The sequence below is a fragment of the Duganella sp. GW821-FHT07F09 genome, from assembly GCF_059418705.1.
This window is the reverse complement of record NZ_JBWKQJ010000008.1, coordinates 1-115,343: the sequence shown is the minus strand read 5'-3', so window position 1 is coordinate 115,343 and position 115,343 is coordinate 1. Positions and strand designations below refer to the sequence as shown.

Annotated in this window: 93 protein-coding genes and 1 pseudogene (1 of these 94 running past the window's edge); 60 read left to right on the top strand and 34 right to left on the bottom strand. The window is 63.6% G+C overall.

Features of this window, described 5'->3' with window-relative positions; translation table 11 throughout:
* Positions 1-518, bottom strand: partial view of a rhamnogalacturonan lyase gene (locus AC07P1_RS21390; protein WP_494697722.1) — the beginning only. 1,330 nt of this gene lie to the left of the window's left edge; 518 of the gene's 1,848 nt are visible here — the first part of the coding sequence; it begins with the start codon at positions 516-518; the stop codon falls past the left edge of the window.
* Positions 519-780: 262 nt separating this feature from the next.
* On the opposite strand from AC07P1_RS21390, the gene AC07P1_RS21385 reads away from it, so the two are divergent.
* From AC07P1_RS21385 to AC07P1_RS21330, 12 genes are all read left to right on the top strand, one after another.
* Positions 781-1,305: a sigma-70 family RNA polymerase sigma factor gene (locus AC07P1_RS21385; protein WP_494697721.1), complete on the top strand. Its 525-nt coding sequence runs from the start codon at positions 781-783 to the stop codon at positions 1,303-1,305.
* A gap of 73 nt (positions 1,306-1,378) precedes the next feature.
* On the top strand, positions 1,379-1,540 hold the full coding sequence (locus tag AC07P1_RS21380) for a hypothetical protein (protein WP_494697720.1): 162 nt from the start codon (positions 1,379-1,381) through the stop codon (positions 1,538-1,540).
* A complete protein-coding gene (locus tag AC07P1_RS21375) occupies positions 1,537-3,750 on the top strand; it encodes a carbohydrate binding family 9 domain-containing protein (protein ID WP_494697719.1) in 2,214 nt (737 codons plus the stop codon). The genes AC07P1_RS21380 and AC07P1_RS21375 overlap by 4 nt, the downstream gene beginning before the upstream one ends.
* Before the next feature lie 116 nt (positions 3,751-3,866).
* On the top strand, positions 3,867-4,598 hold the full coding sequence (locus tag AC07P1_RS21370; protein ID WP_494697718.1) for a hypothetical protein: 732 nt from the start codon (positions 3,867-3,869) through the stop codon (positions 4,596-4,598).
* 60 nt (positions 4,599-4,658) lie between these two features.
* Positions 4,659-7,169 carry a beta-galactosidase GalB gene (gene galB / locus AC07P1_RS21365; RefSeq protein WP_494697717.1) on the top strand — a complete coding sequence of 837 codons (2,511 nt, stop codon included), beginning with the start codon at positions 4,659-4,661 and terminating at the stop codon, positions 7,167-7,169.
* Positions 7,170-7,287: 118 nt separating this feature from the next.
* Positions 7,288-8,478: a GGDEF domain-containing protein gene (locus AC07P1_RS21360; protein ID WP_494697716.1), complete on the top strand. Its 1,191-nt coding sequence runs from the start codon at positions 7,288-7,290 to the stop codon at positions 8,476-8,478.
* A gap of 384 nt (positions 8,479-8,862) precedes the next feature.
* Complete coding sequence (locus AC07P1_RS21355) at positions 8,863-9,159, top strand: hypothetical protein (protein ID WP_494697715.1); 297 nt, start codon at positions 8,863-8,865, stop codon at positions 9,157-9,159.
* Between the two features lie 73 nt (positions 9,160-9,232).
* Positions 9,233-9,778: an STM3941 family protein gene (locus AC07P1_RS21350; protein WP_494697714.1), complete on the top strand. Its 546-nt coding sequence runs from the start codon at positions 9,233-9,235 to the stop codon at positions 9,776-9,778.
* Positions 9,779-10,527: 749 nt separating this feature from the next.
* Positions 10,528-11,022, top strand: a complete 495-nt coding sequence (locus tag AC07P1_RS21345; RefSeq protein ID WP_494697713.1) for a hypothetical protein — start codon at positions 10,528-10,530, stop codon at positions 11,020-11,022.
* Between the two features lie 99 nt (positions 11,023-11,121).
* On the top strand, positions 11,122-11,712 hold the full coding sequence (locus AC07P1_RS21340) for a hypothetical protein (RefSeq protein ID WP_494697712.1): 591 nt from the start codon (positions 11,122-11,124) through the stop codon (positions 11,710-11,712).
* Positions 11,713-11,764: 52 nt separating this feature from the next.
* Positions 11,765-12,202: a hypothetical protein gene (locus AC07P1_RS21335; RefSeq protein WP_494697711.1), complete on the top strand. Its 438-nt coding sequence runs from the start codon at positions 11,765-11,767 to the stop codon at positions 12,200-12,202.
* A gap of 148 nt (positions 12,203-12,350) precedes the next feature.
* The gene (locus tag AC07P1_RS21330; RefSeq protein WP_494697710.1) at positions 12,351-12,695 is read left to right on the top strand and encodes a hypothetical protein; all 345 of its coding nucleotides are present in this window, start codon (positions 12,351-12,353) and stop codon (positions 12,693-12,695) included.
* Positions 12,696-13,042: 347 nt separating this feature from the next.
* Here the strand turns inward: AC07P1_RS21330 and AC07P1_RS21325 are convergent, their stop codons facing one another.
* Entirely contained in the window at positions 13,043-13,312 is a 270-nt protein-coding gene (locus tag AC07P1_RS21325) for a hypothetical protein (RefSeq protein WP_494697709.1), read from the bottom strand.
* A 130-nt stretch (positions 13,313-13,442) separates the two neighbouring features.
* On the opposite strand from AC07P1_RS21325, the gene AC07P1_RS21320 reads away from it, so the two are divergent.
* From AC07P1_RS21320 to AC07P1_RS21235, 18 genes are all read left to right on the top strand, one after another.
* On the top strand, positions 13,443-13,757 hold the full coding sequence (locus AC07P1_RS21320; RefSeq protein WP_494697708.1) for a hypothetical protein: 315 nt from the start codon (positions 13,443-13,445) through the stop codon (positions 13,755-13,757).
* A 26-nt stretch (positions 13,758-13,783) separates the two neighbouring features.
* On the top strand, positions 13,784-14,206 hold the full coding sequence (locus tag AC07P1_RS21315; RefSeq protein WP_494697707.1) for a GNAT family N-acetyltransferase: 423 nt from the start codon (positions 13,784-13,786) through the stop codon (positions 14,204-14,206).
* A 223-nt stretch (positions 14,207-14,429) separates the two neighbouring features.
* Positions 14,430-15,089: a dihydrofolate reductase family protein gene (locus tag AC07P1_RS21310; RefSeq protein WP_494697706.1), complete on the top strand. Its 660-nt coding sequence runs from the start codon at positions 14,430-14,432 to the stop codon at positions 15,087-15,089.
* A gap of 251 nt (positions 15,090-15,340) precedes the next feature.
* Positions 15,341-16,999, top strand: coding sequence for a tyrosinase family protein (locus AC07P1_RS21305; protein WP_494697705.1), 1,659 nt, complete (start codon positions 15,341-15,343; stop codon positions 16,997-16,999).
* Positions 17,000-17,358: 359 nt separating this feature from the next.
* The gene (locus AC07P1_RS21300; protein WP_494697704.1) at positions 17,359-17,748 is read left to right on the top strand and encodes a hypothetical protein; all 390 of its coding nucleotides are present in this window, start codon (positions 17,359-17,361) and stop codon (positions 17,746-17,748) included.
* A 155-nt stretch (positions 17,749-17,903) separates the two neighbouring features.
* Complete coding sequence (locus tag AC07P1_RS21295; protein ID WP_494697703.1) at positions 17,904-19,133, top strand: phosphatidylserine decarboxylase; 1,230 nt, start codon at positions 17,904-17,906, stop codon at positions 19,131-19,133.
* Between the two features lie 206 nt (positions 19,134-19,339).
* Positions 19,340-19,987 carry a PEP-CTERM sorting domain-containing protein gene (locus AC07P1_RS21290; RefSeq protein WP_494697702.1) on the top strand — a complete coding sequence of 216 codons (648 nt, stop codon included), beginning with the start codon at positions 19,340-19,342 and terminating at the stop codon, positions 19,985-19,987.
* A gap of 178 nt (positions 19,988-20,165) precedes the next feature.
* Complete coding sequence (locus tag AC07P1_RS21285) at positions 20,166-21,218, top strand: LacI family DNA-binding transcriptional regulator (RefSeq protein ID WP_494697701.1); 1,053 nt, start codon at positions 20,166-20,168, stop codon at positions 21,216-21,218.
* Positions 21,219-21,229: 11 nt separating this feature from the next.
* Positions 21,230-22,486, top strand: a complete 1,257-nt coding sequence (locus AC07P1_RS21280; protein ID WP_494697700.1) for an extracellular solute-binding protein — start codon at positions 21,230-21,232, stop codon at positions 22,484-22,486.
* Positions 22,483-23,550 (top strand): carbohydrate ABC transporter permease, encoded by a 1,068-nt coding sequence (locus tag AC07P1_RS21275; RefSeq protein WP_494697699.1) that lies wholly within the window; start codon positions 22,483-22,485, stop codon positions 23,548-23,550. The genes AC07P1_RS21280 and AC07P1_RS21275 overlap by 4 nt, the downstream gene beginning before the upstream one ends.
* Positions 23,547-24,431, top strand: coding sequence for a carbohydrate ABC transporter permease (locus AC07P1_RS21270; RefSeq protein ID WP_494697698.1), 885 nt, complete (start codon positions 23,547-23,549; stop codon positions 24,429-24,431). Before AC07P1_RS21275 ends, AC07P1_RS21270 begins: the two co-directional genes overlap by 4 nt.
* 33 nt (positions 24,432-24,464) lie before the next feature.
* Positions 24,465-25,442 carry a family 43 glycosylhydrolase gene (locus AC07P1_RS21265; RefSeq protein WP_494697697.1) on the top strand — a complete coding sequence of 326 codons (978 nt, stop codon included), beginning with the start codon at positions 24,465-24,467 and terminating at the stop codon, positions 25,440-25,442.
* A gap of 48 nt (positions 25,443-25,490) precedes the next feature.
* A complete protein-coding gene (locus tag AC07P1_RS21260; protein WP_494697696.1) occupies positions 25,491-27,785 on the top strand; it encodes a GH32 C-terminal domain-containing protein in 2,295 nt (764 codons plus the stop codon).
* Between the two features lies 1 nt (position 27,786).
* Complete coding sequence (locus tag AC07P1_RS21255) at positions 27,787-28,905, top strand: ABC transporter ATP-binding protein (protein ID WP_494697695.1); 1,119 nt, start codon at positions 27,787-27,789, stop codon at positions 28,903-28,905.
* Complete coding sequence (locus AC07P1_RS21250; protein ID WP_494697694.1) at positions 28,902-29,837, top strand: carbohydrate kinase family protein; 936 nt, start codon at positions 28,902-28,904, stop codon at positions 29,835-29,837. Before AC07P1_RS21255 ends, AC07P1_RS21250 begins: the two co-directional genes overlap by 4 nt.
* Positions 29,838-29,926: 89 nt before the next feature.
* Complete coding sequence (locus tag AC07P1_RS21245; protein WP_494697693.1) at positions 29,927-32,797, top strand: TonB-dependent receptor; 2,871 nt, start codon at positions 29,927-29,929, stop codon at positions 32,795-32,797.
* Positions 32,798-32,904: 107 nt separating this feature from the next.
* The gene (locus tag AC07P1_RS21240) at positions 32,905-35,199 is read left to right on the top strand and encodes an FdhF/YdeP family oxidoreductase (RefSeq protein ID WP_494697692.1); all 2,295 of its coding nucleotides are present in this window, start codon (positions 32,905-32,907) and stop codon (positions 35,197-35,199) included.
* Between the two features lie 72 nt (positions 35,200-35,271).
* Positions 35,272-35,511 carry a hypothetical protein gene (locus AC07P1_RS21235; protein WP_494697691.1) on the top strand — a complete coding sequence of 80 codons (240 nt, stop codon included), beginning with the start codon at positions 35,272-35,274 and terminating at the stop codon, positions 35,509-35,511.
* Positions 35,512-35,545: 34 nt separating this feature from the next.
* On the opposite strand, the gene AC07P1_RS21230 is transcribed toward AC07P1_RS21235, so the two are convergent.
* A complete protein-coding gene (locus AC07P1_RS21230; RefSeq protein WP_494697690.1) occupies positions 35,546-35,782 on the bottom strand; it encodes a hypothetical protein in 237 nt (78 codons plus the stop codon).
* Between the two features lie 209 nt (positions 35,783-35,991).
* Here AC07P1_RS21230 and AC07P1_RS21225 point away from each other — a divergent pair, with 209 nt between their 5' ends.
* Together AC07P1_RS21225 and AC07P1_RS21220 are read left to right on the top strand one after the other, a co-directional pair.
* The gene (locus AC07P1_RS21225; protein WP_494697689.1) at positions 35,992-36,306 is read left to right on the top strand and encodes a hypothetical protein; all 315 of its coding nucleotides are present in this window, start codon (positions 35,992-35,994) and stop codon (positions 36,304-36,306) included.
* 93 nt (positions 36,307-36,399) lie between these two features.
* A complete protein-coding gene (locus AC07P1_RS21220; protein WP_494697688.1) occupies positions 36,400-38,400 on the top strand; it encodes a TonB-dependent receptor in 2,001 nt (666 codons plus the stop codon).
* Positions 38,401-38,418: 18 nt separating this feature from the next.
* On the opposite strand, the gene AC07P1_RS21215 is transcribed toward AC07P1_RS21220, so the two are convergent.
* The 8 genes and pseudogenes from AC07P1_RS21215 to AC07P1_RS21180 form a co-directional block, all read right to left on the bottom strand.
* Complete coding sequence (locus AC07P1_RS21215; RefSeq protein ID WP_494697687.1) at positions 38,419-38,874, bottom strand: hypothetical protein; 456 nt, start codon at positions 38,872-38,874, stop codon at positions 38,419-38,421.
* Positions 38,875-39,179: 305 nt separating this feature from the next.
* The gene (locus AC07P1_RS21210; protein ID WP_494697931.1) at positions 39,180-39,794 is read right to left on the bottom strand and encodes a carboxylesterase family protein; all 615 of its coding nucleotides are present in this window, start codon (positions 39,792-39,794) and stop codon (positions 39,180-39,182) included.
* 84 nt (positions 39,795-39,878) lie between these two features.
* Positions 39,879-43,376 (bottom strand): annotated as a pseudogene (locus tag AC07P1_RS21205) (carboxylesterase family protein); the annotation flags it as partial.
* A gap of 121 nt (positions 43,377-43,497) precedes the next feature.
* A complete protein-coding gene (locus AC07P1_RS21200; protein ID WP_494697686.1) occupies positions 43,498-44,604 on the bottom strand; it encodes a WD40/YVTN/BNR-like repeat-containing protein in 1,107 nt (368 codons plus the stop codon).
* A gap of 22 nt (positions 44,605-44,626) precedes the next feature.
* Positions 44,627-45,994 carry a DUF1329 domain-containing protein gene (locus tag AC07P1_RS21195; RefSeq protein WP_494697685.1) on the bottom strand — a complete coding sequence of 456 codons (1,368 nt, stop codon included), beginning with the start codon at positions 45,992-45,994 and terminating at the stop codon, positions 44,627-44,629.
* 13 nt (positions 45,995-46,007) lie between these two features.
* Positions 46,008-47,711 carry a DUF1302 domain-containing protein gene (locus tag AC07P1_RS21190; protein WP_494697684.1) on the bottom strand — a complete coding sequence of 568 codons (1,704 nt, stop codon included), beginning with the start codon at positions 47,709-47,711 and terminating at the stop codon, positions 46,008-46,010.
* A gap of 55 nt (positions 47,712-47,766) precedes the next feature.
* Positions 47,767-48,534: a coniferyl-alcohol dehydrogenase gene (locus tag AC07P1_RS21185; RefSeq protein ID WP_494697683.1), complete on the bottom strand. Its 768-nt coding sequence runs from the start codon at positions 48,532-48,534 to the stop codon at positions 47,767-47,769.
* 44 nt (positions 48,535-48,578) lie between these two features.
* Positions 48,579-50,060, bottom strand: a complete 1,482-nt coding sequence (locus AC07P1_RS21180; RefSeq protein WP_494697682.1) for a benzaldehyde dehydrogenase — start codon at positions 50,058-50,060, stop codon at positions 48,579-48,581.
* A gap of 284 nt (positions 50,061-50,344) precedes the next feature.
* Here AC07P1_RS21180 and AC07P1_RS21175 point away from each other — a divergent pair, with 284 nt between their 5' ends.
* Positions 50,345-52,159 (top strand): sigma 54-interacting transcriptional regulator, encoded by a 1,815-nt coding sequence (locus AC07P1_RS21175; RefSeq protein WP_494697681.1) that lies wholly within the window; start codon positions 50,345-50,347, stop codon positions 52,157-52,159.
* Positions 52,160-52,326: 167 nt separating this feature from the next.
* Here AC07P1_RS21175 and AC07P1_RS21170 read toward each other — a convergent pair whose 3' ends face one another.
* Positions 52,327-53,247: a LysR family transcriptional regulator gene (locus tag AC07P1_RS21170; protein ID WP_494697680.1), complete on the bottom strand. Its 921-nt coding sequence runs from the start codon at positions 53,245-53,247 to the stop codon at positions 52,327-52,329.
* Positions 53,248-53,382: 135 nt separating this feature from the next.
* Here AC07P1_RS21170 and AC07P1_RS21165 point away from each other — a divergent pair, with 135 nt between their 5' ends.
* The 9 genes from AC07P1_RS21165 (at position 53,383) to AC07P1_RS21125 (ending at position 65,109) form a co-directional block, all read left to right on the top strand.
* Positions 53,383-54,366: an aldo/keto reductase gene (locus AC07P1_RS21165; protein WP_494697679.1), complete on the top strand. Its 984-nt coding sequence runs from the start codon at positions 53,383-53,385 to the stop codon at positions 54,364-54,366.
* 70 nt (positions 54,367-54,436) lie between these two features.
* The gene (locus AC07P1_RS21160) at positions 54,437-55,603 is read left to right on the top strand and encodes an argininosuccinate synthase domain-containing protein (protein ID WP_494697678.1); all 1,167 of its coding nucleotides are present in this window, start codon (positions 54,437-54,439) and stop codon (positions 55,601-55,603) included.
* A gap of 17 nt (positions 55,604-55,620) precedes the next feature.
* A complete protein-coding gene (locus AC07P1_RS21155) occupies positions 55,621-56,367 on the top strand; it encodes a sulfotransferase-like domain-containing protein (protein WP_494697677.1) in 747 nt (248 codons plus the stop codon).
* A complete protein-coding gene (gene cysC, locus AC07P1_RS21150) occupies positions 56,364-57,029 on the top strand; it encodes an adenylyl-sulfate kinase (RefSeq protein ID WP_494697676.1) in 666 nt (221 codons plus the stop codon). The genes AC07P1_RS21155 and cysC overlap by 4 nt, the downstream gene beginning before the upstream one ends.
* 8 nt (positions 57,030-57,037) lie before the next feature.
* Complete coding sequence (gene lysA, locus AC07P1_RS21145) at positions 57,038-58,360, top strand: diaminopimelate decarboxylase (RefSeq protein WP_494697675.1); 1,323 nt, start codon at positions 57,038-57,040, stop codon at positions 58,358-58,360.
* A 23-nt stretch (positions 58,361-58,383) separates the two neighbouring features.
* Positions 58,384-59,661: an ATP-grasp domain-containing protein gene (locus AC07P1_RS21140; RefSeq protein WP_494697674.1), complete on the top strand. Its 1,278-nt coding sequence runs from the start codon at positions 58,384-58,386 to the stop codon at positions 59,659-59,661.
* Positions 59,661-60,698, top strand: a complete 1,038-nt coding sequence (locus tag AC07P1_RS21135) for a DMT family transporter (RefSeq protein ID WP_494697673.1) — start codon at positions 59,661-59,663, stop codon at positions 60,696-60,698. The genes AC07P1_RS21140 and AC07P1_RS21135 overlap by 1 nt, the downstream gene beginning before the upstream one ends.
* 29 nt (positions 60,699-60,727) lie before the next feature.
* Positions 60,728-63,682 carry an amino acid adenylation domain-containing protein gene (locus AC07P1_RS21130; RefSeq protein ID WP_494697672.1) on the top strand — a complete coding sequence of 985 codons (2,955 nt, stop codon included), beginning with the start codon at positions 60,728-60,730 and terminating at the stop codon, positions 63,680-63,682.
* A complete protein-coding gene (locus tag AC07P1_RS21125) occupies positions 63,679-65,109 on the top strand; it encodes an OprD family outer membrane porin (RefSeq protein ID WP_494697671.1) in 1,431 nt (476 codons plus the stop codon). Before AC07P1_RS21130 ends, AC07P1_RS21125 begins: the two co-directional genes overlap by 4 nt.
* Here AC07P1_RS21125 and AC07P1_RS21120 read toward each other — a convergent pair whose 3' ends face one another.
* The 3 genes from AC07P1_RS21120 to AC07P1_RS21110 are packed head-to-tail and all read right to left on the bottom strand — an operon-like array spanning position 65,110 to position 68,248.
* Positions 65,110-65,577 carry a response regulator gene (locus AC07P1_RS21120; RefSeq protein ID WP_315219822.1) on the bottom strand — a complete coding sequence of 156 codons (468 nt, stop codon included), beginning with the start codon at positions 65,575-65,577 and terminating at the stop codon, positions 65,110-65,112.
* Positions 65,577-67,475, bottom strand: a complete 1,899-nt coding sequence (locus tag AC07P1_RS21115) for a sensor histidine kinase (RefSeq protein ID WP_494697670.1) — start codon at positions 67,473-67,475, stop codon at positions 65,577-65,579. Before AC07P1_RS21115 ends, AC07P1_RS21120 begins: the two co-directional genes overlap by 1 nt.
* Positions 67,472-68,248, bottom strand: a complete 777-nt coding sequence (locus AC07P1_RS21110; protein ID WP_494697669.1) for a helix-turn-helix transcriptional regulator — start codon at positions 68,246-68,248, stop codon at positions 67,472-67,474. Before AC07P1_RS21110 ends, AC07P1_RS21115 begins: the two co-directional genes overlap by 4 nt.
* 158 nt (positions 68,249-68,406) lie before the next feature.
* Between AC07P1_RS21110 and AC07P1_RS21105 the strand changes: the two genes are divergently transcribed.
* Entirely contained in the window at positions 68,407-68,901 is a 495-nt protein-coding gene (locus tag AC07P1_RS21105) for an SgcJ/EcaC family oxidoreductase (RefSeq protein WP_494697668.1), read from the top strand.
* Between the two features lie 37 nt (positions 68,902-68,938).
* Here AC07P1_RS21105 and AC07P1_RS21100 read toward each other — a convergent pair whose 3' ends face one another.
* Positions 68,939-69,253, bottom strand: a complete 315-nt coding sequence (locus AC07P1_RS21100; RefSeq protein WP_494697667.1) for a hypothetical protein — start codon at positions 69,251-69,253, stop codon at positions 68,939-68,941.
* A 295-nt stretch (positions 69,254-69,548) separates the two neighbouring features.
* Between AC07P1_RS21100 and AC07P1_RS21095 the strand changes: the two genes are divergently transcribed.
* The 3 genes from AC07P1_RS21095 to AC07P1_RS21085 all read left to right on the top strand — a co-directional run bounded on the left by AC07P1_RS21095 (position 69,549) and on the right by AC07P1_RS21085 (position 73,174).
* Positions 69,549-70,382, top strand: coding sequence for a hypothetical protein (locus AC07P1_RS21095; RefSeq protein ID WP_494697666.1), 834 nt, complete (start codon positions 69,549-69,551; stop codon positions 70,380-70,382).
* 35 nt (positions 70,383-70,417) lie between these two features.
* On the top strand, positions 70,418-72,655 hold the full coding sequence (locus AC07P1_RS21090; protein ID WP_494697665.1) for an acylase: 2,238 nt from the start codon (positions 70,418-70,420) through the stop codon (positions 72,653-72,655).
* 90 nt (positions 72,656-72,745) lie between these two features.
* Positions 72,746-73,174, top strand: a complete 429-nt coding sequence (locus AC07P1_RS21085; protein WP_494697664.1) for a VOC family protein — start codon at positions 72,746-72,748, stop codon at positions 73,172-73,174.
* Between the two features lie 61 nt (positions 73,175-73,235).
* On the opposite strand, the gene AC07P1_RS21080 is transcribed toward AC07P1_RS21085, so the two are convergent.
* The 5 genes from AC07P1_RS21080 to AC07P1_RS21060 all read right to left on the bottom strand — a co-directional run bounded on the left by AC07P1_RS21080 (position 73,236) and on the right by AC07P1_RS21060 (position 79,137).
* Positions 73,236-75,482, bottom strand: coding sequence for a PhoX family protein (locus tag AC07P1_RS21080; protein WP_494697663.1), 2,247 nt, complete (start codon positions 75,480-75,482; stop codon positions 73,236-73,238).
* 135 nt (positions 75,483-75,617) lie between these two features.
* A complete protein-coding gene (locus tag AC07P1_RS21075) occupies positions 75,618-76,004 on the bottom strand; it encodes an HNH endonuclease family protein (RefSeq protein WP_494697662.1) in 387 nt (128 codons plus the stop codon).
* Between the two features lie 50 nt (positions 76,005-76,054).
* On the bottom strand, positions 76,055-77,230 hold the full coding sequence (locus tag AC07P1_RS21070; protein ID WP_494697661.1) for a trans-sulfuration enzyme family protein: 1,176 nt from the start codon (positions 77,228-77,230) through the stop codon (positions 76,055-76,057).
* Positions 77,227-78,594, bottom strand: a complete 1,368-nt coding sequence (locus AC07P1_RS21065) for a pyridoxal-phosphate dependent enzyme (protein ID WP_494697660.1) — start codon at positions 78,592-78,594, stop codon at positions 77,227-77,229. Before AC07P1_RS21065 ends, AC07P1_RS21070 begins: the two co-directional genes overlap by 4 nt.
* A 168-nt stretch (positions 78,595-78,762) precedes the next feature.
* Positions 78,763-79,137: a DUF4148 domain-containing protein gene (locus AC07P1_RS21060; protein WP_494697659.1), complete on the bottom strand. Its 375-nt coding sequence runs from the start codon at positions 79,135-79,137 to the stop codon at positions 78,763-78,765.
* Positions 79,138-79,394: 257 nt separating this feature from the next.
* Between AC07P1_RS21060 and AC07P1_RS21055 the strand changes: the two genes are divergently transcribed.
* Positions 79,395-79,952, top strand: a complete 558-nt coding sequence (locus AC07P1_RS21055) for a thymidine kinase (protein WP_494697658.1) — start codon at positions 79,395-79,397, stop codon at positions 79,950-79,952.
* Here AC07P1_RS21055 and AC07P1_RS21050 read toward each other — a convergent pair whose 3' ends face one another.
* The gene (locus tag AC07P1_RS21050; RefSeq protein WP_494697657.1) at positions 79,953-82,298 is read right to left on the bottom strand and encodes a TonB-dependent receptor; all 2,346 of its coding nucleotides are present in this window, start codon (positions 82,296-82,298) and stop codon (positions 79,953-79,955) included.
* A gap of 244 nt (positions 82,299-82,542) precedes the next feature.
* On the opposite strand from AC07P1_RS21050, the gene AC07P1_RS21045 reads away from it, so the two are divergent.
* Positions 82,543-83,073: an RNA polymerase sigma factor gene (locus AC07P1_RS21045; protein ID WP_494697656.1), complete on the top strand. Its 531-nt coding sequence runs from the start codon at positions 82,543-82,545 to the stop codon at positions 83,071-83,073.
* Entirely contained in the window at positions 83,066-84,070 is a 1,005-nt protein-coding gene (locus AC07P1_RS21040) for a FecR family protein (protein ID WP_494697655.1), read from the top strand. The genes AC07P1_RS21045 and AC07P1_RS21040 overlap by 8 nt, the downstream gene beginning before the upstream one ends.
* 100 nt (positions 84,071-84,170) lie before the next feature.
* Here AC07P1_RS21040 and AC07P1_RS21035 read toward each other — a convergent pair whose 3' ends face one another.
* Positions 84,171-86,321 carry a prolyl oligopeptidase family serine peptidase gene (locus AC07P1_RS21035; protein ID WP_494697654.1) on the bottom strand — a complete coding sequence of 717 codons (2,151 nt, stop codon included), beginning with the start codon at positions 86,319-86,321 and terminating at the stop codon, positions 84,171-84,173.
* A 1-nt stretch (position 86,322) separates the two neighbouring features.
* Complete coding sequence (locus AC07P1_RS21030) at positions 86,323-88,392, bottom strand: TonB-dependent receptor (protein ID WP_494697653.1); 2,070 nt, start codon at positions 88,390-88,392, stop codon at positions 86,323-86,325.
* A 320-nt stretch (positions 88,393-88,712) separates the two neighbouring features.
* Here AC07P1_RS21030 and AC07P1_RS21025 point away from each other — a divergent pair, with 320 nt between their 5' ends.
* Positions 88,713-90,803, top strand: a complete 2,091-nt coding sequence (locus tag AC07P1_RS21025) for a TonB-dependent siderophore receptor (RefSeq protein ID WP_494697930.1) — start codon at positions 88,713-88,715, stop codon at positions 90,801-90,803.
* Positions 90,804-90,829: 26 nt separating this feature from the next.
* Complete coding sequence (locus tag AC07P1_RS21020; protein WP_494697652.1) at positions 90,830-92,008, top strand: acetyltransferase domain-containing protein; 1,179 nt, start codon at positions 90,830-90,832, stop codon at positions 92,006-92,008.
* Between the two features lie 108 nt (positions 92,009-92,116).
* Here the strand turns inward: AC07P1_RS21020 and AC07P1_RS21015 are convergent, their stop codons facing one another.
* Positions 92,117-93,469: an MFS transporter gene (locus tag AC07P1_RS21015; protein WP_494697651.1), complete on the bottom strand. Its 1,353-nt coding sequence runs from the start codon at positions 93,467-93,469 to the stop codon at positions 92,117-92,119.
* 316 nt (positions 93,470-93,785) lie between these two features.
* Here AC07P1_RS21015 and AC07P1_RS21010 point away from each other — a divergent pair, with 316 nt between their 5' ends.
* Positions 93,786-94,346, top strand: coding sequence for a hypothetical protein (locus tag AC07P1_RS21010; RefSeq protein ID WP_494697650.1), 561 nt, complete (start codon positions 93,786-93,788; stop codon positions 94,344-94,346).
* Here the strand turns inward: AC07P1_RS21010 and AC07P1_RS21005 are convergent.
* The 4 genes from AC07P1_RS21005 to AC07P1_RS20990 form a co-directional block, all read right to left on the bottom strand.
* Positions 94,321-94,758 (bottom strand): copper chaperone PCu(A)C, encoded by a 438-nt coding sequence (locus AC07P1_RS21005; protein WP_494697649.1) that lies wholly within the window; start codon positions 94,756-94,758, stop codon positions 94,321-94,323. The genes AC07P1_RS21010 and AC07P1_RS21005 overlap by 26 nt on opposite strands.
* Positions 94,755-95,369: an SCO family protein gene (locus AC07P1_RS21000; RefSeq protein WP_494697648.1), complete on the bottom strand. Its 615-nt coding sequence runs from the start codon at positions 95,367-95,369 to the stop codon at positions 94,755-94,757. The genes AC07P1_RS21005 and AC07P1_RS21000 overlap by 4 nt, the downstream gene beginning before the upstream one ends.
* Before the next feature lie 84 nt (positions 95,370-95,453).
* Entirely contained in the window at positions 95,454-95,813 is a 360-nt protein-coding gene (locus AC07P1_RS20995) for a DUF2946 family protein (RefSeq protein ID WP_494697647.1), read from the bottom strand.
* A gap of 35 nt (positions 95,814-95,848) precedes the next feature.
* Positions 95,849-97,939, bottom strand: coding sequence for a TonB-dependent receptor (locus AC07P1_RS20990; RefSeq protein ID WP_494697646.1), 2,091 nt, complete (start codon positions 97,937-97,939; stop codon positions 95,849-95,851).
* 239 nt (positions 97,940-98,178) lie between these two features.
* Here AC07P1_RS20990 and AC07P1_RS20985 point away from each other — a divergent pair, with 239 nt between their 5' ends.
* Positions 98,179-98,622 carry a hypothetical protein gene (locus AC07P1_RS20985; protein WP_494697645.1) on the top strand — a complete coding sequence of 148 codons (444 nt, stop codon included), beginning with the start codon at positions 98,179-98,181 and terminating at the stop codon, positions 98,620-98,622.
* A gap of 80 nt (positions 98,623-98,702) precedes the next feature.
* Here the strand turns inward: AC07P1_RS20985 and AC07P1_RS20980 are convergent, their stop codons facing one another.
* Positions 98,703-100,730: a methyl-accepting chemotaxis protein gene (locus AC07P1_RS20980; protein WP_494697644.1), complete on the bottom strand. Its 2,028-nt coding sequence runs from the start codon at positions 100,728-100,730 to the stop codon at positions 98,703-98,705.
* A 477-nt stretch (positions 100,731-101,207) separates the two neighbouring features.
* Between AC07P1_RS20980 and AC07P1_RS20975 the strand changes: the two genes are divergently transcribed.
* The 3 genes from AC07P1_RS20975 (at position 101,208) to AC07P1_RS20965 (ending at position 106,354) form a co-directional block, all read left to right on the top strand.
* Complete coding sequence (locus AC07P1_RS20975; RefSeq protein WP_494697643.1) at positions 101,208-103,463, top strand: carboxy terminal-processing peptidase; 2,256 nt, start codon at positions 101,208-101,210, stop codon at positions 103,461-103,463.
* Between the two features lie 201 nt (positions 103,464-103,664).
* Positions 103,665-104,564 (top strand): phosphatidate cytidylyltransferase, encoded by a 900-nt coding sequence (locus tag AC07P1_RS20970; RefSeq protein WP_494697642.1) that lies wholly within the window; start codon positions 103,665-103,667, stop codon positions 104,562-104,564.
* Positions 104,561-106,354 carry a bifunctional alpha/beta hydrolase/class I SAM-dependent methyltransferase gene (locus AC07P1_RS20965; protein WP_494697641.1) on the top strand — a complete coding sequence of 598 codons (1,794 nt, stop codon included), beginning with the start codon at positions 104,561-104,563 and terminating at the stop codon, positions 106,352-106,354. The genes AC07P1_RS20970 and AC07P1_RS20965 overlap by 4 nt, the downstream gene beginning before the upstream one ends.
* Here AC07P1_RS20965 and AC07P1_RS20960 read toward each other — a convergent pair.
* Together AC07P1_RS20960 and AC07P1_RS20955 are read right to left on the bottom strand one after the other, a co-directional pair.
* Positions 106,305-106,922, bottom strand: a complete 618-nt coding sequence (locus AC07P1_RS20960) for a CDP-alcohol phosphatidyltransferase family protein (protein ID WP_494697640.1) — start codon at positions 106,920-106,922, stop codon at positions 106,305-106,307. The two genes, AC07P1_RS20965 and AC07P1_RS20960, sit on opposite strands and share 50 nt — an antisense overlap.
* The gene (locus AC07P1_RS20955) at positions 106,919-108,178 is read right to left on the bottom strand and encodes a phosphatase PAP2 family protein (RefSeq protein ID WP_494697639.1); all 1,260 of its coding nucleotides are present in this window, start codon (positions 108,176-108,178) and stop codon (positions 106,919-106,921) included. The genes AC07P1_RS20960 and AC07P1_RS20955 overlap by 4 nt, the downstream gene beginning before the upstream one ends.
* 49 nt (positions 108,179-108,227) lie before the next feature.
* Between AC07P1_RS20955 and AC07P1_RS20950 the strand changes: the two genes are divergently transcribed.
* The 3 genes from AC07P1_RS20950 to AC07P1_RS20940 all read left to right on the top strand — a co-directional run bounded on the left by AC07P1_RS20950 (position 108,228) and on the right by AC07P1_RS20940 (position 112,272).
* Positions 108,228-109,322 carry a patatin-like phospholipase domain-containing protein gene (locus tag AC07P1_RS20950; protein WP_494697638.1) on the top strand — a complete coding sequence of 365 codons (1,095 nt, stop codon included), beginning with the start codon at positions 108,228-108,230 and terminating at the stop codon, positions 109,320-109,322.
* A complete protein-coding gene (locus AC07P1_RS20945) occupies positions 109,319-110,062 on the top strand; it encodes an SDR family NAD(P)-dependent oxidoreductase (protein ID WP_494697637.1) in 744 nt (247 codons plus the stop codon). Before AC07P1_RS20950 ends, AC07P1_RS20945 begins: the two co-directional genes overlap by 4 nt.
* A gap of 83 nt (positions 110,063-110,145) precedes the next feature.
* The gene (locus tag AC07P1_RS20940; protein ID WP_494697636.1) at positions 110,146-112,272 is read left to right on the top strand and encodes a gluconolaconase; all 2,127 of its coding nucleotides are present in this window, start codon (positions 110,146-110,148) and stop codon (positions 112,270-112,272) included.
* Positions 112,273-112,419: 147 nt separating this feature from the next.
* Here the strand turns inward: AC07P1_RS20940 and AC07P1_RS20935 are convergent, their stop codons facing one another.
* Positions 112,420-112,602 carry a hypothetical protein gene (locus tag AC07P1_RS20935; RefSeq protein WP_315219879.1) on the bottom strand — a complete coding sequence of 61 codons (183 nt, stop codon included), beginning with the start codon at positions 112,600-112,602 and terminating at the stop codon, positions 112,420-112,422.
* Positions 112,603-112,610: 8 nt separating this feature from the next.
* Positions 112,611-113,078 carry a hypothetical protein gene (locus AC07P1_RS20930; RefSeq protein ID WP_494697635.1) on the bottom strand — a complete coding sequence of 156 codons (468 nt, stop codon included), beginning with the start codon at positions 113,076-113,078 and terminating at the stop codon, positions 112,611-112,613.
* Between the two features lie 346 nt (positions 113,079-113,424).
* Between AC07P1_RS20930 and AC07P1_RS20925 the strand changes: the two genes are divergently transcribed.
* A complete protein-coding gene (locus AC07P1_RS20925) occupies positions 113,425-115,248 on the top strand; it encodes a glycoside hydrolase family 16 protein (RefSeq protein WP_494697634.1) in 1,824 nt (607 codons plus the stop codon).
* Positions 115,249-115,343 lie beyond the last annotated feature (95 nt).

Below are 115,343 nucleotides of genomic sequence, written 5' to 3'. Positions count from 1 at the left end.
CCGGACTGCGAATTGTCCTTGGCGTTGGTCGGCTGCCATTTGACGATGAGCTCGTATGCGCCGTCGCCGTCGAGGTCGGCCGGCGTGCCGTCGTTGATCTCGTAGGTGTAGGCCACGCCGTCGGTCGAGGTGCCGCCGGCCGGACGCTGCACCGGCACCGTCTTGTACGGCGCCGACCAGGTGGCGCCGGCGCCGGCACCGGTTTGCTCCGTGCCGTTGACGACCGCGCGCACCGAGTACGCGCTGGAGGCGGTGCCGCCCGCGTCCGTGTAGTTGAGCTGGGCGAGCGGAGCGCTGTTGAGCTTGGTGCTGCCGCGATAGACGTTGAACGCCACGCCGCCGGCGTCGGTGGCCAGCAGGCGCCAGCTGACGAACACGCCGCCGGCAGTCTGGATGGCCACGGCGCCACGGTTGAGCAACTCGATCTGTTTGCCGGGCGAGGTGACGACGGCGCCGACCTGCGCGCAACTGGCCAGGGCCAGCGTGAAGAAGACGGCGGGGACCTTGGAGGAAGTCATGGATTTCACCTTTCAGTGTGGGGGAAGACAAGCTTGGCAGGCTAGGTTAGCGCAAAGACATGCTTAAAAAGCATGTCAGGTATTTCGTTCGATGATTACTCATCGAGATGAGTAATGCGTCGCATTCACACCACCAATCGCATCGGACTTGGCAACTCATCAAGGGAACATGTAGACACTTTATTAAAAATAAATGATAATGATTCGCATTCAGAAGTTAGCTTAAGAATAAACATGCTGATTAACCAATGCGGAGGCTTTGATGTCGTTGGAGTTGCAACAAACAGTCCTTGGGGACATCTTTATCCAGCACCGGGCGCAACTGCGCCGCATCGCGCACAAAATCGTCGGCACGTCCCACGTCGCCGACGAGGTCATCCAGGACGCCTACCTGAAGGTGGTCGAGATGACGGGCGTGCGCGACATCCTCAAACCGTTTTGCTATTGCTGCCAGGTGGTGCGCAACATGGCGCTGGACCATTGCCGCCGCCAAGCGGTCGAGTCGTCCTACCGCATCTACCCGGACGACGGCGAACTGCCGCAGGTGTCCGGCGGCAGCATCCCCGACCAGCAACTGCACGGCATGCAGGTGATCGACGCCATCGACCGCATCCTGTGCGGCCTGCCGTCGCGCACCCGCCATGTGTTCGAGCTCTCGCGCCTGGGCGGCCTGACCCAGCGCGACATCGCCCAGGAGATCGGCTGCTCGGCCACCCTGGTCAACTTCATGCTGCGCGACGCCACCCAGGCCATCGCCTGCTGCCGCGAGCTGGTCGACATCGGCTAGGCGCGGCGCGTTCTTCCACTATCTTCCACTAAACAAATCACCCGCTGTCGCGTCTTGAATAAGAGCGACCAGCATGCCGGAACACAAGCCGGCACCGCGAGAGGTCGCGTTCATTCACGGCACCAGGATGCGCATGACGACCAGTTGTTTTGACCGCGAAAACGAAACTTCCATTGTTCTGATCGGCGGCGCGCCCGTCGGCGCGCCGTCGCTCGACCTCTCCGCAGTCGCATGACGCGCCGTGGTCTGGCCAGCGCCGCCCGGTTCGTGGCGGCGCTGGCCGCCGTGCCGTCGGCCGCTGTTTCGTCGATCGCTTCGGCCGCGGTCGAGGCGTTGCCGGCCGCGCTGTCGCTGCCGGCGGCGGGCGGGGGAGGCGGCGCTTCCGCGCTGGACGGCGCGACGCTCATCGACGGCTTCGTGCAGGTGGCGCCGGTCGCCGGGGCCGCGCCGAGCCGGCGCACCGAACTGCGCCTGGCGCACGACGCCAAGTCCCTGTACATCCGCGTGCGCGCCTACGACTCCATCCCATCAAGTATTGTGGCCCAGCAGATGCGCCGCGACGTCGAGGGTATGCTGCAGGAGGACCGGGTCACCTTGGTGTTCGATCCGGAGGGCGACGGCCGCAACGGCTACCTGTTCGCCGTCAACCCCAACGGCGCGCAGTTCGACGCCCTGATCTTCGACGGCGGCCGCATGCGTTTCGACTGGGACGCCTTGTGGCGCAGCGAGGCGCGCATCGAGGTCGACGGCTGGAGCGCCGACATCACGATTCCGCTATCGGTATTCGGCCGTGGCCGCCCGGTGGGCGCGGGCGCGCTGCGCCACTGGCGCGTCAACGCCGAGCGGTGGATGCCGCGCGGCAGCGAGCGCGTGCGCCTGGCCGGCATCCAGCCCGATAAAGAGGTCTACTCGCTGGGCGACGCGCTGCCGATGCCGGCCATCGTCGCCGCCGGGGACGGCTGGGGCCTGCGCATGAAGGGCTCGCTGCGCGCCACTGCCGAATCGTCGGCCGCCTCGGGCACGGGCCGCACGCGGCGGCGCCTGGAGCCGGGACTGGAACTGTTCCACGAAAGCGAAGGCGGCCTGCGCACCACGGCCGCGCTCAACATCGATTTCGGCGAGGCCGAGGCCGACGAGCGCGCCGTCAACCTGACGCGCTTCGAGCTGTTCCGGCCCGAGAAGCGGGAATTCTTCCTGCACGACGCCGGCCGCTACACCTTCGGCGGCCTGGTCGACGGCGCCGTGGTGCCGTACTACTCGCGCCGGGTGGGACTGGACGCCACCGGACGCGGACGCAGCCTGGACGCCGGCCTGAAGTTCTCCGGCCAGGTGGCCGGCGCCGACTTCGGCCTGCTGGGCGCGCGCGTGGCTGGCGGCGCGACAGCGCCGGACCAGCCGGATCAACGGGCCGCGGACGTGGCGGTGGTGCGCCTGGCGCGTCCGCTCGACAGCCGCCACCGGGTCGGCATGATGCTTACGCGCGGCAACGCCGAGGGCACGGGCGGCAGCGGCACGCACGGCGTCGACTACCAGTTCCGCGACAGCGACTGGACGCCGCCGGGCGGCGTGGGGGGCGGCAAGACGCTGGAGGCGCACGCGTGGGCGCTGGAGTCGCGCAACGCGGGCCCGGGCACCGGCCGCGCCTGGGGCGCCAGCGTTAACTATCCGAATGTCGGCCTGAACGGGGCGGCGGAGCTGCAACGCATCGGCGCCAACTTCGACCCGGCGCTTGGCTATCTGGCCGAGTCCGGCGTGACGCGCGGCGAAGGCACGCTTGGCTGGTGGCACCGCACCGGCGCCGGCGAAAGCATCATCCCGGGCATGGACTGGAATTTCCGCCGCAAACAGGACGGCGGCGAGCGTTCGGTCATGCTTAACCCGGAGATCGCCTACACGGCGGCGGCCGGCGACACCGCGCTGGCCGAGGTGTTTTACGAGACCGACCGGCTGGCCGCCGCGTACAGCCCGGTGCCGGGCGTGGTCATCCAGCCGGGCAGTTATAGTTGGCGCTATCTGTATGGTTATGTCGAGACGTCCCCTTCGCGACCGTTGTCGGCGTCGGCGGACGTGCGCGGCGGCGGCTACTACGACGGACACCGCCAGGACCAGAGCGTGTCGCTGGCGTGGAAGCCGGACGCGCGCTGGGGCTGGCGCGCGGGATTGACGCGCAACGCCATCCGCCTGCCGTCCGGCCGCTTCACCGTGCGCATGGCCACCTTGCGCCTGGATCACACGCCCAGCACGCGCATGGCCGAAAGCCTGCTGTTGCAGTGGGATAACGTCTCGCAGGAGCTGGGCGTGAGCGCGCGCGTGCGCTGGCTGTGGGCGGCGGACCGGGAACTGATCTTCTCGCTCGACCGTCTGGGCTATACGGGCGAGCGGCGCGACACGCTGCCCGGCCAGACCCGCGCGATGCTCAAACTGGTGTGGAATCTGGAGCGCTAAAGCCGATCACGGCCTGGCGGCGCGGCCGGCGGCGGAAGGAAAACGATTAATGTTTCTCTGGCTGCTCTATAATTAAAACGTTTCCATTAAGCCAAAAATAGCGCCAGGCCAACTCAATGACGTCTTCCCCCCAGACATTACCGTTCCGCGCCACCACCGAACAAGCCTGCGAGTGGCTCGCGCGGCAGGGCGTGGGCGGCGCGCCCTGGACCTTGGCGCGCCTGATCGAGAGCGGCGCCACGCCGTATGTCTGGCTCGATTACGACGCCGCCTATCCCGAGTTGTTCGGCGACGCCAACGGCGGCTACGCGGCGCCGATCTTCTTCGAGGGCGATACCGCGCGCCTGGCCGCCGGCAGCGAGGACGTGCTCATCACCATCACCAAGGATGCCTACAAGATCGTCGCCAAGCTGCCGCCACCCGGTTTCCGGCGTGCGCTGCACGAGCTGCGCTTTCAGAAGAAGGATCTGGAGCAGTTGGCCGCGCGGCTCAAACGCGAAGCCCAACCGCAACCCGTCAAGGCCGAAGGCGTGAAGGAATCGCAGGACGGCATCGGCCGCGACGAGATCCTGGCCGCCTTCGACGGCCTGGCCAGGCTCGATCTGGCGCAATCGCTCGAAGACGGCATCGGTATCTTCGGCGACGATGGCGCCCGCGTCAAAGGCAGCGGCGGCAAGGGCAAGAAGAACAAGCACAACACCCTGTGGAATCCCGTGACCCTGGCGCTGGGCTTGAACGAGGTGTACCGCGTTCCCGTTCCCCGCCTGAAGAAGGCGTTCGCCACGCATGATTTTCTGTATGCCTGGCGGGCGGACTGGGAGTTATCGCTGACGCTGTTGAACAAATAAGTGAGTTTTACCCCGCCCCGGCACCACGCTGTTATCCATCGACTCTTTCAAACGGACCCTATGAGATATTTACGCCACCTGTTGATGCTCGCCGCCGTCGCCCTCAGCCTGAACGCTCCCGCCCACGCGGACGAGCGCGCCGTGCGCGAGCGGATTTCCTTCAATGCCGACTGGCGCTTTATCAAGGGCGAGCCGCCGGGGGCCGTCGGCGACGCGGCGTTCGACGACAGCCGCTGGCGCAAACTCGATCTGCCGCACGACTTCGGCATCGAAGGCCCGTTCAAGCAAGAGTACGAGGGCGAGACCGGCAAGCTGCCGTGGTGGGGCGTGGCGTGGTACCGCAAGCACTTCGCGGCGCCGGCCAGCGACGCCGGGCGCCGGGTGTTCATCGATATCGACGGCGCGATGTCGCACGCCACGGTCTTTCTCAACGGGCAGAAGGTCGGCGGCTGGCCCTATGGCTACTCGTCGTTCCGCCTGGAGCTAACCCCCTATCTGAAGCCGGGCGCGCAAAACGTGCTGGCGGTCCGCATCGACAATCCGCCGGAGTCGTCGCGCTGGTATCCGGGCGGCGGTATTTACCGCAACGTCTGGCTGGTCAAGACGACGCCGCTGCATGTGGCCAACAACGGCATCTTCGTGCTGACGCCGACGGTGACCGCCGATGCCGCCACCGTCGAGATCCGCGCCACCCTGGACAACCAGGGCGCCGATGCCGAGGCCAAGGTCAGCACCGCCGTCTACGCGCTGGACGCGGTCGGCCGCCGCACCGGCGCGGCGCTGGCGCAGACCGCTGTGTCCGCCGCCGCCAAGATCGTGGCCGGCAAGCAGGCGATCTTGACGCAGTCGCTGCAACTGGCGCGTCCGCAATTGTGGAGCTTGCGCACGCCCAAGCGCTATGTGGCCGTCACCACGGTGACCGCCAAGGACCAGGTGGTCGACGTGGTCGAAACCCCGTTCGGCGTGCGCACCATCGCCTTCGACGCGGCGCGCGGCTTCCTGCTCAATGGCGAGCGCGTGATGCTGCAAGGCGTCAGCCAGCACCACGACCTGGGCGCGCTGGGCGCGGCGCTGAACGTGCGCGCGCTGGAGCGCCAGTTCGAAATTCTGCAGGAAATGGGCGTCAACGCCATCCGCACCACGCACAACCCGCCGGCGCCCGAGCTGCTGGAACTGGCCGACCGCATGGGCATGCTGATCATCGTCGAGGCCTTCGACGCCTGGCGCATTCCCAAGACTAAGAACGACTACGCCACGCTGTACGACGCCTGGCACGAAAAAGACTTGCGCGCGATGGTGCAGCGCGACCGCAACCATCCGAGCGTGATCGCCTGGAGCATCGGCAACGAGATCATGGAGCAGGGCCAGCCGGAAGGCTGGAAGGTAGCCGTCCACCTGGCCGACATCGTGCGCAGCGAGGACCGTTCGCGTCCGACCACGGCCGGTTTCAACAAGATCAACTCCGGCTATGACGGCTTCCAGACCGCCATCGACGTGTTCGGCTACAACTACAAGCCGGCCGAGTATGGCCGGCTGCATCAGAGCGCGCCTTACCTGCCGCTGTACGGCAGCGAAACGTCGTCCACCGTCAGCTCGCGCGGCGAGTACTTCTTCCCCGTCAGCGACGACAAAACCAAGGGCGCGTTCAACTTCCAGGTCAGCAGCTACGACTTGACGGCGCCGCCTTGGGCCTGGTCGCCGGACGTCGAATTCGCCGGGATCGACAACAACCCCTTCGTCGCCGGCGAGTTCGTCTGGACCGGTTTCGACTACCTGGGCGAGCCGACGCCGTACAACGACGACGCCACCAATGTCTTCAACTTCACCGATCCGGCGCAGCAGCAGCAGGCCGCCAAGGAGTTGGCCGAGCTTCGCAAGATCAGGATGCCGTCGCGCAGCTCGTACTTCGGCATCGTCGACCTGGCCGGTTTCAAAAAGGACCGGTTCTATCTGTACCAGGCGCGCTGGCGGCCCGAGCTGCCGATGGCGCATCTGCTGCCGCATTGGAACTGGCCGGAGCGGGTGGGGCAGGTGACGCCGGTGCATCTGTACACGTCGGGCGACGAGGCGGAGTTGTTCCTCAACGGCCAGTCGCTGGGACGCAAGAAGCGCGGCCCGCGCGACTATCGTCTGCGTTGGGATGATGTGGTGTACAAGCCGGGCACGTTGCGCGCGGTGGTGTACAAGCAGGGCAAGCAGTGGGCTGAGGACACGGTTCGCACCACCGGCGCGGCGGCCAAGCTTAAGTTGTCCGCCGACCGCAGCGCCCTGAGCGCCGACGGCAAGGACTTGTCGTTCGTAACGTTGACAATCGCCGACAAGGACGGACTGGCGGTGCCGCGCTCGCACAACAAGGTCAAGTTCACCGTCAGCGGGCCGGCCGAGCTGGTGGCCACCGACAACGGCGACGCGACCAGCCATGTATCGTTCCAATCGCCGGAGCGGCCCGCGTTCAACGGCCTGGCGCTGGCGATCGTGCGCACGCGGGCGGGGCAGGGTGGCAAGATCGTCGTCACCGCCACCAGCGAGGGGCTCGGCAGCGCGAAGGTGGAGTTGAACAGCAAGCCGTAGTCCAATCCGGGGTCAGGTCCACCATTTCTACACGAGCCCGGCCATATGGCCGCCGCCTCAAATCATACGGGATTACTGGGATAAGGCGGCCCTTTGGGTTATTTTGAAAGTGTGAGTAGTGGCTATAACCGACGTATCGACCCTGTTCTTTGGCATGACGCTCAACCTGTCGATCATGGCCGTGGCGCTGCCCTATTTCATGGGTCGGGTGAACCGTGCTGCGCGATATGCCCAAGCCGGGATCATCCTGCAAACGGTGGGTTGGGTTTTCCTGCTGTGGTCAAGCACCTTTGAACGGGGCGGATGGGCCGACCACTTATTGTCAACGATGGCAATGGGCAGCGTCTCGGGCGGCATGGTATTCAACGCCATGGCCTTTCAATTGTGGTACGGTCGTGAGGCAAGCGCCCGCGCCCCCGCCGCCATCGCCGTGCTGATGACAGTCGGCTACAGCATCGGTTTTTCCGACTATCGGTTCAGGGTAGGCTGGGCGAACGGCCTGCTGGCATTGCAGTTTGCGGCCATAATAGTTTCGCTGTGCCGTGCGCCACAGGTGGCAGTCGGACGCTGGCGTTGGCTGTTAATCATATGCCTTACGGTTCAGATGGTAGTACTTGCCTGCCGCGGCGTGCTGGGTGCGTTCTACACTGCCGAGTTTCCGAATTTTTTTGGGCCGTACCTGATCAACCGAGTGTTTGCCTTGTCATCGAACTCAATGATGATGATGTCGGTGGTGGCCATTCTCCTTGCGCACCGCGACGAGGCAGCCCGGGAACTGGAACGGTTGGCTACGCTGGACGGTTTGACAGGCGCTTTGAATCGCCGCGCTTGGGTGGTGAAGTCCGAGATCGACCTGGCCAGCAGTGTGCGATACAAGCAGCCGCTCGGCGTGTTGATGCTTGACCTCGACTATTTCAAGCAAATCAACGACAAGCACGGCCATGCGGGTGGCGACAGGGCGTTGCAAGTTTTCGTCGCTGGCTTACGGGCTGTGAGCCGTGTTGGAGATCTGTTCTGCCGTTACGGCGGCGAGGAATTTTGCGTGCTACTCAACGGTGCCGACTTCGCTTCGATCATCGCTTACGACGAACGCCTGCGGCAGTGGCTTGCGCTGCACTCGATCAACGAACTTGGTTTTGAACTCTCTTACAGCGGCGGCATCGCGATGCGCATGGACAGCACAGACACCATAGAGCGGATGCTTCAGCGTGCCGACGTCGCCCTGTACAAGGCCAAGTCGCAGGGGCGTGGCTGTACGCTTTCCAGTTCGGAAATGCTCGATACGCGTTCTACATCCATGGCATCATAAATTTCACGCGTAGCGCGCCAAGCAGACATAGGATGAGGAGTTTTAGATGCTGAGTTTTAGTACTCCTTATCGCAGGTCCTGGCCTTTCGTTGATTTGCGTCGTCGCGATGGCGCAGAATGTGGACCGCCTGTCTCATCTCAGGTCGCCGATACCTTGGCCCGCGACAGCCAATTTTCCGGCACCGTACTGGTGGCCAAGGGGAGGGGCGCGTCCTCCTGTCACGAGGTTACTGTGACGCCTTTGTCGTTTTAGTCCGGTTTGGGGCGGCTTCAGCCTGATGTGAGAATTCGTGAGTTTTGCAGATGGGCAAGCTGCTATCCTAGCAGCGCAACGGGCCGTGTTCGGCTAAGAGCAGCCTCTCACAAACATAAGAAGGATTTGCTGTGGAGCATCTCGTTATCTACTTTAGGCACGGAATTCGCGACATCATTCCATACTCAGAGTTTATCTCTAAATGCCGTATTTCAATGGCTGAATCTGGGATAGGAGAGTATCTCGGTGATGATATGGCGATTGATGGCGGTGACGCTGAAGGCGTCTTTGCTGGCGCGTCTTCAAAGGAGCTTTTTGCGTTTATAAGGCAGGACCTGTGCACTTTGCCGTTCATGAAGGGAGCAAAGGTCACTTTTGTTTTCGGTGAGCTCGAACAAGGCAATCCAAGTGAAGAATCTTTTATCTGACGATGCAAAATAAGGCGGCGTTCGGCCAAAAGCAGTCGGTCAACATAAAACATATGTGCAGTCACATTCAAAAATGGAACCTCTCAATATTCGTTTGCGCAAGGCGCGGCTCGCCGGAGCGCTGATAGGCTTGTTGGCAATCCTTATCCCGCTGGGAATCTGGGCACTTACCGTCGAAGGCTCCCTTTTGGCAGCGGAAGGCCGTTCGCAAGCACTGGTTCGTGTGCTGGGAGTTACATTGCTGTTCGTTGGGGCATTGATTACAGCCTTCGTTTTGCCAAGACTCTTTAGTTCTTCGCCGGCCTTAGTCATAGATGAAACGGGTATCTTCGACAATGCAACTCTCCTTGGAAGTGGCTACGCTCGTTGGTGCGACATCCGCGAGTTGCATTTTGGGGAAGCAGAGCGACAACGGCTGTTGTTCGTCATTTTGAATCAGCCACACCAGTACCTTCAACGGCAACCAAGAATTAAACGCATACTCGGTAGAGCAAGGGAGCGTCGTGGAGACCCAAGCTTCTTCTCGATTCCGATTAAGCACCTTTCAATCTCGGAGAATGACCTGTCGGATTATCTCGCTCGATATATGTCCGCTTATCATGCGAGCACTACGGCATAGATGCAATCGGCCAGCGGCTGCTGCTCGCCAAGTAGAGAATTAGCTAGTTAGTCCGAAAGGATCTGATGATGGGCACTGTGTGTGGTATATGCGGTCGAAAGCTGGACGAGCAAGACGACCCGCTTTCGCTTGGCTGTGGTGGAGACTGTTGGGGCTGCATTGGTGAAATTGAAGCAGATATGGGCGATGATTATTCGCTAACCATAGTCAGAGAGGGATTCACCAAAGGGCTCCGTCCAGATTGGGTTGATTCAAGTAAGAAATCCTCTACGGAGGACAATAAATAACCAGGCGGCCATCGGCCAGAAGCCGCCGTTCGAGACCCACCTCACTACCTTGAACGGGAAGCCCGCATAAAGGCCGCAGCTTGTCCGCGTCGATTGATGAGCAAGAAGTATCAGATGTTGACCGGATTCAGGGAATGTTGAAATACTACCTAAGCCTAAAGTCTACATTCGTGCAATCGACTCAGAGCCCAGTGATATTCTTTACCTTGACCCGGAGTGTAATTCCTGGCTGTTGTTAATTCCATCCAATGAGACAAGTTTTCGGGCACCTAGTTTAGTTAAATGCAATGGTAAATTGATTGGCGAAGATATCTTGAGGTTGTTCGGCCAATCCCGTTGCGAACTTGAGGTTCCTATTGCTCCGCGCAGCGCCCAGCGTGGCTCGATTCACATTTAGCCAGCTGCGGATAAGTCATTCTTCTACCAGACCAATACCCAAAAGAGAGATATTGTAGAGCCATGATGAAACATCTCAAACCAAGGTGCGCGGCCTTGTTAGTAGCTCTTTTTGCGTCAAATTTTTCATACGGCGCAGCTCCCAAAATTCATACAATTGTGAATAAAGGGGTAGTGTTTCAACATTTTGAGTTTTTGCTCTCAGAGAGTAATATTTTGCTTCCGAAAGATATTAAGAATCGTGACCGACTAGACGACACTTCTGATAACTTCAAATATGGACAATTCGAAGTATTTGTTCCGTCGAAATTTTTGACATTGCCACTCAAATGCAAGGGGAACTATATCGTACGAATGCCCCAAACACTTAATGAGAATGAAGTTGAGATAGAACGCAAAAAATCCCTTTACTATTCCATTCGGGATGCAACAAAAGCGAGGAAAAAGGCGGTACGTGTTGTTTTGGAAATGTCTAATGCTTCCGGCTATGCTTGTAATCTCTTCTTCCGCGTTGATGGAAAAGATAAGTACGTAGATTATGTGGGTAAGATTAGGTCCTGAGAATTAATTTTAACGACCGGCGGCTATGGGGCGTTAGCACAGTCGGCTCCTGGTACTGACTACCGGCCGCAAAGGTGCGACTTCAGCCTGACGTGACAAATGGTGAACTTTTCATGCAGGCAAGATGCTATCCTAACCATCCAGGCGGCATCCGGCCAACAGCAGACGTCTTTATTAATTGAACTGAGTTACTTACCCATGAATTCAGATGCGTACAGATTCACGATTGACCGCCAGCTCGATGCAGGAGAGTTCGACCGTCTGCGGACCGAAAATCTGCCGAGTTTACTCGCGCTGAATGCTCGATATACCCCTCACGTTGACGTCGCCAGCGCTTTTCCAATTACTCCAATCTATGTGGATTTTCTGAGGGCTCGGTGGCGCCAGGACAAAGAATTTGGCCGCGCGACAGATGACGTGGCGATATCGGGCTTAGGTTTTGCGTTCGGACTGCTTCTCGGTGCGTGCACTCAATTGAAATGGTGCATCGCAAGCGACGCAGACGGAACATTTTTGACTATGGCACGGGCAGAGACTGCTGACTACCACTTGGTTTCCGTGCCGCCTTTCAGCTACGTGGCAAAGCGCCAGCAGGTCGAAAATGCAGAGGTGTTCCGCCACTTTTTCGAACAGATGTCGGCGAACGTTATTGGCTTCGTGCGTCCAAAAAACTGGCTGCTTGAGGCCTAGCCGATAACGGCCAGATGCAGACGCTCACAAGAGAATTCTCTATTGATGCAGTATGAAACTTATATCGACTATTTCGAAGGTCTTTCTGAGCCTGACTGAAGGAATTGGCTACGCCGAAGGCTTACGAGAGGCCTTAACCCACAAAGATGCAGCCAGAGTTGAAGCATTATTTGATGCCGCCATTCAAAGCGATGCGGTTGATGACATTATTCCTTTGATGCGAGAACTATGCATGGCGAACTGGCACTTCAAGCATGAAGATGTGGTTTCGTTGTTGCAAAAATATGGCGAGATAGACGATATTCCTTCGCTTGAGAATTTAGCTGGAAAGAGCTTTCCTTACCAGGCGTATGATGAGAGCTTTGGCCTAGGTAGAAAAGTCACATGGGCGCTCGCCGATATCGGTGGCAAGGAAGCACGTGAGGCGCTAGGGCGAATTGAAGCAGGCGATAATCCCACTATGGCTGGATACGCGCGACAGCGTCTGTAGAACTGGGATGCGGAAAGCTCCAGAAAGCGGAACTGCCATTGACTGCCGTTTCTGCTGTCGCAGCCAAAAGCTGACCCTCATCGCCTCGAACGCAAAGAATCTGTGACGGTAATGCCCCCACATTGCGCCATACCAATAAGGAACCGATATGGCCATAGACGCCATTGTAGAAAAGCTTGAGGGCGTTGACATTGGTGTGTCAGCGGCTGACGCCGAGAACGTAGAGCTGCTGTATCGATTTGGGGATTTACTACTCCGCTACAGAGATTGGGAGGAGCAGGAGTGCGAAAAGAAGTTCTTCGACGTGCTTGCGTTTCGCTGGGAAGATTTTACGAACCAAGCACCCCGCGACGATTCCTCGTTTGAGATTATCAATTCGACATGGCTCGCCGTTCAGGCTAAAGCGCGAGAAGTCGAACCGAGCAACTACATCCATTATCGAATTTGCTTCAATGGCAATGGCGTTCTAGACGTCATTACGCAGAGACTTTAGCGCCAAGGCCACGTTCGGCTTAATGAGGAAAGCCTAGTCATCCGGTGTGAGGCGTCATGCCGGGGATGAAGCCTACGGCCGCTACAGTCAGACCAACGACGAAGGGCAGCTGAGGGGCGGAAGCGGGCGTACGGGCCGCCTTGATCACTAGCCAATGCGCCCTAACTGATTGCCTGATTTCGTGCTGGACGACGTAGCGGTCAGGCTAGGTTTCTGTTGCGCTACGAAGCCGACGGACTAGAGCGTTCCCAGATAGCCCTTGCCGCAATCCCACCGGGCGCTGTAGAGCTAAATGTAACTTAGCAGACGGTTCCCCTGCAGCCGGCATTACTCGCGAGTCGGCTGGTTTATTTGTCGTCCTTTTTGGTGGCGTTGCCGGCTCCGCCGCCGGTCCCGTTCATGCCGCTTTGCGGCATGTCGCCGTCGTGCGGGGCGTCACCATGTTGGTCGCCCATGCCGTTGGAGTGCTGGCCGCCTTGGCCGTGCAGGCCTCTTTCGGCGCCTTTATTAATGCCTTGGCCGCTATCGGCACCCTCGGTGCCGGAATGTTCGCTGCCGCTCAGTCCGTCCGTGGCGCCTTGGCCGCCAACGGATTGCTGATGATTGTCTTTGCTCATGCCGTCTCCTTGAAATTGGATTGAGGGTGAATGCTAACCTCCGGCGTTGTGTTGAGCTATCAGCGTATCACTGTCTCGCAAGTAGGCGAAAAGCTACAAGTGCCGCAGAAACCTATTGAACGGACATGACATGAGCGGCGTCGGCATTGGTCGACTTGCTTTTGATGCAATATCCATCGTACACTTTATTGTTTCAACGCCAATAGCAGGCCAACGAATAGTACGGAGATCAAACATGGCAATTGGGAAGCCCTGCACGGAATGCGGCGGCAACGAGCATTTTTCAAAAGAGGTTGCCTCAGGCGCAACCGGCGAACTGCTTCCCGTCGGCAGCCTGCATGGCGGGAAGTACCGGGTTGTCGTTTGCGGAGCTTGCGGGTTCACCCGCTGGTTTGTTCCCGAGCGGTTCTTGCCGCTTGTAAAAGAGAAATTTGAAACGGAATAATTGCAGTGGGGCCGGGAGAAAATACTGTGCAGCGGAGTGTCGTAGTTGTAAGCGATAGCGTCGATCCTCGGTTCGAGGACGCTATCGGTGAAGGGTTGGATGAATTCAATCTGCAGGCGTCGGGATTGAGCGATCGGCGCCCCTTGAGTGTCATCGTGAAAGATCCCGACAGCGGCGAGGCGCTGGGCGGTATCGTCGGACGGACTTCTCTTGGTCTGGCGTTTCTGGATCTGTTTCACCTCCCGGCGTCGCTGCGTGGCTCTGGCCTCGGCACGAAAATCCTGAAGGCATTCGAAGATGAGGCGCGCGAACGGCGTTGTCGTTCGGCCGTGCTTTATACAATCAGCTTCCAGGCGCCCGGCTTTTATGAAAAAAATGGGTGGGTACGTTTCGGCGAGATTGAATCCGATCAGGGTATAAGCCGCATTTTCATGAGTAAAAAGCTGTAGTTGGTTTCTTAAGCGCGCCATGCGGTGGACGTCCATGCCAGTTCGAATACCGCTACCTGGGCGGCCTTGGCGGCCTGCGCCGTCCCCGTGGCGATTCGCCCAATGCGGGTTGGCGTAACCTGTCGTTTCGCGGTTACGCCGACTATATGCAGACCGATGAGTTCGCGGCCAACATCGATGCTCTGATCGGACGTTGCGCATCAATTCACACGGAGGAATCAGAATGACACGAGTGCGAGTGGAAAGCTTTACGATCTCTATCGACGGCTATGCGGCGGGTCCGGATCAAGATCTCAACAACCCGCTCGGCGTGGGTGGCACGAACCTGCACCAGTGGTTCATCCCCACGCGCACGTTCCAGTCGGTCCACGGCGCGGGAGACGGCACGACCGGCGTCGACGACGAATTTGCCGCGCGTGGATTTAACAACGTCGGCGCCTGGATCCTCGGGCGGAACATGTTCGGACCGGTTCGCGGACCCTGGCCAGACATGAGCTGGAAGGGCTGGTGGGGCGACAATCCACCTTATCACGTTCCGGTCTTCGTCTTGACCCATCACGCGCGGCCATCGATCCAGATGGAAGGCGGCACGACATTTCACTTCGTCACTGGCGGCATACACGAGGCCCTCGACCGCGCCCGTGACGCGGCGAACGGCATGGACGTGCGCATCGGCGGCGGAGCAGATGTGATTCGACAGTATCTGCAAGCGGAGCTCATCGATGAGCTGCATATCGCGATATCGCCGATCCTGCTGGGCCAGGGGGAGCGGCTGTTCGAAGGCGCGGACCTGCGGGCCCTGGGATATGAATGCGTCGAGTTCACGGGAACGGAGAAGGCAACCCATGTCGTGCTCCGCCGCAGCAATAGCACCGCCGCTTAACTAATATTTAGCTAGCCAGCCAGCCGGCGCTCTTCGGGCGCCGGCTTTTTTTATGTTGGCGGGAAGATAAGTATATATTCAACGACTGTGAGTATTGGAGAGTCTTTCGACGAAAACATGAAGATACAATCATTGAAAATTCCGCAAGATGATCGTTTTTTAAACTGCAAGTAACTCTGGTTTGTCCGCTTCTGTAACATTAATGCGTGAAGTTTCCACCGTTTTTTCTACGTCCCAACACAAGGAAAAATATGGCACAGGCACCTATCGGCATTCGTCGCTCTATATTTGAAATTCAGACTAACTTCGAGAACAAGAGCGACACTAAAACACTGGAAGATTTGATGACGGCCTGGGCTGGTATCAAGGCGCTGGAACCGTCCGATCTGAACTCATTCTTCGTGATTGGTGGTTATCACGGCGAACCTTTCCGGGGAGCTGGCTACGGTAGCAGCGCATGGTGGGGTGGCTGGTGTAATCACGGGAATGTCCTGTTTCCAACTTGGCACAGAATGTATCTGAAGCGGTTGGAAACAGCATTGCAAAGCATCCCCGGATGCGAAAATGTGATGTTGCCATATTGGGATGAAACGGACGATTATTCGCTTGCGCATGGCATACCATCCTGCCTGACAAAGGATACGTTTACCTATAGTAACGGCAATACCATTCCGAATCCTCTCCTTTCATTCACTTTTCCGGTGAATATTACGGACAACGTTTCTACCGATCAGGAAGGCGGAGCAGGGGGGCTATACACAAAAAATGCGGGCTATACGACGGTTCGCTACCCGTATTCCGGCCTGGTCGGTACCCCGGATGACCTGGCCACGACAAAGCGGCACAACGACCAGTGGAACTCGGAGCAAGCGGTCACCGTACTTAACCAAAATGTGGTGAACTGGCTCAATCTTAAAGTCGTCGAACTTCAACCAGATAACGTCAATAAAAACCCGTCAATACAGGCTGGTATTCATAGCGCTTATCAAAGCTGCCTGGATGCGCCAAACTATACGGTTTTCTCGAATACGACCTCCGCCCAGAATTACAATGATTTGCTGGACCCAGGCGCGACGCCAGCCGTGCCTCTCGAACAACCCCATAACGATATCCATTTGGCGGTGGGGGGCGCGGATATTACCAGCGTCGCCGCTCAGGATTTCGATGCGTCGCCCATCGTCGGCGCCAACGGCGACATGGGGGAGAATGACACGGCCGGCCTGGACCCCATCTTTTACTTCCATCACGCCAATGTCGACCGCATGTTCTGGGTCTGGCAAAAGAAAACCGGCAACGTCGATGCGCTGGACATCATCCCACAGTATCCCGGTACTAATTCCGTCGACAGCCAGGGACCCACGCCGGGAGTTGCCGGCAATGTGTGGCTGACGATGGAGTCGCCACTGATGCCATTTGTCGACGCGGATGGCAAAGTCCATGTGTCCAATGACGTGGTGAATATTGAACAGCAGTTGGGCTATACCTATTCGATAGGCTCGCTTGATCAGGCGGCTTGGCCGCCTGCCGGCGCCGGCAACCAGCAGATGCTGGGTGTACGGGAGGGGTATAGCAGTCAGGTGTTGACCGTCACTGGCGCAAACAAGGCGGCTGTCAACGGCTCATTCCTGATCGCGGGATATGCCACGGTGGGCGGGCAGAAACATCTGGTCGGAGTGCAGTCGGTATTGAGCAGAAATGCGATCCAGGGCTGCGCCAACTGCCAGACGCATCTGAATGTCAAGGCGCATTTCAGCTTGCATCATCTGCCCACTAGCGTGGTATCCCATCCGGACACGACCTTTAGCGCTGAGATCGTAGGTCATCAAGTCGATCCCGGGGCCGCGGCAGTCTCCGCGCTCGCCGCAGCCACGACGCCTAAACGAAAGGCCTTGAAGGTGAGCTTGAAATAGACGTCATCCCTGCGGTAACCAGAACCGAAAGGCATGGCAAGCATGTCTTTCGGTTTGCGTGATTAGCACAGTTGTTTTCAATTGATCCTATCGCAAGAATTCTTGTTTGGTATTGGGAGCATTGTGAAAATTATGCGGGAAGATACCACCGTCTTGCGTCAGGGGCCGCATCCTGCGGTAACTTCGCGTGCTCGATTTTATTTCGAATCGACTTTCCGCCTGTCCCCGGTCACGCGAAGGGACCTACCCCTGCTATTTTTCTTTTCCTGGCTAGCGACCTTGCTGCCACTCATGCCGCATCAAGCGCCAACGTCGTGGTTGTGGGGCACGATTAGCGGGACCGTCCTGGTAACGACCGCATGGCTATTATTCCATCTTGGCCGGCGAACAACCGCTATCTGGTCGTTGATTGGCTGTGTCGCTTTAATCAGCATCGGTTGCTTGTTCGATTTTTGGCGCCTTTCCCCTATTTATCTGCTATCTCAGTGCCGCACATCCGTGGACGCCGATTTTTTCACCCAAATATTACGGCATATCGAGTTTCATTACAGATTTTTCCCGATCACGACCGTGACGATGTTGTTGTGGATTTGTTTGGGATCCCATGCTCCTGCGGAGCTGAAAACAGTCCCCGGTCCGTTCACGGGCGACTCTGGTTTGCGGATGGTAATTCACAGGAATATATTGTCCCGTTTCGGCTCCTGCTTATTGATGTTGCTCTGTATGGGCATGACCATGAGCGGGTTTGAATCGCTCGGCCTCAATGTTCAAAAAGGTCTTGGCGCGGATGGAATTGTCAGTGCCATGTTGTGCGGTATGTCGTTGTACCATCTTGTTTTGAATTTGTATTTGCGTCTCTCTGCGTCTCGAACTATGAATTCCTCACTTGAAAGATGACCGAATTATGGAACAGAAAATTGACAAGGCGGCGTCCAAAAATCCACTGGTTCCAATGTTTCCAGATGGAGTATATCCGGCGCATACGCCGGAAATGACGGAGATTATGAATGAGCTACGGGTGCTCGTCAGCAATCCGGTGGTGGAAGCGGCTTACAACACCGCGATTGCCAACCTGGACCCCTTCATTATGGAACTGGGAATCCAGCAGGAGAACCCGTGGACGGGTACGACTGTCGATGATTTCGTTGAATATTTTGATAAGTGGTTCACGTTCTTGCCCCAGCCGTCCAGTGGCTTGGGGTTCATCGTCCCGTTGACTTTTTTCTATGTCAACAATCCGCAAGCTTTTTATTTCATGAATAAATTGCAGAGCAAGAGCGGGCATAGAAAGGAGTATTCCAAGGAGATATTTAATTGGACGGTTAGATTTATCAAGGAACGTGGGCGCTTTATGGATACACCGGCGTCCATCAATCAGGATTACCTGAAAGAATGGATGGCCACGTTTCCGAATAAGGATTTCATCATTCCCGAAGGAGGATTCAAAACTTTCAATGAATTCTTCACTCGAAGGCTCAACGTCAGCGACAGCTACAACCCCCGGCCGGTGTCCGCGCCGGACGACGATTCCATTTTGGTGGCGTCGGGCGATACGGAGATCAACTTCATCGAGTCCAACCTGACACTCAAGACTACCTTGCCGGTCAAGACGCGGGAGTTGAATGTGACGCAGTTGCTCAACGCTTCGAAATTTGCGAAGAATTTTGTGGGCGGCACCGCCATTTCCTGCGTCTTGATGCCGACCAGTTACCACCATTATCACGCACCGGTCGGCGGAAATATAGTCGAAGCCATGGAAGTGCCGGGCATCTATAACGGCATCATGGATGGAGAACACTGGTTCGGGGAAGGCAATATTGGTGAAAGCGATACCGACTTCAGTATTTTTGAAGACTTCCACCGCGCCTATTTCATCATCGAGACCGTCGATTATGGCTACGTGGCGGTGGTTCCGGTGGGGCTGAACACGATCAGCGCGATACATCCTTCGGTCGTGAGCAATACTTATGTGCCTCCGGGAGGCGACCCGGTCAAAGTCGAAAAGGGACAGGAACTGGGTTACTTCTCCTACGGCGGCTCGCTCAACATCCTGCTGTTACAGCCAGGTGTACTCGACTGTATTTCTGTGATGCAGGGACAGCGCATAGGTAGCATGACGAAGCTGAAGAAATAAGCCGCGCCGCGCCGGGTTGTGCCGATGCTGGCGCTTCCGGCGCCCCTCGGTGTCGCGGGCGTCGGGAAATCCCTACGACAAATTCAGCCCGGGACGATATTATTGGAAGTAAATATTGCTTACCATAATGACACTTCGCGCGTGTTCCTGTTCAATTGTGGCTGGGAGCTTTTTGGCGATGTGGCTAACATTTCAAGGGTAAGAATATGAAGAAAATAATTTCGGCCATCGCATTGGCTACCGCCGCGTTGACCTCGGCTCACGCGGCATCGATTAGCGGTTTGGTCAACACCGGCGTCGGCGCGGCCGGCACGCAAGATACGCACTACGCTTTGAGCGTTCTGTCCGGCACGACGGTGTTGACGAATAGTAATGCCTACATCAGCGCTGACAATGTGTGGCCTGTCGGCAAGGCTTGGACGGCCAATACCAGCGCTTCCAAGTGGATTACCCCGACCAGCAACGTGGGCGACTGGCTCGATCCCGACGTCAATGGTGTCTACGATTACCGCTTGAAGTTCGACCTGACCGGCTACGATGCCTCGACGGCCGCGTTCACCGGCCGCTTCGCCGCCGACAATTCCGTGGTCGTGTTGTTGAATGGTCAGCAAATCGCCAGCGGTCATAAATTCGACACCTGGCTGAGCTTTGGCGCCAGCAGCGGCTTTACCAGCGGTATCAATACCCTGGATTTCATCGTCACCAACGGCCGTCAGCTGGACGACAACCCGACCGGTCTGCGCGCGGAGTTCCTCAGCTCGGTCGCCGCGCCCGTGCCGGAGCCAGAAACCTACGCCATGCTGCTGGCAGGGCTGGGTTTGATCACCTATACGGCGCGTCGCCGCAAGGCCTGATATCGACCGTGATTTTGCTTGTAGAAAAAGCCGCTAGCGATAGCGGCTTTTTTTTCGTAAATTTTTTGTTGACGGCGATCGAGGGAATCCATATCATTTGCAAAACAAATGACAACGTTGGACATTTTGCGGAAGACGGCAAGATTCCGGCGCTGCGGCGAATATTCAAGGAGACTGTGTGGCAACGATTCACGATGTGGCGGAGAGGGCCGGTGTGTCCATCAAGACCGTCTCGCGCGTACTCAACGGCGGGACCGAGGTGTCGGAGAAGACCCGCACCCGTATCGAGCAGGCCATGCGCAGCCTCGAATTCACACCCTCGGCTGCCGCGCGCATGCTGCGTGGGCGTCCGACAGGGCTGGTCGCGGTCATCGCCGAAAAGTTGACGACGACGCCGGATTCGTCCGAGATCATCAAGGGCATACAGCTGGTGTGCGAGCAAATGGGCAAGGTGATGCTGATCGGCGAGACCGGCGGCCATGCCGATGTCGCCAACCGCCTGGTGGCAGACATGCGCGAGAGGCGGGTCGAGGCGATCCTGTTCGCCACTCCGTTTCACCGCGAAGTCATCGTCGAGCCGCTGCTGGGCAGCACGCCGACCGCGCTGGCCAATTGCTTCGAGGCGCCTGGCCGCTATACGCAGGTGGTGCCGGATGACGAAGGCGGTGGCTACGCGGCGGCGCAAATCGTGCTGCAGGCAGGACATCGCGAGATCGCCTTCCTTCAACTGATACCGGGCATGGTGGCGACCGGATTGCGTCTGCGCGGTTTCGAGCGCGCGATGCGCGAGCATGGCGTCACGCCCAATCCCGATTGGCTGATCCACGGCGCGGAGGCGGGTGACGCGGACGAGTTCTCGCACCTTGCCGACGCCGTCGACCGCCTCTTCGCCAGCGACAATCGGCCCACCGCCATCCTGTGCGGTAACGACAAGATGGCCATGCGCGTCATCTTCATTTTGCAGCGGCGCGGTTTGCGCGTGCCCGCCGACGTGTCGATAGTCGGCTTCGACGATTTTCGATTGATTTCGGAGGCGCTGGACCCGGGGCTGACCACCGTCGCGCTGCCGTACCGCGAAATCGGCGAGCTGTCCGGCCGCCATGTGCTGGAGCAGTCGTCGGCGCCGGCCGCCACCATCCGCGTGCCGTGCGTGCCGGTCATGCGCGGCACCGTCGCCGCGCCGTCGGCCAGCGCGGTCAAGGCCATGCGGGCGATGAAGGCCAAGCGATGAGGCGCGCGCTGTTGGCGGCACTGTTGGTGACGATGGCGCTGCCGGTGCTGGCCGCGCCGGTGCAGATCAAACTATGGCGCCACGATACCGGCGACGCCGAAATGGCCTCGGGCAGGGCGGCCGTGGAGCGGTTCAATCGTTCGCAGCAGAAATGGAAGGTCGTGGTCGAGGCGATTCCGCAAGGCTCGTACACCGAGTCGATCACCGCCGCTTCGCTGGTCGGTCAACTGCCGTGCATCATCGCCATGGACCAGCCGACCGTGCCGAACTTCGCCTGGGCCGGACATGTGCGCTCGCTCGATGCCTTACTGCCGGCCGACGCGGTGGCCAAGCTGCTGGAGGGCGGACGCGGAACCTACAAGGGCCAGCTGTATAGCGTCGGCCAGTTCGATGTGGCGCTGGCGCTGTTTTCGCGCCGCTCCCGGCTGGACGCCTTGGGTGTGCGCGTGGCGACGATGGAGCAGCCCTATACCGCCGCCGAGTTCCACGACGTGCTGGTGAAGGTGAAGAAGAGCGGGCGCTATCGCTTCCCGCTGGATTTGAACGGCCGTTTCAAGGGCGAGTGGTACAGCTATGCGTTCTCGCCCTGGCTGCAAAGCGCCGGCACCGACCTGATAGACCGTGATGGCTACGTGCGCGTCGACGGTATGCTGAACAGCGATGCGGCCGTCGCCGTCGGCCGCTATTACGGCCGCCTGTTCAAGGACAAGCTGGTCGAGCGGATTCCGGCGGACGACAAGGCCTTCGAACAAGGCCGCTCGCTGTTCCATTACACCGGCTCGTGGAAGGCGCGCGAGTACAGCGAACAATTCGGCGGCGATCTGGTGGTGATGCCGCCGCCGGACTTCGGCCATGGTCCCAAGATCGGGGCGGCTTCCTGGCAGTGGGGCGTCACGCGCAGCTGCCGCCAGCCAGAAGGCGCGGCGGCCTTCCTGGCGCATCTGATCTCGCCGGCGGAAATCGCTGCCGCGTCGCGCGATACCGGGCTGGTGCCGGTGAGCGCGGAAGGGGCGGCGCTCACCGAGCACTATCGTCCGGGCGGCGACTGGCGTATCTATTTCGAGTTCGCCAAGCGCTATGCGGTGTCGCGGCCGGCCAGTCCGGCGTATCCGGCGATGTCGTCGGCGTTCGAAAAAGCGATGGCCGACATCCGCAGCGGCAAGGACGCCACGGAGGCGTTCGACGAGGCGGTCGAGGCGATGGAACACAATATCTCGCGCAACAACGGTTACGGTTTCGCCGTGCGCAAAACGGGGGGCGGCTTATGAAAACCAAACTTGGCCGGGAACATCCGTTCGCGGTGGCGGCCTTCGCCTCGCCGGCGTTGCTGTTGTTCGCGCTGTTCGTGGTGCTGCCGATGCTGCTCGCAGCCGGCGCCACCATGACCAATCACCGCCTGATGTCGCCCGAGCCGACCAAGTACATCGGCCTTGACAATTACCGGCGCCTGCTGGCGCTGAATGTCGCCGTCGTCGACCCGGTGCGCGATGCGCGGGGCGCCGCCATGCGTGACGAGGAGGGCGTGCGTTACCCGACGTGGCGGCAGGTGCGCAAGGACAAGCCGGAGCTGGAAGGCTATCGTCCCGCGTTCCAGATCGATATCGGCGAATCGCGCATCGTGCTGGCGGCCACCGATCCCTTGTTCTACCGGTCGCTGATCAACACCTTCCTGTTCGCGGCGCTGGTGCTGCCGCTGCAGTGCGGCGCGGCGCTTGGCCTGGCGATCCTGGTCAACCAGAAGATACGGGGGAGGGTGTTTTTCCGCACCGTGTACTTCGCGCCGGTGGTGACGTCGATGGTGGTGGCGTCCATCGTTTGGGCGTTCATGCTCAATACCGACCGGGGCATGCTCAACGAGTTGCTGCGCGGCCTGCTGCACGACCCCAACGCGGGACCGGACTGGCTGGGCGACAGCCGCTACGCCTTGCCGGCCATCGCGCTGATGTCCGCCTGGCAGGGCGCCGGTTTCCAGATGCTGGTGTTCCTGGCCGGCCTGCAGTCGATCTCCCACGAGTTGTACGAGGCGGCCACGCTGATGGGCGCCAACGCGTGGCAGCGCTTCGTGCACGTGACCTTGCCCGGCCTGCGCAACACCATCATCTTCGTGCTGGTGTCGACCACCTTGCTGGCGTTCGGCCTGTTCACTCAAGTGGATGTGATGACCTCCGGCGGTCCGCTCGATTCGACGACAACGGTGGTGTACCACGCGGTGCGCAGCGGTTTCAAGGAGCAGGACGTGGGCTACGGCTCGACGATCACGCTGGTGTTCTTTGTCATCGTGCTGGCGCTGTCTGCGTTGCAGCGGATGCTGGTGAAGGGAGATGCGAAATGAACCTTAAAATGAGCCGGACCTTGCGCGACATCGCGCTGTTCATCGGCATGAGCGCCATCGGCATCGTGTTCATCGCGCCGCTGCTGTTCATGTTCGTTTCTTCCTTCAAGAGCGACAACGCGATCTTCGCCGATTTGAGCAGTTTGTCGGCGTACCTGCCATCGGAGACATGGTCGATGCGGAACTATACTGCGGTGTTCGAGAAGAGCGACTTGCCTTCCTTCCTGCTCAACTCCACCCTGATCGCCGCGCTGATCGTGGTGGGCGGCATCATCATCAACAGCATGCTGGCGTTTTCGATCGCACGCATGCGCTGGCGCGGACGTAATCTGGTGCTGGCGCTGGTCGTCGCGATGGTGATCGTGCCGTTCGAGGTGATCGCCATCCCGCTGTTGTCGCTGGTGGCCAAGCTGCCCTGGCCGGCCATCGAGCATGGCCGACTGGTGATGCACACCGGCTGGTTCAACAGCCTGCATGTGCAGGTGATCCCGTTCCTGGCGAACGCCTTCTGCGTCTTCCTGTTCTACCAGTTCTTCCGCGATATCCCGCCGGAGCTGGACGAGGCGGCGAAGATGGACGGCGCCGGTCCGTGGACCGTGTACGCCAGGATCATCATGCCCAACAGCGGCCCGGTGATCGCCACCGCCGCCATCGTGCTGTTCATCTCCGCCTGGAACCAGTATCTGTGGCCGATCATGGTGATACAGGGCGAGGCATTCCGGCCGGTCCAGCCGGGCATACAGCAATTCTTCGGACGCACCAATTCGTGGGGGCAGATCATGGCCTACGCATCGGTGATTACTTTACCCGTGCTCGCGGTGTTCCTGGCGTTCCAGCGGCAGTTCGTCGCCTCGGTCGCCGGGACAGGCATAAAAGGATAACTTAGGCTAACGCGGTATAACTTTGGACTACACATGACACTTAAACTGAACGATAAATTCATCTGGGATTTCTGGCACTTCGAGGAAGCGGGGGAACAGCACCTGTTCTTCCTGCAGGCTAACCGCTCCATCGGCAACCCGGACCTGCGCCACTGGAACGTCTCGGTCGGCCACGCGGTGTCGCAAGACCTGCGCAACTGGACCTCGCTCGGTACCGCTTTTGGTCCTTCGGCCTCGCCGGCGTGGGACGATTTCACCACCTGGACCGGCTCCGTGATCAAGGCCGAAGGGCGCTATCACCTGTTCTACACGGGTACCTGCCGCGCCGAAAACGGCATGCGCCAGCGCATCGGCCATGCCACATCGGATAGCCTGGACGGCCCGTGGGAGCGCGTCGGCAGCGGCCTGGCGCTGGATCTGGACGAGCGCTTTTATGAGGAATACGAGGAAGGGCGCTGGCACGACCGGGCCTTGCGCGACCCTTGGGTACTGGCGGATAAAATCGACGGCCAGTATCACATGTTCTACACCGCGCGCCGCAACGACGGTCCGCTGTATGCGCGCGGCGTGATCGGCCACGCGGTGTCGCCGGATCTCGTGAACTGGACGGCGACGGAGCCGGTCTATGCCGGCGGTCACTACGGCCAGCTGGAGGTGCCGCAGGTGTTCGAGCGCGATGGCCGCTGGTACTGCGTGTTTTGTAATGTCGCCGCGCATTGGACCGAAGAGATGCGCGCGCAGCACAATGGCGGCGTCTCCGGCACGCACTACCTGGTGGCGGACAACCCGCTCGGACCATGGCAGCCGGCGCCCGGCTTCCTCGATGGCGATATTCCGTGCCGCCGCTACGCGGGAAAAATCCTGCGCGATCCGGTCACCGGCGCCGACTGCCTGATGGCTTTTGAGGACACCGGCGCCGATGGCCAGTTTGTCGGCCGGATCTGCGATCCGATCCCGCTGCGCATGGAGAACGGCCTGTACGTGATCGACGATTTCCCGGCACAGAAATGACAACGATAGACAGCCGCTCATAAAAATTAAAAAGCTGGAGGAGACAACATGAATTATCGCTACGCCATCGCCAGTCTTGTACTGGTGGCCACGCAGGCCGTGGCGGCCGCCGAGGCGCCGCCGCTGGCCCGTTGGGGGCTGAACGAGCAGGATGGCAGCCAGACCGTCGAGCAGGTGTCCGGACGCCGCGACCAGGTGAACTATGTGTTCAACCGCGCGCGCTTCAAACCCGACTCGGCGCCGTTGTGGCGGCCGGCGGCCAGCTGCATCCATCAAGGCTGCTTGCTGTTCGACGGCTATTCGACCGACGTGACGGCGCCTTCGCTGACCAGCGTCCAATTGCAGGGCGGCTTCACCTTGAGCGCCTGGGTGGCGCCGCACGCCTTCGAATGGGGAGATGGCGGGCATTATTCCGCCTTCGTCAGCCAGTTCGACTCCCAGGCCAGGCAAGGGTTTTCCTTTGGCGTGTACCGCTTCGGCGCCTGGGGCATCAAGATGGGTTTGGGCGGAACCGTCGTCGATGTGCGCGTCGCCGATCGCAAGCTGCCGCGCGACACCTGGTCGCATGTGGCGGCGAGCTACGATCCGGCCACGCGGCGGGTGGCCCTGTTTTTGAACGGTGAACAGGTCGCCGGGAAGGTGATGCCTTCGGCGGAACGGTTCGCCATGCCGGAGCTGCCGCTGACGATAGGCCGCTACTCGCAGCCGGAGCAGATCGGCGGCGTCTTCAAGCTCAATACCTTCCTCGGCCTGATGGACGAGGTGCGTGTCGCCGCCGGCCCGTCCGACGCCGCCGCAGTGGCGGGCATCGTCGCCGCCGATCTGGCGCCACGCGCGGGCAAGGCGCCGAAGCTGTCGTCCACCGACATGAACATCCCGGCGAGCACCTTCGACGGTGACCGCCACCGCCCGCAATACCACGTGATGCCCGATGCCGGTTGGATGAACGAGCCGCACGCGCCGTTCTACTATCAGGGCCAGTACCACCTGTTCTTCCAAAAGAATCCGTTCGGCCCGTTCTGGCATCAGATTCATTGGGGGCACTGGGCCAGCGCCGACATGGTGCACTGGCGCGAGTTGCCCATCGCTTTGGCGCCGGAAGATGACGATCTGGCGACCGATGGCATCTGGTCCGGCAGCGCCACTCTGGCGGCCGACGGCACGCCCGTGTTGTTCTTCACCGCCGGTAACGATAAGGCACGGCCCAACCAGCGCACCGGCGTGGCGATGCCTTGCGATGTGCGCGACCCGGACCTGGCCTGCTGGAAAAAATATCCGGCGCCCGTCACAGTGCAGAAGCAGGGCATGGGCCTTTTTGGCGAGTTCCGCGATCCGTTCGTGTTCCGCGACGGCGACCGGCAGCGCTGGTTCCAGCTGGTCGGCTCGGCTTTGCCTCGACGCAGCGGCACGGCGCTGGTGTACGAATCGTCGGACTTGATCAACTGGAAACCGCGCGGTCCACTGTTCTCGATCGATGCCAAGCCATTCGCAGACTTCGAGAAAACCTGGGAGCTGCCGGTGCTGCTGCCGATCGGTAAAGGCGCCGACGGCCGCGATCGGCACGTGTTCCTGAACGACGTGCGGGGCCAGGCCTATTATTGGATCGGCGTGTTCGACGCCGCCGACGCGCGCTTCAAGCCCGATAGCGAGGCGCCGCGCGTGTTCGATGTCGGCCAGGGACACTTTTCCGGCCCGAGCGGGTTTGTCGATCCCAAGACCGGCCGCTCGATCGTCTTTTCGATCGCGCAGGGCGAACGCACGTTGCGTGACGAGTGGGACGCCGGCTGGGCGCACAACGGCGGCTTGCCCATCGCATTGTCTCTGGGCGCAGACGGTGATCTGCGGCTGGCGCCTATCGGCGAGTTGGCCAGTCTGCGCCGACGGCAAGTGATGGATCTGCGCGACGTCGGCGTGGACGACGCGGCCAAGGCGCTGGCGGCACTGCGCGGCGACGGACTCGAAATCGAACTTGAGCTGGCGCCTTCGCTGCAGGCTGCCAAGCGTGGTCTGAGTGTGCGGGTGGCTCCCGGCCGGGCCGAGGCGACCGATGTGTACGTCGACGGCGCCGCCCGCCGTCTGGAAATCGACCGCACCCTTACCACCATCGGCAAGTCGTACGGCGTGCAAGGCGGCGCTTTCGAGCTGGGAACGGAAAATCTGCGCATGCGCGTGTTCCTGGACCGTTCGATGGTTGAGGCCTATGTCAACGAGCGCAAGAGCCTTACCAGCCGCACTTATCCAACCCGCGTTGATGCGGACGGATTGGCGTTGCTGGCGGCGCCCGGCGACCGCGTCGTCTCGCTCAAGGTGTGGGCGATGGGCGCCACAGTGAAAGGAAACTGAGATGGCCACAATCGCATTGCAAGGGGTGGGCAAGACCTACCCGGGTAAGGAGTCGCAGTACATTCTGCGAGGCGTCGACTTCACGATAGAAGACGGTGAATTCGTGGTGCTGGTCGGTCCTTCGGGCTGCGGCAAATCGACGTTGCTGCGCATGATCGCGGGGTTGGAGGAAATCAGCGCCGGCGAAATCCGCATCGATGGTGTGACGGTCAACGACACGCCGCCGGCCAAGCGCGGGTTGTCGATGGTTTTCCAGAGCTATGCCTTGTACGCGCATATGAGTGTGTTCGAAAACATCGCCTTCGGCCTGCGCCTGGCGCGCGTGCCCAAGGCGGAGATCAAGATCGCGGTGCACGCGGTGGCGAAGATGCTGCAAATGGAGCACCTGCTTGATCGCCGTCCGCCGCAACTGTCCGGCGGCCAGCGGCAGCGTGTCGCCATTGGCCGCGCTATCGTGCGCAAGCCGCGCGCCTTTCTGTTCGACGAGCCGTTGTCCAATCTGGACGCTGCGCTGCGCGCCGACATGCGGGTGGAAATCGCCCGCCTGCACAAGCAGCTGGCCGCCACCATGGTCTACGTGACGCACGACCAGGTCGAGGCGATGACCCTGGCCGACCGCATCGTCGTGCTGGGCCCCGCCGGCGTGCAGCAGATCGGCGCGCCGATGCACCTGTACGACCATCCGGCCAATGTGTTCGTCGCCGGCTTTATCGGCAGCCCGAAGATGAATCTGGTGGCGGGCTCACTGGATGCGGGCGGACGCTTGAGGATCGGCGGCGCGGGGCTGGACTGGCCGGCACCGGCCGCTGCGCAGCCGGGTGCTGTGACCGTCGGCATACGGCCGGAACATCTGGTGGCCGATCCGCAGGGCGCGATACAGGGAGAGGTGATCCTGGTCGAAAGGCTGGGCGCCGAATCCTATGTGCACCTGGCGGTGGCTGGCCTGGCCAAACCCCTGATGGTGGTGGTCAAGGGGGAGCCGCCGGCGGCCAACGCGGCGTGGCGCGTGAGCCCAACAGCGGGCAGGGTGCACGTTTTCGACCAAGGCGGCCTGCGCATCGAGCCAGGAAAAGTAAACAACATGGCGGCCGGCGTGGCCGGCGCAACGGAGGCGGCATGATCATCGTATGTGGCGAGGCTTTGTTTGATGTGTTTTCCGACGGCGACACCGACACCGGTTTCGCGTTGTCGGCGCGGGTGGGCGGGTCGCCCTTCAACCTGGCGATCGGTTTGGCGCGGCTGGGCCGGCGACCGATGTTCTTCGGCGGGCTGTCGGCGGACCTGTTTGGCCGCAAGCTGGCCGATACATTGGCGCGCGAAGGCGTAGACATCTCCTGCGCTCCACGGCCGGAGGCGTCGACGGCGCTGGTCACCATCGACATCGACGCCAATGGCGTGCCGGCCTACACCTTGTATGGCAGCCAGACCGCCGAGCGCTCCGTGACCGTCGCGGACATCGGGCGCGTACCTATGGATGCGGCGGTGATCCACGTCGGCTCTTATTGCATGGCGGTCGAACCGGTCGCATCGACCTTGCGCGCCCTGGTCACGCGCCAGCATGGCCGCAGTCTGATCGCCTTCGACCCCAACGTGCGGCTGACGATACAGCCGGACCGCCAGATATGGACCGACGCCATCGCCTGGATGCTGCCAAACACGGATCTGCTGAAGATCAGCGACGAAGATATCGGCCACCTGTATCCGCGCATGTCGCCGCGCGCCTTCATCGATATGGCGCTCGATGCCGGCGTGTCGCTGGTGGTGGTCACGCGCGGCGGCGAGGGCGTGCTGGCCGCGACGGCGACGCTGGCGCTGGAACTGCCGGCCCTGAAGGTCGACGTGGTCGATACCGTTGGCGCGGGCGATACCTTCCAGGCGGCGCTGCTGTCGCACCTGGGCGAGCAAGGCCTGCTGACGCGCGCCGCTTTGAAGAAGCTGGACGCGCCGGCGCTGCAAGCGGCGCTGGCCTTCGCCGGCCGCGCCGCCGCCATCACCTGTTCCCGGCGCGGCGCCGATATGCCACGGCTGGAGGAGGTGCGCGACCACCGATAAAGTCCCTGTAACCGCCATGACAACGTTGGACAACTGAAACTTACCCAGGCCGTCGCAGCGCGGCTGATAATCATAAAAGGAGATGCGAAATGACCTACTCGATCGATCGTTACAACCGTTACATCGCTCGTTCGGCGGCGCTGGCGATCTGCCTGGCGCCCGCGCTGGTGTTCGCGCAGCAGAACAGCACAGCCACCCCCACGAGCACCACCACCCCCGCCGCCGTCAGCGGCCAGCAGGCCGCGGACGCCAATGGCGCCGATCCGTCGGCGGTCGTCATCGTCACCGGCGTGACCAAATCGACCACCAAGAAAAACGCGACGTTCTCGATCAACACGCTGACGGCCGAAGAGATCCAGCGCCTGGCGCCGATGAGCACCGCCGAGATGCTGGCCAACTTCCCTGGCATTTATACGGAAGGGGGCAGCGCCGGCGAGGCCAGTAACAACATCACGGTGCGTGGCTTGCCGGTCACTGGCGGTTACCGCTTCGCGCCGCAACTGATCGACGGCTTGCCGGCCTTTGAGGAGCCGGAGGCGCCGTTCATGAACAACGACGTCTTCATCCGCGACGACCTGATGACCGAGAGCGTGGAGCTGGTCAAGGGCGGTCCGGGCGGCATCCTGTATTCGAACGGCTTGGGCGCCACCGTCAACCATGTCACCCGCACCGGCGGCGACAAACTCGCCGGCGGCTACAAGATAGAGTACGCCGACTATGGCTTCATCCGCCAGGACGCCTTTGTCTCCGGCCCGCTGAGCCCCAATCTGACCGGCGCCGTCGGCGGCTTCTACCGCCGCAGCGACGGCGTGCGCGACACCGGCTACACCGCCGACCGTGGCGGCCAGGTACGCGGCAATCTGGTTTACACCAGCGACGACCGCAGGACCACCTTGCGCGGCGACGCGCTGGTGATCAACGACCGCACCGCGTTCTATCAGAACCTGCCGATTTCCGTGCCGCGCTTTGCCAACGCCGGTACGCCGGCCAATCCGACCAAGATCAACCAGGACACCATCGAGCCGCTGGGCATCGATTTCGCGCACGGCACCACGGCTTCGCCGTACAACCGCAAGTTCAACATGATCGGCGAGTACGGCACGCGCACGATCGACCAGGCCGACGGCATCCATCCGGACTTCAAGATCTTCACGCTGAGCGGCTCGCACGAGTTGAAGGACGGCTGGAAGCTGTCCGCCGGGCTGCGGCACACCACCGGCAGCAACGGCTTCAACGCCGTCTTCACCGGTAACGACACGGCCACGTCGACCAACTTCCTCAACGCCCGCTATCAGAACGACGTGATCTCGCCGGCGCACGGCGCGGCGCTTGCCTGCAACCTGAATAACGCCAAGCTGATTGGGTTCTTCAACGTGCCGAGCAGCCAGGCCTGCGGCGCCTTCGCCAACATCAGCCGCGAGGACTTCACCAGGCGCTACGCCAAGGCCACCGGCGTGGCTGGACGCTATCTGAACGACGGCACGGCGGTACCCGCATCCGCGAACCTGAACTTCATGATCCCGTTCGTCGCCGACGTCGACGCCTCCAGCACCTCGCTCGACCTCAAGACGCAGAAGTCCTTCGAACTGAAAGGTTCGCACGATCTGACCTTCGGCGTGTACAAGAGCCGCTACAGCTACAAGCCCAACTTCCAGCAGGCGCTGTTGGTCAGCGACGTGTCCAATCAATCGCGTCCGGTCGATCTGATCGCTGTGGACGCGCAGGGCAACCAGGTCGGCCCGAGCCTGACGCAGGGCGGCGCGATCCTGCCGGGATGGGGCGGTTTTGTCAGCGACATCCGGGGCGACGGCAACGCCGCCTACCTGCTCGACCACTGGGAAACCATGGACAAGAAGCTGAAGATCGATGCCGGCGTGCGTTGGCAAAACCTGAAGGCGGACGGCGTGCGGCGCGATCGCAACGTCATCACCGATCTGACGCCGGCCAATGTGGTTGTCGGCTCGACCCAGGATACGACGGCGGACAATGAAGTGAGCCTGCCGGGGACTCCGCAGACCTTGAACAAGACCTATCACGGCTTCGGCTGGTCGCTGGGTGGTAACTACAGCTTTAGCAAGGCCTTTGCCGTCTATGGCCTGGCGTCCGACTCCTTCCGTCTGCCCAGTCTCGAGGACATCAACAATCTGACGACGGCAACGGCCACCGTCGTCAATGGCCGGACGGTGGAAGTCAGTGCGGTGGAGCATATCCGCCAGTACGAAATGGGCTTGCGCTATCTGACCCGTGGCTTCGGCGCGTCGGTGGCGGCGTTCTATAACAAGTTCTCGCCGCGCAGCGCGGTCAACATCTACAAGGACATCCAGTCGTCGCAATGCACCAGCGCCGGTGGCGTGACGCAGATCAATTCCTGCCCGGACGTGGCGCAGCTTTATCAGCGCGGCATCCAGAACGTCGGCGCGGAAATCGAGTTGTCATGGCGTCCGGCCGCTATCCAGGGCCTGGAGTTAAAGGGTAATATGGTGATGCAAAATCCGAAGGTCAAGGGTGCCAATTACACCACCACGCAGGAGGACAAGGACGCGCAGGGTGTCATCACCGGTTATCACTATGTGCAGGTCAGCGAGGATGGACGTCGCCCGCGCCGTCTGCCGAAGGTGATGTTCAACTTTATGCCGTCGTTCGACCTCAAGCCGCTGACCGACATTCCGGTGAGCGTGTACGCGCAATACCAGCACTACGGTTCGCGCTTCTCCGAGGCGTCCGACAGCAACGTGACCCTGTTCCCGTCGTATCACATCATCAACGCGGGCGCGCAGTACCAGATCACCGAGCGTCTGAGTGCCCACCTGCACGTGGCCAACCTGACCAACCAGCTGTCGTTCACGGAAGGCGACCCGCTGTTCAACGATCTGCTGTCGCCGGACGGCTCGCGCAACCGTGGCGTGGCCAGGCCGTTGTTCGGACGGACTTTGCGGTTCAGTCTGACCTATATGTTCTAAGTTGACCCGGGACGCCGGCCTCGATGTCGTCGGCTTAGTGCGTTGACATACAGAGGCCGGCAGTCCCGGGACCTAGAATGGACCGATACTTTTATCAAGGACGGTCCATGAAATCCACCACACCCGAACCCTATCCACATCCCGCCGGCGGCTGGGGTTCGGTGAAGAAGGTCGCCACGGCACTGCTGACCGAGCATGTGCCGTTCGAGGGCGGCAAGCTGCTGGTCCACTTGAACAAAACCGACGGTGTCGCCTGCGTCAGCTGCGCCTGGGCCAAGCCGGCCAATCCCCATCCTTTCGAGTTCTGTGAGAGCGGCGCCAAGGCCACCGCCTGGGAAGTCACGGGCAAGCGCTGCGACGCCGGCTTTTTCGAGGAGCACACGGTCGGCGAGCTGCGGGGCTGGAGCGACCATCGGCTGGAGGCGGTGGGGCGGTTGACGACACCTTTGCGTTGGGATGCCGACAGCGACCGCTACGTGCCGGTCGACTGGGACAGCGCGTTCGCCGGGATCGGGCACGAACTGAAGGCGCTGGAGCCGAAAAGCACGGTGTTCTACTGCTCCGGCCGCGCTTCGCTGGAGGCGTCGTATATGTACCAGTTGCTGGCGCGGCTCTATGGCTGTAACAACCTGCCGGACAGCTCCAATATGTGTCACGAGAGTACCTCGGTGGCGTTGCCCAAAACCATCGGCGTGCCGATCGGCACCGTGTCGCTGGAGGATTTCGAGCACACTGACTGCATCCTTTTCTTCGGGCAGAACGTCGGCACCAACAGCCCGAGGATGCTGCACCAGTTGCAGGAGGCGCGCCGCCGGGGCGTTCCCATCATCACTTTCAATCCGCTGCGCGAGACCGGTCTGCTGCACTTCGCCAATCCGCAGTCGCCGGCCGAAATGCTGACCGGCGCCGAGACCACCATCAGCACGCATTATTTGCAGGTGCGGGCCGGCGGTGACAGCGCGGCGATGCTGGGCTTGTGCAAGGCGCTGATCGCGGCAGATGACGCCGCCCTGGCCGCCGGCACGCCGCGCGTGCTCGATACCGGGTTTATCGCCGAGCATACGGCCGGCCTGGACGCGCTGGTCGAATGCGCGCGAGAGGAAAGCTGGAGCGAGATCGAGCGACACTCCGGTCTGGCCCGCCGCGACCTGGAGGAGGTGGCGGCCGTGTATGCCAGCGCGAGCAAGGTGATCGGCGTGTTCGGGATGGGCCTGACGCAGCACCGTCTGGGCGTGCAGAATGTGGAGATGCTGTCGAATCTGTTGCTGTTGCGCGGCAATATCGGCAAGCCCGGCGCCGGCATCTGTCCGGTGCGCGGGCATTCCAATGTGCAGGGCCAGCGCACCGTGGGCATCACGGAGAAGCCGGAACTGGCGCCGCTCGATCAGTTGGCGAAACAGTACGGCTTCGAGCCGCCACGCGACAAGGGGCTGAACACCGTCGAGACCTGCGAGGGCGTGCTCGACGGCTCGGTGCGGGCGTTCATCGGGCTGGGCGGCAATTTCGTCCGGGCCGTGCCCGACACGGTCCGCGTGGAGGCGGCGTGGTCGCGGCTACGGCTGACCGTGCAGGTTGCAACCAAGCTGAACCGCAGTCATCTGGTGCATGGGGCGGTGTCATACATTTTGCCTTGCCTGGGACGGCTGGAGGTGGACCGGCAGGCCGGCGGCGAGCAGGCGGTGTCGGTGGAGGATAGCACCGGCCGCATGCACGGTTCGAAGGGCAGGGCGGAGCCGGCCGGCGAACTGCTGCGCTCGGAACCAGCGATCATCGCCGGGCTGGCGAAGGCGACGTTGCCGGCGAATCCCGCCGTCGATTGGGATGCGTGGGTGGCCGACTATGCCACCGTCCGCGACGCCATCGCCGAGACCTATCCGGAGATATTCCACGATTTCAACGCGCGCATGTGGACGCCGGGCGGATTCCCCCGGCCGGTGCCAGCAGCGGAGCGCAAATGGAAGACGCCGAACGGGCGCGCGAACTTCATCGCGCCGACCGTGCTGGATGCCGATCCCGACCAGCTGCCGCCGCGGGGCGACGTGCTGCGCTTGTTCACGGTGCGCAGCGACAGCCAGTTCAACACGACGATCTACAACGAGAACGATGGTTTTCGCGGTATCCATGGCGGCCGGCGGGTGCTGCTGATCAATGAGGCCGATATCGCGCGGCTGGGGCTGAGGGAGGGCGATCTGGTCGATGCCAGCGCCGTGACCGGCGACGGTATCGCGCGTAGTGTGTCCGCGCTGCGGCTGGTGGCGTATAACGTGCCGCCTGGATGTGTGGCAGGATATTTTCCTGAGTGTAATCCTTTGATGGCTTTGGAACATCATGCGCTGGAGAGCATGGTACCGGCGGCCAAGTCGATCGCCATACGAATCGGCCCGGCGCAGACGGCGGGGTGAACTGGCGAACATACGGATGACGTTGACTGGAGTAAACTGAATTCTGTTAAATATCTTTAGTGGAATTGAAAAATGCCCTTATCAGACCGCCGAAAACCCACCGCTACCGCCGCCATCATGGACGAGGCGTTGGAACTCCTTCCGCTGGAAGGTTTGCAGCCCGCAGCGGAGTACGCCATGAGCCATGGCGTGCCGCGGCATATCGTGTATAAGGTGTTGAGCGCGGCGCCGGAGAACCAGCGCAGCAATTTGTCGCGCAGGAAGCGCGAGGCGGGTGTTGTGGTTGATCTGAAGCACGCGGAGGCCGCGTAATTTTGTTGTTGCCTTGGTCGCGGCCTCTCTCGCCTTAGTGCGATGCCGGGGTGTTCGCTTCCGGCATCGGCATGGGATTCGGGGCGGCGGCTGCCGGAGGCGGCATTTCATTGCCCGGCACTGGCGGGGTGATATTGCCCGCGTCCGGGGTGGCGCCGATTTTCGTTTCCGGCGTGACCGGATCGACATCCTGTTTCTTGCAACCGGTGACGGCGGCTGCCGTGAGTATCAATGCGAGGGCGAATTTGGCCGGAGTGGTGAGCTTTTTCATGTTTTGTCCTTTAGATGGGTGTAGCCCATCGTAACTACTGATGAGCTCGACGGCTGTCGGCGTGCAAGCGGCTTGCATGTAGGACTAGCGCCCCTTGCTCTTAGGCAGCCCCGTTTGCCGGCCCCCTTTTTTGTGCGTTGCGGTTAGAATAACGCCTTTGCTACCCCACCGGCCAACTCCGACCGATGCATCGCCGTCCGATCATTCATGTGTTTCTCGCGTTTCTGCTGCTCTTCACGCAGCAGATCGGGGCGGCGCACGTCTATTCGCATTGGATCGACGTAACGCAGTCGGACGCGGAGTTCAGCAGCGAGGAGCAGGCCGAACACCGCAAACGCATCGCGGTGCACAAGGTCTGCGCCGAATGCGTCACCGTCGCCCAGGTGGCGGCGACGCTCACTTCGCAGCCGATGACGATCGCCGTCGTCGCCGTCGGCGGCGGCGTGATCGCCACGCCCGCCACCCTTACCGCCTGCGAACGCACCGTTTGCGTCTTCCAGTCCCGCGCTCCCCCTCTGGCCTGACACCCGAAATCCGTCCTGAATTTTGCGTCACCGTGGTCCGGCTTCGGCTATCCACGGTGCGACCTGTCATGTTTTTTAGCTAGAGGTTTACCCATGAATATCCCACGCACGCTGCTGGCCAGCGCGATCCTGTCCGCCTTGTCCACCTTGGCGCACGCGCAGTCCACCGCCACCAAGTCCACCGACGGCACCGTTCCGCGCGTGATCGTCACCGCCACGCCTTTCGGCGACTCCGACAGCGACCAGATTCTGACCCCGGCCAAGGTGCTGTCGGGCGACGAGTTGCGCGACAAGGTAGGCAGCTCGCTCGGCGAGACGCTGTCGCAGGAGTTGGGCGTGTCGGCGTCGGCCTTCGGCGCCGGCGCTTCGCGTCCGATCATTCGCGGCCTGGAAGGCGCGCGCGTCAAGATGCTGGAGAACGGCATGGCCGTCTCCGACGTCTCCGGCCTGTCGAACGACCACGCGGTGGCCGGCGAGGGCGCGGTGGCGCAGCAGATCGAGATCCTGCGCGGCCCGGCGGCACTACTGTATGGCTCGGGCGCCATCGGCGGCCTGGTTAACATCGTCAACGAACGTATTCCGACCGTGCTGGAACCTAAGCTCACCGGTCAACTGGAAGCGCGCGGCAGCACGGTCGACGACGGCCGCAACGCGTCCGGCACCCTGGACGGCTCGGTGGGCAAAATGGCCTGGCACGTGGACGGCAACGCGCGCAACACCGACGACTACAAAATCCCCGGCAACCGTGTGCTCAACGATCCCGATTCGGCGTCCGGCCGCCTGCCGCACTCGGAGACGCGCCAGCGCAACGCCGGTGTCGGCTCGTCGTATGTCGACAGCTGGGGCTTCGTCGGCGCGTCGGTATCGCACCTGACCAACCTGTATGGCATTCCGAGCGACGAAGGTTCGAAGATCGACCAGAAGCAGACCCGCTACGACTTCGACAGCCTGGTGAAAGCGCCGCTGCCGGGATTCGAATCGTTCAAGTTCAAGGCCGGCTACACCGACTACGAACACGCGGAGCTCAACGACGAGAACCAGCCGGAGGTGATCTTCAAGAACCGTTCGCTGGAAACGCGCGCCGAACTGACGCACAAGCCGGTCGCCGGCTGGCATGGCACCTTCGGCGTGCAGACCGAGAACACGCACTTCTCGGCGCTGAGCGCCGAAGGCGGCGCCGATACGGTGCCGGTCACCCATTCGACGTCCACCGCCGCCTTCCTGGTCGAGGAGACCGAGGTCGGCGTGGTGCGCGTGAACGCCGGCGCGCGCGTGGAGCGCGTCAAGCGCAAGCCGGTCACCGGCGTCGATCGCTCGTTCGATCTGAAGTCTGCATCGGTTGGCGGCATGTGGCCGTTCGTGCCTGGTTATGGCTTGGGCGCGACGCTGTCGTACGCGCAGCGCGCACCGGCAACCGAGGAACTGTATTCGGCCGGTCCGCACGACGCCACCGTCACCTTCGATATCGGTAACGCCGATTTCAACAAGGAGACCTCGCGCAATATCGAGCTGTCGCTGCAGAAGACCACGGGCCTGGTGCGCTGGAAGGCCAACCTGTTCCGTAACAAGGTGAGCGATTTCATTTACGGCCAGATCACCGGCCAGCTGGTGGACGAAGAGGGCAATCCGGGCGACGAACTGCGCCAGCGTATCTTCCTGCAGGCCGATGCCACCATCCAGGGCGCCGAGGCGGAGCTGGAATACAATCCGCACGGCGCCGGCTGGTCGGGCCGCGTGTTTGCCGATACCACACGCGGCAAGCTGGATCGAGGCGGCAACCTGCCGCTGCAACCCGCCACCCGCGTCGGCGCAAGCACCGGTTACAAGATGGGACAATGGCGCGCCGGCCTGTCGCTGGTGCACGCGCAGTCGCAGGATCGCCTGGCCACGTTCGAGAGCACCGATACGCCGGGCTATAACCAGGTCAACGCCAATGTCTCGTACTCGCAGAAGATCGGCGCGTACGATTTGACGTGGTTCCTGCTGGCGAAGAATCTGACCAACGAGGAAATTCGCGTATCGACGTCGGTGTTGAAGGATATCTCGCCGCTGCCGGGCCGTAACGTGGTGTTCGGCGTGCGCGCGAAGTTTTAAAGACCTACGGTATCGGCGTCAGTCCCTGATGCCGATACCGTGGTTGATCGATTCGACGATCATATTTTCCGCCGCGTGCGTGATGTTCTCGTGGCGGAAAAAGTTGTAGATGAAGACGCCGCTCGGCGTTCCCTTCAAATCGCCGTCGCAATAGACGCGCGCGTTCCAGTCGGCGCCATGGCCAACGCTGTATGTTCCCAGATACGAAAACGTGCGTCCGTCTGTGGCGCGAATGTAGGATCCCTTGATCGGCCATTGATCGAGCCAGTACGTGGCCAATTGGGCCGCGTAGCGATTGGCGTCGGGAGGCGAACCGAATTCCTCCAACGGGTAGGTCTGCTCATGGACCATCTCGCAGGCCGACGTGGTGCCGCGATAAATACGGAAACGCGGCCGGTACTTGCCATCCTCCGACTTTACCGGCGTACAGACTATGTAGTGACCATCGCGTGCGAATGAACTTGACTCAGCCATATGTACCCTCGCTTCAAAGAAACACTGGTTTTTCAGCCTGCTTGCCGCGCTGCACAAGATAACCTCGCGTCTGCGGCATATCACCACCAATGCCCGGTTTTACGGGGCTGTGCCGGTATGTGTGCTGAAAGAGTAGCATAAGGAAGCGTCCTTATTCAATCGGGACATGACATAACTACAAAAATAATATTGCATCGCAGCATTGGGCGCAATCCGCAGGAATCGTTGTCACATGCGCACAACGGATCCACGCAGGGCGGATTAGCGAAGCGTAATCGGCCATGCATGCGTCACGGCGGCGCATGCTACGGCCAATACGTAGGTTTCAGCATCTCGGGCTGGCCCGTGTAACCATGCTTGCGCGCGAACGCCGCCAGTACCGGCGCCGCCTCCCGCCCGCCAAAAATCGACCACAGGAACATGCGCCCATACAGTTCGCTGCGCTCGCGCGGATCGTTTTGCATCGACGCGTCCTGCGCCAGCGAGGTTTTCAGCGCGGCCAGGCTGCCGTCATGCGCCACCATGCGCGTGCCGCCGTCCTTGCTGGTGTCGAACACCATCAGGCGCGGTTGCGCGGTGTCGGCGCTCCAGCGGCGCCATTCCGGCAGCGCGGCGCCCCCTGGCTCTCCATGACGGGCGAAGTGCGTCCAGTAACCGGCCATCGCATCCGAGACCTCCTTGCGTCCCGGCAGATTGGCCGGAGTGAAGGAGCGGAACGGATCGAACTCGCCATCCAGATCGCGGAACACGAACGCCACTTCCAGCACGTGCGCCGCCCCCAGCAAAATCTGCGGCTGGATCAGCGGAATCGCCGGCTGTTCGTCCCAATCGAAGCGATAGACCCAGACATCCTTATGGCCGGAGGCGATCATCGCGCCGGCCGGGGCGAGTGCGCAGTTGGTCTGCCACAGGTCGGACATGTAGGCCGCGTGCCGCTGGTAGCGGGCGCGGTCGCGCATCACCGGCAGCTTCCCGAACAGCATGCGCACGTAGTCCGGATTATTGGACATGAAGGTCTTGTACTCGTCGCGGTTGGTGCCGACGATGAATGGCACCGCGTGATAGCGGCTGCGGTCCGAGAACACCTCGGCCAGCGGCCCGGCCGGCAGCACGTAGCCGTCCTGTATAACCGTGGGCGAGTCGTAGAAGTTGAGCGCACCCTGTTTGATCGGCGCCAGCATGGCTTGCGGCGGCAGGCCGCGCGCGAATGCCTCGATGTCGTCCGCCGTCATCGACGCGATCAGCGCCTTGGCCGCCGCCCGGTCGGCGGCCCGGCCGTCCCGTTGCAGCCATTCGCACAGCAGCTCGCGCGAGCTGACAGCGTGGCCCGGTTGCGCGTCGTCGGTGTAGTTGCGCGCCTGCGCAAGCGTATGGCTGGCCGTTATCGGCGATTGCGCGATCGCCTTGTGGAACAGGCCCGCCGCCAGCGGACTGGCGAGCAGCGTGTAGACATTCCACCCGCCGGCCGATTCGCCGAAGATGGTGACGTTGCGCGGATCTCCGCCGAACGAGGCGATATTCCGCTGCACCCATTCCAGGGCCGCGATCAGGTCCAGCGTGCCGAAATTGCCGGAGCGGTCGGCCGGCGTGTCGTCCTCCCGCGCCAGCTCTTCGAGACTGAACCAGCCGAAGATGCCGAGGCGGTAGTTGGCCGACACCACGATCACCTGGTCGTGTCCCGCCAGATTGCGCAGCGTGGTGTAGGTGGCGGCGGTGCCGGAGGAGTTGGCGCCCCCGTGTATCCAGAACATCACCGGCAAGGCCTTGGCGCGCTGCCCGACCGCCCCCGCGGCGGTTCGCGGCGCGAAGATGTTGAGCGACAGGCAGTCCTCGGCGCCGGCAGGCTGGCCCCATTGGTCGGGCGGCAGCTCCAGCGTGACGCCGCCCGGCTGCATCGCCGGCTGTCCGCAGGCGGTCGCCTGGCGCACGCCTTCCCACGGCAGCGCGGGGCGGGGCGCCTTCCAGCGCAGCGGTCCAATCGGCGGTTGCGCGTACGGCAGGCCAAGCCAGGCGTGGGTGTCGTGCAGGTCCTCGCGGCCGACCACGGCGCCCGTTTCGGTGTGTCGCAGCGATTCGGGGGCCGGCGTGGCCGGATCGGCCTTGACGCCCGGTGGCGACGGCTGGCGTGCCGTCTTCCCCGGCATCAGGAAGTGCGCCAGCGCGGGCACCAGCACCAGGGCGCCGACCATATTCCACAAGAACATGAAGGCCAGCAGGATACCCATATCGGCCTGGAATTTGATCGACGAGAACAGCCAGGTCGCCACCGCCACCGCCAGGGTCACGCCGGTCAGGATGACGACGCGGCCGGTGAACTGCAGCGCGTGCAGATAGGCCGCCGACAGGCTGTCGCCGGCGCGCATGCGGCTCAACATCACGCTGAGCACATACAGCGCATAGTCGACACCGATGCCGACGCCCAGCGCGATCACCGGCAAAGTAGCCACTTTGACGCCCATGCCCAGCACCACCATCAGCACTTCGCACAGGATCGACGTGAGCACCAGCGGCAGCACCGCCACCAGCACCGCGCGCCATGAGCGGAAGGTGGCGTAGCACAGCAGGATCACGGCGCCATAAACCCAGAACAGCATGTCGCGCATGGCCTTCTTGACGACGATGTTGGTGGCCGCCTCGATACCGGCGCTGCCGGCCGCCAGCTGGAACTGCACGTCCGGCGTGTTGTTGGCGGCGGCGAAGGCTTCGACCGCGTCCACCACGCGGGTGAGCGTTTCGGCCTTGTGGTCCTTCAGGTAGACGTACAGCGACAGCAGCGAGCAGCTTTGGTTGAACAACTCGCGCGGCGCGCGGGTTTGCACGGCGCCCAGCGCGCCGGCGTTGGGGATCAGGTCAAACCATTTGAAGTTGCCTTCGTTGTAGCCGGTGGTGGCCAGTTTGCTCAGCGCCGCCATCGAGTTGGTCGAGTCGACGCCGGGCAGCTGTTCCAATTGCCACGCCAGTTCGTCCACCTTGGACAAGGTGCCGTATTGGGTGCACTGGTCCGGCGGCGTCTTGATCATGACGACGAAGATGTCCGAGCTGGCGGCGTAGTTGGACACCAGGTAGCCGTTGTCGCGGTTGTAGCGCGAGTCCGCGCGCAGCTCCGGCGCGCCCGGATCGAGATCGCCGACCTTGAGATTGAGGCTGTAGGCGAAACCCAGGCCGCCCAGCAGCACGCTGGCGGCCACGGTGACCGCCGCCCAGCGGCGCTGGGTAAAGCGGTCGAGGAAGGTCCACAGCCATGGTTGTTTCTTGTCGCCGCCACTGTCGGCCTGGAGGGTGCGTTGCGCCGCCTTGGCGCTGACGCCGGTGTACGACAGCAGCACCGGCAGCAATACCAGATTGGTTAAGATCAGCACCGCCACGCCGATGCTGGCGATGACGGCGAGATCCTGGATCACCTTGATCTGGATGCTGACCAAGACCAGGAAGCCGACCGCGTCGCATAGCAGCGCGGTCAGGCCGGCGGCGAACAGGCGGCGGAAAGTGTAGCGGGCGGCGACCACGCGGTGCGTGCCGCGTCCGACGTCCTGCATGATGCCGTTCATTTTCTGGGCGCCGTGGCTCATGCCGATGGCGAACACCAGGAACGGCACCAGGATGGAGTAGGGATCGAGCTCGTAGTGCAGGGTGGCGAGCAGGCCGCATTGCCACAGCACCGCCACCAGCGAACATACCACCACCAGCGTGGTGCTGCGCCAGCAGCGCGTGTACCAGTAAAGCACGCCGCCGCAGATGGCGATCGCCAGCACGAAGAACAGCAGCACCTGCTGCAGGCCCTCGATCAGGTCGCCGACGATCTTGGCGAAGCCGGTGATGTGGATGTTGACGCCTTCCTTCTCGTACTTGACACGGATCTTCTCCAGGCTTTCGGACAGCACGCGGTAGTCCAGCGCCTCGCCGGTTTGCGGCACCTTGTCCATCAGCGGCACGAAGACGATGCTGGATTTGAAGTTGGAGGCCACCAGTTGGCCGATTTCGCCGGAACGGGCGATATTGGCGCGCAGCTGCTCGAGGCTTGCGGTGGAGCCGTCGTAGCCGTCCGGGATGACGGTGCCGCCATCGAGGCCATCCTCGGTCACGGCGGCCCAGCGCGTGCTTGGGGTCCACAGCGACTTCATGAAAGGCCGGTCGACGCCCGGCAACAGGAACAACTCGTCGTTGAGGCGCTGCAGGGTGTCGAGGTAGGCGCGGTCGTAGATGGTGCCGTTCTTTGCCTCCACCGCGATGCGCACCGAGTTGCCCAGGCCATTGAGATCGCTCTTATTGGCCAGGTAGTTCACCACGTAGGGGTGGGCGCTGGGGATCATCTTCTCGAAGCTGGCATTGAGCTTGATGCGCGTGGCCTGGAAGCCCAGCACGATCGTCGCCAGCAGGCAGAGGAAAATCACCAGCGGGCGGTAATTGAATAGCGCGCGTTCGCCGAGATTGCCGGAGGCGGTGTCGAAGTCCTCGAGTCGCCGTATGACAGGCTGTTGTTCCAAGTCGTTATCTGTGTTCATGATGCTCCAACCATGTTCGTATAAGAGAGGGGCTCTGATCCACGTAGGGCGGATTAGGCGGAACGCCGTAATCGGCCATGCATGCGCCGACGGCTGTTCATCGATGGCCGATTACGCTGCGCTAATCCGCCCTACGTGTTTCCGCGATTCGGCGCACGCCGCGTAATCCGGCCACCACCAGCGCGCCGTCGCCGGCCTGCGTGACCGCCGCCAGCGGCAGCGCGGTACCCGCCTGCGCGGCAAAGGTGCGGCCGTCGTCGCGGCTCACCAGCACGTCGCCGCCCTGGCTGACCAGCACCACGGCGCCGTCGCTCATCACCGTGCCGGCGGCCAGCGACGCCTGGACCCCGGTCGTGACCTGGCTCCATGTCATGCCCTGGTCGGTGGAGCGGAACGCGTTGCCGCGCAAGCCGTACGCCAGCAGCACGCCGCCGCGCGCGGAGAGCAGCCCGAAATAGCTGCCCTTGTACGGCGTCGGCAGGGCGCTGAAACTATCGCCCTTGTCGGTGGAGCGCAGCAGCAGGCCCTGTTCACCGGCCAGGTAGATGGCGTTGGCGGTGCCGCGCATGCCGTACAGGTGCAGTCCCTTGGGATTGGCGACGCGGCTTTGCCAGGGCTGCCAGGTGGCGCCGCCATCGACGGTGCGGAACATCATGTTGTAGGCGCCCAGCACATAGCCGCTGGTGGGGCTATCGAAGTACAGATCGAGGAAAGGCTTGTCCGGACCGTCGTCGACAAGGCGCTGGGCGTCCGCCACCGCCTTGTCGCGCTCCGGGCCGAAGGAGGCGCTGGCGTCGCTCAGCACCAGCGCGGCGGCCTGGATGCCGTCGAGCCGCTTTTGCCACGTGGCGCCACCGTCCGTGGTGCGCAGCACCACGCCCTGATGGCCGACAGCCCACCCGTTCTTGCTGTCGACGAACTGCAGCGCCGTGAGGCTGACGCTGACCGGCACCGCCGCCTGGCGCCAGGATTTGCCGGCGTCGTCGGAGTACAGGATGATGCCCCGTTCGCCGGCCGCCACCAGCCGCGTGCCGGCGCCGCCGACCGCCAGCATCGCCGCGTGCAGCGCCTTGGGCGTGACCAGCGCCGGCTGGGCCAGGGCCGCCGGCACCGCCACCTTGTCGCCGGTGTTTGCATGGACGGCGCCGGCGACCAGCGCCAAGGTCATGGCCGCGGCCAGCGGCGCCGCGCGGAAGCGTGTGAAGAGTGGATTCGATCTGACCATCATTTACCTTTCAGTGGTCTAAGGCTTAGCGCGAACCTTGATTTGCCAACTCTTCGGGGCCAAAGTAGCTGGCCGGCAGGCGCGGAATGACTTTGTACTGGGTCGGCATTTCATTGGATGCCTCGTTCAGCAGATAGGCGCCGGTCTGCACGTTGTACGTGCCCCACATGACATTGCCCAGCACCGCCGGGATGTCCGGCGCCATCAGGGTCAAGGTGTAGTTGCCGCGCCAGATCTGGCCTTGGGCGTCGTAGCCGTCCACCAGGATGATCTGCCAGGTATCCTCGTCGAGGTAGTAGCGGCGTTTGGTCACCACGTGGCGTTTGCCGGGGATGAGCGTCGCTTCGACTTCCCACACGCGGTGCAGTTCCCAGCGCACCAGGTCCGGATTGAGGAACTGCGGGCCTACCAGGTCCGCGATCTTGGCGCTGCCCGCGCGGTTGTTGTTGTACGGGATGTACATCTCTTTTTTGCCGACCAGTTTCAGCTCGTGGTGGTCGATAGGCCCGAACAGCATGAACGCTTCGTCGAACAAGCCGATGCCGGAGGTGACCGAATCGGGCGTGTCGTACGACACCGACGGCGCGCGGCGCACGCGGCGCTGGCCCACCAGGTACTGCCAGATGGCGCGCGGCTTGGCCTCGTTGATGCCGTCGTGGACCAGGATGCCTTCGCCTGCCTTGGAGGCGGGCGCGCGCGTGATCAGGCGGCCGAACTGGTAGATGCCGTCGAATTTATCCAGGCTGCCGTCCTTGAAGTAGTAAGGGCGCATGAAGGTCTGTTCGGCTTCGGTGGCGGTGGCGCGCTTGCCGTCGGGGGTGACGATGACGGTCCGCAGCGGCATGATCGCCGCCTCGCCGGTCCATGCCAGACGGTGGTTCATGATCGCCTCGTAGCCGGTTTTGGGGATCGGGAACGGGATGCCGCCGTAGGCTCCTTCGGCGCCGTAGCCGCCGTCGACCGACTTGGCGCGGGTGGCGTTTTTGAATGTGTTTTCATAGACCCAGGCAGGGGCGCCGCCGGTGCGATGGGTAGGGTAGATGTCGAGCCGGTAGTTCGGGTACTTTTTCAGCATCGCCACCGTGGCGGCGGACAGCTTGGCCGCGTACTGGTCGACGTTCTTGCCGGTGATGGCCAGTACCGGCTTTTCGGCGGCGAACGGATCGGCGCGGAAGTCGCCCGGCTTGAAGCCCGCCGGCACCTTGGCGTAGGCGCCTTCCCAAGCGGGAATCGAGCCGTCCTTGTTGCCGGCTTTCTCGGCGCCCAGCGGCGTCAGCGTGGTTTGCAGTTTGGCCGCTTCGTCGGCGGTGACGGCGGCGCCGGCGTGCATCGGCAGCGCGGCGGCCAGGGTGATGGACAGCGATGCGGCGGCCAGTTTCAGGGATGTCTTCATTTTAGTTATGTCCTTAGAAAGAGCGTTTGATGTTGAAGGAGATGTAGTCGCGGTCCTTCAATGACTGGGCGTAGCTCAGGATGGGCATGTTGGTTGCCGGGTTGTTCTTCAGGAAGGTGCCGGTCCCGCCGAGGAATTTGACGTAGCTGATGCCGAACTTCCAGTCCTGGTGGTAGGTGGCGTTGATGCCGATATTGAAGTCGCCGCCGTGTTCGGAGCCGCCGTTGAAGTTGAAGATGGCGCGCGAACGGCCGTCGATGTTATAGCCGATGCCGATCGGGATCGTCAGGTCCAGTCCATCGATGACCTGGTAATAGGCCGGTTCGAAGATGACGCGGGCGGCGGTGGCGTCGCGCGTGGTGTTCGGATCGAGCGAACCCTGGAAATCGACGCTGGTGGCGCGGTTCCATGCGATTTCGCCGAGCAGCGAGGCGCCCTGGAAGAATGGGTTGGTCGGCATGACATAGATCGCCGACAGGTTGATGTGCGCCGTGTTGCCGACGGCGTAACCCGGATTGCCGCTGTTGTTGGCGATAGTGCCGATGCCGTTCCTCGACAGGAAATTGGGCGTCGGGTCGCTGACCAGCGGCGTGTTGCGGCGGATCGAGGCCTCCGCGGCGACGTTCACGCCCAGCATCACGGTGCTGGCGCTGACGCCGAAGGTGCGGATGTTTTCGGCGTAGACGGCTTGTACGGTGGACGGCGCGCCCGGCGGGAAGGATGGCGCGAAGCCCAGGTAGAAGTAGGGCGACTTGTCGTGGTAGCGGGCCGCGTAGAAGCCGTATTCGACGTCCGAGTCCGACGGCGCCCACTTGAGCTGCACGCCGCCCTGGCCGGAGTTCTTGGCCTTCATGTCCGGCTGGGTGATGAAGGCCGGCGCGCCGCTGTTGGTCGGCGCGACCAGGAAGGCGGTGGCGCCGGCGCCGGCGGCGTCGTAGGAACTGAGGTAGCTGCCGGCGCCCGGGATCAAGGTCGGCCTCCATTCGAACTGGTAGTAGCCGCCGATGGAGACGGTCGGCGCCACCTGCAACTGGCCGGAGACCTGGTTGACGGGACGCAGGATCTCCTTGAACTGCGCGCCCGGTACGCTGAGCAGCTTGACCAGGTCGACCGGTCCCTGCGCGTTGGCGATGCCGTTGGCGCCGAAGAACAGGCTCTCGCCATATTGCAGCGTGTGGCGGCCGACGCGGATGGTGCCGGGTAGCTCGCCCAGGGTGCCCTTGGCGAAGACGAAGGCGTCCAGCAGTTCGGCATTGCGGCCGTGGAGCACCTTGGTGCCTTTTGCGAAGCGGTTGGCGCTTTGGCCGTTCAGGGTGACGGCGTTGCTGGCGGACGAGCCGTTGTCGTTGGTGCCCATATAGGCGTCGTCGTACCAGCCGGCGGCGCTGATGCGCATGCCCAGCGTGCGGGTGCCGAGGTCGAATTCGGACAGCCAGTCGATCCGGCTCGAGACGATGCCCTTGTTGCGGAAGTTCTGGTTGCCGTCGTCGAGGTTATAGCCGGTGAAATCGCCCGGACCGGCCGACGGATAGCCGCCGGCCAGCAGGCGCGAATCGGCGTCCTGCAGGCGATAGGCGCCGCTGTACTTGAAAGTGTTGTTCCAGCTGATCTTCAGTTCCGGATTGGACGTTTCGAAATCGTAGGCGTGGGCGGCGGGAAGGGCTGCCGTCACCGCCATGGCCAGTATGCTCCGGCTCAGGCTTTTCTTGGTATGCATTGCTGTCTCCAGGTTTTAGTTATATGTGTGGTTCTAGGTGCAGTGGTCTTGGATGTCAGATAAAGGTCGAGGCCAGCCCTCCATCGACGGGGATGTTGACGCCGCTGATCCAGCGCGATTCGTCGCTGCACAGGAAGCTGACGACGGAGGCTATTTCGTCGGCGTAGGCCGGGCGCTTCATGCGGTGCGCGTCGCGCTGCACGCGCTCCTCGCCCAGCATGGAGACGAAGTCGCCCAGGATGGGCGTGAACACCGGTCCCGGCGCCACGCTGTTCATACGTACCGAATGCTCCAGGAACCACTTCTGCGATTGGGCGTAGGTCCAGACGATCAGCGCTTCCTTGAAATACTGGTAGCAGGTCTCGTCCGGCACCGGATGCTTGTCCAGCCAGGCCTGGCCGGCCGCGAAGCCTTCCGTGGCCGCCAGTTCTTTGTGCAGGTCGAGGCGCGTCGGCCATTCGGCGCCGAGGATGGAGGCGACATTGACGATGGAGGCGCCGGCCGGCATGCGCGGCAGCACGCCCGAGGTCAGGTAGCGCAGGCCGAGGTAATTGACCTTGGCCAGCAGCGCCGGATTGGCGGTGCCCGGCACGCCGGCGATATTGCACAACGCGTCCACGCGCTGCGGCAGTTTGGCGATGGCGTCGTCGATGCTGCCGGTGCTGGCCAAGTCCACGGACACGAAGCCGTCCAGCGTGAGGCCTGGATCGTTGCGGTCCATGCCGATGACGCTGGCGCCCTCGAAGCGCGCCAGCCGCGCCACTTCGGCGCCGATGCCCGACGCGGCGCCGGTGACGACGATCGTCTTGTTACGTAACTTCATGTTGTCTCCTTGTGGTTATTGGTGTTATGCGGTTATGCGTGGTGTCAGAAAGGGTAGCGCGGTGCTTCTGTTTTGATCGTGAGCCATTGCAGTTGCGTGAATTCGTCCCAGTCGACGGTGCCGCCGTGGCGGCCGCCGTTGCCCGAGGTGCCGCCGCCGCCGAACGGCGCGTGCGCCTCGGCCACCACGGTCTGGTCGTTGATGTGCACATGGCCGGACGGCACGCTGTCGGCGATGCGCATCGCGCGGGTGAGATCGGGCGTGATCACGCCCAGCGCCAGGCAGCCGGTGGTCGCCGAGGCCAGCGCGACGGCTTCCTCGTCGGTGTCGAACACCGTGATCGACGCCACGGGGCCGAACAGCTCCTCCTCGAAGCAGCGCATGCCGGCACGCGCGCCTGTCAGCACCGTCGGTTTGTAGAACTGGCGGTCGAAGGTGCCGCCGGCCAGCAGCGTCGCGCCGCCGGCGACGCTGTCCTCGACGATGGCGTGCAGGCGCTGGACCTGGCGCGCGCTGATCAACGGTCCGAGCGCGACGTCGCCGCCCATAGGATCGCCGACCGGCAGATGGCGCGCCTTGTGGGTCAGGCGTTCGATCACCGCGTCGGCGATGCCGCGCTGGAGCAGGATGCGGCCGGCGCACATGCAGATTTGTCCCTGGTGCAGGAAGGTGGCCCAGGCGACGTTGGAGGCGGCGACGTCCGGATCGGCGTCGTCGAGGATGATCAGCGAGTTTTTGCCGCCCAGTTCCAGCGACATCTTCTTCAGGTGGCGGCCGGCCAGTTCGCCGACGCTGTGGCCCGCCGCCGTCGATCCGGTGAAAGCGATCATGCCGATGTCCGGGTGGCCGCACATGGCCTGGCCGGCATCGGCGCCGCCCGGCAGCACGTGCAACAGGCCTTTGGGCAGGCCGGCCGCCTCGAAGATGCGGGCGATCAGCACGCCGCCGCTGATCGGGGTTTGCAGGTCCGGCTTGTGGACCACGGCATTGCCGGTGGCGAGCGCCGGCGCGATCGAGCGGATCGACAGGATCAGCGGGAAGTTGAACGGCGAGATCACGCCGACCACGCCGTGCGGCACGCGGCGCGCGATGCTCATGGTGCCGGTGGCCGAGGCCAGCAACTGGCCCTTGGGCTGCGTCAGCATGGCCGCCGCTTCCTGCAGGTGGGCGATGCCTTCGCGCAGTTCGAGATCCGCCTTGGGACGGATGGCGCCCGTCTCGCGCACGATCCAGGTCGACAGCTCGTCGTGGTGCTGCGCGATCAGCGCGGCGGCGCGGCGGAAGATGGCGGCGCGCTCCTTGTAGTCCGATTTGGCCCAGGCTTTTTGCGCTGCGCGCGCCTGGACGCCGGCGACCAGGATGTCGGCGGCGTTGGCCAGGCCGACGCGGCCCAGCTGCTCGCCGGTGGCCGGTTCCGTGAATACGTGGGTGCCGCCCTGGGAGGCGATCCATTCGCCGTTGAAGATGCGGTCGCGCCAGATGGCGGGGCTGAGGAAGGCGCCGCCGGCGCCGTGGATGTCGCTCATGTCTGTCTCCTTGGTTGATTGGGTGGGGCACTCTCGTCCCTTAGCACGCTAGTTGCATAAGGTTCGCTTGCCGCTCTTTCCTTAGCTATTACAAGTTGCGTGCCAGCGATGTGTGGTTTCGGTTTAGTGCGGCGCACCATGACCGATTCGCCGGGCTGGACGACGAATTCACGACGCGCGGTTGCGCGTCGCAGCATCAATCTGGCGGCCGGGCCGCTTGATCAAATGATCAACCAGGAGAACTACCGATGTATGATTTGATAAAAAATGACGAAAGCGGAGACATGAGCAAGCGTGAACGCGTTTCGCTGGCGGAGGTATCCCAGGCCACCGGCAAGATGCTGAACCGGGGCGACAGCGCCCATTTGAACGAGGGCGCGGCACCGACCCTGGACGACATCACCCAGAGCCTGCATTTTTCGCCGGGCGATGGCCGCATATGGTTGAATGGCCAGCGCATGCAGCTGGTGCACATGACGTCACTCGGCTCGCTGCGGCGCGAACTGCTGGAAAGCATAGGCCCCGAGCGCACGCGCGGGCTGCTGACGCGGGTCGGCTATTCGGCCGGCGCGCGCGACGCCCAGCTGCTGCGCGAACGCTGGCCGGATGCCGATCCGGCTGCGCTGTTTTCGGCAGGTCCGCGTATGCACTCGCTCGAAGGCGCGGTCAAGGTCGAGGCGCTGCACTTCGAATTCGACGTGGAACTGGGGACCTATCGCGGTGAATTCCTGTGGCACCACTCCGGCGAGGACGAGGTGCACACCGCCGATTTCGGCATCGGCACCGAGCCGGCGTGCTGGATGCAGACCGGCTATGCGATCGGCTACACCAGCGCGATGATCGGGCGTTTGACGATTTATCGCGAGATCGAATGCATGTCGATGGGGCACAAGCACTGCCGCCTGATCGGCAAGCCGGCCGACGAGTGGGACAACGTCGAGGAGGACCTGCGTTTCCTGAACGCCGAGGCCTTCGTCAGCACCACGGCCTATAGCGAACCGCACGCGCACCAGAAGGCCGCGATACTGGCGGGCGACGACGAGCGGCCCTACGCGGACAAGGAGATGGTGGGCGTGTCGTCGGCCTTCAACGCGGCCTGCCATATGCTCAAGCGGGTGGCGCCGACGGCGGCCACGGTGCTGTTCACCGGCGAATCGGGCGTCGGCAAGGAGCTGTTCGCATACATGCTGCACCAGATCGGCAAGCGCAAGGAACAGCCCTTCGTCGCCGTCAACTGCGCGGCGATACCGGAGACGCTGATCGAATCGGAATTGTTCGGCGTCGAGCGGGGCGCCTTCACAGGGGCGACGCAGTCGCGGCCCGGGCGCTTCGAGCGCGCCAGCGGCGGCACGCTGTTCCTCGACGAGATCGCGACGTTGAGCCTGGTCGCGCAGGGCAAGTTGCTGCGCGCTTTGCAGGAGGGAGAGGTCGAGCGGGTCGGTGGCGTGCGCAGCGTGAAGGTCGACGTGCGGGTGGTGGCGGCCACCAATGTCGATCTGCGCGAGGAGATCAGGCAGGGGCGCTTCCGCGAGGATTTGTTCTTCCGCCTGAATGTGTTCCCGATCCATCTGCCGCCGCTGCGCGACCGCCGCGACGACATTCCGCTTTTAATGGGCTACTTCATGCGGCATTATGGGCAGAAGCACCAGCGCCGGTTGACGGGGTTCACGGCGCGCGCGGTCGACGCGCTGCTTAACTATCACTTCCCGGGGAATATACGGGAGCTGCAGAATTTGGTGGAGCGCGGGGTGATCTACGCCAACGAGGATGGCCCGATCGATTTGCCGCATCTGTTCACCAGCGGCGAGGAATCGCAGGCTTCCTACTTTTCGCTGGCGCAGACGGGCAGGTTGACCAGCCAGGGCGCGGCGGCGGCACCCGCGGCGACGGTCAGCTCGGAGCTGTTGGATGTGCTGCCGTCGATGCTGGGCGAGGCGGCCGACGGCAAGTCGCAGGCGTGGTCGCTGGACGCGCTGGAAAGCACGCTGATACTGGCGGCGGTCAAGCGCGCCGACGGCAATCTGTCGGCCGCCGCGCGGATGCTGGGCCTCACCCGCCCGCAGTTGTCGTACCGGATGAAGAAGCTGCAGGAAGTATGAAAACCCCGGAGACACGTAGGGCGGATTAGCGCAGCGTAATCCGCCATGCATGCGTCGTCGGCGGCGCATGCATGGCGGATTACGGCGTTCCGCCTAATCCACCCTACGTGTATCCGCGAGATATCGTAGTTTCGTGGTCGATGCGCATCCGCGATAAATCCAAGCCGTCAGCTCGCGGTGATCTTTTCCAGCTCCACACTGATCTGCCGGCAGCTATGATGCAGCGCGTCGATGAATCTATTGACGCTCTCCGAATCCGGCCGGAACAACGGCGTCACCAGGTTCACCGAATACGGCACCGGATGCGAGAAACGCCGGATCTGCAACCCGCTCCGCGCATACTCCAGCGCCGTCAGCGGATTGACGATCGCCACGCCGACGCCCAAACTCACCGTCGCGCACACCGCCGCCGCGCTGTGCGTCTCGACCACCATCCTGCGCTCCACGCCATGCTCGCGGAACGTGTTGTCGACCATCTTGCGATACGGGTCGCCGGCCGCCAGATACACGAAGTCGATGCCCGCAAAATCCTGCGGCGTCAAGGTGCGCTTTTCGCACAGGCGGTGGCGCGGGGGCAGCACGCACACCACATCCATCGTCAGCAGCGCTTCCATTTTGGTCCCCGGCGGAATACCCGGTTCCTCGGTCAGCCCGAGGTGATAGCGCTGGCTGGTCAGCGACTCCTGCAAGGCCGGGCTCTCGAGCGGCGTTATATTCAAACTCACCCCGGGGAACTTGCTGCAAAAGTGCTGGCTGGCGCGCGGCAGCAGCGTGCTTGAGAAGGCCGGCAGGCAGGCCACGGCGATCTGCCCGTGGCGGAAATGGCGCAGCGCCTCGATCGCGTTGCCGATCCGCTCCAGCCCCAGATAGCTGCGCTGGACCTCGTCGAACAACATCAGCCCATGCTCGGTGGGCACCAGCTTGCCGCCGCTGCGCTTGAACAGCGTCAGCTGCGTCAGCTTCTCGAACCGGCTCAATTCCCGGCTGATGGTCGGCTGCGAGGTGTGCAGGATCTCGGCCGCGCCGGTCGTGCTGCCCGACGTCATCACCGCCCAAAACACCTCAACGTGGCGAAAAGTAAAGCCCATGGCATCCCCGCTTGAATTCAGATCACTGAACTATATCAGGAATGAATAGCATGTGAACATATTGATATTATGTTTTCGTTGCTAAAACTTTCATACTGAACGCACTGGAATTTTCAACGGAAAGCGGATCAGCTTATGAGATATCGTCGTTTTGGCCGGCTGGCCTGGAAGGTTTCCGACGTCGGTTACGGCATGTGGGGCGTGGCGGGCGGCGAGGGTGGATGGACCGGATCGAGCGCCAGCGCCGGCATGGAGGCGCTGCACCACGCGATCGTCGGTGGCTGTAACTTCTTCGACACCGCCTGGATCTACGGGCGCGGTGAAAGTGAGCGCATGCTGGGCAGCGCGCTGCGCGACCACCCCGAAAAAAAGCTGTACGTGGCCACCAAGGTGCCGCCGAAAAACCGCGAGTGGCCGTCGCGGCGCGGCGACCGCATCGAGGACATCTTCCCGGCGGCGCACATCCATGAATACGTCGGCCGCAGCCTGGAGTGCCTGGGCACCGATACCATCGATCTGCTGCAGTTCCACGTATGGGAAGACGCGTGGGCCGGCGAGGAATCCTGGCAGCGCGCGGTCGAGGACCTGAAGCGCCAGGGCATGATCGGCGGCGTCGGCATCAGCGTCAATCGCTGGGAGCCGGCCAATGTGCTCGACACCCTGCGCACGGGATTGATCGATTCGGTGCAGGTCATCTACAACATCTTCGACCAGGCGCCGGAAGACCAGTTGTTCCCGCTGTGCCGCGAACTCGATATCGGCGTCATCGCCCGGGTGCCGTTCGACGAGGGTTCGCTGACCGGCATGCTGCGCGAGACGACCACCTGGCCGGAGGGCGACTGGCGCGCCAGCTACTTCGTCCCCGAGAACCTGGCGCCGACGGTGGCGCGGGTCGAGGCGCTGCGCACCGCGTTGCCGGCCGACGCCAACATGGCGCGTATCGCGCTGCGCTTCATCCTCGCCACCGATTCGGTGGCCACGGTGATCCCCGGCATGCGCTCGGTGGCCCACGTGGACGCCAACCTGGCCTGTTCCGGCGCCGTGCCGCTGGACCCGCGCATCCTGGACATGCTGCGCCGGCATCGCTGGGACCGCGAGCCGACGTGGTGGTCGCAATAGCCTTTTAGCCGCATCCGTTTCACTTCCCGCGGCGCCTGCGCCGTCAACCGCAACCCTCAAGGACATCATCTTGAAATTCTCAGAACTCAAAGGTAAAAAAATCGGTATCTGCGCTTCGGGCGGACTGGTTAGCTTGTTCATCACGCAGCGCCTGAAGGAAGAGGGCGTGGCCTACGAACAGTTCACGGTCGATATCGGGCAGCCGGGCGAGGAGGGGCACGACTACTGCGCCGGCAACATCGATCTGATGCAGGACACCAAGGTGATCGACCTGAAAGAGGAGATCGCGCAGGTGTTCCTGCAGGCGGTGCGGGCGCAGGCCCAATACGACGGCGGCTACTGGAACACCACCGGCATCGCCCGCGCGGTGACGGTCAAGGGGCTGGTCGCGGCGCTGCGCGAGCGGCAGTGCAACGTGCTGGCGCACGGCGCGGTCCACGGCGGCAACGATGAATTCCGCTTCACGTACTACCTGAAGATGTTCGCGCCCGAGATCCTGCCGTTCTCGCCGTGGGAAGATCCGACCACGGCGGAGCGCTTCCGCAGCCGCGTGGCGATGAGCGATTTCGTCGCCGACGCCGACCAGACCCTGATGCTCGGCAAGGCGCACCACTCGGTCGACGCCAACCTGGGCGGCGTTTCGCACGAGAACCGCGAGGTAGAACTGCTGTCCAACCCGACCGACTCGGTGACGCCGATCATGGGCGTGCGCGTGGCCGACGCCCCGGACCAGCCGGAGCGCTGCTCGATCACCTTCAGGAACGGCCTGCCGGTGGCCATCAACGACGTCGAGCTGAGCGCCCACGGCGCCATCGCCATGGCCAACCAGATCGCCGGCCGCAATGGCGTGCTGCTCAAGAACGTGCTGGAGAACCGCATGAACGGCACCAAGGGCCGTGGCTTGTACGAGTCCCCCGGGCTGGACCTGCTGGGCACCGCCGCGCGCCATCTGTTCCAGGCCACCGTCGACAAGGATGGCTGGGAGTTGATGCGCTTCCTGTCGCCGTTCATCGCGCGCCAGACCTACGCCGGCCGCCTGTACGATCCGGCCACCCAGACCGCCATCAACAGCGCCGAGGAACTGACCGCCAACGCCAGCGGCGTGGTCGACATGATCTGCTTCAAGGGCAGCTACACGGTCGACCGCGTGCACGATTACGCCAAGTCGCGTTTCACCGCGCAGCAGTTCCGCTTCGCCCACGGCGGCCAGAAGTGGATCACCGAAGCGGTGGCCTGAGCGCCGGAGAGTTGACCATGACCTCCACCGCACACCGTCTGTTTGTGATGTGGGCGCCACCGCGCTCGCTATCGACCGCTTTTGTCCGCGTGATGGCCGCGCGCGGCGACTTCACCATCCTGCACGAGCCGTTGTGCGATCTGGCGGCGTGCGGCCACTTCGTGCATCGGCGGGCCGGCACCGAGCCGCGCCGGCTCGACACCGCGCCGGCACTGTTCGAGCACGTCGAGCGCTTGCTGGACGACGGCGCTGTCTTCGTCAAGGATACCTGCGAGTACGATTACCGCGACATGCTCGATGGCGCCAGCTACCTGCGCGACGCCACCCATATCTTCATGTTGCGCGAGCCGGCCAGCGTGATCAACTCGCACTACCACATCAACCCGGAGATGCGCTGCGAGGACGTGGGCTACGAGCACCTGGCGCGGGTCTACGATCTGGTGCGGCTGCAGGCGCGCGCCCGGCCGCTGTTCATCGACGCGGAAAAGCTGGTGGCCGATCCCGCCGGAACGGTGGCGCGTTTTTGCGAGAGCGCCGGCCTGAAACACCTGCCCGAGTCGCTGCAATGGGAGGGCGGACACCTGGATATCTGGGAACGTACCAAGCGCTGGCATCTGGATGCGGCCAACAGCAACCGCATCGCGCCGATCGAACGCCAGTACGCGGTCAGGGTCGACAACCACGAGCAGCTGCGCGGCTTCTACCAGGCCAACCTGCCGTTTTACGATTACCTGCGCCAGCAAGCCGGGAGCGCGCAGACATGAGCGGCCAGTCATCCTCGCTGATCTGGCACGACTTCCCCGTGGTGCGCGGCATGCGCGCCGCGCGGTTGCGCCAGAGGCCCTGTGTTTTGTGGTTCACGGGCTTGAGCGGCTCCGGCAAAAGCACCCTGGCGGGACTGGTGGAGGGAACATTGTTCAGCCAGGGGTACCTGACCTATGTGCTCGACGGCGACAACGTGCGCCATGGCCTGTGCCGCGATCTCGATTTCAGCCACCAGGCCAGGGTGGAGAACATCCGCCGCGTCGGCGAAGTGAGCAAGCTGTTCGTCGATGCCGGGATGATCGTGCTGACCGCCTTCATCTCGCCGTTCCGCCAGGACCGGGCGCTGGTGCAAGAAATGATCGGCGATGCGCAGTTCATCGAAATCTATCTCGATGCGGCGCTCGACGTCTGCGAACGGCGCGATCCGAAGGGCTTGTACCGCAAGGCCCGCGAAGGCCAGTTGCGGCACTTCACCGGCATCGATTCGCCTTACGAAGCGCCGCAGCGCGCCGACATCGTGCTCGATACCTCGACGGCATCGCCGGAGCGCTGCGCGCAAACCATCATCGACTATTTGCAAAAAGGTGGCTGGCTGCTGCCCCAGGCGCCGGCAACGAATCGTTCAACACATTTCGCAGTAAATTCCGCAGTAAATTATTAAGGAACCAGATGGATCATTTTCATTATGTGAACGGCGAGCTGCACATCGAAGACGTGCCGGCCCGCGCGATCGTCGAGGCGCACGGCAGCCCGGTATATGTCTACAGCGCGCAGACCTTCAAGCATCACTGCGCGGTGGTGCGGGATGCCTTCTCCGGTATCGAGCCCTTGATCTGCTTCTCGGTCAAAAGCTGCAGCAACCTGGGGGTGCTCAAGCTGCTGGTGGAGCAGGGCTGCGGGCTGGATGTCGTCAGCGGCGGCGAGTTGTACCGGGCCTTGCAGGCCGGCGCCGCGCCGGAGAAGATCGTCTTCGCCGGCGTCGGCAAGTCGCGCGACGAGTTGACCTACGCGATCGATGCCGGCGTGTTTCTCTTCAACGCCGAATCGGAGGGCGAACTGGCGCGCATCGACGAAGTGGCGCGGGCGGCGGGCAAGCGGGTCAAGGCGGCGGTGCGCGTCAATCCGGATGTCGCCGACGCCGACACCCATGAAAAAACCTCCACCGGCGGACGCCAGACCAAGTTCGGCGTGCCGCTGCTGCGCGCCGAGGCGCTGTTCGAGCGTAACCTGTACCGCCATGTCGACGTGGTTGGCATCCACGTCCATCTGGGGTCGCCGATCGCCGCCACCGCCACCTATCTGGCGGCCATCGACAAGGTCGAACAGCTGGCCGACCGCATCGAGGCCAGTGGCGCCAGGATCGAGTTCATTAACATCGGCGGCGGCTTCCCGGCGCAGTACCGCGCCAACGAGGCGCAGCCATCGTGTTCGCTGGGGCAGATGGGCGCGGCGATCTGCGACCGTCTGCAGGGCCTCAAACGGCGCGGTAAGCACTTCATCATCGAACCGGGCCGCTCGATCAGCGCCAACGCCGGCATCCTGCTGACGTCCGTGGAATACATCAAGCAGGGTTGGGAGCGCAAGATCGCCATCGTCGACGCTGGCATGAACGTGCTGTTGCGCCCGACCTTGTACGGCGCCAGCCACGTGATCTGGCCGGCCAGCTTCGGCGCTTTTGAAGGCCACTGGAGCGGCTTGCCCGGCCAGCGCGGTCAGGATGGCGGCGCCGACGAAGGTTTCGACGCCATCGACATCGTCGGTCCCATCTGCGAAACCGGCGATTACTTCGCGCTGGGACGCGCCATGCCGGCGCTCGACGGCGGCGACCTGCTGGCGATTTTCTCCTGCGGCGCCTATGGCATGAGCATGGCGAGCCAGTACAACTCGCGCGGCAGGCCGGCCGAGGTCATGGTCGAAGGCGCGCGGCAGCGGTTGATACGCCACCGCGAATCCTACGCCGATCTGGTCGCGCACGAGTTGTGCGGTATTTAGTCTAAGAGCGAACGGAGTTCACCATGTCCCAACCATTTGCAGTGATCGTCGACGCCTATTCGACCGGCGCGGAGCTGGCGCCGAAGTTCGGCGCGCGCGGCATCCCGAGTATTCATATCCAGAGCGCGGCGACCATCCCGTCCAGCTATGTGCCCACCTTCCAGCCGGACAGCTTCGCCGCCACCATCGTCTACCGCAACCTGGACGACTGCGTCAGCCAACTGGCGGCGGCGCTGGGTGGGGGCCACGCGGCGTGGGTCATGGCGGGCGCCGAGACCGGCGTCGAGCTGGCCGATTTGCTGGCCGCCGAGCTGGGACTGGCCGGCAATCCGGTGGCCAGTTCCCGCCGCCGCCGCGACAAATACGAGATGGCGCAGGCCCTGCTGGAGGCCGGGCTGGCCGCCGCCGACAGCCTGCGCACCGATGATGTCGAGGCGCTGCTGCAATGGGCGGGGGACGGGCGGCGCGGCTGGCCGATCGTGGTCAAGCCGCTCGCCAGCGCCGGGAGCGACCACGTGTTTTTCTGTTCCAGCGCCGGCCAGCTGCGCGCCGCCTTCGACAGCATGATCGGGAAGCGCAACCGCATGGGCGCCATCAACCGCCAGGTGCTGGCGCAAACCTACCTGGCGGGCACGCAGTATGTGGTCAATAGCGTGTCGATCGATGGACGGCATTATTTTTCCGATATCTGGATCGACCGCCGCAAGGCGCTGTCGGGCGCCTCCAACCTGTATGACTGCGAAGAGCTGTTACCGGCCGTGGGGAAGGTTCAGGATAGCCTGACCGGCTACATGCGCCAGGTGCTCGACGCGCTGGAGGTGCGCAACGGTCCGGCGCATTCCGAGGTGATGATGACCGAACGCGGTCCCGTGCTGGTCGAAACCGGCGCCCGGCTGCAGGGCAGCATGCTGGAACAGCCGGTGATCGACGCCCTGGGCGCCAGCCAGGTGACGTTGGCCGTCGAGCGCTGCTGCGATGCGGAGGCGTTTTCGCGGCGCCTGGACCGGCCGTATGTGCTGAGCCGGCACGTCATGTGCGTGGCCTTGATCTCCGACCAGAGCGGCACGGTCGAGGATATATCCGGCTTGCGGGCGATATGCGATTTGCCGTCGTATGCCTGCCATTTCCACACGCCGGAGGTGGGCGACCGCATCATGCGCACCACCGACCTGTTCTCGATCCCGGGCGTGGTCTATCTCACGCACGCCGACCAGCAGGTGCTGCGGCGCGACTACGAAACCATTCGTGAACTGGAGCGCGGCCGGCGCCTGTTCTCGGTACGCCAGGCGGAGGCCGCGTAATGGGCGCGTCGGTCATGCGGGGAGCGGCCGATACGCCCGCAAGCGCCGAACCGTCTTTGGCGCCCGCGCCGGCGACGGTATATCGGCCGCTCGCCGCGTTGTGCTTTGTCGCCGCGTACGCGGTGCTGGCCGCCGCCAACGGCGTGACGGCGGCCATGCTGCTGCAGGAAATCGATATCGCGGCGTTCACCTTCGTCAGCTTCCTGTGCGCCGCGCTGATGTTCTACGGGGTGCGCCGCTACCGCGAGCGCAACGGACCATCGCAGGTGCTGGCGCTGGGCCTGGGCAAGCGCGAGATCGGTGCGCTCAATGTCACCACGGGCTTGAGCTGGATACTGATGTATGTCGCCTACGCCAACCTGGAGCCGGCCGTCGCCGCCACGTTAATGTGCTCGGTGGGGCCGTTCGTGGCGATCGCCTTCGAAGCCGGCGCCGGTCCAGCGCGGCGGACGCCCGCGCGCTGGGCGCTGGCTGCCGGTTTTGTGGCCGGCGGCGCGGTGCTGTTCTACGGCAGCCTGTCGGGCCGCTCGGCGGTGGCCGGTTTCGAGCAGTCGCGCATTTTGCTTGGCGCGGCCGCCGCGATAGGCTGCGGCTACTTCATGACAGTCAGCACGGTGTACCTGAAACGACTGAGCGTGCGTGGTTTCCGCACCGACCAGGTGATGGCGCACCGGTTCTACATGCTGCTCGCCGTCACCGGCGGCTACGCCCTGTGGCAGGGGACGCTGGCCGAGACGGTGCTGGCGCACGGCGCGTTGATCATGGGCCTGAGCGTGGTCGGCGTGGTGATCCCGATGGTGCTGCTGCAGCGGGGCATCACGCTCGGGACGCCGTTCCTGACGATGGTGGTGATGGCCGGGGCGCCGTTGGTGAGCATTGTGCTCCAGCTGTTCGATGGCCGGCTTGCGGTGTCGCCGCTGTCGCTGGCCGGCGTCGGCATGACTTTCATCGTCAGCGTTGCCGCGATCCGCATCGTGCTCGCACCCGCACCTGTACCTGTACCTGTACCGCCAGCCGCACCCGCCAGCGCCACTTAGCGTATTTCTAACTTTTTGAGGTTGACTGTATGCTCAATATTGGGTTTGACCACGCACGTCCGTACGTCGCCGACAGCGTCCTGGATATGGTGCGCTCCGCAGCCGGGGCTCATGGTTCCGGCATCGCCGTGCGTTGCGGCGCCAGCGAGATAACGTATGCCGATCTGATGGCGGCCGCCGAAACCAATGCCGCCATGCTGAGGGAACAGGGCGTCGGGCGCAGGGACATGGTCCTGTGCGCGCTCGGCACCGGGATCGAACTGCCAGTGGCCTGGCTGGCGACGATGATGCTGGGCGCCGTCATCGTCCCGGTCGATATCGGCTGGCCGGCGCTGCGGCTGCGCGCCGTCGCCGCCACGACCGAAGCTGCCATCGCGATCGCCGGTACGGACGGTCACGAGGCGCTGTTGGCGGCGGGTGTTCGTGTGGTCCGGATCGATTTGGAACCGCAGCGCCATCGCGTTACACCGGTGGTAGGGTTGTGCGGGGCGGACGCCGATCTGGTGTACGGTTTCTTCACCTCCGGTTCCACCGGCGTGCCCAAATGCGCGCTGAACCATCATGCCGGACTGGCCAACCGCTTCCGCTACATGACGCGCCGTTTCGGCCAGCGCCAGGTGGTGTACCAAAACAGCGCGCCGCTGTTCGATTCGTCGATCTGGCAGATGCTGTGGCCATTGACAGGCGGCAGCGTCTCGGTCCTGCCGGCGCGGCGCGGCCGCTGGGATCTGGATGCCGTGGTCGATGATATCGCCCGCCACGGCGTCACCATGACCGACTTCGTGCCGACGCTGTTCAAGCTTCTGGTGCGCGGGCTGGAAAGCGGCAGCGTCGCCCGCGCCAAGTTGGCCAGCCTGCGCCATCTTTTGATCGGCGGCGAGGAGATCGACGCCCCTTCGGTACACAGTTTCCGCCGCCTGCTGCCGCAGTGCCGCGTGATCAACACCTATGGCCATACGGAGGCGTCGATCGGCATGGTGTTCCATGAGGTATGCGACGAGGACGGGCAGCACATTCCGCTCGGGCGGCCGATTGATAATACCCATGTGCGCATCGTCGATCCGTCGATGCGGGTCCTGATCGACGGCGAGCTTGGCGAAATCGTCGTCGGTGGCGTCTGTGTCGGCGCCGGCTACCTGAACCTGCCGCAACTGACCGCGCGCGCCTTTGTGGCGAATCCGTTCCCGGACGTGCCGGGCGCGATCGTATACCGCACCGGCGACATGGGTCGCGTGCGCGCGGACGGACTGCTCGAATATGCCGGACGGGCCGACGACCAGGTCAAGGTGCGCGGTGTGCGCATCGAACTGGGTGAGCTGGCGCTGGCGATGAAGGCCTGCTTCCCCGACGTTAGCGACGCGGTGGCGCTGATGGCGCCGGCCGCGAATGGCGAAGCCGAACTGGCGCTGGCGTACGCCGCGCCGGGGGAAATCGAAGTATCCCGTCTGCGCCGCGCGCTGGCCGACCATCTGCCGATGACGCATATGCCGCGCCGCGTTTTATGGTTGGCGTCCCTGCCTGTGTCGCCCAATGGCAAGCTGGATCGCAAGCGCATCATCGACATGATGGCCGCGCAAAACGCGCCCGCGACCATTGCCCCCATCGTGCGGGACGGGGCGGCCGGCATGCTGGAGATGATCGTGCATTGCTACCGCAGCGTGCTGCTGCTGAACGACATCGGTCCGGATTCGGATTTTTTCGACAACGGCGGCGATTCGCTGGCGGCGGTCAACCTGTCGCTGATGCTGGCGCAAGCCAGCGGCGTGACGGTGCCGGTGACGAGGCACTATGAATATCCGACGCCGATCGCGCTGGCGAAGTTCCTGAGCGCCGGCGGCAATGGGTCCGGGCAGGGCAACCTGTCGCTGCCGGAGGTCGAGTACAGCAACACCGGCGTGCCCGCCGCCATCAGCCGCCGTGTGCTGCTGACCGGCGCCACCGGCTGCATCGGCGTGCATGTGCTGGAATGCCTGTTGCGCACCACGACGCTGGAAGTGTCGGTACTGCTGCGCGGCGCCAGCAGCCAGGCGGCGCTGGACCGGCTGGCGTCCGCCTACCGCGCGGCGCATCGCGGTCAGGCGCTGCCGCTTGCACGTATCAAGGTGTTGCTGGGCGACCTGGGCGCGCCGAAGTGGGGGCTGTCGCCGCAGGTGTGGGAGCATCAGGCGGGCGAGATCGACGAGGTGATTCATTGCGGCGCGGAGGTCAACTTCCTGCTGCCGGCGGCGCAGCTGTTCGCGACCAACGTGTTGGGAACCGCCGGTTTGATTCAGTTTTGCCGCGAGGGGAAGGCCAAGCGCGTGCATCACGTCTCCTCGCTTGCCGCCAAGCTGACGGGGGGGGACGTGCACGGCGGCGCGCCGGCCGGCACCACAGGCTATGGCTATACCAAATATCTGGCGGACCGGCTGATCGTGCGCGCGCAGGCGCAAGGGCTGCCGGCGCGCATTTATCGGGTCGATGACGTGCTGCCGTCGATTTGCGCCGGCCATGTCAATCAGCAGTCGCTGGTGCACATGCTATTGAGTTGCTGCCTGCGCCTCGGCGTGGCGCCGGCCGGTTGCGGCGAACTTGGCTTACTGCCGATCGACGCGCTGGCGCGGTGGCTGTGCGGGTTTGTCGGGTCGCAGGCCAATTTCGGTACTGCGCCGGCGCTGGTCGATGTGGTGGGACAGCAGTTCGTCCCGTTCGATATGCTGGTGTGGGCGGTCGCCGGCAAGTTGGGTCGCGAATCGGCGCCGATAGGCTATGACGCGTTTCTGGCGCTGCTGCGCCGGACCGACGATCCACGCGCCGCGCTGCTGCACGATATGCTGCCGCCGGCGGGGAGCGGGCGGGTGGCTTTTACCCATCCGCTGCCGGCCGCCGACAGGCTGGCCAAATGCGCCGCTGTGCCGAACGGGCAACAACTGGTCGCCAATCTGGGCGACTTCGCGCTGTATCTCGAATCGCTGGCGCGGACGCTGGACGGGCCGGCCGCATGATAGCTGCGCTGCTGACCGCTTTGGCCAGCCTGTCCGCCCAAGCCGGTGGCGACGACGTGGCGCCCGGCGCCGCCGCCACGATGGAGGCGGCCGCCTACCCGGTGCCGGAAATGCTGGCGGCGGCGACCATGCCGGCTATTCGCGGGGGGGATGCGCGTCAAACCGCGCCGTCGCTCGGCGCGGCGGAGGCGCGGTCGCCGCAGCCCCGCATGCTGGCCGACAGCACGCTGAACATCCTGTTCAGGAACTACCGCGACAGCCTGACCATCAACGGCTATGGCACCCAGCGCGGCTGGGTGCAAGGCGCGCAGGGGAATTTCGTCTCGGGCATGAGTTCGGGCCGGATCGGTTTCGGTGTCGACGCCTCGCTCTTTGGCGCCGTCAAGCTCGATGGCGACGGCGCCTCCGGGGACATGGTGCACGTGGACCGCGACGGCGGCGGTGGTGAAAGACGCAAGGCCTGGGCGTACATGGGCGGCTATGCGGTGAAAGCGCGCTACGGCGGCATGCTGGTCAAATACGGCTTGCAGCAGGTGGAAAATGTCTTTTTCGAGTCGAAGGACAATCGTGCGCTGCCACCGTCGTTTCGTGGAGTGACGCTGGCGGGGGAGCCGACGGGCAGTGTGGGCGTGGAGGCCGGCAGCATCGATGCCGTCAACCCGCGCGGGCGCACCGGGTTGGTGGGGCTGAAAACCGCATATGGAGGCACGCCGATCTCGCGCCTTAGTTACGGTGGCGTGAACCTGACTTCGGCGTCCGGCAAGGTGTCGGTCTACGCGGCCCAGGCGCGCGATGTCTGGAACCAGCTGTTTGTCTCGGGACGGCATAGTTTCGGGGCGTCGGAGGCGAGCAAGTGGACGATTAGCGGCGCGGGGTATCTGACCCGCGACCAGGGCGCGGGTTTGCAGGGGCCGATCGGCGGCAAGGCTTACAGCGTGGCGCTGGCCAGGCAACTGGGCGCGTCGGAGCTGGCGATCTCGTTCCAGCACGTGATGAGCGACCAGTACCTGGACTATGTTCAGGAGGCCAATGGTCTGTATCTGGCCAACGGCATGGTGGCCGACTACAACGCGCCGCGCGAAAAGTCGCTGCAGCTGCGCTACACGGCGAACGGCGCCGATTTCTCGCTGCCGGGGATGAGCGTGATTTTTTGGGGCATCGCCGGTCGCAGCAAGTCGCCCGCCCAAGCGATGCGCACGGCTCCCGAAGCGGGGACCTGGCGCGATGCCTACTGGCGTGGCGGTGCCCATGTCCACGGCAATCATCACGAGCTTGGGCTGAAGGCCAGCTACGTGTTCGATCATGGCGACATCAAGGGCATCAGCCTGGCGTTCATCGCGCTGGCGCATCGCGGTTCGGCGCATTACGTCGAACCCAGCGAGCGCGAATACCGGTTGATCCTCAATGTGCCGGTGAAGGTGTTCTAGTCAGGATGCGCGGCTGCGGTAGCTTTGCGGGGCCAGGTCCTCTTTCGGCGCCAGTGCCTGCAGGCGCTTGTACAGCACGCGCGTTTCAAGCAGGTTCCAGACGCGCAGCATCGCTTCGAGCGTGTCGAACGGTTTGGTGAGGAAGTCCTTGGCGCCGAGGGCCAGCGAACGGCGCTTGGCCTCGGCGGTGGCGTCGGCGGTGATCACCAGCACCGGACGGAAGTCGTACGGATCGCCGCGCCGCTTCAGCCGCTCCAGCACCGCGTAGCCGTCAAGATCGGGCATCATCAGATCGAGCACGATCAGGTCCGGGTCGAAGGCGGTGAACAGATCGAGCGCGGTCCTGGCGTCGGTGGTGCCGACGACGTGGGTCAGGCCCTCGCCGATGAACATGTCCTCCAGCAGTCGCAGATTGGCCGGCTGATCGTCGATGATGAGGATGCGGGAGGCCAGGACTTCGTTTTCCATCATTGTTTTTGCTCCGTTGTGTCGAGTAAGGCAAAGAATTCGGGGATCTTGAGCGGCTTGCCCAGATGGCGGGGAGCGCCCGCGGTGGCCTCTCCACCGGCGCCGCCCAGCACCACCAGTTCTCCGGGCAGGGCGTGCACCGCGTCGTCGGCCAGGTCGCAGGCGACCAGCAGCAGATCGGGCGGCGATTGGCGCGCCAGCGCGATGCCGCCTGCCTTGTCGGCGGCCGCCGTGACGCGCCAGTTGGGCCGCCGCTGCATCAGCGTGGCGATCAGCGCGCGGGTGCCGGCGTCGGCGTCGATGCAGATCATGCTGTGCGTGGTGGCCGCCGGCGCCGGCGTGGGGACGGCCGGCGCGGCCTGGCCGATGGCGACATCGGCGGGCGTGCTGGCGACGGCGTCCGCGTTGGCTGCGGGCAGGGTCAGTGTGAAGCGGCTGCCCCGGCCGGCCTTGTCCTCAAGGCCGATATCGCCTTGCATGGCCTGCATCAGCGCCTTGGACACGGCCAGCCCCAGGCCGGCGCCTTCGGTCTTGCCGCTTTCGGCGCCGAGGCGGTCGAATGGCGCGAACAGGCGTGTACGCAGGGCCGGCGTGATGCCCGGGCCGGCGTCGTCGATATGGATGCTGACGGTGCCGGTGGCCGGATCGGTGCCGAAGCCGATATCGACGTCGCCGCCTTGCTCGCCATACTTGATGGCGTTCGACAGCAGGTTGAGCATCACTTGCAGCAGGCGCTGACGGTCGGCCATGACGGCGCCGAAGATGGCCGCGCTGTCATGGCGCAGCCGCACCGCGCGTTTCTGCGCCATCGGCGCCATCAGCATGACCGCTTCATCGATCAGCGGCGCCAGCGCCACAGGCGCGCATTCCAGGGTCAGTTTGCCGGCCTCGATGCGGCCGATGTCGAGCACCTCGTTGATCAGCGCTAGCAGATGCTGGCCGGCCTGGCGGATATGCTCGGCGTGTTCGCGTTCGCGCGGCGCCTTAAGACCCGCTTCCAGCAGTTGGGCGTAGCCGAGGATGGCGTTCAGCGGCGTGCGCAGTTCGTGGCTGGTGCGGGCCAGGAACTGGGTCTTGGCCTGGCTGGCCGCTTGCGCCGCCGACGCCCGCCCGGCCAGCAGCACGCTGGCCTGGTGCAGCCGTTCGGCCAACTGGCCCAGTTCATCGCGGGTGTCCGGCGCCGGTATCAGCGGCAGGTCGCTGTTCAGGCGTTCGGCGTTTTCGGCCGCCAGGCGCACCCGCCGCACCAGGCCGACGGTGAAGGTCAGCGTCGCCATGGCGCCGGCCAGGCCGGCGGCGGCGACCGCGATGGTCATCCACATGTTGCGGTTGGAGGCCTGCTGCAGCGCCAGCGCGCGTTGTTCCACCAGCGCCGATTCGCGCAGGCTCATGACGCCGATTTCGGCGCGCAGCTGGTCGAGGATCTCTTTGCTGCTGCGCAGATGCCGCTGCAGTTCGACCGGGCTGGCGTTGCGCTGGCCGCGCATGATTTCCAGGCTGGCCAGTTTGTCGTTCAGCAGCGGCGTGATGCGCCGCAGGCTGGCGACTTGTTCGGTGTCCCGGACCTTGGCTTGCAGGCTGGCCAGGGTGGCGGGCAACTGCGTGACGGCGGCACCGTAGGGGGTGAGGAAGTCGTCGCGTCCCGTCAGCAGATAGCCGCGCACCCCGGTGGCCGCCTCGGCGATCTGCGTGTGCAGGCGCTGGATGTCGGCCTGCGCCTGCATCGCGCGCAGCATGTCGGCGGTGGCGGCGGCGGTTTTTCGCTCCAACGTGTAGCTGGTGGCGGCGGAACCCAGTAACAACGCCAGCGAGGCGGCGATGATGACGCCGCCCTTGAAGCCGAGCGACCAGTGGCGGGGATGCAGCGCGCCGGTGCGCTCGCCCATTGCGCCTGTCATGTGCCCAGCCCCAGATCGGCGGCGCGCACCGCCGCCTGCGTGCGGTCGTTCAGATCGAGCTTGTGCAGGATGCGCTCGACGTGGACCTTTACGGTGCCGGCGGCGATGCCCAGGTGTTCGCCCATGGCGGCGTTGGTCCAGCCGCTGGGCAGCAGCGCGAACACCTGCAGTTCGCGCGGGGTCAGCACCTTGAGCATCTCGGCCGCCTCCGGCGCGGCCACCCGCGGTGCGTTCTGCGGCGCCGACAGCACCGCCGCCAGCATCGTCGCCAGCGCCTGCAGCGTGAGCAGATCGTCCTGATTGGGCAGCGGCGCGGCCTGGGTGCTGAGTAGCGCGAGCATGCCGCGATTTTTCCCGTCGAGGCACAGCGGCACCAGCACTTCGAGGCCGACGTGCTGTTCGCGGCCGATGCGCAGCCCGCTGGCGATGTCCTGCCGCACCAGCGGAGGGCGCGGACCCGGTTGCAGCACCGCCTGGAGGGCGGCCGCATATGCCAGGCGGGCGCCGACCGGCGGCACCTGTCCCTGGCTGGCCAATACCTGCAGCGCGTCGTCCTTGAGCACCATCACGGCGCCGTCCTCCAGCGACAGGAAGGCCAGGGCCTTGGACAAGGCGGTCGACAGGGCCGACGCGCACAGTCCCTCGCTGGCCAGCGCGCTGGCGGCGTCGGTCAGCAGGCGCCAACGGGCGGCGCTGCTTTCGATCTGCCGATAGCGGTTGCGGACCGCGCGGGCGCTGTCGCCGGCGGGGGGCAGGTGGGTGATGTTGGTCATTTTGGACGCGGCATAGTCGAATAAATGGCGATTATATGCCACCCGGCATATGCGAATACCCCCGACCAGCAGATTTTTGAATCGTCCGCGAGGCCGATACTGGCTTCATTGGCGGGAAACAGCCCGCCAAACTTCCCAAACAACGAATGGAGCATACGATGAAAAAGATTCTGATTTCCCTGGCACTGGCCGCTGCAAGCACCGTCGCTTACGCCGATGGCGCCCCGAAGGTCTACCGCGATGTCGCCGTCGCGCCGACCAACGCGCAGGAAGCGGAAATCGCCAGCCTGTTCGATAAATGGAACGCCACGCTGGCGACCGGCGACTCGGCCAAGGTGGCCAGCCTGTACGCGGTGGACGGCGTGCTGAAGCCGACCGTGTCGAACGAAGTGCGCGATACGCCCGCCGCGATCAAGAATTACTTCGACAAGTTCCTGAAATCGCATCCGGTGGGCACGATCAACTATCGCCACATCCGCATGCTGGGCGCCGATTCGGCGGTCGATAGCGGCGTCTATACCTTCAAACTGACCAAGGACGGCAAGTCCGAAGACGTGCAGGCGCGTTACAGCTTCGTGTACAAAAAGGTCGACGGCGTATGGAAGATCATGAGCCACCACTCGTCGGCGATGCCGGAAGTGGCAGCCAAGTAAACTTGATGGTCGTTGCAAAAAAAGCCACCCGGGGCCTTCAGCCCTCGGTGGCTTTTTGCTCTTCGACCGCTTCGACCGGATTCAGGCCGCTCCACGAGACGGTGGTCGCCTCGGTCACCAGCACGGACGACCCCGAACTGATGGTTTGGGCGAAGCGATGGATGGCGTCGCGCACCTCGTTGATCGGTTCCACGCCGCTATAGCAAAATTCGCCCGTTGGCAGGTAGTAGCCTTTGCCGTCGTCGGCTTTGATGGCGCCGGCGATGTTGTACTTGGCCAGTTCGACCGCCAGGCGGTGGTAGGTCTGGCTGTCCGGGTCATCGAAGGCCACGCGAATGATGTAATTGACCATGTCTAATCCTCAAAATTGGTGGGGAATCATGGCATAAAAAACCGCCCCATGACTATTTTTTTGACAAACGCTTTGACAAAGAAAAGCCCCGAGCAAGCAGCAAACTTGTCGGGGCTTTTGGTCAATTACCGGAGAAAGCATTTGACTGGGGAGAAGCATAATGAAGAAAACTTAAAATTAACTTAGTTTCATCGTCAAACCCGGGGCTTTGGCGCGGTGGCCGGATGGTGTAGCATGTCGGACGGCGATTTGGCAGGGTGCAGTGGCCCCCGCCCGCCGGTATTCAAGGACAGATATGCAAATCAAAATTAATGAAGTGCTGCGCGCTTACATCGAACCGCTCACCGAGAGCGAGTACGCGGCGCTGGAACGCAGCATCCTGGTCGAAGGCTGCCGCGACGCGCTGGTGCTGTGGCAGGACGTGCTGGTCGACGGCCATAATCGTTATCAAATATGCCAGCAGCACGGGATTCCGTTCAAGGTCACGGAGAACACCAGTTTCCAGAACCTGGACGACGTCAAGCTGTGGATGATCGATAATAATCTGGGCCGCCGCAGCATTTCCGACTACCAGCGCGGCGTTCTGGCACTGCGCAAGAAGGAAATCGTCGCCGCGCGCGTGGCCGACCTGATGGCGGAAGCCGCCGCCGAGGACGCGATGATCGCGCCGCCCGAAGGCGACGCGGCCAAACCCAAGCCGGCCGCCATGCCGTTGGCGTCGCGCGAGGACATCGCCCGCGCTGCCCGTTTGAGCAGCGCGACCATCAGCCAGATCGAAAAGATCCAGAAGACGGCGACGCCGGAGCTGGTGGAGGCGGTCCGCTCGGGCACCATCTCGATCAACGCCGCCGCCACGGTGGCCTCGCTGCCGGAAGCCGACCAGGTGGCGGCGGTCGCCGGCGGCAAGAAGGAATTGCAGAAGGCGGCCAAGGAAGTGCGCGAGCTGCGCGCCGCCTCGCGTCCCGCCAAGGAGCCGAAGGAGGCCAGGGAGGGCGGCGATTATCGTCCGATGACCGAGGTGGACGAGCTGCGCGCCGAGAACGCGTCGCTCAAAGAGAAGAACGCGGCGCTGCGGGCGGAAATCACCGCGCTGCAACTGCGTATTTCGGAGTTGGTCGACGCCAGCTGATGTAGTTTTCCCTTCCACCGCCCGGAGTCCAAGTCATGCCAAGTATGCGTTCGATGCTGCCTTTGATAGGTTTTGTTTCGATGGGGGCGGCGGCGGCGCCATCGCCGGCGTCTTTGCCGGCGCGCGGAATGCCGGCGGTGGAGGCCAAGCGCTTGAAGGCGCAGGCGCAGCGGGTCACCATCCTGCGCGACAAATGGGGCATCCCGCACGTCTACGGCAAGAGCGACGCCGATGCGGTGTTCGGGTTGATGTACGCGCAGGCGGAGGACGATTTCCGCCGCGTCGAACGCAACTACATCAACGCCATGGGACGGTTGGCGGAAGTGGAGGGCGAGGCCGAGCTGTATCGCGACCTGCGCATGAAGCTTTTCATCGACCCGGCCGATCTGCAAGCGCAGTACAAGCGAAGTCCGGCGTGGCTGAAAAAGCTGATGGTGGCCTTCGCCGACGGCTTGAACTTCTACCTGGCCACGCATCCGGACGTCAAGCCGGCGCTGATCACGCGCTTCGAGCCATGGATGGCGCTCAGCTTCAGCGAGGGCAGCATCGGTGGCGACATCGAAACCATCGATCTGAAGCAGCTCCAAGCCTTGTACGAGAACGGCGCCAAGTATCCGCTGGCGCCGCCGGTGTTGCTGTCGTCGGCGCCGATGGAGCAGGGTAGCGATCTGGATCGGGAGCCGGGCGGCTCGAACGGTTTCGCCATCGCGCCGGCGCTGACCAAGAACGGCCGCGCGCTATTGCTGATTAATCCGCACACGTCGTTCTATTTCCGTCCCGAGGTGCAGGTGCAAAGCCGGCAGGGGCTTAATGCCTATGGCGCCGTCACCTGGGGCCAGTTCTTCGTCTACCAGGGCTTCAACGACCGGGTGGGCTGGATGCATACGTCCGGCGGCGGCGACGTGATCGACGAGTACATGGAAACCATCATCGAAAAAGATGGCCGCTTCTTCTACCAGTACGGCGCCGAACAGCGCGCGCTGAAGGCGGTGGATATCACGCTGCCTTACAAGACAGCGGACGGCATGGCCAGCAAAGTGGTCAAGGTGTATTACAGCCACCACGGCCCGATCGTGCGCGCCAAGGACGGCAAATGGATTTCCGTGCGATTGATGAACGAGCCGCTCAAGGCGCTGACGCAATCGTTCATCCGCACCAAGGCGCGCAACTACAAGGACTTCCACAAGTCGATGGAGTTGCGCACCAATTCGTCCAACAACACGGTCTATGCGGACGCCGACGGCAACATCGCCTACTTCCACGGGAACTTCATTCCCAAGCGCGACCCGAAATTCGACTGGAAGCACCCGGTCGACGGCAGCGATCCGGCCACCGAGTGGCAGGGGCTGCACACGGTCAAGGAAACCATCTCGCTGTTCAATCCCAAGAACGGCTGGATACAGAACACCAACAACTGGCCTTACACGGCTGCCGGTCCGTATAGCCCGAAGGCGAAGGACTATCCGGCGTACATGTCGATGAATCCTGAGAACCCGCGCGGCATCCACGCGGTGCGGGTACTGGAGAACAAAAAGGACTTCACCATCGCCAGCTTGGTCGATGCCGCCCACGACACGCAACTGCCGGCCTTCGAGCCGCTATTGCCGCAGTTGTTCGCCGCCTACGACGAGCTGCCGGCCGACGACGCGGTCAAGGCGGCGCTGGCGAAGCAGGTCGCAGCGCTGCGCGGCTGGGACATGCGCTACTCGTTGGAGTCGACGCCGACATCGCTGGCGATCTACTGGGTGCAGGACTTGACGGCCACGTACGGACCTGTCGCCAAGAGCAAGGAAGTGCTGGTGCTGGACTACATCCAGGCCGCGCTGACCCCACGCCAGCGGCTCGAGGCGCTGGAGCGCGCGTCGGCCAAACTGACCGCCGATTTCGGCACATGGCAAACGCCGTGGGGCGAGATCAATCGCTTCCAGCGTCTGACGGGCGACATCGTGCAGCCGTTCGACGACAGCAAACCAAGTTTGCCGGTGGCCTTCGCGTCGGCCAACTGGGGATCGTTGGCGGCGTACGGCATGACGTCCAAGCAGACGACGAAAAAGATCTACGGCGAGCGTGGCAACAGCTTCGTGGCGGCGGTGGAGTTCGGGCCGCGCATCAAGGCACGCAGCGTGCTGGCCGGTGGCCAGAGCGGCGACCCGGCCTCCCCGCATTTCCTGGACCAAGCCGAAATGTACGTGCGCGGAGAACTGAAGGAAGTACTGTTCTACAAGAGTGACGTCGAGAAAAACCTGGAGCGCCGGTATCATCCCGGGGAGTGAGCAAATGAAACTCCCCGGAGTTGCGGTGCGCGCTGGTCGGCGATGTTCCGCTATCATGAAAAGCCGTCATCGTTTTCAATGGAGCACGTCATGGAGACTCTTGATATCCACCGGGGGCGCTTGATCGATCACATCCAGCTGGTCGTGCGCGATCTTTCCGCTTGCCGCAAGTTCTACACTTCCATCTTTGAAGTCCTGAATATTCCCATCGAGGGCACCGGAGATGATTATTTCTGGGCCGACGAATTGTTCGTTTCCACCGCCGACAGCGAGGCGGCGCAGGGCGCGCTGACCGGCCGCCATCACCTGGCGTTCCAGGCCCGGGACCGCGCCATGGTCGACGCGTTCTACGAGAAGGCGCTGGCCAACGGCGGGAAGGACAACGGGGCTCCCGGCGAACGTCCCTATCATCCAGGCTACTACGCGGCCTTTGTCCTGGACCCGGAAGGTAACAACATCGAAGCCGTCTACCACGGCGAAGCCAAACGCAGCGCGCCTTCGGTCCACATCACGTTCTGATAAAAAAACGGCCCGGTCGCATTGCACGACCGGGCCGCTTGCACCTCACTTTAAATCACAATCAGCTGCCGATACGACCGCCATCGTTTTTGGTGATGACGATGGTGGCCGAGCGCGGACGCTTGCCGGCGCCGTAACCGGCGTTCGACGGCCACTGGCTGGTGTACTTGGTCGGGTCGTTGATGTTGGCCAGCGAGGTGTTCTCACCCGGGTGCTGGATGTTGATGAACATCGTCTTGCCGTCCGGCGTCTCTGTGATGCCGGTGATTTCCGACCCCGCAGGGCCGACCAGGAAACGCTTGAGCGTATCGGCGGTCGGCTTTTTGCCGATGAAGGTGTCCACCGCCAGGGTGCCGCCGGCGGTGGTGGTGTAGTTCAGCGTGGACTTGGCGCCGTCGCCGACCTTGCCCGGTATCGCCGCCAGCATCATGCAGTTGGTGACATCGGTGTAGGCGCCATCGTCGGTCTGGATCCAGCAGATGCCGGTGTATGGGCTGAAGGCCAGGCCGTCCGGGCTGGAGAAGTCCTGGTCGGCGGTGAGGCTCGACAGGTTGATCTTGCTGCTGTCGGCGCCGCTCTCGGCGCCGAACAGATACACGTCCCACGTGAAGCTGGTGGCCGCCGCCGCGCCGGTGCCTTCCTTGAAGCGGATGATATGGCCGTTCGGGTTGCCGTTTTGCGCGCTGGTGCCTTTCATGTCGGTGTAGGCGCGCGGGTTGGGGCCGTCCGGAGCCAGCTGCGACGACCCGGTCGGATTGACGGTGCGGTTCGAGTTGTTGGTCAGCGTGTAGTAGATCTCGCCGTTGGCCGGGTTGACCGAGCACCATTCCGGACGGTCCATCTTGGTGGCGCCGACGGCGTCCGCCGCCAGGCGCGTGTTGACCATGATGTCGGCCAGGTCGGCGAATTTGTAGCCGGCGTAAGCCTGGATCAGCGCGTTCGACATCGACAGCTCGATCCATTGGCCGGTGCCGTCGGCGGCCAGCTTGGCCACATACAGTTTGCCGGAGTCGAGGTATTTGTCGCCGGTGGCCATGCGGTCGGTCGGGTTGGCGTCCGACGCCAGCCAGGTGGCGTTGGAGACGAACTTGTAGATGTATTCGTTGCGCGAGTCGTCGCCCATGTAGACGGCCAACTGCTGGCCCACGGCCGGCACGCTGAAAGCGGCGCTTTCGTGCGCGTAGCGGCCCAGGGCCGTGCGCTTGCGGATTACTTTGGTCTTGTCGTAGGCGTCCATCTCGACGATGTAGCCCATGCCGTTCATCTCGTTGCGGTAGTCGTCGCTGCCGTCGGCCGACGCGCCTTTCTTGCTGATGTCCCAGCGCGCGTACTTGTCGTCGGTGCCGCCGGTTTCCCAGCCGTGGCGCGAGGTGGCGCCCTGGTTGCGGCCATAGCGACGCAGCGCGACGACCGATTTGTCGCCACGGGCGGCATCGTCGGTGGCGCCGCGCGCGAAGTAGCCGGACCAGTTTTCTTCGCCGCTCAGGTAGGTGCCCCATGGCGATTTGCCGGTGCCGCAGTTGTTCAGCGTGCCGCGCGTCTTGGTGCCGGTCGGCGAGTACTTGGTCACGACCAGCGCGTTGCCGCGCACAGGGCCGGAGATCTCGATGTCGCTCAGCGGGGTGACGCGGCGGTTGAAGGCCGAGTCGTTGACGGTGGCCCAGGTGGTGCCGGTCTTTTTGACTTCGACGACGCTCAGGCCGTGGACGGCGACTTCCTTGTCCACTTCGGCGGGGGGACGCGGCAGCGAGGTGGTGCCGCCGTTCACGTGCAGGAAGTGCGAGGCCAGTTTTTCGTCGGTGGTCGCCTCATGATTCATGGCCAGCACGCCGCGCTCGGCGCCCGATGCCAGCGGCGCGCCGGCGGCGGACAGGCCGAAGTATTCCATGCCGTCGTGGTGGTCGCCGGCGCGGTTGTCGAAATCGGTGTCGGTGCCGTCGTTCTTGTAGGCCGGGGTGGCGGCGCGCAGCGAGTCGCCCAGCGCGTAGATCGCGGTGGCGGTGTAGCCGGCCGGGACCGATACCTGGTCGGCCAGGCTTTTCGGCACGGCGGTGAAGGCCAGCAGTTTTTCAGTCGGTGTCGGGGTTGGCGGCGTGACCACCGGCGCGACGTTGTCGCTGCCGCCGCAGGCGCTCAGACCCATCGATCCCATGATCGCCGTGGCGGCCGTGACGGCACCGCCGCGCAGCATGTTGCGACGGCTCATGCGCGCGGCCAGGATCGTGTTGAAGTGCTCGCTTGGCGAGGCGTGGCTCTCGATATCATCCGCGTCGATGGAGTTGCGGACCAGATCGTTTGGCTTATTCATTGGGTGGGTTGTCCTGTAGTGACATGGTTAAAATGGCAAGCGCATGATAGCTAGCCTTTATGACGATGCCATGACAGGATGATGACAAGTTTGTGACCGTCGCTTGCTGCACCGGTCGTAACCGCTGGTTGTCGTTCAGCGTGCCGTTTGCGCGGGTTGGGAGTCGACGTCTTGCTCTTGGCGCACCCATTCCAGGTTGGCGATGGTGTTGTTGCGGACATTGCCGTCCTTGTGGCGCACGCCGGTCAGCCGCCCGGGGTTGGGCAGGTAAGCTTCGGCCACCAGTTCGTGCACCCAAAACTCGCCCACGCGGTTGCCGCCGCGTAGTTTGACCTTCAGGCCCTCCGGATAGATCACCGGGCGCAGCACGTTGACCTTTGTGCCGCCGGCGACCATCACGCGGCCATCCCTTGAGACTTTGTAAAAGCCGCTTCCGGGGATGGGCCTGGCGCTGGCGACGCCTATCGAATAGACACAGGCGATGACGACGACGCCGATGAGGATGAAGACGAATTCCAACATGGTTGCGATCTGGTTTCAGGCATGATTGTTCACGTTGCGGATACTAGCACCTAAATCGCGTCGAGCGAACCACGAATATCGGCCCTTAAATCCTCTATATCCTCGATTCCGACCGACAGCCGTATCAGGCCGTCGCCAATTCCCAACACCGCGCGCTGCGCCGGCGGGATGGTGGCATGGGTCATCAGCGCCGGATGCTCGATCAGGCTCTCTACGCCGCCCAGGCTTTCGGCCAGCGCGAACACCTCGCAATGCTCCAGGAAGCGGCGGGCGCCGGCCAGGTCGGTGTTCAGATCGATCGAGATGATGCCGCCGAAGCCTTCCATCTGGCGCTTGGCCAGCGCGTGCTGCGGGTGCGATTCCAGGCCGGGATAATAGACGCGGCGGATTTCCGGCTGCTGTTCCATCCAGCGGGCCAGTTCCAGCGCGCTGCGGCAGTGGCGTTCCATACGGATCGCCAGCGTTTTAACGCCGCGCAAGGTCAGGAAGCTGTCGAACGGCCCGGCGATGGCGCCGACCGAGTTTTGCAGGAATCCCAATTGTTCGCGCCATTCCTGTTGGTGCGCCTCGGCGCCGACGATGGCGATGCCGCCGATGACGTCCGAGTGGCCGTTCAGGTACTTGGTGGCCGAATGGACGACGATGTCGAAGCCGTGTTCCAGCGGCCGTTGCACCAGCGGGCTGGCGAAGGTGTTGTCGGCCACGGCGATGATGCCGCGTTCGCGGCAGATGGCGGCGATGGCTTTCAGGTCGGCCAGCTTGAGCATCGGATTGGTCGGCGTCTCGACCCACACCATTTTGGTTTCCGGCTTGATCGCGGCCAGCAGGTTTTCCGGGTTGGTCAGGTCGACGTAGGTGAAATCGTGGCCGGCGCTGCGGCGGCGCACCCGCTCGAACAGGCGGTAGGTGCCGCCGTACATGTCGTCGCCGGCGATGATGTGCGAGCCGGCGTCGGCCAGTTCCAGCACCGTCGATATCGCCGCCAGGCCGGAGGCGAAGGCGAAGGCCTGGGCGCCGCTTTCCAGGTCGGCGACGCAGCGCTCCAGCGCCCAGCGCGTGGGATTGTGCGAGCGGCCGTAGTCCAGGCCCTTGTGCACGCCGGGACTCTCCTGCACGTAGGTGGAGGTGGCGTAGATCGGCGGCATGATGGCGCCGGTCGACGGATCGGGCGACTGGCCGGCGTGGATCACGCGCGTCGACAGGGCATGGGCGGCTTTTTTGTTCAAGATAGTGTCCTTCGGAGATGGTTGAGCAGGTCGAAGCGGGTGATCAGGCCGTAGAAGATGTCGCCGTCGGCCACCACCGCCGTCAGGCCGCGATCGAGCACCGCGCGCAGCGCGTGCAGGTCGGCCGACGGATGCAGCGTTTCGAGGCGCCGCGTCATCGTCGCGCCGACCGGATTGGCGAAGCGCCCCGGTTGGGTGTCGACCGTCAGCAGCAGGTCCGATTCGTCGATGATGCCCACCAGCCGGCCGGCGGAGATCACCGGCAGCTGCGCCAGGTCGGCGGCGCGCATGCGGTTGAACGCGATCAGCAGTGAATCCTCCGGCGAGACGCTGACCACCTGGCCGGCGTCGTAGCGGCGTCCAATCAGGTCGCGCAGGTCGCGCTCCTGCGGACGCCGGAGCAAGCCCTGGTCCTGCATCCAGCCGTCGTTGTAGACCTTCGACAGGTAGCGGGTGCCGGTGTCGCAGACGAAGCTGACCACCCGTTTTGGCGTGGTCTGCTCGCGGCAGTATTGGAGGGCGGCGGCCAGCAGGGTGCCTGTCGACGAGCCGCCGGGTATGCCTTCCTCGCGCAGCAGCGTGCGGGCGCTGTCGAAGCTTTGCTGGTCGGTGATGGTGTAGGCCTTGCGCACGCCGGTCATGTCGGCGATGGCGGGGATGAAATCCTCGCCGATGCCTTCGACCGCCCACGAACCGCTGGTGTCGGATACGCGGCCGGTTTCGATGTATTCGGTCAGGATCGAGCCTTGCGGGTCGGCCAGCACGAATTCCAGCCGGGGGGCGACGCGGCGGAAGTAGCGCGTCAGTCCCGTCAAGGTGCCGGAGGAGCCGACGCCGACGACGATGGCGTCGACGTCATGGCCGGTCTGCTCCCAGATTTCCGGCCCGGTGGTGGTTTCGTGCGCCAGCGGATTGGCCGGGTTGTTGAACTGGTCGGCGAACCAGGCGCCCGGGGTTTCGGCGGCCAGCCGGGCGGCGAAGTCCTGGTAGTACTCGGGATGGCCCTTGCCGACGTCGGAGCGGGTGGTGCGCACCTCGGCGCCGAGCGCCTTCAGGTGCAGCACTTTTTCGGTCGACATCTTGTCCGGCACGACCAGCAGCACGCGGTAGCCTTTGAGCCGTCCGACCAGCGCCAGACCGAGGCCGGTGTTGCCGGCGGTCGCTTCGATGATGGTGCCGCCGGGCTTGAGGCGGCCGTCTGCTTCCGCCGCTTCGATCATCGACATGCCGATGCGGTCTTTGATCGAGCCGCCGGGGTTTTGCGATTCCAGTTTGAGGAATAGTTGGCAGGGGCCGGTGTCGAGACGGGTAATCTCGATCAGTGGCGTGTTGCCAATCAGAGTGAATAGTGCGGGGGTGCGCATATGGTCTCCTTGCTGCTTTTCAGGCAAGTATGCGCTTTTTTCCGTCGATGGGTGCGTCTCGTAGCGGGACGGATATGCGGTGGCGCAAGCGGCCGCCAATTGGGGATGTGAAGCGAAAAGTTGCCAGCGCCGCGTCCGCCTTCAGGGCGGACGCGGAGGCTTCAACCATTACAGGCTCGGTGCGTTGTACAGCTCCGGATAGGCTTCGCGGTAGGCGGCCAGTTCGGCTCGGACCTGGGCGCGGGTTTTGCCCTCGGGGGCCGCGCTCGGCACCTGGTTCTGGTATTGCTCGCCGGAGGTCACTTCGCCGCGTTGTTGCGCGGCCAGCAGTTCGGCGCGGACGTCGGCACGGGTTTTGGTCGAGACGAAGGTGGCGTTGTTGCCGGTGTACTGCTCGCCGGACTGGGGCGCATTACCTGCGGCGACGGCGGCCTGGTATTCGGCGACCACTTGGGCGCGGGTGAGCTGGCTGGTTTCCTGGGCCGACACGGCTGCGGAAGCGAACAGGGCGGCGACGGAGAGGGCGATGGCTGCGTTTTTCATGGTGTGGCTCCTGATATTAAAGTTTGAAATGGTTGTTGCGGCTTGCATTTGACGGTTAGTCTTGCTGTCGATTAGATCGCTAGCTACTTGTTTCTTACTTTGTTCCGTCATTTGTTTGCCAGTGAGTGAATAATAAATAGTGTGCGATTTAATCGCTAGCAAATAATATCTATCGGGGCGATAGCTTTGCCCAATCGGGCGTTTCCACGGTTTATAATTCCGCCCTTAAGACAGCACATATTTGAAAGCGGGCGGCGGTGGCAAAACTCTATTTCCGATACTCTGCGATGAACGCAGGCAAGTCCACGGCGATGCTGCAAGTGGCACACAACTATGAAGAGCAGGGCCAGCAGGTGCGCCTGTTCACGGCCGCCATCGACAACCGGTATGGCGTGGGGCGGGTGACGTCGCGGCTGGGACCGCAACGCCAGACCGAGGTGTTCGACGCCGACACCGATTTCCTGGCCAGGATCGACCAGAAGATCGCCTGCCTGCTGATCGACGAGGCGCAGTTCCTGACGACGGCGCAGGTGCAGCAGTTGCACCAGTTGGCGCAGGTGCGCGGCATTCCCGTGATCACCTACGGCCTGCGCACCGATTTCCGTGGCGAGCCGTTCCCCGGTTCGGCCTATCTGCTGGCGCTGGCAGACGATATCGAGGAACTCAAGAACATCTGCAGCTGCGGCAAGAAGGCGACCATGAACATCCGCGTCGACCAGGACGGTAAGCGCATGAAAGAGGGCGAGCAAATCAGCATCGGCGGCAACGAGAGTTATCGCCAGGCCTGCGGACGTTGCTTCTATTCCGAAGTCTGATCACTCCATCGCGTAGACCAGGTCCAGGCCTATTGTGCGCGGACGAAGCCGGGCCGCGTAGGTCTCGCTGGTGGCGGCGGTGACCGCTTCGACAGTGCGGTAGCCCGTCGCGCCACGGTCGTTGGCCAGGTTCTCGCCATACAGCGAGACGGTCCAGCGCCCCTTGCTGAAGGATAGCCGGCCGGTGACGTTGTTGATCGCATCGCCGGCCAGGTAGGGCGCGAAGGTGGCGTTTCGGTGCGGGCCGGAATGCTGCATGCCGGCCCGCGCGACGCCCCGCCAGCCGGCAATGAAGCCGAAGCGGTAGCTGGCGCCGGCGCTCATGGTGAAGCGGGGCACGTCGTCCACCGGCGAGCCGTCGACGATGCCGGTGTTGGCGACCGTGCCGGCGTACCTGGCCTTGACAAAGCCGGCGGCGAACGTGGCGTCGAGCGCCGTGGTCGGCGCGTACGAGACGGTGGCGTCGACGCCGTCGGTGCGGGTGCCGTTCGAGTTGATCAACACGTTCAGGCCGCTGGCGCCCAGCGGGGACCGCACCGCCACGTCCTTCCAGTCGCTGTGATAGAGCGCCAGTTCCATGCTCAAGCGGCGCTCGGGCATGGCCAGCTTGGTGCCGATTTCGTAGGTCCAGATCGAATCCGGTCGGATGACGGGCGCGATGGCGACATGGTTGGTCTGCGCGATCCGCTCGAATCCCGTCACTTGTGTCTGGCCGGAGCGAAAGCCCTTGGCCGCGCTGGTATAGAGTTGCCAGTCCCCGGCCGGACGGTATGACAGGCTCAGTCGCGGATTATTGCTGGAGAACTTGTTGCTCGCGGCCGGCTCGGCGATGTCGTGGTTGCTGACCTCGCTCGACAGCCGGTCACGGAAATGGCGCATGCCCAGGCTGGCCTCCAGCGGCAATGACGGCAGGGCATAGGCGATCTCGCCGAATATCGACGACGCGCTGGACCGTTCGCCGCCGCGCTGGTCGATGTCCTGCGACGGATAGCGCACCACGTCGTTGCGCGCCGACTTCCTGGCGTACAGGCCGGCGGTCCAGCGCCACGGTTTTTGTGTGTGCGAGGACAACCGCAATTCATGGGTGGCGATGCCGATGCGGATACCAGCGTCGAATTGCGCGCCCGACAGCAGGCCCGATTGCGGCAGCGCATAGGTGTTTTTCGAGTAGCCGTAGAACAGCTGGACCCGGTCGAAGTCATAAGTGCCGTTGATGCCCCGCAGGATATAGCCTGGCAAGCTATCGAGTTGCAGGCCTTGCGGCGCGATCCCGGCGTCGGTCGCGTACATGCCGGCGTCGTAGCGTCCCTTGTAGCGCCAATAGGTGGCGTTGACACTGAACTGTTCGCTGGGACGGAACAGCGCCCGCAGGCGCGCGGTCTTGACCTGTCCGGCATTGATGTCGGCGGGGCCGGGTGGCGGCGCGTCCAGCCATCCCGCCATGGTTTCATCGGTCGCGGCGATGCGCAGGGCCAGCATGTCGTCGACCAGCGGCAGGTTGACCATCACCTTGGCGGCGCGGCTGTCGCCGCCGCCCTCCGTGCGCGACAATCCCGTCGAGGCGGCGAAGGCGAATTTGTCCAGCCTGGCGTTGTTGGACATGGTGCGGATGGTGCCGCCCATCGACCCCTCGCCGAACAGGGTTCCCTGTGGACCCCGCAACACCTCGACCCGCTCCAGGTCCCAGGCGCGCACATCGGGCGAGATCGGTACGCTGACGCCGCTGAAGGGCACGTCGTCGACGTAGAAACCGTTCTCGTTGCCGCCCAACGAGGTCGAGATGCCGCGGATGCTGATCCTGGACAGGCCCGATCCAACGTCGTAGATGCTGATGCCGGGCACCTCCCGCAGGCCGTCGGCGACGCTGGCGGCGCCACGGCGCACCAGCGCCTTGCCCGACAATACGGAGACGGCGATCGGCACTTCGTTCAGGCTCTCGGCGAATTTGCGGGCCGTCACGATCACCGTCGGGGTGTCGTCGCCGGTGCCGTGGGGCGTGGTCCGTCTCAGGGTGGCGGCGCCCGGGCCGGTCTCGATGACTTCCACGCCGGTGCCGCGAAACATGCTCGACAAGGCTTCGAACGCCGTCATGTTGCCGCGCACGGCATTGGCGCCGATGCCGTGCAAGGCGCTGGGCGAATACAGGATCTGGATACCGGTCGACTCGATCAGCCGGCGCACCGCTTCGGCGGCCGGTTGCCGCTGTAGTTCGATGTCCCTGTCGATGGCGGGCGGGGGCGCCTGCGCCAGGGCGGGGGCGGTCAACACGCTGGCGGCAAATATGAACGCGCACGCGGGAATAAGACGGGCGCCCGGGGCGTTGTGCGGAGCGTGGGAATTTCTCATTGATCGTCGGAATGGATGCCCCTACTCGTTGGGATTGTAACCCGGTTGTCACACAAATCAGACACTGTCGTTGCTTTTCGGCATACAGGTCCAATCGGCCTCACGACTGCTACAACGCGCCGCCCGGCCCCATCCCCCACTCGGATCGAAAAAATATTCTAGCGCGTAAGTGTTTGATTTTAAAGGCGTGCTTTAGATGTAGAATCATCGCGGGCGTATCATTTCGCAAAGTAGGGGCTAGGGGATGCAGGTCATCGCGTTATATAAAGAGCGTCAAAAAACGCTGGTTCGGTATGTCCAGAGATTTCTGCGCAGCCCGGCCGAAGCGGAAGACGTGTCGCAGGAGGCGTTTCTGCGCGCCTACGCGGCCGAAGTGGGCGGCGCCACCGAGTTTTCCGCCGCGCTGCTCTACACGGTCGCCCGCAATCTGGCGTTGAGCGAACTGCGCAAGCGCACCACGCGCGCATCGGAACAGTACGAAGAGCTCTATCACCTGGACCCCAACCACTTTCGCAACGACCCGGAGGCGCAGGCCATCGACCGCAACCTGATCGCCTGCGTCGAGCGCGCGATGCTGGCCATGCCGCCCAAGTGCCTGGAGGTGTTCCAGATGCGGAAAATCGAAGACCTGAGCCATGCCGAAATTAGTGCAAAATTGGGGATCTCGGTGAAGACGATCGAACGCCATTTGACCAAGGCGTTGCGGATCTGCCGCGAGACCATGGAATCGGACGCGCACGGCGTCAATATCAACAATGGAGACGAGAATGGGTGACGTACTGCCGTTTTCGAGCGCCCCGACGCCGGAGTACGAGGCGCAGCAATGGATCATCCGGATAGACGGCGCGCCGCTGTCGAGCGAGGAGCGCGCGGCCCTGCGCGACTGGCTGGCGCGCGACCCGCGCCATGGCCAACTGCTCGACCAGCATGCCAAGCTGTGGCATGCGGCCGGCAAGGCGCGCGCGGTGGGCGCCGCGCCGGGCGCGGCCCGGGCCGGCACGTCCCGCTGGAAATATGGCGCCGGCATCGCCGGCCTGATCGCGGCGGGGCTGGCGGCGGTGGCGGTCGGCATCGGACCGCTGCGGCCGTCGCCGGCGGCGGCACCGGTGTTGCAGACGGCGGCCGGCCAGCATCAGCGCTTCACGCTGAGCGACGGCTCGCGGATCGAGCTCAACACCCGTTCCAGGGCGGTCGTCAAGTATCTGCCGGGCCAGCGCCAGATCGTGCTGGAAGACGGCGAGGGCTATTTCGAGGTGGCCAAGGACAAGGACCGGCCGTTCACCGTGGTGGCCGGCACGACGACGGTGCGTGCCGTCGGTACCCATTTCTTGGTGCGCCGGCGCGCCGGCGGCGACGTCGACGTGGTCGTCAGCGAGGGCGTGGTCCAGGTTGCGCAGCGCGATGGCAAGGCCGGCGCCGGCGCCGCGCCGGCCCGGGTCGCCAGGCTGGTGGCCGGCCAGGCGCTGGCCGCCAAACCCGCGCATTTCTCGGTCGCGCCGGTGACCGGCGAGAAAATGTCACAGCTGCTGGCCTGGCAAAAGGGCAGGGTGTCCTTTGAGGATACGCCGCTGTCGGCCGCGCTGGAAGAGATGAGCCGCTACGCGCCGCAACCGATCACGCCGGGCGATGCGCGCGCGGCGGCGGTCAGGGTGTCCGGTTCCTTCGCCACCGACAACGTGGAGGCGTTCCTCAAATCGCTCGAACTGGGGCTGGGCTTGAAGGTGCGCCAAGGCGCCGGCGGCTACATCGTCGAGTCGGCGCCCCGGGGCTGATCGCCGGCTCCAAAAAAAAGCGCACGACGTTTCCGTGTGCGCCAAAGGCCCGGGAGCCACACCAAACGGGTTGAAGCGGGCGTTGCGTCCCGCCTTCGCCTTACGGCTGCGCCGGCATCAATGTGCTGATGAGAAACGCCAGACGCAGTCCCATCAGGTCCGGCCGGCTGAGCGGGTCGCTCACGCCGTGTCCGCCTTCCGCATCCTCATACAGATAGGCCGGCGATCCCAGTTCCTGCAGCCGCGCCACCATCTTGCGGGCGTGTCCCGGCCCCACGCGGTTGTCGGTGGTGGCCACCGTGACCAGGAAGGGCGGATATTTCACGCCCCCTTTGGCGATGTGCAGCGGCGAATAGGAGCCAAGTACCTTGGCCATGGCCGGATCGGCCGGATCGCCGTATTCCTCGGTCCAGGCGCCGCCCATGCCCATCTTCGGGAAGCGCAGCATGTCGATCAAGGGCACGTCGCTGACGACCGCGCCGAACAGGTCCGGGCGCTGCAAGCCGATGGTCGCCGACAGCAAGCCGCCGTTGGACATGCCGAACACCCCGAGCCGGCCCGCCTTGACGAAACCGCTGTTGACCAGATCCTCGGCCACGGCGATGAAATCGTCATAGGAGCGCTGGCGGTTTTCCCGCATCGCGGCGCGGTGCCACTCGGCGCCGCGGTCGCCGCCGCCGCGAATGGCGGGGATGGCCAGGGCGCCGCCACGCTCGAACCACAACTTGGTGCCTTTGCCGCCGGTCACCGCGTCCAGATAGCCCGGGTGGAGCGAGATGCCGAACGCGCCGTAGCCCGTCATCAAGGTCGGCACCGATTTGCCGGCCGCGACCTTGCGCGGCCGGATCAGGAAGTAGTCGATGACGGTGCCGTCCTTGGAGCGCGCGCGGCGGCTTTCGACGGCCATGTTGGCGGCGTCAAAGGCGGCCGGCTCGGCGCCCAGTTCGTTGGCCATCGCGAGCGACTTCAATAGCGTGATCTTCGGCGGGGTCAGGTAGCCCTGCGTGCGCACCACCACGTCCGTGCGGGCCGCGTCGGCCGAGTCGAACGACACCGACACGCCGGTCGGCGGCGTGAAGACGTCGCGCGTACGCCAACCGTCGCTGGTTGGCTGGGCGGCCACCAGTTTGGTTTCCAGGCCGCGCTTCAGGTTGAACAGCAGCGCGGATTTGGTGCCGACCACGCCGCCGGCCATGCCGATGTCGAGCACCTCGCCACGGGCCGGCTGGTAGATGACGCCGGCTTTGCGGTCGGCCGGCGTGGCGCCGGCGGCGTCATAGCTCAGCAGGGTTTCGGCGGGGTAGGTCTTGCCGTTGATCTCGGCCGGCTCGGCAAGTTGGGCGATCAGATGGCGGCCGGTCTGCGCCAGCAGGCCGAAGGGCTTCAGTTTCTTCGGCAGCGCCACCTCGCTGATTTTTCCGGCGTTGTCATAGAGCGCGAATTCAAAGGTCGAATAGTCGATCGCGCGTTCGATGACCCCGACGGCGTCGCGGCCTTCGCCGATGCGGCTGAGCATGAGCAGCGCGTCGGTCGGCTTGGCCTGGTAGACGATGGGCGCGGTGGCGACCGGCGTGCCGCGCCGCCACAAGCGCACCGCCGCGCCCCAGCCGGCGTTGGTGCGGGGCGAGTCCCCCAACGTATGGGTGATCAGCACGCGGTCCTTATCAAGCCAGACCGCGTCGGTGCGCGAGGCCGGCACGTGCAAGCCGCCGTCGACGAATTTGCCGAGCGCCAGATCGAACTCGCGCAACTCGACATCGTCGGCGCCGGCCGGCGACAGGCGCAGCAGGCAATAGCGGTACGCGGGCGCCAGGCAGCCCGCCGCCATCGGCGCCAATCCGCCCAGGCGCAGTTCGTAGGGCTTGCCTTCGTGTTGGCGCAGTTGTTCGACGTCAAGCAAGGTTTTCCAGGCGCCGATGCTACCGTCGGCGCCGCGCTTGGCCACCTGGAACTGGCCGTGCGGATGGGCTGCGTCCTTTTGCAGGCGCAGCGCGCGCTGGCCGAGCAGGGTGATCTCCGCCAGCGGCGCGCTGGCCGTCAGCGCGTTGCGCAGTTCGGCCATGACGGGTTGATACACGCTTTTGCCGGAAAATGTCTGGATCGTCGCGGCGGTCTGTTTCGCCGCCCAGTTCAGGGCCTTGGGATCGGTCGGGGCTTCCAGCCATTGCAACTGGTCGAGCTGCGCCGCTGCGTTGCCCGCCAGGCTGGCGAAGGTGGTGAGGGTGAGCCAAAATTTTTTGTTCGAGTTCATCTTATTTTCCCATGGCGTAGCGAAGTTCGAGGCCGATAGTGCGCGGCCGCAAGCGTGGTGAGGTCGATTCGGATTCCGTGGCCGACAATGCCGTGATGGAACGGAAGCCGGCGGCGTCGTGGTTGTTGCCCAGGTTGTCGCCGAACACGGAGACGGTCCATGGACCCTTGTTCAGCGAGAGGCGGGCGTTGGCGCTGCCGACCGCGTCGCCGTTGGCCTGGATCAGCGAAGGCGAGGCCGGATGGGCGCCCACGCGCTGGAAGCTGGCGCGCGCGTTGCCCTGCCAGCCGCCGAACAGTGGAAAGCCGTAGTCGGCGCTGGCGCTGACGTTGTAGCGCGGCACGTCGTCGACCCGGCCCCCGGCGGCGATGCCGGTGCCGGCCACCGCGCCCTTGTACTTGGCGTCGACGAAGCCGGCCGCCAGGGTGGTGGTCAGCGAGTTGGTGACGGCGTAGGCCAGGCTGGCGTCGATGCCCTTGGTGGTGGTGCCGGGCGAGCTGCTCAGGCCGTTGAAGCCGGTGGCGCCGATCGGCACGCGGATGGCGAAGTCCTTCCAGTCGCTGTGGTAGACGGCGAACTCCATGTTCAGGCGCCGGTCCAGCGCGCTGGCCTTGGTGCCCAGTTCATAGGTCTTGATGGAATCGGACTTGATCGCCGACGGCAGCACGATGCCGTACTGGGCCGCCAGCGCTGTCATGCCGGTGACCTGGTTCTGGCCCGAGCGGAAACCCTTGGAGGCGCTGGCGTAGATCTGCTGCGACTCGTTGGGACGGTAGGCCAGGCTGAGGCGCGGATTGTTGCTGCCGAAACGGTTGCTGGTGCCCGGTTCGGGCACGCCGAGGTTGACGTCCTGGCCGGCGATGCGGTCGCGGAAGTGGCGCATGCCGACGCTCGCCTCCAGTGGCAGTTGCGGGAAGGTGTAGGTGACGTCGCCGAAGATGGCCGACGCGGTCGAGTCGGTCGCGCTGGTTTGATTCAGGTTGATGACCGTGGCCTCGAACACGTCGAAGCGGTTGGCAGTGCGCCGGTACAGACCGGCCGTCCAGCGCCAAGGTTTCTGGCCGGTGGAGGCGAAGCGCAGTTCGTGGGTTTTCACATCGATGCCGATCGACGCGTCGAGGGTGCCACCGGCGAAGGCGCCGGACTGCGGCAACTGATACTTGTTGTTGGCGTAGCCGTAGAACACGCTGAAATCGTCGAAGTCGTAGGTGCCGCTGATGCCTTTCAAGGTGTAGGTCGGCGCCGAATCGAGGACGATGGAGCGCGAGGCCGTGCCCTGGTCGGTCTCGCCGGCGCCGTACGGCGTCTTGTTCCGGTAGTCCCAATAGCTGGCGTTGATGGTCAGCGCGTCGGTCGGCTTAAACAGCGTGCGCACCCGCACCGTCTTCGGCGCCGAGCTGTTGATGTTTTGGCGGCCGCTGGACGGATCGTCGATCCAGCCCTTGTAGTCCTCGTCGGTCACGGCGAAGCGGATGGCCAGCATGTCGGTGACGACCGGCACGTTGAGCATCGCTTTGACGGCTCGGTTGTCGCTGCCGCCCTCGGTGCGGGACCAGCCGGCCTGGCCGGCGAACGAAAAGGTGTTGAGGCGGGCGTTGTTGGTCAGCGTGCGGATGGTGCCGCCCATGGAACCCTCGCCGAACAGGGTGCCTTGCGGTCCGCGCAGTACCTCGACGCGCTCCAGGTCCCAGGCACGCACATCGGGGGCGATCGGCACCGTCACGCCGGTGAACGGCAGGTCGTCGAGGTAGTAGCCGTTCTCGTTACCACCGAGCGAGGTCGAGATGCCGCGAATGCTGATTTTGGTGATGCCCGAACCGTTGTCGTACTGGCTCACGCCGGGAACGCTCTGCAGCACGTCGGCGATGCTCTGGGCGCCGCGCCGCAGCAAATCGTCGTTCGAAAACACCGAGATGGCGATCGGAACGTCGACCAGGCGCTCGGTGAACTTGCGCGACGTGACCATGACCGTGGCGATGGCCGGCGATGGCGGCGCGGCCGCGCCATCGGCGGTGGCGGTTGGCGGTTGTTCGTCGGAGGAGACGGCGGCGGACGCGGCGCCGGCTAACAAGGACGCGCATGCTGCGGATACTGCGGTGAAACAGATAGTTCGAACCAATCGGGGGGACGACTTCATTTTCTTTCTCCGGGCGTGTGACAGGCGTAGGCGCCATGCGGACATGGCGGGTGACTGTTTCGTCACCGCCGGTACAACGCGCGGGGAAAACACTTCCCCCATTTAAAGATGAAAATAATTTATACCGATGCCGGCCCGATCGCCGGACGGGGCGCGCGCCATCCGGCTGGCGTGGTTTAACGCAACTTGATTGCGTTGGCATGTATAATGCAAGTCTATTGCGTTTGGAATTTACTTTTGGAGTCTTTATGCTGATGGTGCGTCACACCCGCCTGGCGATCTGCCTGGCCGCCGCTTTTCCCTTGTTCGCGTCGGCCGCCGCCGACGAACCGGATGTCGTCGAAATCACCGCCGCTCGCCAGCCTTACCGCAGCCTGTCGGCGACCGCCGCCACCAAGACCGAGACGGACTTGAAGGACCTGCCGCAAAGCGCGCGCGTGCTGACCGCCGACATGTTGCGCGACGCCGGCGTGAGCCGCTTCGCCGACGCGCTGGACCTGGGCAGCGGCATCTCGCGGCAGAACAACTTCGGCGGCGTGTGGGACAGTTACGCGGTGCGCGGCTTCACCGGCGATCCGAACTACGGCTCCGATTTCCTGGTCAACGGCTTCAGCTCCAGCCGGGGCTACAACGGCTTGCGCGACAGCGCCAACGTCAATAGCATCGAGATCCTCAAAGGCCCGGCGGCCGCCTTGTATGGACGCGGGGAGCCGGGCGGCATCGTCAACATCGCCACCAAGAAGCCCTTGTTCCAGCCGTCGTACACGCTGGAGCAATCGGTCGGCAGCCATGACACCTATCGCACCGCCGCCGACCTCACCGGTCCTTTGAGCGAGACCGTCGCCTACCGCCTGAACGCGGCCTACGAAAAGGGCGACAGCTTCCGCGATACGCTGTCGTCGAAGCGTCATATGGTCTCGCCGTCGGTGATCTGGCGCGTGACGGACGGCACCACCGTCTCCTATGAGCTGGAGCAGTTCGAGCAGCAAGCCTACTTCGATCGCGGCGTGGTGGCGGTCAAGGGCGTGCTGGGACTGATCCCGAACTCGCGCTTCCTCGGCGAGGCGGCCGATGGCCCGATTACTGTGAAATCGACCGGTCACCAGGTCTTTGTGCAGCACGACTTCAAGGATGGCTGGTCGCTGCAAAGCGGCCTGGCTTACCGCAGCAGCTCGATGAAGGGCTTTTCGACCGAGGCCTCGGCGCTGCAGGCGGACGGCCGTACCTTGTGGCGCCAACGCCGCTTCCGCGATTTCTCGGCGCAGGACTGGTCGGGCCGCGTCGAGTTGCTGGGCAAATTGAGCACCGGCTCCTTGCGGCATAACGTGCTGTTCGGCTTCGATGGCTATCGGTTTATCGATGACCGGCTTCAGTTGCGCAGGAATCCCAATGCGGCGGCGCCTTATGCCATCGATATCTATCAACCGGTGTACGGCGGCGCGGGGCCGACCACACTCGGGCCGTCGATCAACACCCGTGAACAGCAGTGGTCCACGGCGTTTTACGCGCAGGATCAAATCGATTTGACCACGCAGTGGAAGGTGTTGCTGGGCGTGCGGCGCGACGCCTACCGCCAGACCATCACCAACGCCAACCGCAACGGCTTGCAGAACCACCAGACGCTCGACGCCACCAGCCCGCGTGTCGGCCTGGTGTATCAGCCGAACCGGCAGATTTCGCTGTATGCGTCGGCGGGCAAGTCGTTCCGGCCGAACAGCGGCATCGGCATCAACAACGAATCGTTCCCGGCCGAGACCAGCCGCGCCTATGAAACCGGCATCAAGTTCGACACCGCCGACGGTAGGTTGAGCAGCACCCTGGCGCTGTATTCGATCCGGAAGAAGAACGTGCTGACCTTGAACCCGCTGGACACCAACTTCTCGCTGGCGGCCGGCGAGGTCGGAAGCAAGGGCGTCGAACTGGATGTGTCGGGGGAGCTGGCGCGCAAGCTGCAGCTGTCGTTCTCCTACGCCTACACGGACGCGGAGGTCCTGCGTGACAACGTGCTGGCGGTCGGCGGCGCGCTGCCCAATGTTCCCAGGCAAAGCGCCAATCTGCTGCTGGTGCGCGAGCTGACGGTCGGCGGCGCGCGCGCGTCGCTGGGCGGCGGTCTGAATTACGTCGGCGAGCGCAATGGCGACGTTGCAATCTCCAACACTTTCAAACTGCCATCCTATACGACGGCAAAGCTGGTATCGTCCTATTCGCCGTCCAGCAAGTTGCGCCTGTCGCTGGACATCGACAATTTGTTCGATAAGACGTACTACCCGAGCTCCTACCAGCAAACCTGGGTGGCGGCCGGCGAGGAGCGCCGTGTCACGTTGAAGGCACAGTATAAATTCTAAAGTCAGGTTTGAGTTCAGCGAGTGATATGAGTGTGAATGCGAGTGTAAATGGCATGACGGCGGCGCCGGCGCATGGCGCCCGCGTGGCGTCGATCGACGTGATGCGCGGGTTGGTGATGATGGTGATGATGCTCGATCACGTGCGCGAGCGGTTCTTCCTGCGCTGGCCCGTTCCCGATCCGATGGACATCGCGACGATCGAACCGGCGCAGTTCTTCGGCCGGTTCGCGGCGCACTTCTGCGCGCCGATCTTTGTGTTCCTCACCGGGTTGTCGGCCTGGCTGTATGCGCATCCGGCCGGCGGGCCGCGCTCGGCCACCGGATTTTTGCTCAAGCGCGGCCTGTTCCTGGTGGCGCTGGAGATCTTCGTCATCAATGTCTCCTGGAGCGGGCGCTTTCCGCCGTCAACCATTTATCTGCAGGTGATCTGGGCGATCGGCTTGTCGATGATCGCGCTGGCGCTGCTGCATCGGCTGCCGCGCAAGGCGCTGGTGGCGCTGGGATTGATCATCGTGTTCGGGCATAACCTGCTGACGCCGATCTCGTTCGAGCCGGGTAGCTGGGGCTTCGTCCCCTGGACGATTTTGCATGACCGCGGATACCTCGTGGCGGAAGGCGCGCTGAAAATCAAGATCAGTTATCCACTGCTGCCGTGGATCGGCGTGATTTTGCTGGGCTACGCGGCCGGTCCGTGGTATGCCAGGTCGGAGCAACCGGCGAACCGCCGCAAGACGCTGCTGATCGCCGGTTGCGTGTCGATGGCGTTGCTGATGTTGCTGCGCGGGCTGAACATCTACGGCGAGACGCTCGACTGGGTGCCCGGCGAGACGGCGCTGCTGACGGTGATGTCGTTCCTGAACGTGACCAAGTATCCGCCATCGCTGGCGTTCCTGCTGATCACGGTGGGAGGCGGGTGTCTGGTGCTGGCCTGGCTGGAAGGGCGGAACAACGGCTTTTTGCGCGTGGCCGCCGTGTTTGGCGGGGTGCCGATGTTCTACTACCTGCTGCACCTGTTCACGCTGCTGTTTCTGCAGGAAGCGGCGCTGGCGCTGTTCGGCGCCAATTATGGCGGGCGCTACGAGTTCGACAGCTATTGGGCGGTGTGGCTGATGTCGGCGGCGTTGATACCGCTGATGTACTGGCCTTGCAAAGCGTTCGGCCAGTTCAAGCGCCGCACGACGATGGGTTGGGTGAAGTATCTTTAAAGTAGAGCGGATTAGCGTAGCGTAATCGGCCATGCATGCGTCTCGGCGACGCATGCATGGCCGATTACGGCGTTCCGCCTAATCCGCCCTACGTGTCTCCACGACGGGTCAGGCGGCCAGCGGCAACTTGGTGACCACCGGCGTTTTGAACTCGAAACGCTTGATCTCGCCCACCATCAGCACATAGCACAGGATGGCGACGGCGGCGTTGGCGCCGACGTACACCAAGGCGCCGGCGAACGAGCCGGTCTCCTGCAGGATGTAACCGATCACGATCGGCGTGGTGATGCCCGCCGTGTTGCCGAAGGTGTTGAACAGGGCGCCGCTCAGGCCGCCAGCTTCCTTCGGCGACGTGTCCGCCACCACGGCCCATCCCAGCGCGCCGATCCCTTTGCCGAAGAACGCCAGCGACATCACCGTGATGACCAGCCAGTCGGTTTCAACGTAGTTGCAGATGATCATGGACATCGCCAGCAGCAGGCCGCAGACGATAGGCGTCTTGCGCGCCACCGACAGCGAGAAGCCGCGCTTGATCAGACGGTCCGAGATCACGCCGCCCAGCACGCCGCCGAGGAAGCCGGCCACCGCCGGCAGCGCCGCGACAAAGCCAGCCTTCAAAATCGTCATGTGACGCTCGGTGACCAGGTAGACCGGGAACCAGGTCAGGAAGAAATAGGTCAGCGTGTTGATGCAATACTGGCCGATGTAGACGCCTAGCAGCATGCGGTTGCCCAGCAACTGGCGGATCGCCGAGCCGGTGTCCAGCTTGGTCGTGGCGACGGCTTTGTCCTTGCTTTCCAGATCGATCAGCGCGCCGCCTTCCTTGATATAGGCCAGCTCGGCCGCGTTGATGCGCGGATGGTCCTTCGGGCCGTACACCATCTTGAGCCAGATGAAGGACATCAAAATGCCCAACCCGCCCATGACGTAGAACACGCTTTCCCAGCCATGGGTGTGGACCAGCCAGCCCATCAAAGGCCCGAACAGTACGGTGGCGAAGTACTGCGCCGAATTGAAGATGGCGGCGGCCGTGCCGCGCTCGGCGGTCGGGAACCACGACGAGGCCAGCCGGCTGTTGCCGGGGAAGGAGGGCGCCTCGGACGCGCCGACGGCCAGCCGCAGACAGAACAGCGCGGTCAGCGCGGCGGCGCCGGTCAGGAAGCCGACCGTGCCCATCAGCATGGTGAACAGCGACCACATGAAGATGCTGAAGAAATAGGTGATCTTGGTGCCGAAGCGGTCGAGCAGCCAGCCGCCTGGCAATTGTGCCAGCACGTAGGACCAGGCGAAGGCCGAGAACACATAGCCCATCTGCACCGGCGACAGTCCCAGCAGCTTTTTCAGCTCTGGACCGGCGATGGCGATGGTGGCGCGGTCGGCGTAATTGATGGTGGTGACTGCGAACAGAATGGCCAGAATAAGCCAGCGTACCCGCGTGGCTGGTGCTTGCTGCGTCGTCATGCGATCTCCTTGCTGATGTTGTGTGCGCAGATAATAGCGCAGATATCAGACATCATACAACTGGATATCTCAAATATGTATAGCGGTTATACATTACTGTAGTACAAGCAACTAAATTCAAATAAATCAAGAAGTTAAACGTTTTCCATTGTTGATTTTAGTTGTACGATGACGTATGTGAATATTGCGAGGAGTCTGTCGAACGCCGACCGCGCCGGCGCGGCGGTGTTGGTGGGGGAAGGGCGGGGTGCGCAGCTTGGCCGGCGCCCGGCGGGATCGGAATTGACGTGGAATAGCCACCGTGCGACGATGCCGCATGAGCAGCCTGTTTGAATGTAACGTACTTGCGCCGGCCTGGCTGTGCCACCATCGCGATCTTCTGATCTACCTGGTGCCGTCCCTGCTGCTGGCGCTGCTGATCCGCGCCTTGTCGGCGCGGCATCCCTTCTTTTTCCTCTTCACGCTGGCCGGCACCATCTGCCACGAGCTGGCGCATTTCATCGCCGCCAAGCTGACCGGCGCCCGGCCGGCCGCCTTCACGGTGATACCGCGCCGGGTCGGACAGGGGTGGGAATTGGGTTCGGTGCGCCTGACGCGAGTGCGCTGGTACAACGCGGCGCCGTCCGCGCTGGCGCCGTTTGTGGTGGTGGTGCTGCCGTTCCTGGTGGCATGGTGGCGCACCCGTTACGGCCTGCATTTCCAGTGGATCGACGTGGCGCTGGCGTTCGCCGTGGCGCCGCAGTTCCTGGCCTTCTGGCCGTCCCACGTCGACTGGAAAATCTCGTTGCGGTCGTGGCCGTATTTGCCGATCGTCGGCGCCGGCTGGTGGGTGGCCGGCGTGACCGGATTAACTAGTGGTGCATGGCTGCCGTATTAAGCGGCTTGACCGGAGCGTCCACCACGATCTTGCTGCGCACCTTCTGCGCGTTTTCGATCTCCAACGTCAGCGGCACGGTGGCGCCTTCCTTCAGCGGTTGCTTCAAATCCAGCAGCATCAGGTGGTAGCCGCCGGGGCTGAGCTTGACCGGTTTGCCGGCCGGCAGATCCAGCGCGGTGACTTCGCGCATGCGCATCACATCGTCGACCATTTTCATTTCATGCACTTCGACCACGCCGGCGGCCGGCGAGCTGGCGCCGACCAGCTTGGCGCCTTGTACCGAGGTCAGGGTCATGAAGGCGCCGGTGGCTTTTTGCGCGGCGACGGTGGCGCGCACCCACGGTTCGCCGACGGTCACCTGGGCCAGGGCGGGGAGGGCGGCGAGCAGCAGCAGGGAGAGCAGTTTTTTCATTGGAATAGTCCTTTCAGGAAGCTGGTTGGTCGTGCGGGAGCCATCAGTTTGCGCAGGTCGTCTGCGCATTGCTGGGCTGGTTGGTCATGTTTGAAGGCGAGCCGGATCTTGCTGTCGGCGTCGAACACGTAGGTGATGGCGGTGTGGTCCATCGTGTACGAGCTGCCGCTGGGGACCTTGCGATAAAAGATCTTGAAGTCGGCCGCAGCCTTGGCGGTCTGCGCGAGGTTGCCGCGCACACTGACGAAGGTCGGATCGAAGGCGCGCATGTATTCGGTGAGCAGCGGGCCGGTGTCGCGCTCGGGGTCGACGGTGGCGAAGACGATTTGCAGTTTGTTGCCGTCCGCGCCCAGCAGGCGTTTGATTTCGACGGCGCGCGACAGCGCCGTCGGGCAGACGTCCGGGCATTGCGTGAAGCCGAAGAACAGCATCACGTATTTGCCTTTGAAGTCGCGCAGCGAGGCCGGCTTGCCGTCGGCGTAAAACAGCTGGTAGTCCGGGCCAATGGCGGCGCCGGTGACGTCGATGCCGTTGTAGGCCGGTGCGGCCATGGTTGGCGCGGCCGTGATCAGCATGGCCGCGAGCGTGGAAATGAAATATCGTCGTTGCATGGATATCCTGTCGATGATGAAAAGGCGTGCGCACGCTCGGCACCCAACTGGGCGGGGCGGCGTATCGTGCGCTTCAAGCGAGGGTCAGGACAGCGACGGCGGGCCGCGCGGCTGGGCGCCGGGCCAGGCGGCCAGCGGGGAGGGCGACAGATAATCGAGGGATGGATAGGCGTCGTGGCCGTCGAGGACCGCGACCAGCGCCGGCGTCGATGGCGGCGGCGCGGCCGGGGTCGCGTGGGTGGCGCAAAACACGCAATGCTTCATGCCGGCGGCCGGCATGTCCTGGGTGCGCTTGGCCGGGCTGGCGCTGCAAATGTCCAAGGTTAGCGGATCGCGCAGCAGCGTCGACATCGCCTGGCCGAGCGCCGGCGTCAACAGGTTCAGCAAGATCGCGATGCAGACGATCAGGCTGGTGCGGCGCCGGTGTTTGAAGAGGTTACCCATGTGCCAATTATAGGTGAAAACGGGCCGGCGCCCATTCACTCGATCTTTTTTACCAGCCCCACATAAAGTCGCCGAGCGACGAAATGGTCGAATCCGGCCTGGCGGAAGGTGCTGGTATTGGTTGTGTAGGTGCGCTTGCCGCCATCGAAAATATCGTTGGCGTTGACGGTCAGACTGAGCGTCCTGGTCATCGCGTGCTTCCAGGTCAGGTTGACGCTGCTGGTCGCGCCAAACCGGCCGAGCGGGGAGATGCCCGCCGACTGGCCATGCGCGTCGAGCGACAGATTGTCCTGTCCGGCGCTGTATGCCGCCCTCAGGTTGATGTAGCCGGCGATATCGTTTTGGCGGACGAGACCGGAGAGGTCCGGCGTCCGAAGCGTCACGCGATAGGCGCCGCCATCCATGCCCAACCGCAGTTTGGCGTCCGGCGTCCAGGTGACGGCGCCGGTGAGTCCGGTAGAGCTGGCCTGTCCGCCGTTCTGCTTCGAGGTGACGATCACATTGTCGGCGAAACTGCGCGCATCGGTCACCGTATTGCCGCTGGTGCGATAGAAGGCGTGAAGACTGGTGGTGAATTGCGCCGCGCTCGTATCGGTGCCGATTTCCCAGGAGGTCAGCTGTTGCGGCTTCAGGCCGGGATTGCCACGGCTCAGGTTTTGCGCGTCGACATAGGTGGTGAACGGGTTGAGATCGCGTGGATCTGGCATTTGCAGGCTGCGGCGGTAGCTGAGCGTCAGGTCGGCCCTGTCGCTCATGGCATATCGCAGGTGGAGGCTGGGGTTGAACGCCTGCCAGTGCTGTGTCTGCTCGATGCCTTGCGCGGGACGCACGCGTAGCGCCATGCGCTCGGCCCGTCCGCCCAGCAGCGCTTCCCATTTGCCGTGCGTGATCTGGTCGGTCAGATAGGCGGCGGATACGGTTGTCGTCACGGCGTAGCCGTTGGTGGTGGCGGGATCGGGCGTCTCGGCGTCTGTCGCGGGATCGATGGACGCCCGATAGTTGTCGATGTTGTCGACCTTGTCCTGGATATCCAGGCCCATGCCTAACTTGCCGTGTTCCGACGGGCCGCTCCAGTCGACGGTGGCCTGATTCAGGCGGCGCGTCAACCTGGTGGCGCCGCGACTGTAGTCCGTTGGGTTCACCGGTGAGATTAATACGTCGCGGTAGGATTTGTCCATCAAGCCCTTCGTATCGCTGTGCTGGAGCATCGCCTTGAGCGCCGTGCCGCCGTCCTGGTGGGTGTAGTTCAGGCTGGCGCTACCGTCGGACTGCTCGTTGGGGCCGGTGGAGATGCGGTGATAGACGGTCTCGTCGGCGCCGATGCGGTTTTCGTTGAGCACGTCGAACAGCGGACGCGAGCGGCGCTCGGTATATTTCATTGACAGGCTGAGGCTATCCGTTTCGCCGAGGGCGTAGTCGGCGCCCAGACCCGCGCTTTGGACGGTGCGACGGACGAAGACTTCCGACGTCTGCCGGGTTCGCCGGGTCTCGCCGGTGAAGGGATTGGTCCAGTCCACCGTCGATTCGCGGATTTTTTCCGTGCCGTCGTGGCGCAGCGCCAGGTTGCCGTGCAGGCTGATGTCCTTGTTGGTCATGTCGCCCGACGCGCCCACGTTCCACAGGCCGTGATCCGCCGCGCTACCCTGGATCTGTGCGTGGGCGCCGGGTTTGCGGTTGCGTTTCAACACGATATTGAGGATGGCGCCGCCATTGGCGTTGTAGGCGGCGGAGGGATTGGTGATGACTTCGACGCCGGCGATGTCGGCGCCGCTCATGGTCTGCAGTGCCGCCGCCCGTTCATCGGCCGAGCCGGACATCATCGCCGTCGGCTTGCCGTTGACCAGGACAGTGACCTGCGCATTTCCCTTGACCGCGATCTGCCCGTCGGCCGACACCGATACCTCGGGTGTCGATTGCAGAACATCCTGCGCGGTGCCGTTCGCCGCCCTCGGCGTGTTGGATACGTCGTAGACGGTCTTGTCGAGTTTTTTGACGACCGGTTCTTTCTTGGCCGTGATTGTTACCGTCGCCGCAGCAGGCAATGGCTGTTCTTCCTGGGCGTGCGTCACCCCTGGTAGCGCGACGAACACGCAGAGGCTGAGTAGGACAATCGATTGGCGGGGCATGATTAAGCTGGTATGCGACTAATATGGCAATAATGCGACATCTGTCGCATATGGTCAAGCCATTAGTTCCGGCGCCCAGCGATGTGGCTTGCATTTGGACACGGTCTGAGCTTTGGGCAAGAAAAAAGTGCCTGCTGTGAGATTGTGAGGAATTGTTATATCTGCAATCTAGTATGCTGCGTGTCCATCAATTAATACAGGCACGGCAGTTTTGACGGCTGTCTTTAGCTAGGATTTTTATGTTGAAAAAAGTAAGGCGGCTTTGTTTTTTTGCGTTTGTGACAGCGACAGCCGTGGCCTGTTCGCGCCATGACCCGATAGCCAGCGCCATATTCCATGACTTCGACGAGTCCGATCGCCGCACCGTTGACTTGGACCGCGCGCTTCCACAGCCGTGGAAACGCGTATGCATGCTCGGACCCTATTCGGACAACGCAATGACCCACGCGACGCTCGGCTTCAACTGGAACAGCCAAGAGTTTTCCGAGGTCTCGGATCATGAGGGCGTCACCCTGCTGGTCTTTGTCGCCGCCGATGAAAAGGTGGCGTTCTTCACCGACTACCCACGGGGCAAGGGCGACTTTTCGAACCTGACCGGCCAGTGTTTTGACCGAGCGAACGCCAGGTTCGAACAAGTTTCCAATCCGCCGAAGGGCTGGCGTGGCTTGTTCCCTATCAAGTGAGCACGGCCGCCGCTAGTCGGCAGCACAAAAAAAGCCGCCACCGTTTTCACGATGGCGGCTTTTCGGGGTGACGCTGTGGATTACTTCAGCGCCAGATATTCCCGCTTGTCGTTGCCCAGCGCCGGGGCGCCTTTGTGGCTGCCCAGCTTGAAGATGCGCACCACCTGCTCCAGCTCGTGCGCCTGGTCCTGCAGCGCATGCGCGGCGGCGGCAGCTTCCTCCACCAGCGCGGCGTTCTGCTGCGTGACCTGGTCCATCTGGGCGATCGCTTCGTGCACCTGGCCGATGCCGGCGCGCTGCTCTTCGCTGGCGCTGCTGATCTCGGCCATGATGTCGGTCACGCTGCGCACGCTGTCGACCACTTCCTGCATCGTCGTGCCGGCCTGTTCGACCTGGCGGCTGCCGATATCGACCTTGCTGACGGAGTCGTCGATCAACGCCTTGATTTCCTTGGCGGCGGTGGCCGAGCGCTGCGCCAGATTGCGCACCTCGGAGGCGACGACCGCGAAGCCGCGGCCCTGTTCGCCGGCGCGGGCCGCTTCGACGGCCGCGTTCAGCGCCAGGATGTTGGTCTGGAAGGCGATGCCGTCGATGACCGAGATGATGTCGACGATCTTGCGCGAGGATTGGTTGATCGAGCCCATCGTGTCGACCACCTGCGCCACCACTTCGCCACCCTTGGCGGCGATGCCGGAGGCGGCCAGCGCCATCTGGTTGGCCTGGGCGGCGTTGTCGGCGTTTTGCTTGACGGCGCTGCTGAGCTGCTCCATCGATGCGGCGGTCTCTTCCAGGCTCGACGCCTGTTCCTCGGTGCGCGACGACAGGTCCAGATTGCCGCTGGCGATTTCGCTCGAGGCGGTGGTGATCTGCTCGGCGCCGGTGCGCACCTGGCCGACGACGTTCGACAGGTTGCTGCTGATGCCGTTCAAGGCGCGCAGCACCAAGCCGATTTCATCCTTGTTGTGGATTTCCAGATGCACGTCCAGGTCGCCCTGGGCGATGCGGGTAGCCGCTTCCTCGGCGCGCGCCAGCGGACGCGAGACCACCGAGCGCACCAGCAGGAACAGCACGCCGGCGAAGATGAGCAGGGCGGTCAGGCCGAGCGCGGCGTAGGTGTTGCGCAAGGTCGCGGCCTCGCGGGTGATTTCCTCGGTGTAGGTGCCGCCGACGATGAGCCAGTTCCAGTCCTTGAAGGTCTTGAATTCGACCATTTTTTCGCGCGGCTCCTTGCCGTCGGCGTCGGGCCAGTCGTAGGTCATGCTGCCTTGCTTGGCGGTCAGCATTTCCTGGATGAACAGGCGGCCGTCGGCGCTCTTGCGCTCGAACAGGTTTTCGCCTTCGCGGGTGCGGTGGATCAGCATCTTGCCCTGGTCCTTGCCCGGGGCCGCGTTCAGCACGTAGATGTAGCCGGTGTCGCCGATGGTGATGGCCTTGATTTTTTCCTTGAGCATCGTCATGTTCTTGGAGATGTCGAGGCCGATGAACAGCACGCCGATGACTTTGCCGCCGTCGTCCTTGATCGGGTCGTACTGGGTGATGTACTGCTTGCCGAACAGGGTGGCCAGGCCGATGTAGCTGTTGCCGGCGCGCAGGGGAGCGTAGCTCAGGTGGGCGTGGTCGAGCTGGGTGCCGACGGCGCGGTCGCCGTTTTCCTTTTTCAGCGAGGTGCTCACGCGCACGAACTCTTCGCCATCGGCGGCGAAGATGGTGGCGATGACGCCGGTGTCGTTGGTGAACTTGTCGGGGATGCTGAAGTCCATGTTGAGCGCCTTGCCGTCGTGGGCCAGGGTCGGGGTCGGCTTGCCGGCGATTTCGACCTTGGTGGCCGGATCGAGCGTGAACTTGCCGGCGCCAAAGCCGGCGGCGAACAGGCGCGCGAAGCTCGACGCCTCGTTGGTCATGGCGTTGTTAAACACCTCGACGGTGTTGCTGATGCCGTTGAGGGAGTTGGCGACATTGGACTTGGCGCGCTCCTTGAGCATGGCCGAGGTGCTCAGATTAATCAGGGTCAGCAGCACCGCGAGGATCACGCTGATCAGCGCGAACGTAAAAACGGTAATCTTCGTGCCAACACCCCAGTTACGGGTATTCATAGTAAATGTGCTCATGGATCTCTTTAGAGAAAAGTCTTGCTATTGGGATGCTCGTAGACGAGCGCGCTCCTGGGAGCGACTGGGTAAGGCGGCTACGAACTACAAGCGCCTCACCAGTGGAGGCGTGCGGACCCTGCCGAATCATTGCCTGGCGGGCCGGGATCTAACTGTACTGGACAGGATGATAGCATAATTTTGCTGCATGGCAATATACGTAGTTGCCGTTGCCGTTGATTTTTCTTTTGAAAACAGTAACTTAAATGGAATGTTTTCCACATCGCCCGGGGGCTGGCGTGGCACGGGGGAGGCGAATTGCTGGACAGAAAATGATTTTCAGTTACTCTTAAGCTTGTACAGGGAAACTCTGCTTCACGATGCCGTGGCGCGGCTGCTATCCTGTAGAATAAAATCGTGCGGTTTGTTACCACCGCATGACCGCATTACCGAATTGCGTTACCGATAAATGAGTTATTACGTTCCGGAGTAAAGCCGATGAAGAAGCAAATGCTGTTGGTGGCCGTGATTTCGGCCCTGTCAGTCCAGGCCGGCGCAGCCGTGCCGGAAAAAGCGGCAGATACCCCACTCAAGCCCCAGGCGGGCCAAACCCAGGCGGCCGTTTGGGCGTCCCGGGTGTTGGGCAAGCTACATTACAAGGCCGTGCCGCTCGACGACGCGATGTCCGAAAAGATCTTCGACCGCTACTTCAAGTCGCTCGACTCCGAAAAGCTGTTCTTCACGCAGGCGGACGTCGACCAGTACGCCATCGTGCGCACCCGTCTCGACGACGCCATCAATGGCGAAAACCTCAGCGTGCCGTTCGCCATCTTCAACCTGTACCAGCAGCGCCTGACCGAGCGCATCGCCTATGCGCGCGAGCTGGTCAAGACTGGCAAGTTCGAATTCAACTCCGACGAGAGTTACCAGTACGACCGCGAAAAGGCCGAATGGACCAAGAGCGAGGCCGAGGTCAAGGACCTGTGGCGCAAGCGCGTCAAGAACGAGTGGCTGCGCCTGAAGCTGGCCGGCAAGGATGACAAGAGCATCCGCGAGACGCTCGACAAGCGCTACGAGAACTACCTGATCCCGTCGCGCAAGCCGACCAACGAGGACGTGTTCCAGATCTTCATGAACGCCTACGCGATGTCGATCGAGCCGCACACCAACTACCTGGGCCCGCGCGCGGCCGAGAACTTCGACATCGCCATGCGCCTGTCGCTCGAGGGCATCGGTTGCGTGCTGCAAAGCCGCGACGACTACACCGTCGTGCGCGAGGTGGTGCCGGGCAGCCCGGCCGGCCTGTCGGGCAAGATCAAGGTCGGCGACAAGATCGTCGCCGTCGCCAAGGACGAGAAAACCCCGCTGACCGAGGTCATGGGCTGGCGCCTGGACGACGTCGTCGCGCTGATTCGCGGTCCGAAGGATTCGACCGTCAAACTGGAGATCATCCCGGCCGATGCCGGCCCGGACGGCAAGCACGCGTTCGTGTCGCTGGTGCGCCAGAAGATCAGCATGGAAGAGCAGTCGGCCAAGAAAACCATCTACGAGGTCAAGGACGGCAACACCAAGCGCCGCGTCGGCGTGATCTCGCTGCCAACGTTCTACCAGGACTTCGAGGCCCGCCGCAAGAACGAGAAGGACTTCAAGAGCGCCACGCGCGACGTCGCCCGCCTGCTGGGCGAGCTGAAGAAGGAAAAAGTCGACAACGTGCTGATCGACCTGCGCAACAACGGCGGCGGTTCGCTCAACGAGGCGGTCGAACTGACCGGCCTGTTCATCGACAAGGGGCCGGTGGTGCAGCAGCGCACCGCCGACAACAAGGTCGAAGTGGAAAGCGACACCAACGCCGGCATGGCGTGGGACGGCCCGATGGGCGTGCTGATCAATCGCGGCTCGGCCTCGGCGTCGGAGATTTTCGCGGCGGCGATCCAGGATTACGGCCGTGGCATCATCATCGGCGAGCCGAGCTTCGGCAAGGGCACCGTGCAAACCCTGTTCGGCCTGGACCGTTTCTCGCAGAGCGAGAAGGTCAAGTACGGCGAGTTGAAGTTCACGGTGGCGCAGTTCTTCCGCATCAACGGCGGTACCACGCAACTGCGCGGCGTCACGCCGGACATCAAGCTGCCGACGATGTCGGACGCCGATTCCTTCGGCGAATCGAGCTACGACAACGCCTTGCCGTGGACCTCGATCAAGCCGGCGATCTACATTCCGGCCGGCGAGTTGAAGGAAATCGTGCCGATGCTGGACAAACGGCATGACGCCCGCGTCGCCAAGGACAAGGACTTCCAGTACCTGGCCGAGGATATCGCGCTGGTCAAGAAGCAGCGCAAGGAAAACTCGATCTCGCTGAATGAAGCCGTGCGCCGCAAGGAACGCGAGCAGCAGGAGGCGCGCGCCAAGCTGCGCGAGGCCCGTCTGCTGTCCAACACGCCGGGCGCCGACGATCCGATCCTGGTGCCCGATCCCAAGGACGCGCTGAACAAGGCGATTTCGGCCAAGCCTGCCAGCGGCAAGACGGCGCCGGTGCCCAAGGTGGCGGGCGTGCGCGGCGCGCTGCGCAGCGACGACGGCCTGCAAGGCGCCGAGCGTTCGCTGGCGGCCGAGCTGGAAGCGGAAAAAGCCGCCAAGGCGGCCAAGGATGTGCTGCTGAACGAAGCGGTGCACATCCTGTCCGACGAGGTGGGCTTGCTCAAGACCGATACGCGCATGGCATCGCGCGTCTTGCCTTACGCTGCGGATCTGAAGTAATCCGGCGGCGTATTGCCGCAAAGATACATGTTATGCCTTTGGTGAATATCCACCATTATGAAGATAAATTGGATATATATACGACCCTAAGGCATCATTCTTCTGTCTCCTCTATTCTCCTCCAAGGAAATAGATTTAGCCCGCTCTCGTAGCGGGCTTTTTTTTAGGCATATAATTGCAAACTCATTAACTGAGGTTTTTATGCAATATATTATGGCCTCGCTCGGCACAGAGATCCTTATCTCGCTGGGAATGCTTTACCTGTTGCTGGGTATGGCTTCGCTGAGCGTCGGCTGGACCTTGCGCGCCAGGCCGCAAAGCCAATTGCGGCTGCAAGTCAATTCCTGGTGGTTGATCTTTCCCGTGCTGACCCTGAGCCTGCTGCTGCATCCGGCCGGCACCGTCCTGCTGGTGCTGGCCATCGGTGTGCTGGCCCTGCGGGAGCTGATGCCGTTCGGCGGGCCGCGCTTCGCCTCGCTGGCGGTCATCGTGCTGGCCGCCGTGATCATATCGACCTATCTGCAACCGCAAGCCTTCGACGTGCTGATGCCGGCCGTGTTGGCGCTCCAGTTGCTGCTGTATTGGCGCCACCGTGCCCAGGCGATGCTGGCCTGGCTGCTGTGGCTGACGCTGTGCTACAGCAGCAGTTTCCTGATCCGCTACGACGGCTTGCCGCTGGATGCGCGCCTGCGCCTGTCGTGGCTGTTCTATCTCTACGCGCTGACCGCGCTGAACGACGTCGCCCAATTCATCAGCGGCACCGTGTTCGGCCGTCATCGCATCGCTCCCGGCATCAGTCCCAACAAGACGTGGCAGGGCCTGGCGGGCGGCGTGGCCGTCACCTTGCTGCTGTCCCTGCTGCTGGGGCGCTATCTGCATCTGGCTGGCGCGCGCCATCTGGCGGTGTACGCCGTGCTGCTGTCGGTCGGCGGTTTTTGCGGCGACATGATGTTCTCGGCCGCCAAGCGCGCCTACGGCGTCAAGGATTTTTCGCAACTCATTCCGGGGCACGGCGGCATCCTCGACCGCGTGGACAGTCTCGTCGTCACCGCGCCCTTGCTGTATTTCCTGATCACCCACCTCAACGAAAGCACCCCATGAAAGCTGAACGCTCATTGGCATGGAACACCAACGAATCCGGCTTTGCCTGCGATGACGGCACCCGGCTGTTCTACCGGACATGGCAACCGGCGACACCGCGCCAGGATGGGCCGCAGCGGGCGCTGGTCTTTCTGCACCGCGGCCACGAGCACTCCGGCCGCATCCAGCCGCTGGTGGAACAGTTCGGCTTCACGCAGGATTGGGCGTTCGCCTGGGATGCGCGCGGCCACGGCTATTCGCCGGGCGAACGAGGCGACGCGCCCAGCTTCGAGACCCTGGTCGGCGACTTCGACGACTTCATCCGCCATATCGTCGCCACCCATGGCATCGCCATCGAGAACATCCTGGTGGTGGCCAACAGCGTCGGCGCGGTGATCGCGGCGACCTGGCTGCACGACTACGCGCCGCGCGTGCGCGGCGTCATCATGGCGGCGGCCGCGTTCGAGATCAAACTGTATGTGCCGTTGGCCAAGCCGGCGCTGCGCTTCGCGCGCCGTTTCAAGCCGGAACTGTTCGTCACCAGCTATATCCGGCCCGGCATGCTGACGCACTCGCCGCAAGAGGCGGCCGCCTATGCCGCCGATCCGCTGATCGCCAAGGCCATCTCGGCCTGCGTGCTGCTCGGCCTGGCGGACACGGCCAAACGCATCGTCGAGGACGCCGCCGCCATCGATACGCCGATCTTGATGCTGGCCGCCGGCAAGGATTTCGTCGTGAAGGAGGGGCCGCAGCAAAGCTTCTACGAGCGTCTGAGCTCGCCGTTAAAACGCTACGTGCGCCTGCCCGAAGCCTTCCATGCCTTGTTTTACGAACAGGACACCACGGTGGCGCTGGACGAGAGCCGCCGCTTCGTCGACGCCTGTTTCGCCCGCGCGCCGACCCCCGCGTCGTATTATCTGACCGCCGACCGCGACAGCCACAGCGCGCGCCGCTACGCCGCGCTCAAGGCCGGCCAAAGTTGCGGCGCGCTGGCCAAGGCCTGGTTCGGCCTGCAACGCGTCATGCTCGGAATGATGGGGCCGGTCAGCGACGGCATGAAGATCGGTTTGCGGCACGGCTTCGATTCCGGCGCCTCGCTCGACTACGTCTACCGCAACCAGGAGGGCGGCCGTTTTGTCTTCGGCAAGATCATGGACCGGGGTTATCTTGACGCGGTCGGCTGGCGTGGCATCCGCCAGCGCAAGCGCCAGTTGCAGCGGATGCTGGAGGAGCGCATCGCCGCCCACCAGGGCGCTGCGCCGTTGCGCATCCTCGACGTCGCAGCCGGTTCGGGCCGTTACGTGCTGGAGAGCGTGAAGCGTTTCCAGGACAAGAACATCGAAGTCACCTTGCGCGACTTCACCCAGCACAACCTCGACCAGGCGCGCGCGCTGGCCGAGCACCTGCAACTGAACGCCACGGTGGAGTACCAGCTGCGCGACGCCTTCAGCCCCGACAGCTACCGGGTCTCCGAGGGGCAATACGATATCGTGGTGGTTTCCGGCTTGTATGAACTGTTCAGCGACAACGCGCCGGTGTCGGCATCGTTGCAGGGCGTCTTCAGCGTATTGCGCGACGGCGGCTACCTGATCTACACCGGCCAGCCCTGGCATCCGCAGCTGGACATGATCGCGCTGACCCTGACCAGCCATCGCGGCACGCCGTGGCAGATGCGGCCGCGCCCGCAGGCGGAGATGGACGGGCTGGTGGCCGCCGCCGGTTGCCAAAAACTGGCCACCAGCATCGGGCTGGAAGGGATCTTTACGGTGTCGCTGGCGCGGAAGCCCGCAGCGCTTGTTTCAGCCGGTTAGCCACGGTCCACGCCGACAGCACCGCCACCAGCAACGGCACTGCGTGCAGCAGCGGCGCGGCGCTGTCGAATCCGATCAGCAGCCCGAGCAGGCCGAACCAGAAGGCGCGGTCGCTCTTGCCCATCGGGCCGTCGAAGCGGCGGCTGGCGCCGACGGCGAGCGCGATCACGCCCGCGAACTCGGCCAGCAGGCCGCCGATCACCGCCAGCAGCACCAGCGCCGGCGCCACGCCGGCCGCCAGCATGAATGGCAGGTACAGCGCGACGTCGGACACCTGGTCGCATAGCTCGTTGAGCAAGGTGCCGAGGCGGGTCTTTTGCCCGGTGGCGTTAGCCAGCATGCCGTCGATGGCGTTCAACGCCATGCGCAGCAGCAGGAAGGCGGGCAATCCCAGCCACAGGCCGGCGCACTGCGGTTGCAAGGCCAGCGCCGCGCCGTAGGCGATCGACAACAGCATCGTCGCCACGGTGATCTGGTTGGGGGAGACGCGCCAGCGCACCAGCGCGCGCATCAGTGGTCGCAGCAGGCGCTGGAATTGTGGCTTCAACTGGTAGATCGAAAAACTCATTGCTGGTTGTACTCCTGATAAAGTTGGGCGACTTCGCGGCTGCGCCGGTAGCCCATCGCGCAGTGCAAATAGATGGGGCGGCCTTCGCGCGCGTGCACGGCGATGGCCTCGACGATGTGCCGGGCAGATTGCATCGTCGGCGTGTCCAGGTCCAGCAGTGGGAAGTGGCGGTAGACGTGTGTGCGGAGCGCCGGTGTTTCGCTCAGCTCGTTGGCAAGGTCGATGACGACGCAGTCCTCAGGCAATTGCGCGGCCTCGTCGTTGCTCAGGCGGCGGCCCACCCACAACGGCCCGCCAAGGTGGACGAATGGCGGGCGGTGGCGTTCGCGCAGCCGCACCAGTTGCCAGGTCAGCAGGTAGCCGGCGAGATAGGGCGCGTACAACAGCCAGATCCACAGCGGATAGCGGCCGTCGCGCTTGCGCAGGAAATCGGCGGAGCGGGTGTGGTAGGCGCGCGCCACCAGCAGCAGGCTGGCGCACAAGTACAGCCACCACGGGCCGCCGAGCGCGAGCCAGGCCAGCAGCGACAGGGCCGCGAGCACGGCGTAGACGAAGCTGACGGGCTTGCGAACCTCGGCGCCGGGAGGCGCCGGCATCAGGCGGACCGCCAGCATGCCCAGCAGCGCGCCGCCGGCCACATCGAGCGCGTGATGTTGATAGCTGAACACGGTGCTGACGGTCACCAGCAGCAGCCAGCCGGCCAGCGCGGCGCGCTGCCAAGCGGCGCGCGCGACGGTGCGCAGGGCAGGCCAGAAGATGACGCAGTAGGCGACATGCAGCGACGGCAACTGGTTGTACGGCAGGTCCACGAGCGACAGTTGCGCGAACAGCCAGGCGGGCAAGGCGGAATCCACCGCCGGCCGCGCCAGCTCGAAGCGCAGTGGAAAGGCGGCGAAGATCAGGCAGGCGACGAGGGTGGCGAAGGCCACTCGCCGGCTCAACGCGGACAGTTCGCCGCGTCCGCGCACCAGCAGGAAGCTGAGCGCGAACAGCAGACCGGAGGTCATGTAGGGCACCACCATCCACGGCACAAAGGGCAGGGCCGCTTCCCATGTCATCGCCACGCCGCCCACGCCTGAGTGTTCGTGTTTGAGCTGGCCGAGGTAGTTGGCCGCTGGATAGCAAATGCCGAACAGGGCCGCATTGAGCCCCAGCGCTATCCAGCGATCTCCCGTCGGCACGTCGCCGCGATCGGCCGTGCCGGCGCCGACCAGCGGATCGGGCTCGCAGGTATCGGGGGCTGACTGGCGATACATTGCGGAAGCGTCCTTGTTAATAACTATGTAATTGTGCATTATGTCACGCATGACGCGAGCTGAGCGATACCCAAAATACGAACGCTGCATGGTGCTGGCCGGCGGCGGTTTCCGCTTCGGCTATTACCTTGGCATGCACGCGGCGGCCATCGATGCGGGCCGGGAGCCGGACCTGCTGCTGGCCACCTGCGGCGGCGCGGTCGCAGGCGCCATCATCGCCGGCCTGCCCGATACGGCCTCGCGCAGGGCGTGGCTGCGTTCGCGGCAGATGTACGAGTTCCTTGGCGACATGCGCTCCAGCGAGCGGGCCACGCCGGTTCGCGCGCTGCGCGATGTGGCGCGGCGGCGTCTTCAAGGTGGGCGCGCCGAGCGTCTGCCCGATCTGTTCAACGACTATCTGTTTGAGTTGCCGGCGTTGCCGCTGCCGCCGGCTGGCGGCATGGGCGGTCCGGCGCTGGCCATCATCGGCGGCAAGCTGCTGTTCGGCTCGCACGAAACGGGGCGGGCCAGGGACGGGCGCGCCATTTACAGCGTTGCGCTGTTTTGCGGCGAACGCACCGCCGCGTTGGCCGATGGCTTGCCCTCGGCGATAGGCGCCGATGGCTGGACCGACGCCGTCACGCCGGATCTGCTGGTCGATACAGCCATGCCGGTGGCCGACGCTGCCCGCATCTCCGTTGCCGACATGGTGTACTTCCGCTGCCAGAACGCGCGTGGCGCCGACTACACGGGCGGCGTGATCGATCTGTTCCCGGTCGAGCTGGCGCGCGGCCTGGCCCGGCACGTCACCATGGAGATGAAGGAAGCCTACGACGAGTTGCTGGCCGCCCCCGCCTTGCGGACCGTCTTCGGCTTCGATGGCAACCGGCGGCTGCGCCACGTGCACGCGCAGCCGGTCGATGTGTGGGTGGATACGTCCGATGTCCGGCGCGTCATGCAAGGGCGCGGCGTGCGCAAGCGGGTGGACTGGCGCGGCAACCGTGTCAGGCTGGTGCCTCCGGCCAGCTACGAACGTTACGTGGCCGATGCCGACGCGCTGTGGGATTACGGTTATGAGCGCGCGCGGGAGGCGTATGCGTTGGCGGCGCAGGGCGGCCGTCCGTCAATGCGCAACAGCAGCAGGCTTAACGAGGCGACGCGATGACCATTCAAAACGTGATGATCATCGGCGGCACCAGCGGCATCGGCCTCGGGCTGGCGCGCCACTATGCGGGGCAGGGCGCGCGCGTGGCCGTCTGCGGGCGCCATCCGGACAAGGTCGCGGGTTTGCCGTTGATGCGCGACGGCCGCGTCACCGCGCATGCCTGCGATATCGCCGACCGCGACCAGGTGGCGGCGGTGGTGGCCGATTTCGCCGCCGGCGGCCTGGATTTGCTGATCGTCAGCGCCGGGCAATACACCGACGCGGCCGCCATCGCGCGCGATCGCGCCGCCACTTTGCCGGTGTTGCGGGTGAATGTCGGCGGACTGGATCATGCCTTCAGCGCCGGCGCGGAGACGATGACGGCGCGCGGACGGGGGCATCTGGTGGCAGTCGCCTCGATCGCCGGCTTGCAGCGCGACTATCCGGGCGGCTCCGTCTACAGCACCAGCAAGCGCGCGGCCATCGCCATCTGCGAGGCCTACCGCAAGGCGCTGGCGCCGTTCGGCATCGCGGTGACGGTCATCGTGCCCGGCTACGTCGACACCGCTCGCCTGCGCGAATTGAATGGCGGCGACGCCAGCGGCAAGCCCTTCCTGATGTCCGAGGACGAGGCCGTCCGACGCATCGCCGCCGCCATCGCCCGGGGCGACGAACGCTACGTCTTCCCGTGGCAGATGCACGCGCTGGTGCGTCTGTTTAACCTGTTGCCGCTGGCGCTGAAGCGTCTGCGCAAGAAATGAATATGCTGTCAAAAGATGCATGAATGCAATAGTATGGTATCCATCAAGTCAACTTCAGGCTGCGTAACGTGTCTCCAACTCGATTGAAATTAATTTTGGCCGCGCTGGCGCTCGGCGGCGCGGCCGTCGGTGGCGGCGTCGCCTATGTGCTGGTGCAACCATCGGCGGACAAGGGCGAGGCGGCGGTGGCCGCCGCCAAGGGCACGCAGCGCCAGTGGAGCGCGCGCGTCACTACGATTGCCGGCGACGGCTTGCCGGGCATGAGCAACGGCAGCGGACGCCGCACCCGCTTCGCCGATCCGTTCGGCGTGGTGCTCGACGAGGCCGGCAACCTGTACGTGGCCGACGGCGGCGACAACAACAGCATCCGCAAGATCGGGCTGGACGGCGTCAGCAGCACCATGGCCGGCGCGGTCGAGGGGTACGCGGAGGGACTCGGCAAGGCGGCTTCGTTCAACACGCCTTCCGGTCTTGCGATGGACTGGGCCGGCAATCTGTACGTGGCCGACACCGGCAACAACGCGATCCGCAAGATCACGCCGGACGGCAAGGTATCGACCCTGGCCGGCGACGGCCTGGCGGGCGACAGGGATGGCCGGGGCGCGGCGGCGCGGTTCAACGGTCCGATCGGCGTGGCCGTCGACGGCGACGGCGTTGTGTACGTGACCGATACGTATAACGACCGTATCCGCCGCATCGCGCCCAACGGCGACGTCACCACCATCGCCGGTGGCAGTCGCGCCGGCAAGGCCGACGGTCCGGCGGCGCAGGCCTTGTTCGACTTGCCCACGGGGCTGGCGGTGGCCGCCAACGGCGATCTCTACATCGCCGATACTGGCAACCACGCAATCCGCAAGCTGGATAAAAACGGCGTCGTCACCACCGTCGCCGAGGCGAAGGAGGGCGAGCGCGCCTCGCTGCTGCGCTCGCCGGTGGCCGTGGCGTTGACGGCCGACGGCTATTTATATGTCGGCAGTAATGCGCATGGCCGGCTGGCACAGATCACGCCGGTCGGCGAGGTGCTGGCGCTGACCGATGTCGATCGCATGGCCGAGCCGGGCTACGGCCCCGATGGCAGCGTGCGCCTGTATGCGCCGCGCGGCATTGCGGTAGCCAGGGATGGATCGCTATTCGTGACGGACGGGGCCACGTATCGCTTGCATCATGTGGGCGCGGCGGTGGCGGGCCAGACCGCGCCGCCGGACGAACCGGCCCCGGCCGAGCCATCGCATGGCGCGACCATGCTGTGGCCGGTCAAGCCGCAGGACAAGCGGCACGAGGTGGTTGGATTGATGGGCGAGGTGCGCGGCGATTTCAACGGCGAGAGCCGCCACCATTTCCACTCGGGGCTGGATGTGCAGGCGTCGATCGGCACGCCGGTATTGGCGGTCACGGCGGGCAAGGTGACCGACCCGCGCGCGACATGGGGCTATGGCGAGCTGTCGGAGGGTATCGCGTTCAATGGCCTGCAATACATTCACATGCGGGTGGGCCGCGATGGACGCGACAAGGTGGTCGATCCGCGCTTTCAGGTGTTGAAGGATGAGAAGGGCGCGCCGGATGCGGTGCGCGTCAAGCGGGGCACGCGGTTTGTTGTCGGCGAGACGCTGGGAACCGTCAATCGGATGGCGCACGTGCATCTCGACTACATGCCGAACGGCGACGCGCTCAATCCGCTGAGCCTGCCGTTTATCGATCTGGAGGACACCATCGCGCCGAATATCCAGAGCGTTACGTTGAGTGACGCCGGCGGCAAGCGGCTCAAGGAGATGGCCGGTGGGAGGCTGCTGGTGCGGCGCAGCCTGGGCGAGGTGCAGATCGTCGTGGATGCGTTCGATCAGATGAACGGCGTGCAGGCGCGCCGGCGGCTGGGGTTGTATAAACTTGGTTACCAGTTGCTGAATGCGGAAGGGGAGGTCATCCCTGGTATGGAGCAGCCGGTGATCACGCAGCTGTACGACAGGATTCCGCGTAATCGGGAAGCCGTCAAGCTGGCGTATATGGAGGGCAGCGGGATCACCGTGCACGGCAATGCGGAGACGCGGTTTGCTTACGCGATCAACAATTCGCTCATGCACGGCAAGCTGACGCCGGGCGCGTGGAAGGTCGGCACGCTCGACGCGGGCAAGTACACGTTGCGCATCACCGCAGAGGACTACGCCGGCAACGCGGCGGTGAAAGGGCGCGACCTGGCCATCACGGTGGAGTAATGTGGCGATGATTCGCGAGCACGGTTGATACGCTCTGAAATACCGGCCGATTGCGCTGTGCCATTCGCTCCTACGTTGCGCGGATGTGGCTCACCACCACGATCAATTCTAAAACACGTAGGGCCGATTACGCTTCGCTAATCCGCCCTACGTGTCTCCGTTGTGGCGCAGGCGCAGGCGACGCCGCAGGCGGTAATTGTCGGCGGCCAGCGCGATCAGCGCGATCACCGTTAACGCGCCCAGCGCCTGCTCGCCCAGATAATGCCAGAACGCCCACGCGAAGCCTGCGCACACCAGCGCCGCCAGTACCAGTATCAGATCGTCTCTCATGATATCGCTCACCGTTGAATGGCCGCGTACTTGTGCGTGGCTTTGCCGGCCACCCTCGGTCGATAGATCCCAGGCGAGCGATAAAGTTCGGCCGCCAGCCACGGACGGTGCAGGTGGTGCGTGCGCGCATAGAGCAAAACGTCGGCGACCGTGGCGCCGCCCGACATCGACCGTCCCGTGGCCACGGCCAAACTGCCGATGCACGCGCCGGCGTAAAACGCTGCCGACAATGTGCCGATCATCCCCAGCTTTTCCAGCCGCGTGCCAGCCGCGATGAGCTCGGCCACGGTGACCTTCTTGCCGAACTTGTCGATGCTCGCCAACAGTACCGTGACCGTGGTCAGGCTGCTTTGCAGCGTACCGAACAGACTGTCCGGCGCGGGCAGCCCGAGGGCCTCCATGTTCTCCTTGAAATACCGGTGGAAATCGGACATCACCTTCTCCGCTCTTGTCAGATTGATCTCAATTGCCAGCATACGGGCGCGCCGCCGCCGCGCGTTTGACGCGCATCATCCGGCGCACGTTTGCGCATTGGCGTTGACAAAAAATGTTTATCGGAATATATTTTCTACAGGAATTGGAATCGTTTCCAAATCTATCCATAAATAGTGTCCGGACAGTGATCCGGACCGGCAAGGGGACTGTAGTGACTAGCAAAACGCCTCGTAGCGAAGGCGCCCGTGCGTCCGCTTTTTTTGAAGACGCCGCCGCGTCCTTTCCCTCTCGCCGCAACGCAAGCGCCGACACCGACCGTGTCGGCATGGAGCGGGCCGGATCGTTGTCCGGTTCGAATTTGAGGAAGTATCGATACGAGGAGTCATTGTGAATAAACAGAAATTCGTTCTGTCCGCCGTCGCCACCAGCATCGTGCTGGCTTACGGCGCGCCGGTGTCGGCCAGCGTCACCAGTCCCGTCATCGGCACCTTGTTGTGGTCCGAGGAATTCAATGGCGCGGCGCTGAACACGACCCTGTGGAACACCTACGACGGCAACGGCTGCCAGATCGGCCTGTGCGGCTACGGCAACCAGGAGCTGGAGTACTACAGCCCCAACAATCTCTCCATCGTCAACGTGCCGTTCGAATCGAACACGCGGGCGCTGGCGATCAAGGCGCAGAACCAGACCGTCGGCAGTAACGTCTTCACCTCCGGCAAAATCGACTCGGCCAACAAGGTGCAGGTACAGTACGGCATGATCGAAACGCGCATCGCCACGCCGCCGCTAGGCATCGGCCTGTGGCCGGCCGCGTGGATGCTGGGCACCAGCCCGCAGGTGTGGCCGCGCAAGGGCGAGATCGACATCATGGAAATGGGACACAAGGCCAGCAGCCGCGCCGGCGCCTCGCCGACGCCGGCCATCGACAACTTCACCGCCTCCAACGTCATCACCTGGCAGCAGGCCGCCTGCGTGCCGGGCAACGAAAGCTGCGCCGCCTCGACCGCGTGGCAGACCAAGAGCTGGTACGTGCCGGGCCAGTCGCTGGCGAATCGGTTTGTCGTCTACCGTTTTTACTGGACCGAGTCGCAGATGCGCTTCACGGTGGTCGACAACGGCGTCGAACACGATATGTACAACGGCCCGCTGCCGGTCAACTCGACCGCGCTGCAGGCACCGTTCTACCTGCTGTTCAATCTGGCTGTCGGCGGCAACTTCACCGACGCCGCCACGCCGGCCCAGGTGACCGCGCCGCTGCCGGGCACGATGTACGTCGACTACGTGCGCGTCTACCAGCTCGACGGCAAGGGCACCGTCAAGCTCGGCAACCAGACGGTGCCGGAAGTGGGCAAGTTCGGCGTGTTCACCGACAACACGGTGGTCAACAACAAGCTGGTGGCCGGCACCACGTCCGACATTTTCGTGTGGAACAACGCATCGGTCTCGGCCGGCAACTTGCCACCGTATGAGGGTAGCAATTCGATGTCGTGGAGTTACAACACGCCGGGCCAATGGTTCGGCGGCAGCGTGCAATCGCGTGCCGTGCGCGACCTGAGCAACTTCCGTAACGGGACCGTCAAGCTGAAGATCAAGATCCCGGCCAATGTCGCCTTCACGATCGGCATCGGCGACACCTACACCAACCAGCACTCGGTCAAGTTCCCGGCCAACGCCACCACGTACGGCCTGGTGCGCAATGGCGACTGGGGCACCGCCACCATCCCGGTGGCCGACCTGGCCGGCCCGCTGGTCGCGCTGCAATCGGTGGCGGACGTGTTCCAGATCGCCAGCGACAGCGCGGCCTTGCCGACGGCCGCCTTCCAGATGGCGATCGACGACATCATCTGGGATACCGGCGTGCCAACCCCGACGCCGACGCCTACGCCGACCCCTACGCCGACCCCGACACCTACGCCAACGCCAACGCCAACGCCAACGCCGACACCAACGCCGACACCAACGCCGGCCGTCAGCCAGACCAGCGCCACGATGTTGAAGTTCGCGTGGAATTCAAGCGCCTGGGCGGACGTGCACTACACCGTCAACGACGGCGGCCAGATGAATGTGCGCATGGCGCAAAGCGCAGGCGTCAACAGCTACACCGCCAGCGGCCTGAAGATCGGCGACGTGGTCCGTTACAGCTTCACGTACTGGGACACGGCCAACAACTACGCGGTCGACACGGCCCAGCAGACGTACACGATGAAGTAATTAAAAACCTCCGGGGTCAGATACCGTCTTGAATAGCAAGCCCTTTCACCAAGTAATTGGAGTCGAAGGGCTTGCCGTTGTGGATCACGCCATAA

What these genes read in the sequence shown, in the direction of transcription:
- AC07P1_RS21340 (WP_494697712.1), top strand. Translation starts at nt 11,122, where the DNA reads ATGGTGAACTTTTCATGCAGGCAAGATGCTATCCTAACCATCCAGGCG.
- AC07P1_RS20935 (WP_315219879.1), bottom strand. Translation starts at nt 112,602, where the DNA reads ATGAGAGACGATCTGATACTGGTACTGGCGGCGCTGGTGTGCGCAGGC.
- AC07P1_RS21045 (WP_494697656.1), top strand. Translation starts at nt 82,543, where the DNA reads ATGCAGGTCATCGCGTTATATAAAGAGCGTCAAAAAACGCTGGTTCGG.
- AC07P1_RS21320 (WP_494697708.1), top strand. Translation starts at nt 13,443, where the DNA reads ATGAGCGGCGTCGGCATTGGTCGACTTGCTTTTGATGCAATATCCATC.
- AC07P1_RS21210 (WP_494697931.1), bottom strand. Translation starts at nt 39,794, where the DNA reads ATGTCCGACCTGTGGCAGACCAACTGCGCACTCGCCCCGGCCGGCGCG.
- AC07P1_RS21310 (WP_494697706.1), top strand. Translation starts at nt 14,430, where the DNA reads ATGACACGAGTGCGAGTGGAAAGCTTTACGATCTCTATCGACGGCTAT.
- AC07P1_RS21105 (WP_494697668.1), top strand. Translation starts at nt 68,407, where the DNA reads ATGAAAAAGATTCTGATTTCCCTGGCACTGGCCGCTGCAAGCACCGTC.
- AC07P1_RS21000 (WP_494697648.1), bottom strand. Translation starts at nt 95,369, where the DNA reads ATGCAACGACGATATTTCATTTCCACGCTCGCGGCCATGCTGATCACG.
- AC07P1_RS21215 (WP_494697687.1), bottom strand. Translation starts at nt 38,874, where the DNA reads ATGGCTGAGTCAAGTTCATTCGCACGCGATGGTCACTACATAGTCTGT.
- AC07P1_RS21125 (WP_494697671.1), top strand. Translation starts at nt 63,679, where the DNA reads ATGATAGCTGCGCTGCTGACCGCTTTGGCCAGCCTGTCCGCCCAAGCC.
- AC07P1_RS21345 (WP_494697713.1), top strand. Translation starts at nt 10,528, where the DNA reads ATGAAACATCTCAAACCAAGGTGCGCGGCCTTGTTAGTAGCTCTTTTT.
- AC07P1_RS21230 (WP_494697690.1), bottom strand. Translation starts at nt 35,782, where the DNA reads ATGAAAAAGCTCACCACTCCGGCCAAATTCGCCCTCGCATTGATACTC.
- AC07P1_RS20980 (WP_494697644.1), bottom strand. Translation starts at nt 100,730, where the DNA reads ATGAGCACATTTACTATGAATACCCGTAACTGGGGTGTTGGCACGAAG.
- AC07P1_RS21140 (WP_494697674.1), top strand. Translation starts at nt 58,384, where the DNA reads ATGTCCCAACCATTTGCAGTGATCGTCGACGCCTATTCGACCGGCGCG.
- AC07P1_RS20955 (WP_494697639.1), bottom strand. Translation starts at nt 108,178, where the DNA reads ATGTATCGCCAGTCAGCCCCCGATACCTGCGAGCCCGATCCGCTGGTC.
- AC07P1_RS21385 (WP_494697721.1), top strand. Translation starts at nt 781, where the DNA reads ATGTCGTTGGAGTTGCAACAAACAGTCCTTGGGGACATCTTTATCCAG.
- AC07P1_RS21185 (WP_494697683.1), bottom strand. Translation starts at nt 48,534, where the DNA reads ATGAAGTTACGTAACAAGACGATCGTCGTCACCGGCGCCGCGTCGGGC.
- AC07P1_RS20975 (WP_494697643.1), top strand. Translation starts at nt 101,208, where the DNA reads ATGAAGAAGCAAATGCTGTTGGTGGCCGTGATTTCGGCCCTGTCAGTC.
- AC07P1_RS21350 (WP_494697714.1), top strand. Translation starts at nt 9,233, where the DNA reads ATGGAACCTCTCAATATTCGTTTGCGCAAGGCGCGGCTCGCCGGAGCG.
- AC07P1_RS21135 (WP_494697673.1), top strand. Translation starts at nt 59,661, where the DNA reads ATGGGCGCGTCGGTCATGCGGGGAGCGGCCGATACGCCCGCAAGCGCC.
- AC07P1_RS21075 (WP_494697662.1), bottom strand. Translation starts at nt 76,004, where the DNA reads ATGTTGGAATTCGTCTTCATCCTCATCGGCGTCGTCGTCATCGCCTGT.
- AC07P1_RS21295 (WP_494697703.1), top strand. Translation starts at nt 17,904, where the DNA reads ATGGAACAGAAAATTGACAAGGCGGCGTCCAAAAATCCACTGGTTCCA.
- AC07P1_RS20960 (WP_494697640.1), bottom strand. Translation starts at nt 106,922, where the DNA reads ATGAGTTTTTCGATCTACCAGTTGAAGCCACAATTCCAGCGCCTGCTG.
- AC07P1_RS21270 (WP_494697698.1), top strand. Translation starts at nt 23,547, where the DNA reads ATGAACCTTAAAATGAGCCGGACCTTGCGCGACATCGCGCTGTTCATC.
- AC07P1_RS21095 (WP_494697666.1), top strand. Translation starts at nt 69,549, where the DNA reads ATGCAAATCAAAATTAATGAAGTGCTGCGCGCTTACATCGAACCGCTC.
- AC07P1_RS21060 (WP_494697659.1), bottom strand. Translation starts at nt 79,137, where the DNA reads ATGAAAAACGCAGCCATCGCCCTCTCCGTCGCCGCCCTGTTCGCTTCC.
- AC07P1_RS20970 (WP_494697642.1), top strand. Translation starts at nt 103,665, where the DNA reads ATGCAATATATTATGGCCTCGCTCGGCACAGAGATCCTTATCTCGCTG.
- AC07P1_RS21195 (WP_494697685.1), bottom strand. Translation starts at nt 45,994, where the DNA reads ATGAAGACATCCCTGAAACTGGCCGCCGCATCGCTGTCCATCACCCTG.
- AC07P1_RS21115 (WP_494697670.1), bottom strand. Translation starts at nt 67,475, where the DNA reads ATGACAGGCGCAATGGGCGAGCGCACCGGCGCGCTGCATCCCCGCCAC.
- AC07P1_RS21380 (WP_494697720.1), top strand. Translation starts at nt 1,379, where the DNA reads ATGCCGGAACACAAGCCGGCACCGCGAGAGGTCGCGTTCATTCACGGC.
- AC07P1_RS21175 (WP_494697681.1), top strand. Translation starts at nt 50,345, where the DNA reads ATGAGCAAGCGTGAACGCGTTTCGCTGGCGGAGGTATCCCAGGCCACC.
- AC07P1_RS20985 (WP_494697645.1), top strand. Translation starts at nt 98,179, where the DNA reads ATGTTGAAAAAAGTAAGGCGGCTTTGTTTTTTTGCGTTTGTGACAGCG.
- AC07P1_RS21035 (WP_494697654.1), bottom strand. Translation starts at nt 86,321, where the DNA reads ATGAACTCGAACAAAAAATTTTGGCTCACCCTCACCACCTTCGCCAGC.
- AC07P1_RS21240 (WP_494697692.1), top strand. Translation starts at nt 32,905, where the DNA reads ATGAAATCCACCACACCCGAACCCTATCCACATCCCGCCGGCGGCTGG.
- AC07P1_RS21255 (WP_494697695.1), top strand. Translation starts at nt 27,787, where the DNA reads ATGGCCACAATCGCATTGCAAGGGGTGGGCAAGACCTACCCGGGTAAG.
- AC07P1_RS21080 (WP_494697663.1), bottom strand. Translation starts at nt 75,482, where the DNA reads ATGAATAAGCCAAACGATCTGGTCCGCAACTCCATCGACGCGGATGAT.
- galB (WP_494697717.1), top strand. Translation starts at nt 4,659, where the DNA reads ATGAGATATTTACGCCACCTGTTGATGCTCGCCGCCGTCGCCCTCAGC.
- AC07P1_RS21130 (WP_494697672.1), top strand. Translation starts at nt 60,728, where the DNA reads ATGCTCAATATTGGGTTTGACCACGCACGTCCGTACGTCGCCGACAGC.
- AC07P1_RS20950 (WP_494697638.1), top strand. Translation starts at nt 108,228, where the DNA reads ATGACGCGAGCTGAGCGATACCCAAAATACGAACGCTGCATGGTGCTG.
- AC07P1_RS21190 (WP_494697684.1), bottom strand. Translation starts at nt 47,711, where the DNA reads ATGCATACCAAGAAAAGCCTGAGCCGGAGCATACTGGCCATGGCGGTG.
- AC07P1_RS21330 (WP_494697710.1), top strand. Translation starts at nt 12,351, where the DNA reads ATGGCCATAGACGCCATTGTAGAAAAGCTTGAGGGCGTTGACATTGGT.
- AC07P1_RS20945 (WP_494697637.1), top strand. Translation starts at nt 109,319, where the DNA reads ATGACCATTCAAAACGTGATGATCATCGGCGGCACCAGCGGCATCGGC.
- AC07P1_RS21375 (WP_494697719.1), top strand. Translation starts at nt 1,537, where the DNA reads ATGACGCGCCGTGGTCTGGCCAGCGCCGCCCGGTTCGTGGCGGCGCTG.
- AC07P1_RS21005 (WP_494697649.1), bottom strand. Translation starts at nt 94,758, where the DNA reads ATGAAAAAACTGCTCTCCCTGCTGCTGCTCGCCGCCCTCCCCGCCCTG.
- AC07P1_RS21260 (WP_494697696.1), top strand. Translation starts at nt 25,491, where the DNA reads ATGAATTATCGCTACGCCATCGCCAGTCTTGTACTGGTGGCCACGCAG.
- AC07P1_RS21335 (WP_494697711.1), top strand. Translation starts at nt 11,765, where the DNA reads ATGAAACTTATATCGACTATTTCGAAGGTCTTTCTGAGCCTGACTGAA.
- AC07P1_RS21110 (WP_494697669.1), bottom strand. Translation starts at nt 68,248, where the DNA reads ATGACCAACATCACCCACCTGCCCCCCGCCGGCGACAGCGCCCGCGCG.
- AC07P1_RS21020 (WP_494697652.1), top strand. Translation starts at nt 90,830, where the DNA reads ATGAGTGTGAATGCGAGTGTAAATGGCATGACGGCGGCGCCGGCGCAT.
- AC07P1_RS20995 (WP_494697647.1), bottom strand. Translation starts at nt 95,813, where the DNA reads ATGGGTAACCTCTTCAAACACCGGCGCCGCACCAGCCTGATCGTCTGC.
- AC07P1_RS20990 (WP_494697646.1), bottom strand. Translation starts at nt 97,939, where the DNA reads ATGCCCCGCCAATCGATTGTCCTACTCAGCCTCTGCGTGTTCGTCGCG.
- AC07P1_RS21200 (WP_494697686.1), bottom strand. Translation starts at nt 44,604, where the DNA reads ATGATGGTCAGATCGAATCCACTCTTCACACGCTTCCGCGCGGCGCCG.
- AC07P1_RS21305 (WP_494697705.1), top strand. Translation starts at nt 15,341, where the DNA reads ATGGCACAGGCACCTATCGGCATTCGTCGCTCTATATTTGAAATTCAG.
- AC07P1_RS21275 (WP_494697699.1), top strand. Translation starts at nt 22,483, where the DNA reads ATGAAAACCAAACTTGGCCGGGAACATCCGTTCGCGGTGGCGGCCTTC.
- AC07P1_RS21015 (WP_494697651.1), bottom strand. Translation starts at nt 93,469, where the DNA reads ATGACGACGCAGCAAGCACCAGCCACGCGGGTACGCTGGCTTATTCTG.
- AC07P1_RS21040 (WP_494697655.1), top strand. Translation starts at nt 83,066, where the DNA reads ATGGGTGACGTACTGCCGTTTTCGAGCGCCCCGACGCCGGAGTACGAG.
- AC07P1_RS21180 (WP_494697682.1), bottom strand. Translation starts at nt 50,060, where the DNA reads ATGAGCGACATCCACGGCGCCGGCGGCGCCTTCCTCAGCCCCGCCATC.
- AC07P1_RS20965 (WP_494697641.1), top strand. Translation starts at nt 104,561, where the DNA reads ATGAAAGCTGAACGCTCATTGGCATGGAACACCAACGAATCCGGCTTT.
- AC07P1_RS21250 (WP_494697694.1), top strand. Translation starts at nt 28,902, where the DNA reads ATGATCATCGTATGTGGCGAGGCTTTGTTTGATGTGTTTTCCGACGGC.
- AC07P1_RS21065 (WP_494697660.1), bottom strand. Translation starts at nt 78,594, where the DNA reads ATGCGCACCCCCGCACTATTCACTCTGATTGGCAACACGCCACTGATC.
- lysA (WP_494697675.1), top strand. Translation starts at nt 57,038, where the DNA reads ATGGATCATTTTCATTATGTGAACGGCGAGCTGCACATCGAAGACGTG.
- AC07P1_RS21085 (WP_494697664.1), top strand. Translation starts at nt 72,746, where the DNA reads ATGGAGACTCTTGATATCCACCGGGGGCGCTTGATCGATCACATCCAG.
- AC07P1_RS21235 (WP_494697691.1), top strand. Translation starts at nt 35,272, where the DNA reads ATGCCCTTATCAGACCGCCGAAAACCCACCGCTACCGCCGCCATCATG.
- AC07P1_RS21090 (WP_494697665.1), top strand. Translation starts at nt 70,418, where the DNA reads ATGCCAAGTATGCGTTCGATGCTGCCTTTGATAGGTTTTGTTTCGATG.
- AC07P1_RS21050 (WP_494697657.1), bottom strand. Translation starts at nt 82,298, where the DNA reads ATGAGAAATTCCCACGCTCCGCACAACGCCCCGGGCGCCCGTCTTATT.
- AC07P1_RS21155 (WP_494697677.1), top strand. Translation starts at nt 55,621, where the DNA reads ATGACCTCCACCGCACACCGTCTGTTTGTGATGTGGGCGCCACCGCGC.
- AC07P1_RS21010 (WP_494697650.1), top strand. Translation starts at nt 93,786, where the DNA reads ATGAGCAGCCTGTTTGAATGTAACGTACTTGCGCCGGCCTGGCTGTGC.
- AC07P1_RS21170 (WP_494697680.1), bottom strand. Translation starts at nt 53,247, where the DNA reads ATGGGCTTTACTTTTCGCCACGTTGAGGTGTTTTGGGCGGTGATGACG.
- AC07P1_RS21245 (WP_494697693.1), top strand. Translation starts at nt 29,927, where the DNA reads ATGACCTACTCGATCGATCGTTACAACCGTTACATCGCTCGTTCGGCG.
- AC07P1_RS21120 (WP_315219822.1), bottom strand. Translation starts at nt 65,577, where the DNA reads ATGGAAAACGAAGTCCTGGCCTCCCGCATCCTCATCATCGACGATCAG.
- AC07P1_RS21290 (WP_494697702.1), top strand. Translation starts at nt 19,340, where the DNA reads ATGAAGAAAATAATTTCGGCCATCGCATTGGCTACCGCCGCGTTGACC.
- AC07P1_RS21220 (WP_494697688.1), top strand. Translation starts at nt 36,400, where the DNA reads ATGAATATCCCACGCACGCTGCTGGCCAGCGCGATCCTGTCCGCCTTG.
- AC07P1_RS21300 (WP_494697704.1), top strand. Translation starts at nt 17,359, where the DNA reads ATGGCTATTATTCCATCTTGGCCGGCGAACAACCGCTATCTGGTCGTT.
- cysC (WP_494697676.1), top strand. Translation starts at nt 56,364, where the DNA reads ATGAGCGGCCAGTCATCCTCGCTGATCTGGCACGACTTCCCCGTGGTG.
- AC07P1_RS21100 (WP_494697667.1), bottom strand. Translation starts at nt 69,253, where the DNA reads ATGGTCAATTACATCATTCGCGTGGCCTTCGATGACCCGGACAGCCAG.
- AC07P1_RS21325 (WP_494697709.1), bottom strand. Translation starts at nt 13,312, where the DNA reads ATGAGCAAAGACAATCATCAGCAATCCGTTGGCGGCCAAGGCGCCACG.
- AC07P1_RS21265 (WP_494697697.1), top strand. Translation starts at nt 24,465, where the DNA reads ATGACACTTAAACTGAACGATAAATTCATCTGGGATTTCTGGCACTTC.
- AC07P1_RS21025 (WP_494697930.1), top strand. Translation starts at nt 88,713, where the DNA reads ATGGTGCGTCACACCCGCCTGGCGATCTGCCTGGCCGCCGCTTTTCCC.
- AC07P1_RS21165 (WP_494697679.1), top strand. Translation starts at nt 53,383, where the DNA reads ATGAGATATCGTCGTTTTGGCCGGCTGGCCTGGAAGGTTTCCGACGTC.
- AC07P1_RS20930 (WP_494697635.1), bottom strand. Translation starts at nt 113,078, where the DNA reads ATGCTGGCAATTGAGATCAATCTGACAAGAGCGGAGAAGGTGATGTCC.
- AC07P1_RS21370 (WP_494697718.1), top strand. Translation starts at nt 3,867, where the DNA reads ATGACGTCTTCCCCCCAGACATTACCGTTCCGCGCCACCACCGAACAA.